91 protein-coding genes and 8 pseudogenes are annotated in these 115,343 nt (G+C 57.9%); 39 read left to right on the top strand and 60 right to left on the bottom strand.

The features are described from left to right. Positions 1 to 207: 207 nt before the first annotated feature. Together DPA2511_RS24250 and dbpA are read right to left on the bottom strand one after the other, a co-directional pair. Positions 208 to 378: pseudogene (locus DPA2511_RS24250) on the bottom strand (DUF6694 family lipoprotein); the annotation flags it as partial. A gap of 67 nt (positions 379 to 445) precedes the next feature. Beyond that, positions 446 to 1,819 carry an ATP-dependent RNA helicase DbpA gene (gene dbpA, locus DPA2511_RS09540; RefSeq protein ID WP_012765458.1) on the bottom strand — a complete coding sequence of 458 codons (1,374 nt, stop codon included), beginning with the start codon at positions 1,817 to 1,819 and terminating at the stop codon, positions 446 to 448. A 579-nt stretch (positions 1,820 to 2,398) separates the two neighbouring features. On the opposite strand from dbpA, the gene DPA2511_RS09535 reads away from it, so the two are divergent. From DPA2511_RS09535 to gap, 3 genes are all read left to right on the top strand, one after another. After that, on the top strand, positions 2,399 to 3,613 hold the full coding sequence (locus tag DPA2511_RS09535; RefSeq protein WP_012765457.1) for an MFS transporter: 1,215 nt from the start codon (positions 2,399 to 2,401) through the stop codon (positions 3,611 to 3,613). 217 nt (positions 3,614 to 3,830) lie between these two features. After that, on the top strand, positions 3,831 to 4,811 hold the full coding sequence (locus tag DPA2511_RS09530; RefSeq protein WP_012765456.1) for a GlxA family transcriptional regulator: 981 nt from the start codon (positions 3,831 to 3,833) through the stop codon (positions 4,809 to 4,811). Positions 4,812 to 4,888: 77 nt separating this feature from the next. Continuing rightward, positions 4,889 to 5,902 carry a type I glyceraldehyde-3-phosphate dehydrogenase gene (gene gap / locus DPA2511_RS09525; RefSeq protein WP_012765455.1) on the top strand — a complete coding sequence of 338 codons (1,014 nt, stop codon included), beginning with the start codon at positions 4,889 to 4,891 and terminating at the stop codon, positions 5,900 to 5,902. Between the two features lie 207 nt (positions 5,903 to 6,109). On the opposite strand, the gene DPA2511_RS09520 is transcribed toward gap, so the two are convergent. From DPA2511_RS09520 to DPA2511_RS09485, 8 genes are all read right to left on the bottom strand, one after another. Beyond that, positions 6,110 to 7,564 carry a PepSY-associated TM helix domain-containing protein gene (locus DPA2511_RS09520; protein ID WP_012765454.1) on the bottom strand — a complete coding sequence of 485 codons (1,455 nt, stop codon included), beginning with the start codon at positions 7,562 to 7,564 and terminating at the stop codon, positions 6,110 to 6,112. A 45-nt stretch (positions 7,565 to 7,609) separates the two neighbouring features. Beyond that, positions 7,610 to 8,041, bottom strand: coding sequence for a DUF2946 domain-containing protein (locus DPA2511_RS21485; RefSeq protein WP_264175904.1), 432 nt, complete (start codon positions 8,039 to 8,041; stop codon positions 7,610 to 7,612). A gap of 317 nt (positions 8,042 to 8,358) precedes the next feature. Next, a complete protein-coding gene (locus DPA2511_RS09510; RefSeq protein ID WP_012765452.1) occupies positions 8,359 to 8,799 on the bottom strand; it encodes a hypothetical protein in 441 nt (146 codons plus the stop codon). A 257-nt stretch (positions 8,800 to 9,056) separates the two neighbouring features. Continuing rightward, complete coding sequence (locus tag DPA2511_RS09505) at positions 9,057 to 10,529, bottom strand: amidase (protein WP_012765451.1); 1,473 nt, start codon at positions 10,527 to 10,529, stop codon at positions 9,057 to 9,059. A 121-nt stretch (positions 10,530 to 10,650) separates the two neighbouring features. Further along, entirely contained in the window at positions 10,651 to 12,321 is a 1,671-nt protein-coding gene (locus DPA2511_RS09500; protein WP_012765450.1) for a dipeptide ABC transporter ATP-binding protein, read from the bottom strand. A 23-nt stretch (positions 12,322 to 12,344) separates the two neighbouring features. Continuing rightward, a complete protein-coding gene (locus DPA2511_RS09495) occupies positions 12,345 to 13,217 on the bottom strand; it encodes an ABC transporter permease (RefSeq protein WP_012765449.1) in 873 nt (290 codons plus the stop codon). A gap of 31 nt (positions 13,218 to 13,248) precedes the next feature. After that, on the bottom strand, positions 13,249 to 14,190 hold the full coding sequence (locus tag DPA2511_RS09490) for an ABC transporter permease (RefSeq protein WP_012765448.1): 942 nt from the start codon (positions 14,188 to 14,190) through the stop codon (positions 13,249 to 13,251). 18 nt (positions 14,191 to 14,208) lie between these two features. Beyond that, on the bottom strand, positions 14,209 to 15,843 hold the full coding sequence (locus DPA2511_RS09485) for an ABC transporter substrate-binding protein (protein ID WP_012765447.1): 1,635 nt from the start codon (positions 15,841 to 15,843) through the stop codon (positions 14,209 to 14,211). A gap of 227 nt (positions 15,844 to 16,070) precedes the next feature. Here DPA2511_RS09485 and DPA2511_RS09480 point away from each other — a divergent pair, with 227 nt between their 5' ends. Next, positions 16,071 to 17,474, top strand: a complete 1,404-nt coding sequence (locus DPA2511_RS09480) for an aminotransferase-like domain-containing protein (RefSeq protein ID WP_023638286.1) — start codon at positions 16,071 to 16,073, stop codon at positions 17,472 to 17,474. A 34-nt stretch (positions 17,475 to 17,508) separates the two neighbouring features. On the opposite strand, the gene DPA2511_RS09475 is transcribed toward DPA2511_RS09480, so the two are convergent. From DPA2511_RS09475 to DPA2511_RS09465, 3 genes are all read right to left on the bottom strand, one after another. Further along, positions 17,509 to 18,312, bottom strand: coding sequence for a pyrroline-5-carboxylate reductase family protein (locus tag DPA2511_RS09475; protein ID WP_012765445.1), 804 nt, complete (start codon positions 18,310 to 18,312; stop codon positions 17,509 to 17,511). A gap of 134 nt (positions 18,313 to 18,446) precedes the next feature. After that, positions 18,447 to 18,638 carry a hypothetical protein gene (locus DPA2511_RS21475; protein WP_051122244.1) on the bottom strand — a complete coding sequence of 64 codons (192 nt, stop codon included), beginning with the start codon at positions 18,636 to 18,638 and terminating at the stop codon, positions 18,447 to 18,449. Positions 18,639 to 18,676: 38 nt separating this feature from the next. Further along, on the bottom strand, positions 18,677 to 19,396 hold the full coding sequence (locus DPA2511_RS09465) for a GntR family transcriptional regulator (RefSeq protein ID WP_012765443.1): 720 nt from the start codon (positions 19,394 to 19,396) through the stop codon (positions 18,677 to 18,679). A gap of 691 nt (positions 19,397 to 20,087) precedes the next feature. On the opposite strand from DPA2511_RS09465, the gene DPA2511_RS09460 reads away from it, so the two are divergent. The 7 genes and pseudogenes from DPA2511_RS09460 to DPA2511_RS09430 all read left to right on the top strand — a co-directional run. Next, positions 20,088 to 21,215, top strand: a complete 1,128-nt coding sequence (locus DPA2511_RS09460) for an ABC transporter substrate-binding protein (protein WP_012765442.1) — start codon at positions 20,088 to 20,090, stop codon at positions 21,213 to 21,215. Between the two features lie 40 nt (positions 21,216 to 21,255). Further along, complete coding sequence (locus DPA2511_RS09455; RefSeq protein ID WP_012765441.1) at positions 21,256 to 22,149, top strand: branched-chain amino acid ABC transporter permease; 894 nt, start codon at positions 21,256 to 21,258, stop codon at positions 22,147 to 22,149. Next, positions 22,142 to 23,029 (top strand): branched-chain amino acid ABC transporter permease, encoded by an 888-nt coding sequence (locus tag DPA2511_RS09450; protein ID WP_012765440.1) that lies wholly within the window; start codon positions 22,142 to 22,144, stop codon positions 23,027 to 23,029. The genes DPA2511_RS09455 and DPA2511_RS09450 overlap by 8 nt, the downstream gene beginning before the upstream one ends. Further along, the gene (locus DPA2511_RS09445; RefSeq protein WP_012765439.1) at positions 23,026 to 23,808 is read left to right on the top strand and encodes an ABC transporter ATP-binding protein; all 783 of its coding nucleotides are present in this window, start codon (positions 23,026 to 23,028) and stop codon (positions 23,806 to 23,808) included. The genes DPA2511_RS09450 and DPA2511_RS09445 overlap by 4 nt, the downstream gene beginning before the upstream one ends. Next, positions 23,805 to 24,524 (top strand): ABC transporter ATP-binding protein, encoded by a 720-nt coding sequence (locus tag DPA2511_RS09440; RefSeq protein ID WP_012765438.1) that lies wholly within the window; start codon positions 23,805 to 23,807, stop codon positions 24,522 to 24,524. The genes DPA2511_RS09445 and DPA2511_RS09440 overlap by 4 nt, the downstream gene beginning before the upstream one ends. A gap of 42 nt (positions 24,525 to 24,566) precedes the next feature. Beyond that, positions 24,567 to 25,403: a VOC family protein gene (locus DPA2511_RS09435; RefSeq protein ID WP_012765437.1), complete on the top strand. Its 837-nt coding sequence runs from the start codon at positions 24,567 to 24,569 to the stop codon at positions 25,401 to 25,403. 132 nt (positions 25,404 to 25,535) lie between these two features. Beyond that, positions 25,536 to 25,793: pseudogene (locus tag DPA2511_RS09430) on the top strand (LysR substrate-binding domain-containing protein); the annotation flags it as partial. Positions 25,794 to 25,872: 79 nt separating this feature from the next. Here DPA2511_RS09430 and DPA2511_RS09425 read toward each other — a convergent pair. Beyond that, entirely contained in the window at positions 25,873 to 26,892 is a 1,020-nt protein-coding gene (locus tag DPA2511_RS09425; RefSeq protein ID WP_012765436.1) for a LacI family DNA-binding transcriptional regulator, read from the bottom strand. 100 nt (positions 26,893 to 26,992) lie between these two features. Here DPA2511_RS09425 and DPA2511_RS23895 point away from each other — a divergent pair, with 100 nt between their 5' ends. From DPA2511_RS23895 to DPA2511_RS09410, 3 genes are all read left to right on the top strand, one after another. Beyond that, on the top strand, positions 26,993 to 27,154 hold the full coding sequence (locus DPA2511_RS23895; protein WP_023638283.1) for a hypothetical protein: 162 nt from the start codon (positions 26,993 to 26,995) through the stop codon (positions 27,152 to 27,154). 70 nt (positions 27,155 to 27,224) lie between these two features. After that, entirely contained in the window at positions 27,225 to 28,694 is a 1,470-nt protein-coding gene (gene ascF / locus DPA2511_RS09415; RefSeq protein WP_012765435.1) for a PTS cellobiose/arbutin/salicin transporter subunit IIBC, read from the top strand. Positions 28,695 to 28,770: 76 nt separating this feature from the next. Continuing rightward, the gene (locus DPA2511_RS09410) at positions 28,771 to 30,201 is read left to right on the top strand and encodes a 6-phospho-beta-glucosidase (protein WP_012765434.1); all 1,431 of its coding nucleotides are present in this window, start codon (positions 28,771 to 28,773) and stop codon (positions 30,199 to 30,201) included. 77 nt (positions 30,202 to 30,278) lie between these two features. Here DPA2511_RS09410 and DPA2511_RS09405 read toward each other — a convergent pair whose 3' ends face one another. Further along, on the bottom strand, positions 30,279 to 30,725 hold the full coding sequence (locus DPA2511_RS09405; protein ID WP_012765433.1) for a GNAT family N-acetyltransferase: 447 nt from the start codon (positions 30,723 to 30,725) through the stop codon (positions 30,279 to 30,281). A 610-nt stretch (positions 30,726 to 31,335) separates the two neighbouring features. On the opposite strand from DPA2511_RS09405, the gene DPA2511_RS09400 reads away from it, so the two are divergent. The 4 genes and pseudogenes from DPA2511_RS09400 to DPA2511_RS21465 all read left to right on the top strand — a co-directional run bounded on the left by DPA2511_RS09400 (position 31,336) and on the right by DPA2511_RS21465 (position 37,087). Further along, on the top strand, positions 31,336 to 31,959 hold the full coding sequence (locus DPA2511_RS09400) for a glutathione S-transferase family protein (protein ID WP_012765432.1): 624 nt from the start codon (positions 31,336 to 31,338) through the stop codon (positions 31,957 to 31,959). 536 nt (positions 31,960 to 32,495) lie between these two features. Continuing rightward, positions 32,496 to 33,116 carry a hypothetical protein gene (locus DPA2511_RS09390; RefSeq protein WP_012765431.1) on the top strand — a complete coding sequence of 207 codons (621 nt, stop codon included), beginning with the start codon at positions 32,496 to 32,498 and terminating at the stop codon, positions 33,114 to 33,116. 280 nt (positions 33,117 to 33,396) lie between these two features. Continuing rightward, positions 33,397 to 34,646 (top strand): annotated as a pseudogene (gene sbmA, locus DPA2511_RS21470) (peptide antibiotic transporter SbmA). Between the two features lie 484 nt (positions 34,647 to 35,130). Then, positions 35,131 to 37,087 (top strand): annotated as a pseudogene (locus DPA2511_RS21465) (methyl-accepting chemotaxis protein). A gap of 127 nt (positions 37,088 to 37,214) precedes the next feature. Here the strand turns inward: DPA2511_RS21465 and DPA2511_RS09375 are convergent. From DPA2511_RS09375 to DPA2511_RS09335, 9 genes are all read right to left on the bottom strand, one after another. Further along, positions 37,215 to 38,129, bottom strand: a complete 915-nt coding sequence (locus tag DPA2511_RS09375) for a 4-hydroxy-tetrahydrodipicolinate synthase family protein (RefSeq protein ID WP_012765428.1) — start codon at positions 38,127 to 38,129, stop codon at positions 37,215 to 37,217. A 64-nt stretch (positions 38,130 to 38,193) separates the two neighbouring features. Then, the gene (locus DPA2511_RS09370) at positions 38,194 to 38,844 is read right to left on the bottom strand and encodes a TetR/AcrR family transcriptional regulator (protein WP_012765427.1); all 651 of its coding nucleotides are present in this window, start codon (positions 38,842 to 38,844) and stop codon (positions 38,194 to 38,196) included. A 128-nt stretch (positions 38,845 to 38,972) separates the two neighbouring features. Then, positions 38,973 to 40,226, bottom strand: coding sequence for a D-amino acid dehydrogenase (locus DPA2511_RS09365; RefSeq protein WP_012765426.1), 1,254 nt, complete (start codon positions 40,224 to 40,226; stop codon positions 38,973 to 38,975). Next, the gene (locus DPA2511_RS09360) at positions 40,223 to 41,425 is read right to left on the bottom strand and encodes a M20 aminoacylase family protein (protein ID WP_023638281.1); all 1,203 of its coding nucleotides are present in this window, start codon (positions 41,423 to 41,425) and stop codon (positions 40,223 to 40,225) included. The genes DPA2511_RS09365 and DPA2511_RS09360 overlap by 4 nt, the downstream gene beginning before the upstream one ends. 61 nt (positions 41,426 to 41,486) lie before the next feature. Continuing rightward, a complete protein-coding gene (locus DPA2511_RS09355; RefSeq protein WP_012765424.1) occupies positions 41,487 to 42,266 on the bottom strand; it encodes an SDR family oxidoreductase in 780 nt (259 codons plus the stop codon). A gap of 12 nt (positions 42,267 to 42,278) precedes the next feature. Further along, complete coding sequence (locus DPA2511_RS09350; RefSeq protein ID WP_012765423.1) at positions 42,279 to 43,979, bottom strand: ABC transporter ATP-binding protein; 1,701 nt, start codon at positions 43,977 to 43,979, stop codon at positions 42,279 to 42,281. Further along, positions 43,976 to 44,881, bottom strand: coding sequence for an ABC transporter permease (locus DPA2511_RS09345; protein ID WP_012765422.1), 906 nt, complete (start codon positions 44,879 to 44,881; stop codon positions 43,976 to 43,978). The genes DPA2511_RS09350 and DPA2511_RS09345 overlap by 4 nt, the downstream gene beginning before the upstream one ends. A gap of 1 nt (position 44,882) precedes the next feature. Further along, positions 44,883 to 45,869, bottom strand: a complete 987-nt coding sequence (locus DPA2511_RS09340) for an ABC transporter permease (protein WP_012765421.1) — start codon at positions 45,867 to 45,869, stop codon at positions 44,883 to 44,885. Between the two features lie 82 nt (positions 45,870 to 45,951). Beyond that, positions 45,952 to 47,538 (bottom strand): ABC transporter substrate-binding protein, encoded by a 1,587-nt coding sequence (locus DPA2511_RS09335; RefSeq protein ID WP_012765420.1) that lies wholly within the window; start codon positions 47,536 to 47,538, stop codon positions 45,952 to 45,954. A 740-nt stretch (positions 47,539 to 48,278) separates the two neighbouring features. Between DPA2511_RS09335 and DPA2511_RS09325 the strand changes: the two genes are divergently transcribed. Then, entirely contained in the window at positions 48,279 to 50,237 is a 1,959-nt protein-coding gene (locus tag DPA2511_RS09325) for a methyl-accepting chemotaxis protein (protein ID WP_012765419.1), read from the top strand. Between the two features lie 68 nt (positions 50,238 to 50,305). Here DPA2511_RS09325 and DPA2511_RS09320 read toward each other — a convergent pair whose 3' ends face one another. The 11 genes from DPA2511_RS09320 to DPA2511_RS21455 form a co-directional block, all read right to left on the bottom strand. Then, a complete protein-coding gene (locus tag DPA2511_RS09320) occupies positions 50,306 to 51,094 on the bottom strand; it encodes a VOC family protein (protein ID WP_023638278.1) in 789 nt (262 codons plus the stop codon). Between the two features lies 1 nt (position 51,095). Continuing rightward, positions 51,096 to 51,287: a carboxymuconolactone decarboxylase family protein gene (locus tag DPA2511_RS21460; protein WP_196805860.1), complete on the bottom strand. Its 192-nt coding sequence runs from the start codon at positions 51,285 to 51,287 to the stop codon at positions 51,096 to 51,098. A 36-nt stretch (positions 51,288 to 51,323) separates the two neighbouring features. Further along, on the bottom strand, positions 51,324 to 51,455 hold the full coding sequence (locus DPA2511_RS24100; protein ID WP_264176042.1) for a hypothetical protein: 132 nt from the start codon (positions 51,453 to 51,455) through the stop codon (positions 51,324 to 51,326). A 119-nt stretch (positions 51,456 to 51,574) separates the two neighbouring features. After that, positions 51,575 to 53,074: an ABC transporter substrate-binding protein gene (locus DPA2511_RS09310; RefSeq protein ID WP_012765416.1), complete on the bottom strand. Its 1,500-nt coding sequence runs from the start codon at positions 53,072 to 53,074 to the stop codon at positions 51,575 to 51,577. A gap of 101 nt (positions 53,075 to 53,175) precedes the next feature. Further along, a complete protein-coding gene (locus tag DPA2511_RS09305; RefSeq protein ID WP_012765415.1) occupies positions 53,176 to 54,099 on the bottom strand; it encodes an ABC transporter ATP-binding protein in 924 nt (307 codons plus the stop codon). Next, positions 54,096 to 55,100 (bottom strand): ABC transporter ATP-binding protein, encoded by a 1,005-nt coding sequence (locus DPA2511_RS09300; RefSeq protein ID WP_012765414.1) that lies wholly within the window; start codon positions 55,098 to 55,100, stop codon positions 54,096 to 54,098. Before DPA2511_RS09300 ends, DPA2511_RS09305 begins: the two co-directional genes overlap by 4 nt. A gap of 4 nt (positions 55,101 to 55,104) precedes the next feature. Further along, a complete protein-coding gene (locus DPA2511_RS09295) occupies positions 55,105 to 56,307 on the bottom strand; it encodes a M24 family metallopeptidase (RefSeq protein ID WP_012765413.1) in 1,203 nt (400 codons plus the stop codon). Further along, a complete protein-coding gene (locus tag DPA2511_RS09290) occupies positions 56,304 to 57,161 on the bottom strand; it encodes an ABC transporter permease (RefSeq protein ID WP_012765412.1) in 858 nt (285 codons plus the stop codon). Before DPA2511_RS09290 ends, DPA2511_RS09295 begins: the two co-directional genes overlap by 4 nt. Before the next feature lie 12 nt (positions 57,162 to 57,173). Continuing rightward, complete coding sequence (locus DPA2511_RS09285; protein WP_012765411.1) at positions 57,174 to 58,094, bottom strand: ABC transporter permease; 921 nt, start codon at positions 58,092 to 58,094, stop codon at positions 57,174 to 57,176. After that, complete coding sequence (locus tag DPA2511_RS09280) at positions 58,094 to 58,936, bottom strand: alpha/beta fold hydrolase (RefSeq protein WP_012765410.1); 843 nt, start codon at positions 58,934 to 58,936, stop codon at positions 58,094 to 58,096. Before DPA2511_RS09280 ends, DPA2511_RS09285 begins: the two co-directional genes overlap by 1 nt. Further along, a complete protein-coding gene (locus DPA2511_RS21455; RefSeq protein WP_318903385.1) occupies positions 58,929 to 59,942 on the bottom strand; it encodes an NAD(P)/FAD-dependent oxidoreductase in 1,014 nt (337 codons plus the stop codon). The genes DPA2511_RS09280 and DPA2511_RS21455 overlap by 8 nt, the downstream gene beginning before the upstream one ends. A 749-nt stretch (positions 59,943 to 60,691) precedes the next feature. Here DPA2511_RS21455 and DPA2511_RS09270 point away from each other — a divergent pair. Together DPA2511_RS09270 and DPA2511_RS21450 are read left to right on the top strand one after the other, a co-directional pair. Continuing rightward, complete coding sequence (locus tag DPA2511_RS09270; RefSeq protein WP_012765408.1) at positions 60,692 to 61,657, top strand: LysR substrate-binding domain-containing protein; 966 nt, start codon at positions 60,692 to 60,694, stop codon at positions 61,655 to 61,657. Between the two features lie 423 nt (positions 61,658 to 62,080). After that, positions 62,081 to 63,205: an NAD/NADP-dependent octopine/nopaline dehydrogenase family protein gene (locus DPA2511_RS21450; RefSeq protein WP_196805859.1), complete on the top strand. Its 1,125-nt coding sequence runs from the start codon at positions 62,081 to 62,083 to the stop codon at positions 63,203 to 63,205. On the opposite strand, the gene DPA2511_RS09260 is transcribed toward DPA2511_RS21450, so the two are convergent. Genes DPA2511_RS09260 through hisN form a run of 3 tightly spaced genes read right to left on the bottom strand, consistent with a single transcriptional unit; the run spans position 63,168 to position 66,024 of the window. Continuing rightward, the gene (locus DPA2511_RS09260) at positions 63,168 to 63,977 is read right to left on the bottom strand and encodes an HAD-IIB family hydrolase (protein ID WP_012765406.1); all 810 of its coding nucleotides are present in this window, start codon (positions 63,975 to 63,977) and stop codon (positions 63,168 to 63,170) included. The genes DPA2511_RS21450 and DPA2511_RS09260 overlap by 38 nt on opposite strands. 30 nt (positions 63,978 to 64,007) lie before the next feature. Continuing rightward, positions 64,008 to 65,168, bottom strand: coding sequence for an MFS transporter (locus DPA2511_RS09255; protein WP_012765405.1), 1,161 nt, complete (start codon positions 65,166 to 65,168; stop codon positions 64,008 to 64,010). Between the two features lie 46 nt (positions 65,169 to 65,214). After that, positions 65,215 to 66,024 carry a histidinol-phosphatase gene (gene hisN / locus DPA2511_RS09250; protein ID WP_023638275.1) on the bottom strand — a complete coding sequence of 270 codons (810 nt, stop codon included), beginning with the start codon at positions 66,022 to 66,024 and terminating at the stop codon, positions 65,215 to 65,217. Positions 66,025 to 66,125: 101 nt separating this feature from the next. Here hisN and DPA2511_RS09245 point away from each other — a divergent pair, with 101 nt between their 5' ends. After that, entirely contained in the window at positions 66,126 to 66,905 is a 780-nt protein-coding gene (locus DPA2511_RS09245) for a DeoR/GlpR family DNA-binding transcription regulator (protein WP_012765403.1), read from the top strand. A 442-nt stretch (positions 66,906 to 67,347) separates the two neighbouring features. Further along, entirely contained in the window at positions 67,348 to 68,922 is a 1,575-nt protein-coding gene (locus tag DPA2511_RS09240; protein WP_012765402.1) for an EAL domain-containing protein, read from the top strand. A gap of 90 nt (positions 68,923 to 69,012) precedes the next feature. On the opposite strand, the gene DPA2511_RS09235 is transcribed toward DPA2511_RS09240, so the two are convergent. The 5 genes from DPA2511_RS09235 to DPA2511_RS09215 all read right to left on the bottom strand — a co-directional run bounded on the left by DPA2511_RS09235 (position 69,013) and on the right by DPA2511_RS09215 (position 75,335). After that, on the bottom strand, positions 69,013 to 69,831 hold the full coding sequence (locus tag DPA2511_RS09235) for an ABC transporter permease (RefSeq protein ID WP_023638274.1): 819 nt from the start codon (positions 69,829 to 69,831) through the stop codon (positions 69,013 to 69,015). 24 nt (positions 69,832 to 69,855) lie between these two features. Continuing rightward, entirely contained in the window at positions 69,856 to 71,127 is a 1,272-nt protein-coding gene (locus DPA2511_RS09230) for an ABC transporter permease (protein WP_012765400.1), read from the bottom strand. 35 nt (positions 71,128 to 71,162) lie between these two features. After that, on the bottom strand, positions 71,163 to 72,194 hold the full coding sequence (locus tag DPA2511_RS09225) for an ABC transporter substrate-binding protein (protein WP_012765399.1): 1,032 nt from the start codon (positions 72,192 to 72,194) through the stop codon (positions 71,163 to 71,165). Positions 72,195 to 72,593: 399 nt separating this feature from the next. After that, entirely contained in the window at positions 72,594 to 74,054 is a 1,461-nt protein-coding gene (locus DPA2511_RS09220) for an NAD-dependent succinate-semialdehyde dehydrogenase (RefSeq protein ID WP_012765398.1), read from the bottom strand. 15 nt (positions 74,055 to 74,069) lie between these two features. Continuing rightward, complete coding sequence (locus DPA2511_RS09215) at positions 74,070 to 75,335, bottom strand: 4-aminobutyrate--2-oxoglutarate transaminase (RefSeq protein ID WP_012765397.1); 1,266 nt, start codon at positions 75,333 to 75,335, stop codon at positions 74,070 to 74,072. Positions 75,336 to 75,461: 126 nt separating this feature from the next. Between DPA2511_RS09215 and pdxR the strand changes: the two genes are divergently transcribed. Continuing rightward, positions 75,462 to 76,967, top strand: coding sequence for a MocR-like pyridoxine biosynthesis transcription factor PdxR (gene pdxR / locus DPA2511_RS09210; protein ID WP_012765396.1), 1,506 nt, complete (start codon positions 75,462 to 75,464; stop codon positions 76,965 to 76,967). A gap of 395 nt (positions 76,968 to 77,362) precedes the next feature. Continuing rightward, positions 77,363 to 78,457 (top strand): ABC transporter ATP-binding protein, encoded by a 1,095-nt coding sequence (locus DPA2511_RS09205; protein ID WP_012765395.1) that lies wholly within the window; start codon positions 77,363 to 77,365, stop codon positions 78,455 to 78,457. A gap of 121 nt (positions 78,458 to 78,578) precedes the next feature. Here DPA2511_RS09205 and DPA2511_RS21445 read toward each other — a convergent pair. Further along, a pseudogene (locus DPA2511_RS21445) lies at positions 78,579 to 79,270 on the bottom strand (sulfite exporter TauE/SafE family protein). A 273-nt stretch (positions 79,271 to 79,543) separates the two neighbouring features. On the opposite strand from DPA2511_RS21445, the gene pptA reads away from it, so the two are divergent. The 3 genes from pptA to DPA2511_RS09185 all read left to right on the top strand — a co-directional run bounded on the left by pptA (position 79,544) and on the right by DPA2511_RS09185 (position 82,093). Beyond that, a complete protein-coding gene (gene pptA / locus DPA2511_RS09195) occupies positions 79,544 to 79,774 on the top strand; it encodes a tautomerase PptA (RefSeq protein ID WP_012765393.1) in 231 nt (76 codons plus the stop codon). Positions 79,775 to 80,056: 282 nt separating this feature from the next. After that, a complete protein-coding gene (locus DPA2511_RS09190) occupies positions 80,057 to 81,034 on the top strand; it encodes a DUF1852 domain-containing protein (protein ID WP_012765392.1) in 978 nt (325 codons plus the stop codon). Positions 81,035 to 81,061: 27 nt separating this feature from the next. Beyond that, positions 81,062 to 82,093 (top strand): methionine synthase, encoded by a 1,032-nt coding sequence (locus DPA2511_RS09185; protein ID WP_012765391.1) that lies wholly within the window; start codon positions 81,062 to 81,064, stop codon positions 82,091 to 82,093. 39 nt (positions 82,094 to 82,132) lie between these two features. On the opposite strand, the gene DPA2511_RS24095 is transcribed toward DPA2511_RS09185, so the two are convergent. Beyond that, on the bottom strand, positions 82,133 to 82,255 hold the full coding sequence (locus DPA2511_RS24095; RefSeq protein WP_012765390.1) for a hypothetical protein: 123 nt from the start codon (positions 82,253 to 82,255) through the stop codon (positions 82,133 to 82,135). A 512-nt stretch (positions 82,256 to 82,767) separates the two neighbouring features. Continuing rightward, positions 82,768 to 83,916, bottom strand: coding sequence for an L-threonine dehydrogenase (gene yiaY / locus DPA2511_RS09175; protein ID WP_023638273.1), 1,149 nt, complete (start codon positions 83,914 to 83,916; stop codon positions 82,768 to 82,770). A gap of 369 nt (positions 83,917 to 84,285) precedes the next feature. Here yiaY and DPA2511_RS09170 point away from each other — a divergent pair, with 369 nt between their 5' ends. After that, positions 84,286 to 84,741: an NUDIX hydrolase gene (locus DPA2511_RS09170; RefSeq protein WP_023638272.1), complete on the top strand. Its 456-nt coding sequence runs from the start codon at positions 84,286 to 84,288 to the stop codon at positions 84,739 to 84,741. 42 nt (positions 84,742 to 84,783) lie between these two features. Here DPA2511_RS09170 and narI read toward each other — a convergent pair whose 3' ends face one another. From narI to DPA2511_RS09150, 4 genes and pseudogenes are all read right to left on the bottom strand, one after another. Next, positions 84,784 to 85,461, bottom strand: a complete 678-nt coding sequence (gene narI, locus DPA2511_RS09165) for a respiratory nitrate reductase subunit gamma (protein WP_012765387.1) — start codon at positions 85,459 to 85,461, stop codon at positions 84,784 to 84,786. Beyond that, a complete protein-coding gene (gene narJ / locus DPA2511_RS09160; protein WP_012765386.1) occupies positions 85,461 to 86,180 on the bottom strand; it encodes a nitrate reductase molybdenum cofactor assembly chaperone in 720 nt (239 codons plus the stop codon). The genes narI and narJ overlap by 1 nt, the downstream gene beginning before the upstream one ends. Beyond that, positions 86,177 to 87,738: pseudogene (narH, locus tag DPA2511_RS21440) on the bottom strand (nitrate reductase subunit beta). Before narH ends, narJ begins: the two are co-directional and overlap by 4 nt. Then, positions 87,738 to 91,505, bottom strand: coding sequence for a nitrate reductase subunit alpha (locus tag DPA2511_RS09150; RefSeq protein WP_012765384.1), 3,768 nt, complete (start codon positions 91,503 to 91,505; stop codon positions 87,738 to 87,740). The pseudogene narH and the gene DPA2511_RS09150 overlap by 1 nt, the downstream one beginning before the upstream one ends. Before the next feature lie 642 nt (positions 91,506 to 92,147). Here DPA2511_RS09150 and DPA2511_RS09145 point away from each other — a divergent pair. Beyond that, complete coding sequence (locus tag DPA2511_RS09145) at positions 92,148 to 94,148, top strand: oxidoreductase (protein ID WP_012765383.1); 2,001 nt, start codon at positions 92,148 to 92,150, stop codon at positions 94,146 to 94,148. Positions 94,149 to 94,244: 96 nt separating this feature from the next. Here the strand turns inward: DPA2511_RS09145 and DPA2511_RS21435 are convergent, their stop codons facing one another. Then, positions 94,245 to 94,745, bottom strand: coding sequence for a TetR/AcrR family transcriptional regulator (locus DPA2511_RS21435; protein WP_226376641.1), 501 nt, complete (start codon positions 94,743 to 94,745; stop codon positions 94,245 to 94,247). Between the two features lie 243 nt (positions 94,746 to 94,988). Continuing rightward, on the bottom strand, positions 94,989 to 96,395 hold the full coding sequence (locus tag DPA2511_RS09135) for a NarK family nitrate/nitrite MFS transporter (protein ID WP_012765381.1): 1,407 nt from the start codon (positions 96,393 to 96,395) through the stop codon (positions 94,989 to 94,991). Positions 96,396 to 96,723: 328 nt separating this feature from the next. Between DPA2511_RS09135 and narX the strand changes: the two are divergent. From narX to DPA2511_RS09115, 4 genes and pseudogenes are all read left to right on the top strand, one after another. Then, positions 96,724 to 98,539, top strand: a pseudogene (gene narX, locus DPA2511_RS21430) (nitrate/nitrite two-component system sensor histidine kinase NarX). Continuing rightward, complete coding sequence (narL, locus tag DPA2511_RS09125) at positions 98,529 to 99,179, top strand: two-component system response regulator NarL (RefSeq protein WP_012765379.1); 651 nt, start codon at positions 98,529 to 98,531, stop codon at positions 99,177 to 99,179. Before narX ends, narL begins: the two are co-directional and overlap by 11 nt. Before the next feature lie 417 nt (positions 99,180 to 99,596). Further along, positions 99,597 to 100,865: an acyltransferase family protein gene (locus DPA2511_RS09120; protein WP_012765378.1), complete on the top strand. Its 1,269-nt coding sequence runs from the start codon at positions 99,597 to 99,599 to the stop codon at positions 100,863 to 100,865. A 228-nt stretch (positions 100,866 to 101,093) separates the two neighbouring features. Further along, positions 101,094 to 102,149, top strand: coding sequence for a DUF481 domain-containing protein (locus DPA2511_RS09115; RefSeq protein ID WP_012765377.1), 1,056 nt, complete (start codon positions 101,094 to 101,096; stop codon positions 102,147 to 102,149). Positions 102,150 to 102,323: 174 nt separating this feature from the next. Here DPA2511_RS09115 and DPA2511_RS21425 read toward each other — a convergent pair. The 6 genes and pseudogenes from DPA2511_RS21425 to DPA2511_RS09080 all read right to left on the bottom strand — a co-directional run bounded on the left by DPA2511_RS21425 (position 102,324) and on the right by DPA2511_RS09080 (position 108,206). After that, positions 102,324 to 103,924 (bottom strand): annotated as a pseudogene (locus DPA2511_RS21425) (ABC transporter substrate-binding protein). A 56-nt stretch (positions 103,925 to 103,980) separates the two neighbouring features. Next, complete coding sequence (locus DPA2511_RS09100; protein ID WP_012765375.1) at positions 103,981 to 104,682, bottom strand: ABC transporter ATP-binding protein; 702 nt, start codon at positions 104,680 to 104,682, stop codon at positions 103,981 to 103,983. Next, positions 104,679 to 105,503 carry an ATP-binding cassette domain-containing protein gene (locus DPA2511_RS09095; RefSeq protein ID WP_012765374.1) on the bottom strand — a complete coding sequence of 275 codons (825 nt, stop codon included), beginning with the start codon at positions 105,501 to 105,503 and terminating at the stop codon, positions 104,679 to 104,681. Before DPA2511_RS09095 ends, DPA2511_RS09100 begins: the two co-directional genes overlap by 4 nt. Continuing rightward, positions 105,490 to 106,362, bottom strand: a complete 873-nt coding sequence (locus DPA2511_RS09090) for an ABC transporter permease (RefSeq protein WP_035050129.1) — start codon at positions 106,360 to 106,362, stop codon at positions 105,490 to 105,492. Before DPA2511_RS09090 ends, DPA2511_RS09095 begins: the two co-directional genes overlap by 14 nt. Then, positions 106,362 to 107,405, bottom strand: coding sequence for an ABC transporter permease (locus DPA2511_RS09085; RefSeq protein ID WP_012765372.1), 1,044 nt, complete (start codon positions 107,403 to 107,405; stop codon positions 106,362 to 106,364). The genes DPA2511_RS09090 and DPA2511_RS09085 overlap by 1 nt, the downstream gene beginning before the upstream one ends. Before the next feature lie 120 nt (positions 107,406 to 107,525). After that, a complete protein-coding gene (locus DPA2511_RS09080; protein ID WP_012765371.1) occupies positions 107,526 to 108,206 on the bottom strand; it encodes a gamma-glutamylcyclotransferase in 681 nt (226 codons plus the stop codon). 580 nt (positions 108,207 to 108,786) lie between these two features. Here DPA2511_RS09080 and chaA point away from each other — a divergent pair. Beyond that, the gene (gene chaA / locus DPA2511_RS09075) at positions 108,787 to 109,887 is read left to right on the top strand and encodes a sodium-potassium/proton antiporter ChaA (protein ID WP_012765370.1); all 1,101 of its coding nucleotides are present in this window, start codon (positions 108,787 to 108,789) and stop codon (positions 109,885 to 109,887) included. A gap of 277 nt (positions 109,888 to 110,164) precedes the next feature. Then, entirely contained in the window at positions 110,165 to 111,883 is a 1,719-nt protein-coding gene (gene dauA, locus DPA2511_RS09070) for a C4-dicarboxylic acid transporter DauA (RefSeq protein WP_012765369.1), read from the top strand. Positions 111,884 to 111,910: 27 nt separating this feature from the next. Here the strand turns inward: dauA and DPA2511_RS09065 are convergent, their stop codons facing one another. Continuing rightward, positions 111,911 to 112,339: a hypothetical protein gene (locus DPA2511_RS09065; RefSeq protein ID WP_012765368.1), complete on the bottom strand. Its 429-nt coding sequence runs from the start codon at positions 112,337 to 112,339 to the stop codon at positions 111,911 to 111,913. A 367-nt stretch (positions 112,340 to 112,706) separates the two neighbouring features. On the opposite strand from DPA2511_RS09065, the gene rstA reads away from it, so the two are divergent. The 3 genes from rstA (at position 112,707) to asr (ending at position 115,101) form a co-directional block, all read left to right on the top strand. After that, the gene (gene rstA, locus DPA2511_RS09060) at positions 112,707 to 113,450 is read left to right on the top strand and encodes a two-component system response regulator RstA (protein WP_012765367.1); all 744 of its coding nucleotides are present in this window, start codon (positions 112,707 to 112,709) and stop codon (positions 113,448 to 113,450) included. Further along, positions 113,447 to 114,754 (top strand): two-component system sensor histidine kinase RstB, encoded by a 1,308-nt coding sequence (gene rstB / locus DPA2511_RS09055; RefSeq protein WP_012765366.1) that lies wholly within the window; start codon positions 113,447 to 113,449, stop codon positions 114,752 to 114,754. The genes rstA and rstB overlap by 4 nt, the downstream gene beginning before the upstream one ends. A 173-nt stretch (positions 114,755 to 114,927) precedes the next feature. Continuing rightward, complete coding sequence (gene asr, locus DPA2511_RS23890) at positions 114,928 to 115,101, top strand: acid resistance repetitive basic protein Asr (RefSeq protein WP_318903384.1); 174 nt, start codon at positions 114,928 to 114,930, stop codon at positions 115,099 to 115,101. On the opposite strand, the gene DPA2511_RS23885 is transcribed toward asr, so the two are convergent. After that, positions 115,052 to 115,343: hypothetical protein (locus DPA2511_RS23885; RefSeq protein ID WP_226376640.1), on the bottom strand; the 292-nt coding region annotated here is incomplete at its 5' end. The two genes, asr and DPA2511_RS23885, sit on opposite strands and share 50 nt — an antisense overlap.

Here is a 115,343-nt window from a genome sequence, read left to right as displayed (position 1 = left end):
TGAATCAGGATACTTCGCTTTGAGTTCCGCAAAGCGGCTGGCGTCCCATTCGGTAAAGATAGGTTGAGCATCACAGTATTGCTTTTCTCGAAATAGAAACGTGAGCGCAACACGTTGAAAGTGTCCATCAGTTTTAGATTTGCAGCGGCGGCTGGCGGCTTTCTGTTTCTCATCGAGTTCGCCGATTGACTGTCATGCCTACGCTTTTTATTTCCCAGCCCTCTCCTTTCTGATTTTATCGGCGTAGGAGATAACCTCTTCGCCGGTCTTCCCTGACAGGTCACTTCTCATTTTGTTTTCAAGTATGGATGAACTATCCGCCGCCCCTTCCTGCATCAGTCCATTCATGGTCAGGTGGCTAAAGACCAGAACGTTTAGTGCATTATTGAAAACTAGAGGCCATCAGTACGCAGAGCTTCATCAATATGTGGGGGATTCATTGTCGTTACTTCAGCAACCGAACCTTCACCGCTTTGCCTTTAATTTTCCCCTGCTGCAACTGCTTCCACGCATGGCGCGCCACCGACTGCCTCACGGCCACGTAGGCATGGGTCGGGTGAATGGCAATTTTTCCGATATCGGCGCCATCCAGCCCCATGTCGCCGGTTAATGCCCCCAAAATATCGCCGGGACGCATTTTGGCTTTCTTGCCGCCGTCGATGCACAGCGTCGCCATCGTCGCTTCCAGCGGGATGATGCGCAGCCCGGTCGGCAGCGGGTGCCAGCTGAGTTTCAGATTGAGCATTTCTTCGAGCGCATTGGCGCGTTGGGCCTCTTCCGGTGCGCAAAGGCTGATGGCCAGCCCACTTTCACCGGCGCGGGCGGTACGCCCGATACGGTGGATATGCACTTCGGGATCCCACGACAGCTCGAAGTTAACCACCATCTCCAGCGCTTTGATATCCAGCCCGCGCGCGGCAACGTCGGTGGCCACCAGCACACGGCTGCTGCCGTTAGCAAACCGCACCAGTGTCTGATCGCGGTCACGCTGTTCCATGTCGCCATGCAGTGCCAGCACGCTCTGGTGACTGGCGGTCAGCGCGTCGTATACCGCCTGACAGTCTTTTTTGGTATTGCAGAACACCACGCAGGACGCAGGCTGTTCGCGGCTCAGCAGTTTCTGCAGCAGATCGAGTTTGCCGCTGCGGGAAACCTCATAGAATTGCTGTTCAACCGCCGGCAGTTCATCCACCGTGTCGATTTCAATAACCAGCGGATCGTGCTGGATACGATGACTGATGGCGGCAATGGCGTCCGGCCAGGTAGCGGAAAACAACAGCGTCTGACGCTGATCGGGCACATGGGCGATAACCGCATCGATGGCGTCGGCGAACCCCATATCAAGCATGCGATCCGCTTCATCCAGCACCAGCGTCTGCAGGGCATCAAGGTTGACGGTCTCCTTTTCCAGGTGATCCAGCAGTCGGCCCGGCGTAGCGACAATGATGTGGGGAGCATGGGTCAGCGAATCGCGCTGGATGCTGAACGGTACGCCGCCGCACAGCGTCAGCACCTTGATATTCGGCATGTAGCGCGCCAGGCGGCGCAGTTCGTTGGCAACCTGATCGGCAAGTTCACGGGTCGGGCACAGCACCAGCGACTGGGTATTGAACCGCCCGGCATCAAGATGCTGTAACAGGCCCAGGCCGAAAGCAGCGGTTTTGCCGCTGCCGGTTTTCGCCTGCGCGCGGACATCTTTTCCTGCCAGGATCGCCGGTAACGCCGCCGCCTGAATCGGGGTCATGGTCAGGTAGCCCAGCGCATTAAGGGTGGTAAGTTGTTCCGCAGGAAGCGCGTTCAGTTCAGCAAATGAGGTCACGGTGAAAATTCCAGATGAGATAAGCCGGCAATGATACCATCCCTTTCCTACCGCACCGCGAGGAGTTTTCATCAGGCATATTCACCCGTCATTGATGCCAGCGTCTGCCACTCTTTTTTTACGATAGCCGACACCTCAATGTGGTCGCATCGCCGAGTCTCACGGTTTCCTCGGTTCAGGGCATTCAGTACATAGACGTGGATTGGTGAAAGCGTTTTTCTGTGACCGAAACATGGATGGATAAAGAAAAAGCGCTACGGAACGCGGAAAGAAGCCCGCAGCGATATTTTTGATGACAGCGATATTTTTGATGACATCGAAATGTTTTATAACAGTAAGCGTCGGCATAGTTCGAGCACTCAGAGGTCAGCGATAGAGCATAAAAGCCAATATTATCAACGGCTCGGACATATCCAGATTATCCATGGCGATTCACAACGTCATTGCCGCAGAGGGTTCAATCATGGCTCGGCGCCATATCCGTTAATGAAGATGGAACCCCCCGCGCGCTGTCAAAGGGATCCCGAGTACAAGCCTGGTTAAAACCAGCCAACACGATGAGGACGTGATTTGAACACAATGGTTTCCACAGCCAATACAAGCTACCGATGGGTGATTCTGGCCATTGCGACCCTGGCCCAGGCCTGCGCGTGTTTTTTTGTACAGGGTATCGGGACGATCGCCATCTATATTCAGCACGAACTTCACTTAAGCGCCATGCAAATTGGCTTGTTGGTGTCGGCAGCGCAGTTGGTGCCGCTCGTTGGGCTGCTGGTCGCAGGCGAGCTACTGGATCGATATAGCGAGCGCCTGGTGGTGGGTATCGGCACGTTGGTGGTCGCGTGCGCATTGATGGCCGCCATGCTGGCCGGTAGTTATTCTTCGATACTCATGTTCCTGATCGTCGTGGGCGCCGGTTACAGCACCGCTCAGCCTGGCGGCAGCAAATCCGTGGCGCGGTGGTTCGACAAGCAGCAACGGGGGTTTGCCATGGGTATCCGCCAGGCGGGGCTGCCGCTGGGTGGTGCACTGGCGGCGGCGATCCTGCCGTTTACCGCAGCACAGTGGGGATGGCGATATTCGTTTCTGGTCGGAGGGCTGGTCGCGCTTGTCGGGGCATTGGTTTTTATCCTGTTCTACCGCTCACCCCACATGCATGATGTCGCGACGCAAACTACCACCGGGAGCCTATGGAAAGGCGCCATACTGCGATTACACATGCTTACCGATCCTTCAATGAAGAACATCATGGTCTCTGGGGTCAGTCTGGTATCGGCACAGTACGGCATTTTGGTGTTCACGGTGCTCTATTTACATGATCGGTTACAGATGGAGGTAGCCCTGGCGGCATCATTGCTATTTGTGGGACAAATCGCCGGCGCTATCGGGCGCATCCTGCTGGCGGCATGGAGCGACCACTGCAAATCGGGGCGTTATTTCCCGGTATTTGTGTGCATGATTGCCGCTGTCGTGAGTTTACTGGCTTTGATCTGGCTACCGCTAAGTTCGCCGCTGCCGGTGGCGTTGCTGCTGGCCTGGCTGGGGTTTTTCGGTTTTGGCTGGTACGGCCCCTGGGTTGCCTACGTGGCTGAGTCGGCGCCACCGCAAAAAACCGGCTTTGCGCTGGGGTTGTCCATGGCCGTCAATCAGGTCGCCATTGTGCTCGTGACGCCAGCGTTGGGATTGTTGCGAGATACGACCCAAAGCGATGTACCAGGCTGGTTCCTGTTGGTCACGCTGATAGTGCTGGGGCTACTGTTCACGCGCCCTCAAAGCCAGATCGGGCAGCGTTGAAAACCCATATAACCAAGGCATGCGGCTTTGCGTTGATGTTAAGCCATGCAGTGGGCACTGCATGGCAATAGAACCACCGCCATACTGTAATGTCTCCCTGTCCTGCGCCTCATGGATAACCGTCAGGTTGTTCGCCCCATCAACAGAGCGAGCCATTTTGGTAAAATTCCCCCGCATCCTTGTTGACTTATTTTGCTAAAGGCTTACTTTTCAGGACATGAAAAAAATCCTTATTATCGTTCCCGACGGCGGCTTGCTGTTCGAATCCACCGGTATCGCCGACATTCTGATACAGGCGAATCTGCTGTATGCGGAAGGTTTAGCCCGCCCGCGTTACCAGGTCGATATCGCGACAACGCAACCCCATCAGGTGATCCACGGAAGATCGGGGTTAAACCTGCTGGCTGACCATCGCCTTCATGAGCTGGATCCTCGCGACCCCCTCGACACGGTCATCATTACCGGCCGGGGGCAAAGTGAACAGGAAGACGCCGCCGTCGTCGACTGGCTGCGCCTCGCCGCGCCTCATGCACGCCGTATTGTTTCAATTTGCGGCGGTGCGATGCTGTTGGCGCAGACCGGGCTGCTTAACGGACGACGGGCGACGACGCACTGGAAATTGCTGGAGACCATGCAGTCAACCTTCCCGGATGTAAAAGTTGAAGGCGGGCCGCTGTATATTCAGGATGGCCCGATCTGGACATCCGGCGGAGCCAGTTCCGGTTTTGATTTGACGCTGGCACTGGTTGAAGAGGACTACGGTTTTAGCCTGGCCCGCGATGTCGCGCAGGACTTGGTGATGTATCTGCGCCGCCCCGGCGGTCAGTTACAGTTCAGTCGTTACCATTTACAGCCCCCCAACGGCTCCGGCCCGATCAGCGATTTACAGGCATGGCTGCTTGAAAATATCACTGCCGACCTTTGCGTTGACGCATTGGCGGAAAAAGTCGCCATGAGTCCACGTAATTTCACCCGCGTTTTTACCCGTGAAACCGGCGTTTCTCCGGCGCGCTATGTCGCCGAAGCGCGCCTGGCCGCCGCCCGGCAGCGTCTGGAGCAAACCACCGATACGCTGGACAACATTGCCCTGCAAACGGGCTTTGGCAACAGCATCAACCTCCGCCGTATCTTTGAGAAACAGCTCCACCTGACGCCGGGAGAATATCGCCAGCGCTTTCATTGCTGCAAAATGGCGTAAAGTGATCCTTTTTTGTCATTTACGCCACAAGACCCGCGGCCTACAGTAACCCCAAGACAACACATAAGGAGTTCATCATGGTCAAGGTCGGTATCAATGGTTTCGGGAGAATCGGACGCAACGTGCTACGCGCAGCGCTGGACAACCCGGATATCCAGATTGTGGCAATCAACGATCTGACAGACAGCAAAACGCTGGCGCACCTGCTGAAATACGACTCGCTGCTGGGTACGCTGCCCGTTACCGTGGAAGCCGCCGACGGGCAATTGCGCGTCGCGGGTCGCCCCATCGTCGTATTCAGCGAGCGCGATCCCGCCCGCATCCCCTGGCGTGACGTAGGTGCAGATATCGTTATCGAAGCGACGGGCTTCTTCACCGAACGTGAAAAAGCGGCGGTACATATTCATAGCGGCGGCGCGAAACGTGTCATCATCTCCGCGCCAGGCAAGAACGACGATTTGACGGTAGTGATGGGCGTAAACCACGAACGTTACGATCCACATAAACACTATGTCGTCAGCAACGGTAGCTGCACGACGAATGGCCTGGCGCCTGCCGCGCAGGTACTCCACCAGGCATTTGGTATCAAGCACGGACTGATGAATACCACACATGCCTACACCAATAGCCAGGTATTACACGACCAACCGGAAAAAGATCTCCGCGGCGCACGGGCTGCCGCGCTGTCGATCGTGCCGTACTCCAGCGGTGCGGCCAAAGCGCTGGGGAAAGTCATCCCCGAACTTGATGGCCGTTTGACCGGCTACTCGCTGCGCGTACCGGTTCCGGTGGTGTCGATAGTCGATCTGACGGTTACGCTTGAACGTGATGTGAGCGTGCAGGACGTCAACGATGCCTTCCGTCAGGCGGCAGCCGCTGGGCCGTTGCACGGCATTCTGGGCTATAGCGACGAGCCGCTGGTATCAAGCGATTACCGGGGCGACCCACGATCATCCATCATCGACGGGCTGTCGACGCTGGTTATCGGCGGCAATATGGTCAAAATTCTCGCCTGGTATGACAACGAATGGGGGTTTTCAAATCGCCTGGTTGATCTGGCGCTCATGATGTCTCAACGCGAACAGCAATAAATACTGAGAACGAACACCCGGTTTCAACGGGTGTTCGTTCACGACGCTCCCTCTGTTTTCACCTAACCGTAACAACCAGACGCCATCACTACGTTGTTTGACGGCATCAAGTCCGTATCAGGATCGCGCCGGCGCCACCAGAATTCACTGGCGATATATCGCCAGATATGTTTTAAAATCAGATGGATACATCCTAAAAATTTCCTGTTAACCATCACATTGCGTAGACGAATTCGGGTACGCATGGTGATCGGCAAAACGGCTCTTCATTCGCCACCAGCGCCAAATATCCACCGACATAAACAACAGCACGCTGATCCCCATGACCGGCAATGCATACCCCAGCAGCGCTGCCATCACCCATACCAGTGATTTTTGCAGCACCGTCAATGACAACCACGCGCCGCAAAGCGTATCGAGCGGGTTCATCCGCGCGACGGCCGGGCGCCGCAACCACCACATGCGATACCCCAACACAATCATGCTGCAAAGCCCCAGCCCGAAAAAGACGAGAATGAGCTGGTTGGGCACCCCAAACAGTATCCCCATATGCGCATCCACCCCCCAGCGGGTCAGCTTGGCGGCCAGCGGAAACTGCTCAAACCAGACATGGTCGACGATAGCGAAGTTTTTCGGGTTTACCGATACCGCATCCACCTGCGTTGGCCAGCGGCGATCCACTTCCGTTACCGTCCATGCTTTACCCATTGCTTTGGGTTGACGCAATTCCACTTTTTGCGCCGAAATCCCTGCCGCCCGGGCGGCATCCAGCACCTTATCCCAATCGCCATCAGGCCGGTTAACGGTTGCCGGATGAGACATCCCCGCCATATCCATGCCGGGCATAGGCATGGCTATCCCGGCAGAGTGTTCGGCGTGTGGGTCGGCTACGCCGACAGGGCTTTCAGCATTGATATCGGTTCTGACCTGTGGTGTAAGCCAGTTCAGCGAGCTACGCATTTTGTCGATATTATCGCCAGCCCATTGCGACCAGGTTAGCCCGGTCACGGAGAAAAAGAGCAACCCGATCACCAGCATTAAACCCAGCGTAATATGCCAGTGACGGGAGACGGCAAACCGCCCCCTTATCTTTTTCGCGGCTCGGCGCGGGCGGGTGCCCCGCCAAAGCACCACCCCACCCAGCGCGGCCACCCATAACCAGGAGGCCGCCAGCTCACTGTAGTTTCGACCGAGATCACCCAGCAACAACCCACGATGCAGTTGATCCAGCCACAGTCGCAGCGGCAACACGCCGGAGGTGCCGTAGACGGTCATATCGCCTTTAATGGCCAGAGAATACGGATCGACAAAGACCGAGCGTGACTCGGAAGGGCCAAGGCTCCCGCTGACGAATTGTACGCGGGTGGTCTCCGTCGATTGAGGCGACGGTCTTACCGCGTACACGTTCAGCGCCTCACCCGCATAGTGGCGGGCAGCGGCGACTTGTGCCGACAACGGCTTGGCTTCGCCCGCCGGAATAACCGTCAGCGCATCGTTATACACGTAGTTTTCCAGTTGCGGCGTCAGCACATACAAGGTGCCGGTCAGAGCCGCGACGAAGATAAAAGGCGCAACAAACAGTCCAATATAAAAATGCAGACGTCGGATAAGGTTAAACAGCGCACTACCACCCACCCGTGCGTTGGTCTGAGCATTCGACATAACTCACCGTTTCAGTTTTCAGAAATGATTCAACGGCGGAGGTTGTCACTCCGCGTCGTGAATGAATAAAGATTCCCCACCAACTGAAACGAGAGGCGGCGCCCTTGGCATATGAAACGCCGCACTCAGGCGCAGATAAAGCGCGACGATAGTAACGCTTTGCGAATGCCAGCAGGAGAAAGGAACAAACCGAAGTTCAGGCGTAAAAACCCACAAAAACAGTGGAACATGGATAAGCAGTTCGCAGTAATCACAGGCACTGTCTTGCGCAGGATAATCATGTCGATGAGGGCTTGCTGACGGAGTCACCCCCATCGCCGCCGCGCCATGCATTGACGAATGATCCATCCCTGGCATCGTCATGGCGGAATGCGCGACCGCGCTGCCGTCGTCGCGCGATTCAGACGCAAGTAAGCCGCTGGATTGCAGATGTTTTGAGACAATCGGCGCGCCGAGCAGCATCACCATGGCGAACATCGCGATATATGCAGTCAGGCGAGTGATCAGGCGACGGGAAAACATCATCACAATGAACGGGGGCTGAAAAATGTGCCCCCGATGTTAATGTCGCACACAAAAAAGTAAAGCGCGGGTGTCCAACTGGGATGCTTTCGGTTAACAACCTGTGATCCAACGCAGGCGGCACGAGCAACACGCTACCCAGGGTTTATCGGGTAAACGCGCCGCAACGCTCTGCGCACAAGGCTCATCAGAATATCATTCATCCCGCACCGGATAGGCGGCACAACGGATCATCCCACAACGCAGGCAACCGTAGCGGCACGTGCCGGCGGTTATGTCGCGGCGCCGGTCAGCGTTATCTGTTGAATATTCAGGTGGTGCGACAGTTCGCGCACAATCACCAGGTAGCTGATGAAATCCGCGCCGTCCGGGAACTCATCGTGATATTTAGGGCTACCGGCGATCACATCCGCCACCCGGTTAAATACGTTCTCAATCTGCTGTTGAGTCAACAACGGCCCGTTCACGCCAGCACTGCGGGCGATTGCCGCCAGATAACCGTCGGCACAAGCGAAATGTGACGCCACATGATGCAGCGCCGGCGTCGCCTGAATCGTATCTTCAATGGCGGCGATCGCCATTTCAACCTCATAGGGCGATGGGATATCACGGTGGAAAAAACGGCGGGCAATAGCGCGGTATCCTAGCGTCAGCACGGCATCCGGTGTGGAAAAGCGCACCCAATCAGCGTCGATAGTCAAGGTGTTATGCATACGTATACCTCCTGAAACCAGCATCGAATGGTCTGCACAATAGCGCTGATTCGCCGGGAAGTGAAACCTCCCCCATCACCTGCCGAGCTGACTGGCTTTGCCTGCTGTTCGCTCTTCGCGACACCGCATCCGCGGCCATCCCCCCTGCGTCCGGCATCTTGTCGGTAGCCCCGGCCGATGCCGGCGCGTTTATCTCGCGTTGTGGGCATACCGCGCATTTGCCCGCCATCAGCGGCCCCTTCACCGCAACAGGATCATCAACGAGTCACATGAACCGCCGGCAATGCGCGATTGAAGAAACTGCCGCCCAGCGCACGCTCTACCTGCGCCGCGAGTTGTAACAGTTGGCCGTCGTTACCTTGCCGGGTCTGGAAATGCATCCCCAGCGGCACGCCCGATGTCTGCCGCGCCAGCGGTATCGAAATCCCCGGCGTTCCCGTCAGGCTGGCCAGCGGCGTATAGGAAAAGATATCCCACAGGGTGTAGAACCAGTCGAGCACATCCGGGTTATCGCTCAGCGTCAGGTATTTCTTCTCGCCCATCAGCGGCGTCGGTTTGGAGAATGTCGGCGTCAGAATCATGTCCCACGTCTCATAGAAACGACCAAGGCGGCGCGAGGTGGTATTGAAAACATCCTGCATTTTCCAGCGATCGCTGTAGGACATATCAATCCCTTTCTGCCAGATTTTGATGTTGATGGGCTCAACCTGATCATCCGGCGGCGCCGACAACCCGCGCTTCTCCAGCAGGCGCTGGATGAACTGCGCAAAATTACTGATGTAACAGGTAGTTTGCGCCCGGAATGCCTCATCGAAATCGATATCGGGCGTCACCCACTCCACCTGATGACCCAGCTCTTGTAAAAACCGAACCGTCCGCTCCAGCTCACTCACAAAATGGGGTTCGGCGCGGTACTGCCCCCATTCGTGCGACACCGCAATGCGCAACGGGGCCGGATCTTTTTTGATGATGTGGGTATAGGCCTCGTCGCTTTTCCAGTAGGGCATGAACTCGCCCGGCGCGCCGCCGCGGCAGCTGTCGACGAACAGTGCGGTATCCCTGACGCTGCGGCTGACGCAGCCCTGGGTGGAAACATACCCGGTGATATCGGACAACGCAGGCGCAATCGAAAACACCCCGCGGGTACTTTTCAGGCCGATCAACCCTTGGGAACCGGCGGGAATACGGATAGATCCGCCGCCGTCGGTGGCATGGGCCAGCGGCGTGATGCCCGCCGCAACCGATGCAGCGGCGCCGGCAGAAGAGCCGAACGTCGTATAGTCGGGGTTCCAGGGGTTACGGGTGACATAAATCTCCGGATTTTCCACCGAACCGCACACGCCGAACTCCGGCGCCGTGGTTCGCCCGATGATATTCAACCCGGCGTGGCGGATCTGGGTGGTAAGAAATGCATCTTCCGCCGGTCGGTTGCCCCGCAGGAATTTGGAACCCTGTTCCTGCAAACGCCCCTTCACGCCCGGCCCCAAATCTTTCATCAGAAAAGGTATGCCACGAAACGGGCCGTCAAGCCGGGTACCATCGGTTTCCGGCGCAGCGATGGCGTCATCGAACAGCGCGATCACCGAACCGATATGCGGATTAATCCGGGCAACGGCAGCCGCCGTTTGCTGCGCCAGCTCCGTGGGCGTGACCTCCCCTTGCTTCACCAGTTCCGCCATTTTGGTCGCATCACACGCGGCCCACTCATCCCAGCTCATCACAGTCTTCATCGTTAATGCATCCTGTACCTTGTAAAACGGATAGGTTTCGTAAAACGGATCGGTTTCGTAAAACGGATAGGTTTCACTCAACGCCAGACGACGGTAGCCGTCGGTCGTGTCCTAAACGCCATCATGCCCTCGATGGCGTAACCCAACGCGGCATCGCCTGTAGCAAACTGCGGGTATAAGCCTGCTGCGGCGCCGCAAACAGCTGCGCGGTCGGCCCTTGTTCGATAATGGCGCCCTGCTGCATCACGATCAGCCGATCGCACAACCGGGCAGCGACGCGCAGGTCGTGGGTGACGAAGATCATCCCCAGCCCCAGATCGCGCTGAATCTCTTCCAGCAGCGCCAGAATCTGTTGCTGCACCGATACATCCAACGCCGACACCGCTTCGTCGGCCACCAGCACGCGCGGCTTACACGCCAACGCGCGGGCGATGGCCAACCGCTGGCGCTGACCGCCGGAGAATTGATGCGGATAGCGCGACAGCGACTCGCGCGGCAAGCGGATGCGATCCATCAACGTCTCGGCCAGCGCCTGCGCGCTCTCGCGGCTCAGGCCGAAATTCATGGCGCCCTCGCGGATCGACGAGCCCACGGTACGCCGTGGGTTAAACGAGCGATTGGGATCCTGAAACACCATCTGAACTTGCGAGCGCAGCGACCATAACTGGCGTTCCGGCAGCGATTGCACCGCCTTTTCCCCCCACTGGATCACGCCGGATGACGGGTCGATGAGCCGCATCAGACAGCGGGCGAAGGTGGATTTGCCCGAGCCGGACTCGCCGACGATGCCCACGGTCTCGCCGTAGTGCACCGCCAGGCTGGCGTCACGCAGGGCGGCCACGGTCTGACGACGGCCGAGAAAAGTACGACGGACATAGTTTTTCACCACCGCGTCAGCATTCAGCAGCGGCGTGCCGCGCTGCTTGTCGCCGCTGCGGCACGGTACGCCGTCAGGCACGCAATCGAGCAGCATCCGGGTATACGCCTGGGATGGCTGCCGCAGAACCTGTGCCGCCGCCCCCTGCTCCACGACGGCGCCTAAGTGCATCACCAGCACGTCATCGGCAATCTCCGCCACCACCCCCATATCGTGCGTGATGAACAACACCGCACAGCCATTTTCTTGTTGTAACTCACGGATCAGGCTGAGGATTTCCCGTTGGGTGGTGACATCCAGCGCCGTCGTCGGCTCATCGCAAATCAGCAGACGCGGGCGCAAAATCACCGCCATGGCGATCACGATGCGTTGCCGCTGGCCGCCGGAGAGCTGGTGCGGATAGCTGTGGTAGATACGTTCGGGATCCGGCAATTGTACCCGGGCGAATATCGCCAGAATCGCCGCTTTGCGCTCATCCCGCGACATCCGGCTGTGTGCGCGCAACATTTCATCCATCTGCTTCCCGCAAATCACCACCGGGTTAAGCGCGGTCATCGGCTCCTGAAACACCATACCGATCTGCGCGCCGCGCAACGCTTTGAGCACCGCCGGCGCCGCATACCGCCCTTGATTCAGCAACAGGGTGTCCCCCAGCCGCACCGTGCCATGCCGCACGGTCAGTTCACCGGCCAACAGGCCCATCAATGTCATGGCCAGCACCGATTTGCCGGAGCCGGATTCCCCCACCACACACAGGGTTTGCCCTGGATGCAGGGTCAGGGACAAGTCTTCTATCGCGTCGGCGCGATCGCCGCCAGCCGGCAGCGCCACGCGCAAGCGATCAATCGTCAATAGCGCCGGATCGGCGATCGGCGTTAATTGCGGGTCGGAATCGAGAGCAAACACGGCAGACATGGTTTTCCTCCGAATAGCGGCCATCAGGCGCGTTGGGCGAATTTGGGATCGAAGACGTCGCGCAGGCCATCGCCCAGCAGGTTGAACGCCAGTACGGTCGGCACCAGAAACAGCGCCGGGAACAGCACATTGCCGGGGTTCTGCGCAAACTGAATGCGCCCTTCGGACATGATGTTGCCCCAGGTAGGGATATCCGCCGGCAATCCCAGACCGAGAAAGCTCAGAATGGCTTCGGTCATGATGGCCGAGGCGGCGATAAAGGTGCCCTGCACCAGCAACGGCGCCAGCGAATTCGGCAGAATATCGCGCCACAGAATGGTCATGGACGGCGTCGCCAGCGCTCTGGCCGCCTCCACAAAGGGTTCATCGCGCAGGCTGATCACCAACGAACGCACCAGCCGGGTCACACGCGGCACTTCCGGGATGGCGATCGCCAGCACCACGGTCGGCAGGCTGGCGCCCAACATCGCCACCAGCGTGATAGCCAGCAACACCGAGGGGATCGCCATCAACCCGTCAACCACGCGCATCAACACCATGTCGAACCGGCGGTAATAGCCCGCCAACATGCCGATCAGGCATCCGCCTGCGACCGCCATCAGCGCCGTCGCAACGCCAACCAGCAACGAGATGCGCGTACCGAACAGTACCCGGCTCCAGATATCCCGCCCCATGCTGTCGCTCCCCATCAGAAACAGATGAGAAATGGTGCGGCCATCCATCAGCGTCACGTCGCCATGTGTTCCCGCCGCAACGGAAATAAAGTTGTAATCGATGGTGGTGGGGTCAAAGGTACCGAGCACCGGCGCCAACACGCCGAAGCAGAGCAACAGCGCCAATACCAGCGTCCCACAACGTACCGACAGGTTGCGCCACAATTTTTTCAGGGTATTCATTGTCTCGTCTCCGGGTCAGGTCAACCCGCGCTCAATAGCGAATACGCGGATCGAGCACCAGATAGCTGATATCCACCAGCATATTCACCACCACATACGCCAGCGCGAAGAACAGCACCACGCCCTGCAACACCGGGAAGTCCCGGTTAAGCACCGCGTCTACGGTCAACTGCCCCAGCCCCGGCACCGCGAACACGGTTTCCGTGACCACCACGCCCCCCAACAACAACGCCGCGCTGACGCCGATGATGGTTGCCACCGGCACCGCCGCATTTCTCAGCGCATGCCCCGTGAGCACGCGCCACTCATCAATCCCTTTGGCGCGGGCGGTACGGATGTAGTCCTCGGTCAGCGCCTCGCTGACTGCCGCGCGCGTCACCCTGGCCAGCAGCGCCACATAGGTAATCGACAACGACAGACAAGGCAGAATCAGTTGACGCAGCCAGGGCCAGAAACCGGCGCTCAACGGCTGGTAGCCCTGAACCGGCAACAGCGAGGTTTTTAACGCCAGGAAATAGATCAACACATAGCCGATGACGAACACCGGGATCGAAAAGCCGGCGACCGAAAACGCCATCACCGACCGATCCAGCCAGCCGCCCATCTTCCAGGCCGCCAGCGTCCCCAGCGGTACCGCGATCAGTACGGTCAACACCAGCGTCAGCAACGTCAGCGACAGGGTCGGCCCCAGACGCTGGCCGATCAGGTCGATGACCGGCGCGTTGAGGAAATAGGAGTACCCCAAATCACCGTTGGCGACGTGCTGGCACCAGATACCAAACTGCTGCCACAACGGCAACGTCAGTCCTAATTGGGCGCGAATGCGTTCCAGATCTTCGCCGCTGGCGCCGTTGCCGCCGATGATCGCCGCCGGGTCGCCGGGAGTGAGGCGCACAATCATGAACACCATCACCGCGACAATCATCAGCACCGGGATCAGGCTAAACAGCCGTTTTGCCATAAACATCAACATAGGAACCCTCCCGTATGACTATTGGGCGTTCGGGGCGCTACCCTTACGAATATTCCAGTACACCTGCGCCCCGGCCGGCACAATGCCGCTGACCGTATCGCGCACCGCCGCCGGGATCATGTACTGCCCCAATGGAACATGCGTCACCACCTGATAAGCATGACGTTGGATCTCACCGGCCAGTTGCTGTTTCACGGCGTCGTCGGTCGCCGCCGCGAAGCGCGCTTTCAACGCTTCCAGCTGCGGATCGTTCTGCCAGCCGAACCAGCCCTTGTCGCCGGTGGCATTCAGCATGGCGTTGTTCAGCGGATTCTGGATATCCTCCGCGCCCCAGGCGCTGATAAAGGCATTCCAGCCCCCGGCGTTGGGCGCATCTTTCTTCGCCCGCCGCGACACCAGGCTCTGCCAGTCCATATTCATCATTTCCACCTTGAACCCGGCCTGTTGCAGCATCTGCTGAGCGACCAGCGGCAACTTGCCGATGGTGGCGTTATCGGTCGGGCGCAACAGCACGATGGGCTCGCCTTTATAGCCAGACTGCTGCAACAGCGCTTTGGCCCGCGCCGGATCCGCTTTGCCGGTGAAAGCCGCGCCAGGGTCGGAAGCATAAGGCGTGCCGCAAGGGAACAGGCTGGCGCAGGTGCGATAGTATTGCGGCTGCCCGACTTGAGTGCGCAGCATCGGCTCCTGGCCGAGCGCCAGCATCGCCGCCTGCCGCACCTTCTCGTCATTGAACGGCGGCTGAATGAAGTTGAAGCGGAACATGAACTGATAGCCATTAGGCTGCGCATTGATCAGCTGCACATGAGGGGTTTTCCCCAACGTGGGAAGCTGCTCGAAGGCCGGCTGCTCCAGAATGTCCACTTCGTTGGCCAACAGCGCGTTCATCTGCGTTTGCGGGTCGCGGATGATTTTCCACTCCACCTCATCGACAAACACCTGTTTACCGCCAGCGGTGCCTGATGGCGGCTCACTGCGAGGCTTATAGGCGGTGTTTTTGCGGAACCACAGACTCTCGCCCGGCCGGAATTTTTCGGTTTCAAACACATACGGCCCGGAACCGATAATCTCCTTGATCGGCGTATCCGCCGGGGTATCGGCAATCCGCTTCGGCATGATGAACGGTACGTTGGAAGACGGTTTACCCAGCGCCTCCAGCACCGGGCCGAACGGCGTGCGGAAAACCAGTTTAAAGGTACGGTCATTGACGACGTCGTCATGATCCAACGCCCCGGCCATCAGCCCGCCCAAGGTATCTCGCGCCATCCAGCGTTTCAGGGAAGCCAGCACATCGGCGCTGGTGACTGGCGCGCCATCGCTGAACGCCAGCCCTTCGCGCAGGGTAAACGTCCAGGTTTTCTTGTCGTCGCTGGTTTGCCAGTCCTGCACCATCTGCGGTTTGATGGCGCCGCCCGCATCGGTGCCAAACAGGGTGTCAAACACCATATAGCCGAAGTTGCGGCTGGCGTAGGCGGTGGTCCATATCGGATCCAGCACGGTAATGTTGGACGCAGGAACAATACGCAGCGTATCGGCGACGGCAGGCATGGCGGGAAGCCAGTGCATCATGGCCAGAGACAATGCGCCAAGCAGGGGCAAACGTTGCCGGACAGGGGAAGAAACGTTCGCCGGGGATAAACGGTCATGCTTCATTGCCATCTCCTCACATGATTAAGAAAACGAATACGCTATTTACAAGGATGCTCAGTCAACGCCAGTATAGGAGCCGACGGGACAAGCACATATATACAGTGAAAATAAAATATTTAATAACAGTATGTTAGCCTTGCACCTTCAGAATGCGTTTTTTTAGAAACTCATCATTGCGGTGCATCTCTCGCACCAGAAAAGAACAAAAAAGCGACAAATCGGAGACAAAAATGGGGCTTTTGGATACGACATCGACGCAGCCGCTGGTGCGGCAAATTGTTGACCGCATCGCCGGACAAATTACCAAACGGCAATTGGCCCCAGGCACGCGCCTGCCTTCCATCCGGCAGCAAGCCCAGTTTTTCAACGTCAGTGTGATGACGGTGACTAACGCTTATAGCCGGCTGGTGGCGGAAGGCTTTCTCGTCGCGCAGGCCGGGCGGGGATATTTTGTCAGCGATACGCTGCCGCGCGGCGTCGTCGAACCGGAACCGGGCATCGATGTGAAGGTGGACAGGCTATGGCTGATCCAACGCGCTTACGAGGAAAACAACGCATTACTGAAAGCAGGTTGCGGCTGGATCCATCCGCAATGGCTGTATGGCGACGGCATGCGCCAGGCCCTGACCCGGCTGGCGCGCAACAAAACCCATAACCTGACGCAATACTCCTCGCCCCAGGGGTTGCTGCCGTTGCGTCAACAGCTGGAGCAGGTGCTGGCCCGGCGCGCCATCCACGTACCGGCCCGGCAAATCATGACCACCTCCGGCGCCACGCAGGCGCTGATCCTGCTGGTGCATTGCCTGACCCGGGCAGGCGACACCGTCTTCGTCGACTCCCCCGGCAACAGCACTTTTTTTATCCAATTACGGGCATTCGGCCTGAATCTGGTCGGCGCCCGACGCAGCCCCGACGGCTACGATCTCGTGGAGCTGGAGCAGCAGTTGCGTCAACATCGGCCGAAGCTGTTCTTCACCACCAGCCGGCTGCACAACCCCACCGGTTCATCATTACATCCGCGGGTCAGCGCCCGGCTGCTGCAACTGGCGCAAACCTACGACTTCACGCTGGTGGACAATGACGTGATGGCTGGATTAACGCCATCCGGGTTGACGACGCTGGCCAGCCAAGACCAACTGCGCCGGGTTTGTTATATCGGCAGCTTTTCTAAAACGCTGTCGCCGGAGCTGCGGGCCGGGTTTATCGCCTGCGATGAAGCGCTGAATGAGAAGCTGATGCTCTATAAGATGATCCACGGGCTCACCACCTCGGAGCTCACCGAAACGCTGTTATGGTCGATGCTGACGGAAAAAGGCTGGAATCTGCACCTCAAAGGCCTGGCGGCCAGGCTGGCCGAGGCGCAAAACGCCGTGTGCGACCGGCTGGAAGGGATCGGCCTGCGTCTGTTTCACCGCCCCGAGGGCGGGCCGTTTCTGTGGGCTTGCCTGCCGAAAGCGGTGGATCTCATGGCGATGACCCGCACCGCAGCCGAGCACGGCATCCTGCTGGCGCCGGGGCACTTGTTCCACGTCGAGCCCTGTCAGGAGCCCTGGCTGCGGTTTAACGTCTCCTATTGCCACCGGCCGGAAGTGTACGATTTCCTGTCCCGCTACATGAATGGCGATCTCCATTAATGGCGATATCGCCTGAAAACGGGACAAGGCGCGATCAGCGGCCGGAAGACAACGCGGTGGTTCGCCGTACTGCCGCCATAACGCTGCGCTGCAAACCCGCGGCGAAGTCGCTGTTATTCAGCTCGTACAGGCCGTTAATCCCCACCCCGGCCGGGGAGTTATTGATATCCATCAGCTGGCGCGGATGGCAGCCGCTGGCTTTCAGCATCTCCACCGCGCCCACCAGATTTTCCCACGCCACCTGCGTCGCCTGTTGACGAGGCAACCCGGCCAACACACCCGCATCCGCCAGCGACTCAATGAAGTAATACACATAATTCACGCCGGCCACCGCATAACCGGTAAAGACATCGATCAGCCGCTCCTCCAACATCATCACCTTGCCGAAACTTTCGAGGAACGGTCGCAACGGTTCGATCTTGGCCTGCGCATTGCATACCACGCCGCTGTAACCCAGGCCGGTATCGGTCAGGGTATTGGGGATGGTGCGCACGATGGGCCGTTCCGCCCCCAGCAGGGACGCGAGCTGCGCCAGCGTGACGCCCGCGATGATCGAAATCACCGTCGCCTGCGGTGCAGCGTACCGGTTGATCGTCTCGGCAACCGCCGCGATGTCATCCTGCGGGCGTACCCCCATCACGATGTAATCCGCACCCGCTATCGCCCCATGCTCGCTGAGCGGGTTGGTTAGCTGGTAACGCTCGCGCAACGTCAGGACACGTTGCGGGTCGATATCAGACAGCGTGATCTCGCCGGCGCTGACGGCCTGACGACGAATAGCCGCGCGGATAATGGCTTCGGCCATCTGGCCGGCGCCGATAAAATGAATATGGCTCATGCTCGCTCTCCCGAAAACAGACGAATAATACAGTTATGCCGCTTAACCTATGCCGCTTAACCACGGTCTGTGTTGGCTGAATGGATGACTGCCTTTTTATGGCAATCTGAAGAAAAATGATGAGTAATACCGCCTCAAGAAATATAACCCTGACAACATAATGCCAATAGCCAATAGCCAATAGCCAATAGCCAATAGCCAATAGCCAATAGCCAATAGCCAATAGCCAATAGCCAATAGCCAATAGCCAATAGCCAATAGCCAATAGCCAGCATTGGCAACAATCCTTCCAGATTCAATATTATTTCAGCGCGGCGCGCCATCATTCCGAACGCCGCCGTTCTATTGAGTGACAACGCAAAATTCAGACTACTGACGATGATTTCTTACCAAAATAAATACGCGCCAATCCCTCTTTGGTGACTTCAACAGCATGTTCTGCGCTCAGGGAAATATGTTGTTCAATTAATTTAACCCCGGTATCGACATCCCGTTGACGCAATGCAGCAATAATGTCCACATGCTCATCATAGGCATTATTCCGACGCACCGGCGTTTCCAGATCAATACGGCGAAAGAAACGGCTTAATGAATTTAGGCTGTCCAACATTTCATACAGCCGGGCATTTTGGGAAATACGGGCAATTTCCATATGAAAATGCTCGTCGGCCTCGGCAATCTTTTCCCAATCCTGAGGCACCTGCTGCTGAGCCTGTCGCAGGCTGACATCCTCCCAGATCGCCGTCGTCGCGGCGATTTCTTCATCGGTAGCCCGCAAACAGGCGAAGCGAAACGTCGCCTGCTCAATCACCATGCGGACTTCATACAACTCGCGCACCCCTTCTGGCGTGAGGTCGCGGGAATAAAAACCCCGGTTTGGCACAAAATTCATAAACCCGTCCTTAGCCAAGCGATTGAGCGCCTCGCGTACCGGCGTGCGCGACACACCCAGCTGCGTGGACAGTTCCACCTCATTAATCCGTTCACCGGGCCGAAAGTGGTAGTCGATAGCCAGTGTTTTTATCTTTTCATACACTTTCTCAACACTATCGGCACTGCGCGCCGTTTTTTTGGCAATAACCACAATGACCCCTTTTATTCTCTTCGATTATTTTTATCCGTGATGAACCCGATTTAAAAAACGGGAAAATATTATTCACACCGATAATGAATAATTCATAGCACAGCTATAAACACAACTCAACACAAAACTGCATACACTTTTTCGATAAAGATGTTATGAAAAAAATACGCTAAAAAAAAGAATACATTCCATATCACACCATTATTTTGCACCAAAATATGGCATCGGCTGCGCCAAAATAGCAATAAGTGTATACACATATGCACATAAAGACCTATAACCCTTGTTGAATAACGATGACGGACGGCTCAGAGATATTTTTATTTTATTTAACCGACCCGTTGTATTTATTCATAAAACCCCTGACTTCACGCTCGCATCTCCAGGTATTTTTCTGTTATGCGCCATCGGCTGGCACGTTGGTTGCTTAACACACAACTGTATGCACTTTTACATTCACTTGTGCGTATTACCGTTATCCCCATAATAGTTCGTGTTGCAGGGCAATCGGCCGACATTTTGAACCACGCTACACGTCGACCTTTTACAGGCAAGCTCGCCATGACGTCACCACATGGCGAATCCTCACATGCTGATGACAACCATCAGCGGAAGGAGTGAGTAAAGCCGATGCGCCGAAAACCTGAAATTATGACGGGCATAACCTATTCGTCAGCACCGGAGACCCCTTATGAAGAGTCGTTTACGTCAGGTTATTACGCTGTCCGCTGTAACGGGCATGGCCTTGTCAGCGTCGGTACATACCGCTTATGCCGATGTGAATCTGGGCGCGATTTTGCCGCTAACCGGCACCAGCGCCAGCATCGGCGAAGATCAACGCCGCGGAATCGAACTGGCGGTGGAAAACATTAACGCCCACGGCGGCGTTAACGGACAAAAACTCACTGTGATTACCGAAGACTCTGCCGGCAACCCGGTAACGGGCCTGAATGCGGTACGCAAACTGACACAAGTTAACAAGGTGCCGCTGGTCGTGGGCGACTTTTCTTCCAGCGTCACTATCCCGGTGGGCCAGTATCTGGTGAAAAACCATCTGCTACACATCAATATCTCCGGCACCAGTACCGATGTGCGCAAAATCGGCAAGACCTCATGGAGCGTCATCGGGCTGGACGATCTCTCTGCCCGCTTCTCGGCGCAAGATGTCTGGAAACAAGGCTGGCGTAAAGTGGCCTTTGTCGCCCCCGACGGCGCCTACGGACAGGGCATGGCGGAACAGTTCACCCAAGCCTTTGAAAAAGCCGGCGGCAAAGTCGTCGCCAACGTGTTGTACACCAGCGGGCAGCCGTCTTACCGCCGCGAACTGGAACAAATCGCCCGCGCGCACCCGGATGCATACGTTTATACCAGCTACGGCCAAGATGCGATCGTGCTTAACCGCGAAGCCTGGGAGCTGGGGCTGCACCAGACCCCCTGGTATGGCATGTACCTGACCATGGCTATCGCCGGCTCGCCGGCCCAGTACACCAACGGTCAACTCGGTATGGAAGTGGCCGGCATCGGGGATCGCGCCGCCGTCGACGGCGATAAAAGTTACGCGGTCACTTATCAACAACGTTTCAATGAAAAGCCGCGCTCGGTATACGGCAGCTACGCCTTCGACAGCGTCATGCTGGCCGCCGCCGCCATCCGGCAGGCACACAGCGCGGAACCCGCAGCGATGATTAGCGCCATGCAAACCGTTGCGCCGGGCTTCACCGGACTGACCGGCAAGCTCGATCTGGATACGGACAACCAGCGTCAGAGCCAACCGTACTTGCAGGTCAAAGCGGCCGACGGAAACCTGATCGCACGCTAATCCGACATCCTCGTTAACGTTACGCCAGCAGGGATACGTTATGTTGCAGTTTATTCTCGACACATTGATTCGCACCGCGGATTTGTCGCTGGTCGCACTGGGGTTAAGCCTGGTGTATGGGCTGGTACGGTTCGCCAACATTGCCCATATGCAATACGCCATGGTCGGTGCCTTTCTGACCGCCGCCGGGTTGCAACTGGGCATGCACCTCTCACAGGCGATGCTGTTTTCCGCGGTGATCTGCGGCTTGCTGTCCATGCTGTTGCACCACTGGGTCTTTCAGCCCTTACTGAAAACCGGCACCGCCAACGCCATGATTGGCTCGCTGGCGGTATCGATGGTGCTGATCGCCCTCATGCTCGGGGTCGAGGGATCGTCCCCTATCAGTTATCAGCTGCCCATCAGCGACATCTGGCAGATAGCAGGCTCACGGATTTCCGCCGACGAAGTCTGGAGCCTCGCCTTTACCGCGGCGCTGGTGCTGATCTTCGGCGCCCTGCTGTTCCATACCCCGCAAGGGCGCGCCATCCGGGCACTGGCCAGTAACCGTGATCTGGCGGCGGCCTCCGGGTTGAACGCCAGCGCCATCGTGCATAGCGTCAATCTGTTGGCCGGTATGCTGGCCGGCATCGGCGGTTCGATGATGGCGATGAACGCCAGCGCCTATATCAACCAGGGTAACGATCTGATGCTGCCGGTGTTGGCCTCGGCCATCCTGGGCGGGCTCGGCAACCCGCTGGGCGCACTCTTCGGCGCGTTGCTGATCGCCACCACGGAAACACTGGTGACGACGATCAACTGGGGCTGGTTAGTGGATAGAGAGATGGCGTTTATCCCGGTGACTTGGGTTAACACATCGTCATTCGTCATGCTGCTGTTGGCGCTGCTGTTGCGTCCATACGGCCTGTTCAACCGGGAGGTGCGCCGTGTCTGAGTTCTTATTGCATATCTGCTGTATCGGCGGTATCTACGCCATTATTGCGCTGGCCCTCAATCTGCAGGCAGGTTATGCCGGCCTGCTGAACTTCGGCCATATCGCTTTCGTCGGCATCGGCGCTTACGCCATCGGTATCGGCAGCCAATTCGATCTACCGCTACTGGTGGTCATCCCGGCGGGGATCCTCTGTGCGCTGCTGGTGAGCATACTGATGGCGTTGCTGGGGCGTCAGCTTTCCGCCGACTATTGGGGGATCGCCACCCTCGCGCTGGCGGAAATCATCCGTATCGCCGTCATGAATGCTGGCGGGTTGACCGGCGGCGCCCAGGGCATCGGCGGCCTGAGCGCCCCCTGGTCGAGCGACGGACAAGCCACCGACGCGCTGATCTTCGCCGCACTGATTTTCATTGTGCTCATACTCTGCACGCTGGCGTCGGTACGCCTGGCCGACAGCCGCTTCGGCCGTGCGCTACGTCTGATGCGCGAACAGCCGCAACTGGCGATGTGTATGGGCTACGCCCTGCCGTGGCTCAAGTGCCGCGCCCTGATGTGCAGCGCCCTGATGTGCAGCCTGGCCGGTATGCTGCTGGCCTGGTACACCGCCTATGTCAGCCCCGACTATCTGTTGTCATCGGAAACCTTTCTCATCTGGAGCATGGTGATGATCGGCGGGCTGGGTAATATCCGTGGGGTGTTGCTGGGCGTGGCGTTGGTGGAAGTCTTATACAACTTTATTCCTTTCGCCAGAGACTATCTGCAGATCGGCTCCGACCTGACCGGCGCGCTGCGGTTAGGGCTGACGGGACTTGCCATGCTGTTATGCCTGCTGACCCGCCCCGGTGGACTGCTGCCTGAAAAAATGAGGGTCTTATCATGACCCGACTGCTTCATGTGGAGAACATCAGCAAAGCCTTTGGCGGCAACCGGGTACTGGAATCGGTCACGTTTAGCCTGCATCGGGGCGAGATTCTGGGGCTATTGGGGCCCAATGGCTCCGGGAAAAGCACTCTGCTTAACGCCATCTCCGGATTTACCCCTGTCGATCGCGGCACCATCACGCTCAGAGAGCAACGCCTCGATACACTGGCGACGCATAAAATCATCGACGCCGGCATCGCCCGTACCTTTCAGCTCCCGGCCATGCCGGCAAAAATGAGCGTATTGGACGTGGTGATGGCGGCCGGCACCCGCCATCACGGCGTCTGGAACGGCCTGCTGTCGCTGCCTTCCGGCCGCCGCGCCGAGCGGGAGGATCGGGCCCAGGCCCGTGGGTTACTGGATACACTACGGCTGGACAACGTGCGGGACTTGCCGGCCGCCGCGTTGTCCGGCGGGCAGAAAAAACTGCTGGGCATCGCCTGCGCCCTGATGGGCAAACCATCCGTGCTGATGCTTGACGAGCCCATGGCCGGCGTACACCCCAAATTACGCCAGGATCTGGTAGAGACCTTGCGTAGCTTGAGCCGGCAAGGCATCTCCCTGCTGGTGATCGAGCATGATATGCACTTCATCGGCACGCTGTGTCAGCGCTGCATCGTGCTGGATCGCGGGCACATCGTCGCCGATTGCGCCCCCGACGAACTCTCGCGCAATCAACAGGTACTGGACGCCTACCTAGGGGCGGGCAACGCAACATTACGGGAGGAGGCGATATGATCGCACTAAATCAAGTGGTGGCCGGTTACAGCGCCGGTATTGATATCCTGCACGGTGTGTCGTTGACGGTGGCGCAAGCGGAAATCGTTACCCTGCTCGGCCCCAACGGATGCGGCAAGTCCACACTGCTGAAATGCATCGCGGGTTTTCTCTCTCCGCGTCAGGGCAGCATCGAGATTAACGGCCAGGAAACCGCCGCCATTCCGGTGCACCGCAAAATCCGCGAATGCGCGCTGGGGTTCGTACCGCAGTTGGATAATGTCTTCAACAACCTGACCGTGGCGGAAAACCTGCAAACCGGCGGGCAGTTTCTGGCCCCCAGGCAACGGCGTCTGCGCATGGCGCAACTGGCGGAACAATACCCGATGCTGCGCCGCAAATGGCACGCGCCCGCCTCGGCCCTCTCCGGCGGCGAACGGCAGATTCTGGCGTTGGCTCGGGCGCTGATGCCCAGCCCTTCGGTGCTACTGCTGGATGAACCCTCCGCCGGATTGTCGCCTAAAATGTTGCAGGACGTGTTCAGCGCCATCCAAACCGTTCGCCGTCAGGAAAAAGTGACCATCCTGATGGTGGAGCAAAACGCCATGGAAGCGCTGCACATTTCCGATCGCGCCTATGTGTTGGCGCTGGGAAAAGTCGCCATGAGCGGCCCCGCCGACGCCTTGTTGAATGACCCGCAGATGCGCGAACTCTATTTCGGCGGGCGCGCCGCCTGATAAGCCACGGAGAATCACGACGATGACCAAGGAGAATACATAATGCCGCTCACGCCTGTTATCGATCACGCGGTGATCAATGTGAATGAGCAGCTCGACCGGGCCTGTGCGTTGTTCCAGCGCATGGGGTTTCAACTGTCCACACGCGGCCATCACTCGATGGGCTCCAGCAACCATCTGGCTATTTTTGGCGACAACTATCTGGAACTGCTGGGCTACGAACCGGAGAGAGCACCGGGCAAACGTGGTCTATGGCAGACGCCGCCCGGCCTGGCCGGGTTGGTGTGGAAAACCACGGACGCGCAGCAGGTCTACCCGCAGTTGCAACGATGCGGGCTCGACGGCGAACCGCCGACAGCATTTTCGCGTCCGGTCACGCTACCGGACGGCCGTCAGTTGACGGCGAAGTTTTGCATCACCCGGCTGAACGCTAACGCTATCGATTACGGCTTCAGTTTCTTCTGCCAGCACCTCACGCCGCAGGCGGTGTGGCAACCGGCATGGCAACAGCACCCCAACAGCGTCCAGGCGATGACCGCGTTCGTCATCATGGCGGAGGATCCCCACGCCGCCATCGCGCCCTATGCGCGCCTGTTCGCCCAATCCCCGCTGGAGGAAACCGCCGAACACGGCTGGCTGCTGCCGGCGGGAACGGCCTGCCTGCGGGTCATCACTCCATCGCAGGCAATGGAGGAATACCGTCTACCGCCGGAGCGCGCCAAGGGGACGCGGATGATCGCCCTGGATTTCCGGGTGTCATCGCTATCACGGTTGACCGACAGCTTGCGCCACGGCGATATCGCGTATCAACACTCCGTCGGTCGGGTTCTGGTGCCCGAGCAACAGAGCAGCGGGTTGGCGCTGCGTTTCAGTGAATAGCCGCCGACGGCGTCCACGCCGTCCGGACGCCTGACGCGCTAAAAAAACCCTGTACCGCCCGACAACGGCGCCGGGCGACGCCAGCGTGGTGTCGGTACAGGGAAACTCGCTCTCGATAAGCATGATTTCAACTATGTGCTCGACGTGCGCCAGCTCACCACCATGATGGGGTTGGTGGCGGCCAACGATAGCGTCAGTATCGTCACCGGATTGACCCGGTTTCAGTTCCAGCACCGGGACATCACGATCGTGCCCTTCCGCGATCTGTCACTGCAACGCGGGGTTTATTGGGTGACGGATCGGGAGCGGAAACTCTCGCTGTGCGCCACGGCGTTCTATGATTTCCTGCAGGAAAAGGCCCAGAGTTTTTATCACCGCGTCTCCCGGTGAACGAAGTGGCAGCGCCTCATCTGGGCGCCACAGTAACGTGCGCACGGCCACGAAGGACGACCACTCACACATCACGACGTTACCGCCCATAGTGTGGGCCGGCCGTCACCGAATCACGCAAGATGAGGCGGGCCGGGAAGGTTTTACGCTGCTGCAACGTTCCGCCATCCAGCATAAAGATCAGCGTATTGATGGTTTCCTGGATCATCTCGGTGATTGGCACTTTGACGCTGGAAAGTGAAGGAATGGTAAACGGCGCCATCGGGATATCATCGAAACCAACTACCGATACCTGCCCAGGCACGGCGACGCCGCGCTCGAACAGCCGTTTCAACGCACCGATAGCCATATCGTCATTGCTGGCCACCAGCGCGGTGAATACGGCCTGACGCTCAAGCAACGTATTGACGGCATTCACACCGCACGGCGGCGTCCATTTCCCCTCGACAATCAGCGCGTCGCGCACCGGGATCCGGTACTGCTCCAGCGCCGCTTTATAACCGGACAGTCGTTCCACGCCGGTGGGGGAATCTTGCGAGCCGGTCACAAACGCGATGTCCCGATGACCCAGTTCGATAAGCTGCGTTACCGCATCAAAGCTGGATGCCCGTTGATCGGAATAGATACAGTAGCTGTCGTTTTCCCGGAGCCGTCGGTTTATCACCATGATCGGTTGTTTATGCTGGTTGATGATGGCGTCCATGTCATCAATGCTTAAAAACCGCGGGTGCGTGATGAGCGCATCGCAACGTAAATCCAGCAGAAACTGGATCGCCGCCCGTTCCTCTTCCGCGCTGTGCTTACCATCCGCCAGAATCAGCTGGCGGCCTTGCGCCTCCGTCATTCTGGCGGCGTGGAACAGCAGTTCGCTAAAGTAAGTGCCATGGTACAGGGCATTGGTGATCACCAACCCGATAGTTTGCGACTTTTGCGTGGCGAGATTACGGGCCAGCAGATTCGGGCGAAAACCGCTCTCCGCGATCGCCTTAAACACCTTATCGCGGGTCTCCTGGCTGACATACCCATTACCGGACAACACCCGGGATACCGTCGATTTGGCAACCCCCGCCCGCTTCGCCACTTCAAGTATGGTGGTCATCTTCGCTCCCCGTCTTCACGTCGTTAATGCCGTCAGTTTATCCAATTTACGCTTAGTTTTCAGTAGGTTCATTCTTTGCGTTGCTATCGCTGGGTTATTTATGGTGATCACCATCACGAAAAAGAAAATTGCTCACATCACCATCTTGTCTGTCCGAATGAAACTCTTCATGATTTTGTGGAACCGGTTCCCTATCCCGATTTATGCCGCAGAATCCTCACCCGCACGGAGCATCGGGCAGGCAGGCGCGAGTCGGGTGTAAGACGTTCTACGCTGCGGTCAACAGACCAACGCGAAGGTGTACCTGACTGCTATTAAGAGATAACCATTTCATGTCAAAGAATTACGCGCTGACCTCCCGCGCCATCGTCGATGCGCTGGGCGGACTGAACAATATCGACGCCGTCACGCACTGCATGACACGTTTGCGGTTCGTGGTGAAAGACAAATCACAAGTAGACAACGCCACGCTGAAGGCCATTGAGGGCGTGATGGGCGTGGTGAACACGGAATCCCAGTGCCAGGTGATCATCGGCAATAACGTCGCCAAAGCCTATCAGGAAGTGTTAAAACTCGGCCCGGCGGGGGCGCTGGGCGAGGCGCCGACGACAACACGTAAAATTACGCTGAAGAGCATCGGCGCCGGTATTCTCGACGCGCTGATCGGCACGATGTCGCCATTGATCCCGGCGATCATCGGTGGGTCAATGGTCAAACTCCTGGCCATGATCCTGGATATGGCTGGCGTCTTTACTAAAGGCTCCTCGACGCTGGTCATTCTCAACGTTATCGGCGACGGCGCATTCTTTTTCCTGCCGATCATGGTGGCAGCCTCGGCGGCGTTGAAATTCAAAACCAATATGTCGCTGGCGATCGCGATCGCCGGGGTGCTGGTACACCCGAGCTTTATCGACCTGATGGCGAAAGCGGCCGCCGGGCAACCGGTGCAACTGGCGTTTATCCCGGTGACAGCGGTGAAATACACCTACACGGTGATCCCGGCGCTGTGCATGACCTGGATCCTGTCTTATATCGAAAAAGGCATCGATCGCATCACCCCGGCGGTGACGAAAAACTTCCTCAAACCGATGCTGATTGTGTTGGTTTCCGCGCCCATCGCCATCGTGCTGATCGGCCCGCTGGGGATCTGGATCGGTAGCGGCATCTCCGCCATCGTGTATACCATTCACGGCTATCTGGGCTGGCTGTCGGTGGCCATCATGGGCGCGCTCTGGCCACTGCTGGTAATGACCGGCATGCACCGCGTGTTTACGCCGACCATCATCCAGACCATCGCCGAGGCCGGTAAAGAAGGCATGGTGATGCCATCCGAGATCGGCGCCAACCTGTCGCTCGGCGGCTCCTCGCTGGCGGTGGCCTTCCGCACCAAAAACCGCGAACTGCGTCAGACGGCGTTGGCGGCGGCCGCTTCCGCCATCATCGCCGGGATTTCCGAACCGGCGTTGTACGGTGTGGCAGTGCGACTGAAACGTCCGCTTATCGCCAGCCTGATCAGCGGCTTTATCTGCGGCGCGGTGGCGGGTATCGGCGGCCTGGCTAGCCATTCGATGGCGGCGCCGGGGCTGTTCACCAGCGTGCAATTCTTCGACCCGGCCAACCCGATGAGCATCGTGTGGGTGATTGGCGTCATGATGTTGGCGGTGGTGCTCTCGTTCATCATCACCTTGATCATGGGCTTCGAGGATATTCCTGAAACCGACGAGGCGCCTAAAGCACAAGCCACGGCGGCGCCGGTTGCCGCACAGCCCGTTGAGCCGGTCAAGACGGCCAGTGCCAGTTAACCCGTCCCCGTCGCACTGCGGCGGGGTATTGTCATTTCCGAATCAGTGACAGCAATGCAAGTAAAAGAGGTAATTCATGTCAGCATCGACATTCCCTGACGGGTTTCTATGGGGGGGCGCCTTGGCGGCAAACCAGTCGGAAGGCGCCTATCTGGAGGGCGGCAAGGGGCTGACCACCGTCGATATGATCCCGCACGGCCCGAACCGGCTGCCGGTCAAACTGGGGTTGGAAAAACGTGTTGCGCTGCGTAACGACGAGTTCTATCCCAGCCACCAGGCGATCGATTTCTACCACCGTTACAAAGAAGACATCGCGCTGATGGCGGAGATGGGCTTCACCGTGTTCCGCACCTCCATCGCCTGGAGCCGTCTTTACCCAAACGGCGACGACGCGGCGCCGAACCCGGCGGGCATTGCGTTTTACCGCGATGTATTCAATGAATGCCGTAAATACGGCATCGAACCGCTGGTGACGCTGTGCCATTTCGACGTGCCGATGCATCTGGTGACGGAGTACGGCTCATGGCGCAACCGTAAAATGGTGGACTTTTTCACCCGCTACGCCCGTACCTGTTTTGAAGCCTTCGATGGGTTGGTGAAATACTGGCTGACGTTCAACGAGATCAACATTCTGCTGCACAGCCCCTTCTCCGGCGCCGGTTTGGTCTTCGAAGCGGGAGAGAATCAGGACCAGGTGAAATATCAGGCAGCGCACCATGAGCTGATCGCCAGTGCGCTGGCGACCCGAATTGCGCACGAGGTCAATCCCGTCAATCAGGTGGGCTGTATGCTGGCAGGCGGTAACTTTTACCCCTGGTCGTGCAAGCCGGAAGACGTGTGGGCGGCACTGGAGAAAGATCGCGAGAACCTGTTCTTTATCGATGTGCAGGCGCGCGGCGCTTATCCCTCTTACTCGGCGCGGGTGTTCCGTGAGAAAGGCGTCCATATCGACATGCTGGACGGCGACGCCGAGATCCTGAAAAACACCGTCGACTTCGTCTCCTTCAGCTACTACGCCTCGCGCTGTGCCTCGGCCGACATGAACGAGCACAACAGCAGCGCCGCCAATATCGTCAAATCGCTGACCAACCCGCATATTCAACGCAGCGAATGGGGTTGGGGCATCGACCCGTTGGGGCTGCGCATCACCATGAACATGATGTACGACCGCTACCAGAAGCCGCTGTTTTTAGTAGAGAACGGGCTCGGCGCGCGGGATGATATCAACGTCGACGGCAAGATTGAGGACGATTACCGCATCAGCTACCTGCGTGAACACATCCGCGCCATGGCCGATGCGATTGCAGACGGCGTCCCGGTGATGGGCTACACCACCTGGGGCTGTATTGACCTGGTGGCCGCCTCCACCGGCGAGATGAGCAAACGCTACGGGTTCGTCTACGTCGATCGGGACGATCATGGCAACGGCACGTTGGCGCGTCGGAAGAAAAAATCGTTCGGCTGGTACCGGAAGGTGATCGCCAGCAACGGCCGGGATCTGGACTGACCGATCCTAGGGCTTCTTCGCCTACATCCCCGACAGTCGCCCGCTTCGGCGGCAGGCGTCGGGGTCGGAAGCCCGGTTTAGAACGTCAGCCGATAGCGGACATAATCGTCCGCCGGCTGAAACTCGTCGTACAGGCGACGCGCTGGATTGTTCTGCCGGGTATGCCAGTACAATCTTGACCATCCCTGCGCCTGGCACTGTTCAACCAGATCCTCGATCAACCGTCGTCCAATCCCCTGCCCGCGACAATCCGGGCTGACAAACAGATCCTCCAGATAGCAAACCGGCGTGACGACCCAAGTGCCCTCGTGCAATACGCTGAGGCTGAACCCCACCACCTGCCCCTGACGCTCCGCCAGCCGACACAGCAAAGTCGACGCCGGATCGAGAATGCGCTGCCAGGTATAGGCCGTCACCTCCGGCGCCACGTTCGACTGATAAAAACCGTTGTACCCCGCCCACAACTGCCGCCACGCGGCCTCATCCTCGGCCTGTGCCTGCCGAATCACGATGGTATCGTTCACGTTTGTCTCCTCGCTGGATGCACCCTGATGGGAAATGATGAAAGGCAGTATTAAATGCCTATCCCAATAGGTAGTTAACTTACCATTTCGGACTTACGCTCAGCACTACCCACCACGTTATGAAAACCCTCGGCCTATTCACGGGAAGTCAACATGACCTGACAAACGTGTACTGGTATTCAGAGCACTTAGCCGGTTATTGGCCAAAAATAGACGTCGCTAACATCACTGTGTTGATCAACCGGGCACCGCTCAATTCAAAACAGGCAATCCCTCTTAAATCGAATTTTTCATAAATTAATTCTAATAAAACGATCCACATGCTCTGAATTTACTACCAGATAAAAAGCATAAATTTACCAATACGACGCACCCTGCCGGTACTCTGCGGCCAGTAGCCAACAGAGATTAAGAGCCTATCCCATGAGGGCTATTTCACTTGCCATTTGGGCCCTGGGCAGTGCTCGAAATCCTCACCTACTCCGTGTACGCTCCGGTTTCTGTGCGGCTTCCCGAGTCCAAACTGGCTGCGCCAATACGCCTACTGGGATAGGCTCTAAGCGGGTGTAATGTTTTTAAACGATGAATCATGCGGAAGGACTTTCGAAACATGCTCAAAATACTCGGCAAAACGACGTCAATCAATGTGCGTAAGGCGCTCTGGACTTGCGAAGAAGCGGGGCTGGATTATGTTCAGGAAGATTACGGTAGCGGGTTTGCCTCGACGCAAACCGATGCGTTTCGCGCCATGAACCCGAACGCCATGGTGCCCGTGCTGATTGATGATGAATTTGTGCTGTGGGAATCCAATTCGATTTGCCGTTATCTGGCACGCAAAGCCGGGCGTAACGACTTGCTCCCCAACGAACCGCAGGCGTGCGCCAACGTTGAACACTGGATGGACTGGCAGGCAACCGAATTTAACAACGCCTGGCGCTATGTCTTCCCGGCGCTGGCGCGCAAGAACCCGGCCTATAACGATCAACATGCGATTGCCGCAGGCATTAAAGAGTGGAACCACTGCATAGGTATTCTTGAACAACAACTCCAGCGCACCGGTGCATGGGCGGCCGGTGAGACGTTTACCCTGGCGGATGTGGTGCTTGGGTTGTCGGTGAACCGCTGGAAAATGACACCGTTTCCCCACCCCGAAGTCCCTGCCATTGACGCATGGTTTACGCGCCTGAATCAGCGGCCGGCATTTTTGCGTCATGGGAATAACGGGATGGTCTAAGAAATCAGGTTTGTAAAAGGTCTGCCGCTGTCTCGATATATCTCTTGCGCATCTACATCAACAGAGTAAAGCGTCCGGCAGACCCGCCCCATTCACAAAGGGAGTATGTACCACTGTTTCTGCCTCTTCGCACCCGCGGCTAAAAAATCACTCACAAAATTACCCGGTTGGGAAAATTTTTTTACGTCATTAATTCTTTCCATTCTTCTGTTTGCACAACTAAAAATTTACCATTTCCTTACCTTTTAAATTTGTTTATTTCAAAATATAAATGAATATGGGGTTTATTTTCTGTTTTTTTACAATCAGCCTTGGCTGGAAATTTGACGGTTTTTTAAATCCAATAAATAGACTCTATTTTCCTGTGTTGTTTATCGGATAGTTTTCCGCATCCTTTAACGTTAATTCCCCCCTGATAGCAAAAAAAATATGGCTGCTATATATAGGCAGAGCAGTACTGTAGTTATTGAATGTATTAACAAAAAATTTGCGTTTAATTACACGCTATCCTTCAGTAAAAACAGCAAGGAAATATTATGTCTATATCCATATCATCGGATCTGTATAACTCTATCTGGCAGACATCCAGCCTGAAGAGTTCCAGTTCCTCGTCATCATCGTCGTCATCCACTCCATCGATCACCTCGATGGACAGTAATAACCAGGATGGCGGTCTGTTGCAGGCACTCTCCAGCGCGCTCTCCTCATTGGGGATTACGCTGAGCTCCAGTAGCTCCGACAGCACCTCCACGGACGATCTTTCCACTGACAGCACCACCACCTCCAGCACGTCCAGCACCACCTCAACGGACTCTCAGGAAGCGGTAGCCGAGTTCATGTATACGCTGATGAATACCCTGCACAGCATCGGCGAATCCTCCAATTCGACCTCACTTTCCGACAACCCGATGAAGACCGATCTGGATTCGCTGGTCAGCGCGCTGTCGTCGTCCAGTTCGTCCAGTTCTTCCAGCTCATCATCCAGTTCCACCGTGTCCGACAGCGCGCTGAGCGATCTGCAAAGCGCGTTCGACTCGATGGTATCGGCGCTGGGCGGCGACACCAGCACCGCATCGCTTTCCAGCTTCTTGCAGAGCTTCTCGTCATCGCTGTCGTCCTTCTCCAGTCAGGGCAACCTGACCAACACCATCGCCTGATCACGGTGGCGTCAACAAACCCCGGCCTGTGCCGGGGTTCCTGTGTCTTGCCTGATGCCGATACGGATTGCCGACATCAGGTTATTGTCAGTATCACAACTCGCCGGCGCGCGTCGCCGCGCCGTCCCCCACACACCTGGCTTGTCGTGGCGCACGACGGTTGAGTACAGATGTAAAGAAACGCGCTGCCGGTTAAAAAATCGTTTCAATATACCCCGGCATCCGGGGTAATTATTTGGTATTACAGGGTTATTCCTTCGTCCAGAAAAATCGACCGACTATGTTTAAATCCTTTTTCCCGTATCCAAGACTGTTTTTCCCTTCTGCGCTGTTGTGGGCGCTGTTCGCCGTCGTGGTCTGGTACGTCTGGTATCTGCCGCTGGGCACGCATCTGTTGCAGTTTGCGGAACCGCTGCCGCAGGGCGTCGCCCGTTTCTGGTCGCCCGCGTTTCTGTGGTTTTACAGCTATTACCTGATTTGTACCGGGATTTTCGCCGGCGCCTGGCGTCTGCTCCGGCCCCATCCCTGGCAGCGCTGGTCAGTGTGGGGCTCTGCGCTGATCATCTTCGTGACCTATTTCTCGGTAGAAGTGGGCCTCGCGGTCAACGATTGGTACGTCCCTTTTTACGATCTGGTGCAAAAGGCGCTGAGTGCACCGAATGCCGTTAAAATTCAAGATTTTTACCGCGAACTACTGGTCATTTTCGGCATTGCCATGGTGGCGGTGCTGGTCGGCGTCATGAATTTGTTTTTGTCAGCCACTATGTGTTCCGCTGGCGGACGGCGATGAACAATTATTACATCGACCACTGGCAGCAATTGCGCCATATCGAAGGCGCCGCGCAGCGTATTCAGGAAGACACCATGCGCTTTGCCTCCACTGTCGAAAGCCTGGGGGTGGATTTGGTCAAATCGTTGATGACGCTGATCGCCTTTTTGCCGGTGCTGATCGCATTGTCGGTGCACGTCAAGGAACTGCCGCTATTGGGCGCGGTACCTTATGGATTGGTGATCGCCGCCGTGCTGTGGTCGCTGGCGGGTACCGGATTGCTGGCGTTGATCGGCATTAAACTGCCCGGTCTGGAATTCAATAACCAGAAGGTGGAAGCCGCCTATCGAAAAGAACTGGTTTATGGCGAAGACGATGCCGCTCGCGCCACGCCGCCGACGGTGAAACAACTGTTCGCCAATGTGCGCAAGAACTATTTCCGTCTTTACTTCCATTACACCTATTTCAATATCGCCCGGGTGTTCTACCTGCAGGCCGACAACGTCTTCAGCATCATCGTGCTGCTGCCGTCGATTGTCGCGGGCAGCCTGACGCTGGGTTTGATGACGCAGATTACCAACGTGTTCGATCAGGTACGCAGTTCCTTCCAGTATCTGATCAACTCCTGGACGACCATCGTCGAGCTGATGTCTATCTACAAACGTCTGCGCAGCTTCGAGTCTGTCATTTGCGACAACACATCCGTAGATAATTCGACCAACGTCAGTCTACCTTCCGGGATTGAATCTTCCGGGCACTAATCTTGATGCCGTCATTGATGCCCCGCAACACATCAATGGCGGTCTCTTTCATTAATTCCCGTCTCATCCGTAGCCGGCGCTTCATTATTTTCCCAATAGCTATTTCCTGCTGAAGGCAGGCCATCACATTCGCACACATCTTATTTTTTCGTAAAATTTACTTAAAATGATCTTGATAAAAATCATTCTCAATAATTAATAAAAACTATTTATTAATGTGAGAGAACAGACATATAAAATATAATGAATTACTCCATGTGCGCATAGAATAATAAATACATCAATACGTTTTTAGAATAAAGAAATGATCTCATAGCATCATAAGGTCTCCCTTTTTCGTTGGTGGCGTATCTCTTTCCCGTGATAGAATTTTCCTGTGATAGAATTCACACGAACACAGCCATTTGTAAAAAGAATGTATATTCCTTGAATGAATTGCGTTAGCCAAACATCAATCACCTCGTATTATTTATAGGTTTTCACAATGAATAACGTCTCAAATACCTATACCAATCTCAAAGTCGGTATCAAACTCGCTATCGGCTTTGGGATTATTTTAGTCATGTCCGCTTTTATTACTTTTTTCGGCATCAATGGATTAAATAATATCGATACCTATGTAAAAAAAGCGAACATCAGCAACGACATTAATAATTTGATTAATGATGCCAGGCGCTTTCGCATCACATTTCAATATACTCACGACTATAACGCGATAAATCAAAATGGCGAGCTACTGGAAAAAGTCGCAAAATCACTTGAGGAAGCGAATAAATATACCTGGCGACCACGTCCGCAGGCTTTACTGGAACAGCTTGCAACAGCTCAAAAAAGTTACTCCGCAGCTCGTAATACCCTGGTGAATGCCAGTCATCAGCGCGATACCATCGCAGAAAAATTGGATCAGAATAGCAGTCTCAATGTCCTTGATACGCTACATGCACGGTTCAAAGCCGCATCGCTGCCCGCAGAACAACGCCTCGAATACCAAAACCTGCGGGAACGGCTGCTGGATATCCGGGATCTTACCAACATGCTGCTGTTGCAACCATCGCCCCAGGCTGAAACCGCACTGCGTCAATCATTGCAACAAACAGCCGCCGCGTTTAATCAGTCTCTACCGCTGTTTGCGCCAGAGCAGCAAAGCTGGTTGACGCAGGCATGGCACTATTTTTCCGCCTATAACGGCTATCTAACGGACTACCTGTCCGCCCTGAAAAATGAGCAGGCCGCCGCGGCCGAAATGGGCGTAAATGCAACCATACTGGATAACGCTTCCGACGAACTTTATCAAACGCAGGTCACATTCGTTTCCGATACCATCGTCAACACGATGTGGCAGTTGCTGGCAACAGGGGGGGGTATTTTTTATCATTGGGTTACTGTTTGCCTGGCGTATCACTGTACAAATCACCCACCCGCTGCGGGATAGCCTGAGCATGGCTGAACGGATCGCACGGGGGGATTTAACCACGTCAATCACCACCACGCGGAAGGATGAACTGGGCAAGCTCATGACAGCGATGAACACCATGAGTACCAAACTGCGGGAGATGATTCGAGAAATACGCGAGGGAGTGAGCAATGTGGCCACCGCCTCGGCGGAAATCGCCGCAGGCAACACCGATTTATCCTCACGTACCGAAGAGCAGTCCGCCGCAGTCGTGGAAACCGCCGCCAGCATGGAACAGCTGACCTCAACGGTAAAACAGAACGCCGACAACGCGCATCACGCCTCGCAACTGGCGGCGGAAGCCTCGTCAAATGCCAGTCAAGGCGGCGCCATCGTTACCGACGTGGTAAAAACCATGAGCGATATCGCCGGCAGTTCCAAACGTATTTCCGAAATCACCTCAGTCATCAACAGCATCGCGTTCCAGACCAACATCCTGGCGCTGAACGCTGCGGTGGAAGCCGCACGCGCCGGGGAACAGGGGCGCGGATTTGCGGTTGTCGCCGGCGAAGTGCGCAACCTGGCGCAACGCAGCGCGCAGGCGGCCAAAGAAATCGAAATGCTGATCGGCGAGTCGGTGGATCGGGTCAACGCCGGCTCCATACTGGTGGAAAATGCCGGCAAAACGATGACGGACATCATCCGCTCCATTACCCATGTTCACGACATCATGGGCGAAATTGCCTCCGCGTCCGACGAGCAAAGCCGGGGCATCAATCAAATCTCCCAGGCAGTGTCCGAAATGGACGCCACCACCCAGCAAAACGCCGCGCTGGTGGAAGAGTCATCCTCAGCCGCCAATTCGCTGGAAGAACAGGCGAAAACGTTGGAACAGGCAATTTCCGTATTCCGTTTGAGCCATGACGACACTCAGCATGCATCCCGTCCTGCCCCCAGAGCGGGGGTGATCAGCGCTAAAAAACCGCTGATGCTGGCGACTACCACGGCGGGATCCCGCGCCGCTAAAGACGAGTGGGAGTCGTTCTAAACACCCGACGGGATACGGCCACCGACGGTGCGGCCACACGCCGTATCCCCTTCCACCGCACCGTTCAGATATTGCCGTCAGGTACGTCGTCACCGTCACGCCGGGGCCATGCCTCGGCAGCCGTCAATCAGCGAAACCCATACTTCTCCCGCAGCCCCAGCTCCGCCACAATGCGCACCCCACGCTCCAGCGCGTCGCCGTCCAGGTCGCGCAGCGGGCGACGCAGGCTGCCCGCAGGCAGGCCGACCGCCTTCATCAGCGATTTCACCGCCACCGGATTGATGGCGGAATAGGTGTAGTGCAGCAGCGGCAGCAGATGCTGATAAGCCGCACGGAAACGCTCGGCGTCCCCCGCGTCCCGCCACGGCCGGGAGATCGCCGCCAGCTCTGCCGGCGCGATATTGCCGGTCATATTGGCGGTGCCGTGGCCGCCCAGCGACATCGTGGGTACCACCAGCCCGAGATTAGGCGAATCACAGCACATCACCGACACATCCGGGTTGCCCGCCAGCACTTGCGCTACCTGGCCGACGCGGGTGGTGGATTCCTTATGGATCACGTAATTCGGGTGCTTGAAGATGCGCAGCAGCGACGTCCAGTGCAGGTCGGTCTTCACCCGTGGCGGGTTGTTGTAGATACCGAGCGGCAGGTCGGTGGCATCGGCGATCTCCAGAAAATAGTGCTCGATATCGCTTTCGCTGGCGCAGATATAGGCGGGCGCGGCGATGATGGCGCCATCGGCGCCGTTGTCTTGGGCAAAACGCACATAGTCGATGGTGGTATCGGTATTGTTGCCGGTACAGCCGAAAAAGATCTTCATCTTGCCGCTATTGAAACGGGCGGTGCGACGAATGATTTCCCGACGTTCTTCCGGCGACAGCATCGACACTTCACCGGTAGAGCCCATAATCAACACCGCGGCGGTACCGTTTTGTTCCTGAAACTGCAACAGGGCTTCAAATGCGCCGAAATCCACACTGCCGTTGTCGTTAAACGGGGTGATTAGCGCCACAAACGACCCTTCGATTTTTGCTCTGCTCATAGCCATTCCTATCTATTAACCATATGATTATCATGAAATATCTAATCAACAACCACCCTGCCGATTACGCAGCGAACCCCGCACTGACAAACCGCAGCAATTGCTGCAGCACTTGTTCGTCGTCGTTGCTGTCGCATAACCCTTGCGATAACAGCGACAACCGGCCGGATCGCGGATCGACGTCCGCCAGCACATGCATGGCTGCGCCGCGGGCAAACTCATAACGCCAGATAGCCTCGGCGCGCGAAATATGCGGCACCGCCCGGCCGAACGCCTGAATAAAACGGTGAGCGGTGCCATCGAAACGATCCGACAGCAACAGCGATACCTCGCCTTGCGGCGTGGCGCGCAGGTGCTGCAACAGCCGTACCGCGATACGACCGCCGTCCGGCGTGCGGGCACTCTGCACCAGCGGGCGCAACAGCGCATCCAGCAGCGCTCCTAGCGGCGGCGACTCGCCCCAGCGCCGCTCCGCCTCGTCCAGCAACCGGCCGCGCTCGGTGTTCAACGGCTGCAACACCGCATCCAGCACCGCCTGCAACAACCCATCTTTGGAGCCGAAGTGGTAATTGATGGCGGCGACGTTGACCTGCGTCGCTTCGGTAATCTCCCGCACGGTGGTCAGATCGCTGCCCTTGTGGGCGAAACGCGTCATCGCCTCCTGCAGGATGCGCTGGCGAACATCCCCTTCTTTTTCTTTAGCTGCTGTATGCATTGCTTGTCCTTTTTGCCGTCCCGTTATCGTGAACCCGTGCGCCCCGACGCAGTTGGCGTTTATCGCCTGGCTATGCCGTCTTGCCATCCAGATGCGGAGGCATCTCGCACCAGCGTCAATTGCGTCATTCAGCGACCCGCCAACGTCAACCCGTCCAGATCGATATCCGGCGTTTTACCGGCGATCGTATCCGCGACGATACGCCCGACGCCTGCCGCCTGCGTCCAGCCGTTGGAACCCTGCCCGCAGGCCAGAAACAGCCCGGCTATCGGCGTGGCGCCCACATAACCGGGGCCATCCGGCGTCATCGGCCGCAGGCCGCACCAGCGCTGCGCCGCTTGATAATCGCCCGCACCGGGAAACAGCCGCTGCGCCACGCTCGCGACAAAGTCGCTCTTCTTCGCATCCGGCCGGGTACTGGAATCGGAAATCTCGGCGATCCCCGCCGCCCGCAACTGGTTCCCCAGACGGGCGATCATCACCTTATGATGCTCGTACATCACACACACCTGCGGCGCGGCGGCATCGTCGGCGATCGGCAGCGTCGCCGAATACCCTTTCACCGGATAAATCGGCAACCGGATGCCCACCTGACGCAGCAAAGGCACCGAAGCACACCCCAGCGCCACCACCACCGCATCCGCCGTCAGCGTACCGGCGCCGGTTTCCACGCCGCTCACCCGCCGCTCGTCACTCATTCGCAGGCGTTCAATCGGGGTATTGAAATGGAAACGCACGCCGCGCTGCTGCAACACCTCCGCCAACCGCCGGGTAAACAGCGCGCAGTCCCCTGCTTCGTCATCCGGCAAATAGAGGCCGCCGATCAGCGGCGCGTCCGCCTGCGCGAGCGCCGGTTCGATGCGCGTCGCTTCCCGTCGATCCACCAACCGGTGGTTGACGCCGAACTGTGTCAGCACCTGCGATGCATGGTGCGCCATCGCCAGTTCCTGTTCGTTGCCGAACAGTTGCAGCACCCCCAGCGACGATTGGGCGTAGTCCAACCCTAGCTCGTCCCGCAACTGGTGCAGGCATTGCTGGCTGTAATGGGCGATACGCTGCATCCGGCCTTTGTTGGCGCGATAGGCGTCCAACCGGCAGTTGCGGGCGAAGCGCCACAGCCACTGCCACTGCGCTGGGCTAAGCGCCGGGCGCCATTTGAGCGGCGCCTGCGGCACGAACAACCAGCGGAATGCCTTGAGCAACATGCCGGGCGACGCCCACGGGCCGGCAAAGCCGGGGCACACGCCGCCTGCGTTGGCGAAACTGGCCTCCAGCGCCGGGCCGGGCTGGCGGTCAATCACCTCGACCTCAAACCCTTGTTGATACAAATACCAGGCGCTGGTGACACCCACCACGCCCGCGCCAAGCACCATCACCTTCATGCCAGACCTCCTGCGATCGGCAGTTCCTGACGCACCAGTTCCGCCCAGTAACGGACTCCGACCGGGATCAACGCATCGTTGAAATCGTAATGCGGGGTATGTAGCGGCCGGCCGTGCGCGTCGTCGCCAGCGCCGTTGCCTGCCATGATGAACGCACCGGGGCGCTGCTCCAGCAGATAGGCGAAATCCTCCGCCCCCAGTAGCGGCGTCATCTCGCCGTCGACCGCGCCCACGCCGGATACCCGCTCAGCAGCCCGTCGCGCGCGTTCAGTCATCTCCCGGTCGTTAACCAGCACCGGATATTGAAAGGCGTAGTCGACCTCCGCCGTCGCGCCGAACGCTTGCGCACTGTGCTGCGCCAGGGCGGTCAACCGTTTGGCCAGCAGTTCACGGATCACCGGCGAGTAGCTGCGCCCGGTGCCGGTCACGGTGACACGGTCGGGGATCACGTTGGGTGCCAGCGGATCGCCGCCGCCGATATGCCCGACGCTCAAGACCGCCGCCTCCATCGCCGGGACATTGCGGCTGACCACCGTCTGCAACGCCAGCACAAACTGCGCGGCGGGCAGCGTCGGGTCAATCGACAGGTGCGCGCCGGAGCCGCCGTGGCCGCCGGTGCCGCGGAACACCACCCGCCAGCTGTCGCTGGCGCACAACATCGGCCCGCGGCACAACGAAAAGCGCCCGACGTCGATGCCGGGTTTGTTATGCAACCCGAACAGGCGCTGACACGGGAAGCGGCTCAGCAGGCCATCGTCGAGCATCGCCCGCGCCCCGCCCAGCCCCTCTTCGGCGGGCTGGAAGATGAAATGCACCGTCCCGGCGAAATCCGGATGGCAGGACAGCAACCACGCCGCGCCCAGCAACATGGCGGTATGGCCGTCATGGCCGCAGGCGTGCATCTTGCCGTCATACGCCGAGGCATACGGCAGGCCGGTTTGCTCTTGCAGGCGCAGCGCGTCCATATCGGCGCGCAGGCCGATCACCCCTTCGCCCGGCTGTTTCCCGCGCAGCGTTGCCACCACGCCGGTGCCGCCGATGTCAGTGACCACCTCCAGCCCCCACTCGCGCAATTTCTCCGCCACCAGCGCCGCGGTACCGAACTCCTCAAAACCGATTTCCGGATGCTGGTGAATATGGCGGCGGATGTCGGTCAGTACCGGAATCATCTGCCGCAATGTCTGTTCATCGTCCGCCATGTCGTGTTCCCTCTGGGTTGCGCCTGCCGGTGGCAGGTGCAACGGTTAAACGGTTAAACAATTAAAACGTGCCCGGATAACTGCCGCCGTCGATCAGCCAATTCTGCCCGGTGATGAACGCCGCCTGCCGCGAGCACAGGAACGCACAGGCGGCGCCGAACTCCTCCGGCTGCCCATAGCGCCCGGCCGGGTTGGCCGCCGCCCGCGCCTGGTGCAGTTGCTGATAGGATTTGCCGGTCTGCGCCACCAGCGACTGAATGTGCTGCCACTGGCCGTCGGTATCGAAGATGCCCGGCAGCAGGTTGTTAATGGTGACATTGTCACGCACCACCGTGCGGGACAGCCCGGCGACAAAGCCGGTCAACCCCGAGCGGGCGCTGTTCGACAGCCCCAGCTCCAACTGTGGGATCTTCACGCTACGGGAGGTGATGTTGACGATGCGCCCGAAACCACGCTGGCGCATGCCGTCCACCGTCAACCGCATCATTTCGATCGGGCCAAGCATCATGCCGTCGAGCGCGTCCAGCCAATGCTGGCGTGTCCAGTCGCGAAAATCGCCCGGCGCGGGACCGCTGGCGTTGTTGATCACAATGTCCGGCTGCGGACAAGCCGCCAGTGCCGCCCGTCGTCCTTCATCGCGGGTGATGTCCGCCACCACCGCCCGCGGGCGCACGCCGATCGCCTGTTCTATTTCATCCTGCGCCTGGCGCAGCACGTCCGCGGTGCGCGCCAACAGCGTCACCTGCACGCCTTCCTGCGCCAGTTGGCGGCCAACGGCTTTGCCCAGCCCTCGGCTGCCGCCCCAGACCAGCGCCTGTTTACCCGCAATGCCCAAATCCATATTGATGGTTCCTTATGCGTTAACCACGGAAAAACGGCCGGCATCCGATTGCGTCGGCTGCCGCCCCGGCACGGAGTCCAGCAGCAGACGAGTATAGGGGTGCTGCGGCTGGCGCCAGATTTGCTGGCCATCGCCGCTTTCCACACACTCACCGTGCTGCATCACCATCACCCGGTCGGCGATGTAGCGCACCACGGACAAGTCGTGCGAAATGAACAGCAGCGACAGGCCCATTTCGCTCTTCAGCTCCACCAGCAAATTAAGAATTTGCGCCTGAATCGACACATCCAACGCCGATACCGGCTCGTCGCAAATCACCAGCGACGGGTTGACCACCAGCGCGCGCGCAATGCCGATGCGCTGACGCTGGCCGCCGGAAAACTCGTGCGGATAGCGCTGAAGGCTACTCTGCGGCAGCCGGACGCGCTCCAGCGCCTGGCCGATCAAGCGCTGACGCTCCGCCCGTCGGGTTACGCCATGCACAATCAGCGGCCGCTCCAGAATGCGCTGGACATCGTGACGCGGATTGAGCGAGGCATAGGGATCCTGAAAAATCATCTGCACCCGGCGGCGCAGCGGCTGCAACTGCGACTCGCTCAGATGGGTAATATCCTGACCGTCAAACAGCATCCGGCCCTCAGCAACCGGCAGCAGGCGCAAAATCGTTTTCGACAGCGTCGATTTGCCGCAGCCGGATTCCCCCACCAGCCCCAGCGTTTCGCCGGGATAAATGTCGAGCGAGATATCCTGCACCGCATTGACCACGCCTTGCGGCGTGGCGTAGCGGGTATGCACCCGATGCAACGACAGCAGCGGCGACCGCGCGGTGTCTGGGGCCGGTACGCTGCGCAGTGGCGGCGTCACCAGCGTCACCTGCCCGGCGTCGCCGTTATCAGGATGGCGGATTTCCGGCAGGCGTTGCCGCCGATAGTGCAGGTCATCGGCCAGATGCAGCGACGTCGCCAGCAGCCCGCGGGTATAGGGGTGCTGCGGCGCCCGAAACAGCGCGTCGGTCGCCGCTTCCTCCACCTTGCGCCCACCGACCATCACCGCGACGCGATCCGCCCACTGCTCCACCACCCCCAGATCGTGCGTGATCAGCAGCAGGCCCATCGACAACTCACGCCGCAGGTGATCCAGCAACGCCAGAATCTGCGCCTGAATGGTGACGTCCAGCGCGGTGGTCGGCTCATCGGCAATCAGCAGCTTCGGTTGGCAGGCCACCGCCATGGCAATCATCACCCGCTGACGCTGCCCGCCGGACAGCTGGTGCGGGTAGTCGTCGATACGCCGCCTGGGTTCAGGGATCTTCACCACATCCAGCAGCTCGATGGCGCGCGTCCGCGCCTGAGCCGGCGTCAGCGGCTGGTGCGTGCGCAAGGTTTCGACGATCTGCTGGCCGATGGTCAACACCGGGTTGAGCGAGGTCATCGGCTCCTGAAAAATCATTGAAATCACGTTGCCGCGCAGCTGACGCACCGCAGAATCCGGCAGCGCCAACAGATCCTGCCCATCGAACAGCATGCGTCCGGCGACCTGCCCCGGCGCGCCCACCAGCCGCATGATGGACAACGCGGTGGCGGATTTTCCGCAGCCGGATTCGCCCACCAGCGCCAGCGTTTCACCGGGATTAAGCGCCAGATCGAGACCGCGCACCGCCTGATGGCCGGGGAAAGTCACCCGAAGATCCTGAATCTCCAACAGTGGCGTCATACACGTTCCCTCCGTGAGCGCGGATTCAGCGCGTCGTTGAGCGCATCCCCCACCAGGTTAAGCGCCAGCACGGTCAGCACCAGCGCGCCGCCGGGGATCACAGTTAAAAACCACGCCGAGCGCAGCGACTCGCGTCCGGCGCCGATCATGCTGCCCCAGCTCACCCGGTTCGGATCGCCGAAACCGAGAAACGACAGCGCGGATTCAATCAAAATGGACGACGCCACCATCACCGAGGTGGTGACGATGATCGACGGCAGCGCGTTGGGCAGGATCTCCTGCGCCATGATGCGCAGGCTGGAAAAGCCCTGGCTGCGCGCCGCCAGCACAAAATCGCTTTCGCGCCAGGTGCGAAATTCCGCCCGCACCAGTCGGGCGATGGTCGGCCAGGAGGCGACGCCGATGGCGCAGGAAATCAGCGTCACCGACGGCTGCCCGATAGCCACCAGCACCACCACCAGCAGAAAGGTGGGAAAGGTCTGGAACAGTTCGGTGGCATGTACCAGCAGATGGTCAACCTTGCCGCCGAAGAAGCCGGCGCTTGCGCCGACAGTCATGCCGATCAGCAGGCTGACCGCCACGGCGGAAAAGCCGATCTGCAATGACACCTGCGCCCCGTGCACCACCCCGGCGGCGACATCACGCCCCAGCGAGTCGGTACCCAGCGGGAAAGCCGGATCCTGCCCCGGCCACAGAAACGGCGGCGCCACCATATCCAGCGGGTCGCCGGGGTACACCCACGGCGCCGTCAACGCCATCACGACCACCAGCAACAGCAGCACGACGCCCGCCATGCCGGACGGATTGCGCAAATACAGCATCGCCGCTGGCGACAGCCGCACACGGCGACGCGGCGGCGCCGGCTCGCCAACCGCCGCGCGGGAGGAAACGGTATTTTTCATCTCAGTTCGCCTTAATTCGGGGATCCAGCCAGCTTTGCAACACGTCAACCAAAATATTGGCGACGATCACCAAAAAGGCCGACAGCAGCAGTACGCCCAGCAGCACGTTGAAATCGCGCGCCATCACCGCCTCCAACGCCAACCGGCCCAACCCCGGCCAGCTGAATACGGTTTCCACCACCGCCGCGCCGCCCAATAGGTTGCCGATATGCATCCCGGCGACCGTCGTCACCGGCAACAGCGCGCAGCGCAGAATATGGCGCAGCGTCACCCGCCACGGGCTTAGCCCCTTGGCATGGGCGGTGCGCACAAAATCCTGCCGGTCGATTTCCAGCATCGCCGCGCGCGTCAGGCGGGCGTAAATGGCGATGAAGAAGCTGCTCAGGGCGCCGACCGGCAACACCGCATGCTGCAACCGATCGCTCAAATAGCCCCAACCGTGCAGATCCACGCCGATAGTGGCGCTGCCGCCACCCGGCAACCAATCAAGCTGAACCGAGAACAGAATCAGCGCCATCAGGCCAACCCAGAACCCCGGCGTGGAATAGAGCAGCAGCGCCAGCAACGACAGCAACCGATCCGGCCATTTCCCCGCCCATACCGCCATCACCGCGCCCAGGGCGATCCCGACCACAATCGCCACCAGTTGCGAAGCCAGCATCAGCAACAGCGTCTGCGGCAGCCGAGACAGAATCAAGTCAGTCACCGGCGCGTTGTAACGCGGCGAAAACCCCAGGCTAAAATGCGCCAGGTTGGACAAATAGTTGTACAGCTGATGCAGCACCGGCAGATCAAGCCCAAACTGTCGACGCATCTGCGCCATGGTTTCGGCGGTGGCGCTGCCCGCCTCGGCGGCCAGCACATCGGCCGCATCGCCCGGCACCAACTGCAACAAAAAGAACACCACGATCACGATGCCGATCGCCACCGGCACCGCATGCAGCAACGTGCGCCACAGTACCCGTCGGATGCGTTCCATGTTTCTCATCACTCACCTTCTATGTACAGGCGGCATTTACGGAGCGACCCGGAGCGCGCCGACACATACCGGCGCGCTCCGAGTTCACGGGTTATTGATCCAGCCAGATTTCCGCCAGGCTGCCGTTGGCGCCCTGGATATCGGTCAGTGGGTTGTGAACGCGCGTGTTGTAGATGGTCAGACGTTTAAGCTGCAACAGGTTGATGTCCGGCAGCTCCTGCGCCACGATGCGCTGGAAGGCGCGAAACGCCTCCACACGTTTGGCCGGGTCGGTTTCCACTGCGGCCTGTTCCAGCAGTCTGTCCACCTCTGGGTTGACGTAATGCGAACCGTTGCCGAACGCGACGCCGGGTTTAAACGCTTTCGACCAGTACAGACGCTGCACGCCTACCGTCGGGTCAAACAGGTTGGAGATAGAGTGGTTGGTGAAGTCAAAATCTCGGTCGGTGTACACCCGTTTGATGTAGGTAGCGAAATCCTGTGAACGAATAGTGACCCCGATCCCCACTTTGGCCAACGCGGATTTCAGGTATTCCGCCACGCGCTTGAAACCATCGCCGTAGGGCATGTAATCATGCACCAGACGAAAACGGATGCCGTCGGCCTGACGCGGAAACCCGGCCTCATCCAGCAGTTGTTCGGCTTTTTTCAGGTCGAACGAATATGGCGACGGCGCGCTGTCGTGGAACTGCGCCAGCTCCGGGGTAATTGGCGTCGGCGAATTAACGGCGTAGCCGTACCACACCACGTTACGCAGCACATCGCGGTTGATGCTGTGGGCGATCGCCTGCCGCACCTTCAGGTTTTTCAGGTACGGATTATCCAGATTGAACTCGATACGGGTCTGCGTCGGGCCGTAGCCATAGCCGCCGGTTTCAATCGCCAGTTTGGGGTTTTTCTTGATGCGTTCCAGCTCATTGAGCGGCACCGGCGACTCGCTACCCAGATCCAGCGCGCCGGTTTCGAAGGCAATCAGGCGAGTGGCGGCGTCAGGGATGAATTTCACCACCAGGCGATCCACATACGGTTTCGGTTGATCCCAGTAGTTGGGGTTGCGCTCGTACACAATATGGCTGCCGCGCACCCACTCTTTGAAGATGAACGGCCCGGTGCCTACCGGCGCCGAGTTGTAAGGGTTAGCGCGAATGTCGGTGCCGTCATACAGGTGTTTGGGAACAATCGGCGCTTCGTTGGCGGAAAACGCGCTGATCAGGTAGGGCGCGGGCTGCGACAGCACCACGATGGCGGTATAGGGATCCGGCGTTTTCACCTCGGTGACGTTGGCAAAGGTGCCCTGGCCGCGGGAATTGTATTTTTTGACCGTCAGGATGGAGAACGCTACATCCGCGGAAGTGAAATCCTTGCCATCGTGCCATTTCACGCCCTGGCGCAAATGGAACCTGTACTGTTTGCCGTCCGGGCTCACTGACCAACTGGTCGCCAGTTGCGGAATCGGCTTCATGTTGAAGTCGTAGTTCAGCAACCCTTCGATCACCTTGGCGTTGACCTTGATCACCGACCCGCCGCTATTGACCAGCGATGTCAGTACCGGCGGTTCCGGTTCGACCAGAAAATTCAGCGTACCGCCGCGTTTGGGCGTCGTCTCCGCCGCCTGGATCGTCGCGCCAAACAGCGATGCGGCCACCAGCAATGCCGCAAAAAGCGATTTCTTATTCATCGTGTTATCCCTGGGTGAAATGGGTAATGTCCGGTCATGGGTTGCGTCGCGGCAGCATGATGATTGGGTCTGCTTCGGCGTGCGGCCGGTATCCGCAATGTCGGTTCAGCGGCAATCAACCGCGCCCGGTGGTCAACATCGCTGCAGCCGCCGGCCGGCGTCATAGCGGTATGGAAAAATGCCGGTGTGCATATACCGAATCCTGTGGGTTATTGAGTCTGGATTGCCGTTGCATCGCAGCGACTTACGCTGCGGCAAAACTAACCCAACGCTTGTTTGAAACGAACGTTTAATTTCGGATAAGCAATGCGGAAAAACGGATAATGACAGGCGAGAATGCCGACAGTACTGCGGACGCAGTAACCATAAAAAAGACGGTTAATGATAATAAAAAAGGTGATTAATGATAATTAATAATAACGTTAGTGTTAAATTCATGTTTCGATAAAAGTACAATAATAGATATTATAAATAAAAGAATAAAAAAATAATAACTCCGGACGCTTCACTGTTGAAAGGGTGGTATAAAAAAACAATCTTGCTTTTTTATTCATGCGCCCTTTTTATATTACCAAAAATTATGCAACTATATTCTCTGCCCGTTACAGGAGGTTTGCCCAGCTTGAGTTCCCCTCGGTAAACTCAACCGACATGAAAGTCACGCACACATACAATATTATATAAATAATATAATGTATTGTTTTTGTTAATAAATAATAAAAATCAAACAGGAGTACCCTATGCGTGCCATTATTCAATCATTTAACAATTTAAAAGTTGGCATCAAACTTGCTTGTGGATTTGGCGTAATACTGATAATGTCTGCGCTCATCACGCTAACGGGAATTAATAGCTTTATCAGCATTGATACTTACGAAAATAAATCCATTATTAGCAACGATATTAATAATACCTTGGATGAACTGCGCCGTGTTCGTTTGAATTTCCAGTACACCCGTGATTACAACTCCATGACCAGAAATGGCGAACTGCTGAAAAAAATCGCCGAACAATTGGCGCAGGCCAGCGCCATGAAATGGGACGACAGCGCCCACACATTATTGAACCAACTTAACGATGCCTATAAGACCTATGCCGCCGCTCGCGACGATTTGCTCAAAGCCAGCCGGCAGCGCGATATCGCCGGCGACCAGCTCAACACGGCCCGCAGCGCCGAGGCCATCAATACCTTAAAAAACCGCTTTGCCGCAGCCAATCTGGCTGCGGATACGCGACAGGAATACCTCGCCGTGCACGAGCAACTGATCGACATCCGCGACCTGACCTATGCCCTGTTGATCACCCCCTCTGCTCAGGTAGGAAGCGATCTGCACCAATCGCTCAACCGTGCAGCCGGTATCGTGAACGCCGCGCTGACGCATTTTTCACCCGAACAGCAAGCCTGGCTGAATCAGGCATGGAGCGTTTTCTCCGCCTACGACCGCTACATCACTGATTATATGACCGCTTTTAACGCGGAAAACGACGCCGCGCGTATTCTGGTCAGTTCGGCGGCGACGTTGGACAATGCCTCTGGCGCACTGTATCGCCAGCAGCTGGAGCAGGTTTCCCATACCACGCGCAACGCCCAACAGGAATTGCTGGCGACCAGCATCATCATCATTTTGTTGGGAGTATTGATGTCGTGGCACATTACCCGGCAAATCACGCATCCGCTGAGTCAGAGCCTGGCTGTTGCCCAGCGCATCGCCGGCGGTGATCTCACCGCCACCATCACCGCCCAGCATCATGATGAGTTAGGGCGATTGATGGCCACCATGGATGAGATGAGCCAAAAGCTGAACGCCATGATTCGCGACATCCGCGTCGGCGTAACCAGCGTCGCCGCCACCTCCATCGAGATAGCCGCCGGAAATACCGATCTGTCGTCCCGCACCGAACAGCAATCCGCCGCAATTGTCGAGACCGCCGCCAGCATGGAGCAACTCACCTCCACCGTGAAACAAAACGCCGATAACGCCCACCACGCCTCACAGTTGGCGGCGGAAGCCTCCGCTAACGCCACCCAGGGCGGCAATATCGTCACGCAAGTCGTCACCACCATGAACGATATCGCCGGCAGTTCCAGGCGGATATCCGAAATCACCTCAGTTATCAACGGCATCGCGTTCCAGACCAACATCCTGGCGCTGAACGCCGCCGTAGAAGCCGCCCGCGCCGGAGAACAAGGCCGTGGTTTTGCGGTTGTCGCCGGGGAAGTGCGGACGCTGGCGCAACGCAGCGCGCAGGCGGCCAAAGAGATTGAATCCCTGATTGGCGAATCGGTCGGTCGTGTTGATGCCGGCTCGGCGTTGGTCGAACGTGCGGGCAAGGCGATGGACGCGATCATCCGTTCAGTGACGCAGGTTCATGACATCATGAATGAAATCGCCTCCGCCTCCGACGAGCAGAGCCGCGGTATCAACCAGATATCGCAGGCCGTGACGGAAATGGACGCCACCACCCAGCAAAACGCCGCGCTGGTGGAACAATCGTCTGTGGCGGCCAACTCGCTGGAGGAACAAGCGGCGGCGCTGGAGCAGGCCGTGGCCGTCTTCCGGCTAAATGCGCAGCCGACCACTGCCCAGCCGGCCGGCAACCGACCTGTATCCGCGCTGGAAACCGCGAAAAGCGCCGCCCCCGCGCTGAAAAAACCGGCCCCGCCCGTTGCCGACGACGATCGGTGGGAATCCTTCTAATCTATGCCGACGCGGCGGGAATGCCCTGCCGCCGTCGGTACGGCGTTACGTTTGGCGCGAGACGCCGATTAATCCACAAATTCCAATAGCGTATTGAACGCGGGCAAAGCGACCAACAGCCGCTGCGGCTCGACGTGGCAGGGTAACGGAACCTGCTCGGCCTGCCGGGCTAGCGCCGGACGATCGCCGCCATGCAGCCGCAGTACCGTAAACTGACTGGTTCGCCCGCCGCCGGGCGGCGGCAATTCGGCATAGCGTTCGCCGAACGCCGTCGGCGTGACAAACTCCAGCGCGAACGCCACATCCAGATCCCCCAGCGCCTGAAAGCGGCGCGCCGCGTCGTCCGGCGCCGCCGTCACCCCCACCAGTCGGCTCAGATGCGTTACGCCGTTGGCGTGGCGCCGCCATTCGTCACGCCACACCAGCTCCGGCGTATGGTGCTGACAGAAATAGACCCGGCCTTCCACAAACAGCTCGGCCGCCAGATGGACGGTGCTAAAACGCGCTGGATGGGATTCACCATTAAGTATCACCGGGCGCGAAAAATGGCGTACCGGCTGAATCGCCAACCCCGCCGTCTGCAGCGCGGCGGCGCTGGCGTCAATATTCTGACTGCGGAACACCACCCCATCCAATCCGCGCGGCCCCGCCAACAGCTCCTGTCGCTGCGGCGTTTGCTCGGCCGGTAGGCCAAGCAGTTCCAGATAACTGTCGCCCAACAGCACCAGATGGTTCACCGACCCAAGCGAATGATGGCCTTTGGGCGTCAGCGTAAAGCCCAGTTGTCGGAACAGCGCCGCAGCGCCGTCGGTATCGTAGTGGGTGTTCAACACCAGGTGATCGAGAAAGAGTCGCATATCAGCTCCTGTTAGTGACTGAAACCTGCGGCGACGCGGTTTTCCCCGCATGCCCCAGCGTATGCATCAACCGATTGGCCCAGCCGAAAATCGCCGCGGCATGGATCAACGCCAGAATGTCCTCGCGGCTGAAGCCCGCGTCTTGCAACGCCTGTACCTGCTCGGTCGAGGCCGCCACCGGCGACTGCGACAAAGCGCGGCAAAAATCCACCACCGCCGTCGGCGGGCATCAGCACGCTGTGGCGGCAATCGGCAATGCCGGCGACCCACTCCGGGCGCCGCCGGCGCAGCGCAGACAGCGCGCCCTGCGGATCCAGACCGGCGAGACCGGTTCACCACAATCCTGATCGTCATTCTTCATGCATTCCTCCTGTTGTCAGCCACTCGGGCGGCCTTTCTCGCTACGACACGGCAACCGCATGCCGCATCAATACCGGCCGGTTCGGCCCGGTGTTCTTTACACGATGTTCTTTAGATGTGTTATTGCGCCGGCGTCAGGTCGAAAGCGCGCACCCAGTCATCACCGCGTTTGGCCCAGTGGACGTTTTTTGCCACGCCGTAGGTAGCGGGCTGGGCATACAGGAAGATCACCGGCGCTTCATCGCACATGATTTCCGTCGCCTGGCGGTAGGCCGCCAGCCGCTTCGCCGGGTCGATGCCCGCGCGCCCGTTCGCCAGTGCCTGACCAAAGCCGGCGTGGTGCCAGTACGCATAGTTGTTGCCCGGTGCAAATAGCGTCAGCAAGCCGTCGGCATCCAGCGTCGGCCAAGCCTGCGCCAGCAGCGACGTCGGCGCCAGCTCATGGGTCTTCAGGTATTTGTTCATGTAGCTGCTGAACTCCAGCTGATTGATGGTCACTTTCAGCCCGACCTCGCCCAACTGCGCCGCCACCACCTGCGCGACTTCGTTGCCCTGCAGGTAGGTGCCGGAAGGCACGTCCAGCGTAATACTCCGGGACAGGTCGGCCCCGGACTGCTTCAGCAGTTGGCGCGCCTTGTCCGGGTTGTAGTCATACGCCTTGAGCGCCGGGTTGTAACCGAAATAGGACGGCGTCAGCACCTGGCACTGGGAAACCGGCGCCTGACCGTCGAACAGCACCTGGGAAATCGCGTTTTTGTCCACCGCGTAGTTGAGCGCCTGCCGCACCGTCTTGTTATCCAGCGGCGCCTGCTCGGTATTGAACTTGATCATCACACTGCGCATCGACGGCACCGCGCCGGCCTCCGCTTTGCCGCTTTGGTTGATGCGCGCCAGCTCCGCCGTCGGGATGCCGGTAATCAGCGATACCTCCCCGGTCAGTAACGCGGCGATGCGGCTGGCCGATTCCGGAATAATGCGAAACTCGACGGTATCAAACGTCGGTTTGGCGCCGAAAAAGTCTGGGTTGGCCTTCAGCGTCAGGTGGTCGCCCGGCACGTTTTCCGCCAGCACATAACGGCCGCCGGACAGGGTTTCCGTCGCCGGGTTATGGCTGCCGGCCCACGTCGGCGGCAACAACAGGAACATAGAGATCTGATCGACAAAACCGGGATATGGCGACGCGGTGATCACCTCCAGCTCGGTGGGGGAAATCACCTTGACGTCGGAAACCTGCGTAAACCAGGCTTTGATGCGGGCGTTGACTTTCGGGTCGCGCACCCGATCCAGATTCCACTTCACCGCCGCTGCGTCCAGCGGTTCGCCGTCGGCGAATTTCGCCCCCGGACGCAGCGTGAAGCGCCAGGTGGTATCGTTCACCGCCTGCCACGACGTCGCCAGTTCCGGATGCAGTTTCAGATCCGGCCCACGCAGCACCAGCGCCGGGTAAATGTGACTGAGCACGCTCAGGTCGGTGCCGACCGACGCGGTCATGTGCGGATCCAGCGTATTGACGGTGGTGCCGAGCGCAATACGGGCGGTCTGCGCCCCGGCGACGCTGGAAAACATCAACGCCGCAGCGATGGCGACGGTCGCCCTGGGCGATATTATCGTTCTCTTCATGTGAATCCCCTGGTTGAAGCATGATTTATGGTGGTTGTCGGTCATTGTGGTGTAGGTTATTGTTTTATAAATTATTTATTTATAAGTCATTTATTTATAAGTCATTGTGGTTGCAGGACAAAGTGCTGCGGCGCCGCTTCCCGCCATTGCATCGGCGCATCCGGCAGGCAGGCGGCGATATCCACGCTCAGCGGCCGTCGTTGCCGCTCAATACGCGGATCGGGCACCGGAATGGCGGACAGCAGCGCCTGGGTATACGGGTGGCGCGGGTGCGTGAACAGGGCTTCCGTCGGCCCCATCTCCACGATCCGCCCGCGCAGCATGACCGCCACCCGGTGACACAGGTAGCGCACCATCGCCAGATCGTGCGCGATGAACAGATAGGTCAGGCCCAACTGCTCCTGCAAATCCTGAAACAGGTTGACGATTTGCGCCTGAATCGACACATCCAGCGCGGTAATAGGTTCGTCGGCGACGATAAAGCGCGGGCGCAGCGCAATCGCCCGGGCGATGCAAACCCGCTGACGCTGACCGCCGGAAAACTCGTGCGGGTAGCGCCGCATGAAATCCGGCGACAATCCCACCAGCCGGAACAGCTCCGCCACCCGCTCGCGCCGCGCCTGCGCGCCGGTTGCCAACCGGTGCACCACCAGCGGCTCCGCCACGATGTCGCCGACGGTCATGCGCGGGTTGAGCGCGGAATAGGGATCCTGAAAAATGATCTGCATATCGCGCCGATAGGGCTTGAGCTGCCGCGGCGACAGCCCGTTCAGGCGCTGGCCGTCAAAGAGAATCTCGCCGCGGTCGGGCCGCTCCAGTTGCAGCACCAGTCGCCCGGTGGTGCTTTTGCCCGAACCGGACTCCCCCACCAGCCCCAGCGTTTCTCCCGGCCAAATATCGAAGCTGAGGCCGTCCACCGCCTTGTGCGGCGTCTCGCCGCCCTGGAGCCAGCCCGTCGGGCGGTAGGTTTTCCGTAATCCTTCGACGCGCAGCAGCGGCGTCGGGTTGAGTGTCTCATGGGTCATGCCGCACCTCCCTGCGCCGCCAGCAGCGCAGGCAAATCGTACCAGGCCGCCACCTGATGGCCGGGCGCGCCGCCCGCGACCTGGCGCAGCGGCGGGACTTCCCGAAAGCAGCGCTCGGTGGCGAACGGATTGCGGGGCGCGAACGGATCGCCCGGCGGCAGGCGGGCCGGATCCGGCGGATTGCCGGGGATCGGGTACAACCGCCCGGCGCCGCGCCGGGCAATGGTCGGCAGCGATTTCAGCAGCCCCCAGGTATAGGCGCTGTGCGGCGCGTCGAAAATGGCCTCCACCGGGCCGCGCTCCATGATGCGGCCGCCGTACATCACCTGAACGGTATCCGCCAGCCCGGCCACCACGCCCATGTCGTGGGTAATCCAGATAACGGTGGTGCCGATTTGCCGTTTCAGGTCGCGCACCAGCGCCAGAATCTGCGCCTGGACGGTGACATCCAGCGCGGTGGTGGCTTCATCGGCGATCAGCAGCTTCGGACGGCAGGCGATGCCGATGGCAATCATCACCCGCTGGCGCATACCGCCGGAAAACTCGTGCGGGTACTGGCCCAAGCGCTGACGCGGATTGACGATCCCCACCTGATCCAGCAGATCGACCGCCTGCTCCCGCGCCGCGCGCGCCGACAATCCCAGATGACGCCGCAATGGCTCCGTCACTTGACGCTCAATGGTCAGCACCGGGTTGAGCGAGGTCATCGGATCCTGAAACACAAAGCCGATCTCCCGGCCCCATACCGTGCGCCGCTCTCGCCGCGAAAGCCGCAGCAGGTCGCGGCCGTCGAACCAGACCTCGCCGGCCGTCACCCGCCCCGCCGACGCCAGCAGCCCGACCATCGCCAGCGCGTGCACGCTTTTACCGGAGCCGGACTCGCCGACGATCCCCAGCGTCTCGCCGGCCGTCAGCGTATAGGACAGATCGTTCACCGCCCGTATCGGCCCGGCGGCGCCGTCAAACACCACGCTCAGATTTTTGACTTCCAGCAACGCCATGACGTTACACCTCAAGGTAGCCGCCGGCGGTGCGCGTCAAGTATTCGCGCCCCCCGTCGGTAATCAGCACGGTATCGGAAATCTGGGTGCCCCCAACGCCCGGCACCCGCAGGTTCGGCTCAAAGGTGATCAACATGCCCGGCGCCAGCACCAGCGACGATCGCGAGTCCAACGAGGCGTGCTCATGCGCCCCTAACCCGATGCCGTGGCCGATGCGGCCGGGAATGTAGTCGCCGTACCCGTGCGCCGTCAGCCGGGATTTCACCGCCAGAAACAGCTCCCGATAGGGCGTGCCGGGGCGGATCAGCGCATCCACCTCGCTGCGAATCGTCAGGATGGTATCCAACAGCCGCCGTTGCGGGCCTGCCAGCGGGCCGAGCGCCACCGTGCGCTCGTTTTCCGCATGGATGCCGTTGGCGATGCTCCAGATGAAGATGCCGACGGTTTCGCCCGGCTGCGGCCGGCGCGTGGTCGGGTTGTCGCAGTTGAAAAACAGCCGTTCCCCCGCCAGCGCCCAGGTCGCCAGCCCGCTCTGGACGCCGCCTTCCAGCGAGCCGAAGTCGCACACTTCCACCTGCGGATAATCCTGCGCCCATAACTGTTGCATGGCGGTGGTGGATGCCAGGCTGATGTCCCGTTCGTTGCCGCCGGCGGCGACCGCGGCAATCGCCGCGTCCATCCCCCGGTCGGCCAGACGCGCGGCGATACGGGCGTGGGCAATTTCATCCGCGTCCTTGATCAGGCGGGCCTGTTCCAGTAGCGCCGAAATGTCGGTAAAACTCGCCTGCGGCAGCGTCTGCCGCAGTTCATGAGCGCGTCGCAACGACAGAAAATCCTCTTCGATGCCGACGGTTTTATTCGCCAGGCCGAGATCGCCCAGAATCGCCGCCAACGCGGTCTGCCAGTCGGCGCCCAGCGTCACCTTGTTCGACCAAGCGCCGTACAGACGCACATCGCTCACCCAGGCACTGCCGCGTCCGTGGTTGTCGCGCAGTGCGTGCACCAGCATGATCGGGTCGAGCCCGACGGCGACAATGGCGATCACCGGGTGGGAATAGATAATCGGGTTAAACCCGCTGAGGTAGAAACTGTGCTCCGGCTTGAAGCACACCATGACGTCGACCCCTTGCGCCGCCATCGCGCGGCGAACACGCTCGACACGGGCCGGAAGCCGCGACGCGGCAGAAGTATGCAGCGGTGAATTCATCGTTGGTTCCTCAATGTCGGGTCAAAATAGTCGCGCAACCCATCGCCCAGCAGGTTGACGCTCAATACCGTGAGCAGAATGCTCAGGCCGGGAAAGGTGACGATCCACCAGGCGCTGGACAAGTAAACCCGCCCGTCCGCCAGCATCCGCCCCCAGCTTGGCGCAGGCGGCTGCACCCCCAGCCCGAGAAACGACAGCGCCGCATCCATGATGATGATGCGCGCCAGCTCCAGCGTCGCCACCACCAACGCGGGCGTCAGTACGTTGGGCAGAAGATGGCGCAGCAGAATGCGCCAGCCGCTCGCGCCGATGGCCTGCGCCGACAAGATGAACTCCCGTTCGCGCAGCGACAGCGTCTGCCCGCGAATGATGCGGGCAAAGCGGATCCAACTGGTCAGCGCCAGCACCAACACCAGGTTCTGCAACGACGGCCCCAGCGCCGCCACCACCAGTAGCGCCAACAACATCAGCGGCAACGCCAGTTGAATATCCACCAGCCGCATCAGCACACGATCGATAAGCCCGCCGTAGTACCCGGCCAGCATGCCCAGCAGCACGCCGACGACACCGCCCAGCAGCACCGCGCTCAGCGCCACCGTCAGCGTGATGCGGCTGCCGAACAACAGCCGTGACAACACGTCGCGCCCCAGCTCATCGGTGCCCAGCGGATGCGCCCCCGGCGTCAGTAGCCCACTCCAGCTCGGCGGCTGCATGCGCAGCAGCAGGTTTGACTGGGTGGGCGACGGCAACCCGAACCAGGGCGCCGCCAGCGCCGCCGCCAACAGCAACAGGATCATCGCCAGACCAAACAGGCCGCCGCGGTGGCGGCTCAGCGCCCAAATAACGGTTTTCATCGCGTAGCCTCCTTAACGACGATGGGAAATACGCGGGTCAAGCACGCCGTACAACATGTCCACCATCACATTGATGGCGATGAACAGCACGGCGACCACCACTACGCCGGCCTGGATCACCGGGAAATCGTGTACCTGAATCGCCTGCACGATCAGCCGTCCGACGCCGGGCCAGGCGAACACCGTTTCCGTCACCACCGAGCCGCCCAGCAGCTCGCCGGCGATAATACCCACCATGGTGACGACCGGGATCAGCGCGTTACGCGCCACGTGCCAGAAAAACACCGTATGCGGCAACAGCCCTTTGGCGCGGGCGGTACGCACATAGTCCTCCCGCAGGGTATCGAGCATGGCGGAGCGCAGCAGACGGGCGATGGAGGCGGTGACGAACACCGCCAGCGTGGCGGCGGGCAGCACCACATGGCGCACGCCGCCCGCGCCGCCGGTGGGCAGCCAGCCCAGTTGCACCGAAAACAGCAGGATCAGCATCACGCCCAGCCAGAAGACCGGCGTCGCCTGCCCCAGCAACGCCGCCACCATCACCACCAGCTCCAGCAGCGTGCCGCGCATCAGGGCGGCGACCGCACCCGCCGCCGCGCCCAGCAGCACCCCGAACAGCAGCGCCGTCAGCGCCAGCGTCACGGTGGCGGGCATATGCCGTAGCACCACCTCAAACGCCGGCTGCATGTACTGAAACGAGACGCCGAAATCCCCGTGCAGCATGGCCCACAGCGTGCGGGCGTACTGTTGATACAACGGGAGATCCAGCCCCAGCGCATGGCGCAAGGCGTCCAGCTCCGCCTGCCCGGCACCCACCGGTAACAGCAGCACGGTGGGATCCCCCAGTACGCGGGTGATGAAAAACACCAGTGTCACCACGCCCCAGACGGCGATCAGCGCCTCCAACAGCCGAACCAGAATAAAGCGCGCCATCACACCTCCTGCGGCGACAGGAAGGCGCGGATCGCCGCCAGAACGCGGGCGTTCTGCTCGATATGCACCGGATGATTGGCGCCGGCGATCTCCAGATAGCGCGCCCCCGGAATGCCTTCGGCGATCAGCCGGGATTGCGCCGGCGGGCAGATCCAGTCTTCGCCGCCCACCACCACCAGCGTCGGCGCCTGGATATCCGCCAGACGGTGGCGCAGGTCATAGGCTTTGTCGGCGAACAACGCATTGTGGGTTGTGACGTGCAGCGACAGCGTGCGGGTGCGTTCCAGCGCGGCATCGGCGTCAAACTGCTCGTAATACAGCGGCTGCAACGCCAGCCAGATCAGGCGCAGTTCGACGTCATCCGTCACGCGGTCGGAAAACAGCTTGTCGATCATGGCCAGCGATGCGCTGGGCGCTTTGTGCAACCGCGCGTTGAAGTTGGCGATGGCCTGCGCCTCGTGGTGATGGCTGGGGGCGGTACCGCGCAGAATCAGATGCGATAGCCCTTGCGGATATTTCAGCGCATAGCTCAGGGCGATCATCCCGCCGAAGGAACCGCCGATCACGATAACCGGCTTATCGCCGGCCAGTTGCCGACGCACCGCGTCCAGATCGTCCACCAACTGGTCGAAGGTCAACGGCGGCGTCAGGCTCGACCGCCCGCAGCCGCGCTGATCGTAGGCGATAAGATGGTAGCGATCCGCCAGCGGCAGAAACGCCTGAAAGTCACCGCGGTGATCGCCGATACCGCGGCCACCGTGCAGGATAATGATGGCTTGCGGATGTGATTCTCCCGCCTGCGCGTACACCAGCGAGGCGCCGTTGACGACCATCTCAGCCATGCCGCACCTCGTCGGCGTCGCGCCATTCGTCGCCCAACAACTCCGGCGTCTCAAACGCCAGCAGGTCGGCGTAGTGTTGTTCTCTGTCCTCCACGAACAGGCTGCGGATAATGCCCTGCGTCAGCCGGCGAGCGCCGTCGCTCACCGCCGGAATATCGCCGGACAGCTTGCCGTGGGTAAGGGTCGAGGGGTAATTGAAACAGTGGATCCGCGCCAGCAGCGGGCTTTGTTCCGGCGTTTTGGCCTGAAACTCGAACGCCGGCCCCAGATAGGGCGCCGCCGCTAGCTCCGCGTTTTCCAGACCCGCCGCCGGCGTAAACACATCGCGCCACTGTTTGATGGCCGGAATGAAGTGCGCCAGTTCGCTACGCTGCGGCAAATCCACCTGAAAACCGGTGGCGAAAATCACGAAATCAACTGACCAGTCGCCTTTGGGCGTCGTCAGGCGTACCGCGCCATCCGTCGTGGTCAACGCCTCGACCGAGCTGCCGGCATGGAAAAAGGCGTTGGCATGACGCGACACCCGCAGGGTGGAATCCCGCGGCGGCGGCGTCTGGGCCGCCAGCGTGGTATGCAGAAATTTCCACTTCCAGTCGTCGCTGAGCCCCAGAAAACCCTGCACCACCCCCTGACTGGCAATGCCGGTGAATTTGTTGATACGCGGGATATCCTGCCGCCGGAAAAACAGGTGCACTTCGCCTGCCCCACGCTCCAACGCTTCGGCGGCATTGTCCATCGCCGAGGCGCCCGCGCCGATCACCGCCACACGTTTACCGCGCAGAGCGTCAAAGTCGATGGCGTCGGAGGTGTGCGCCCAGTAGCGCCGATCCAGCGTTTCGGCGATAACCGGCACATACGGCCCGCCTAATCCATCGCGCCCGCTCGCCACCACCACCCGGCGTGCGTAGTAGCGTCGCACCTCGCCGCGGGTCAGATGGCGGGTTTCCAGCGCCAGCAGCCCGTCCGTACCCGGCAGGATCCGGGTGATTTCGGTGTCGTTCTGCACCGGCAGATCCAGCACCCGACGATACCAGACCAGATAATCCATCCACTGGGTGCGGGGGGATCTTGTCCAGCGCATCCCAGGCGTGTTCGCCGAACTGTGCCTGATACCAGGCGCGAAATGTCAGCGACGCCAACCCCAGCGCCGGGCCGGTTAGTTGTTTCGGCGAGCGCAGCGTCGCCATGCGCGCGTAGGTTTTCCACGGCCCTTCACGCCCGGCGCCCGCCCGGTCGAAGCAGCGCACATTGTCCACCCCCGCCAGCCGCAACGCCGCCGCGGCGGCTAATCCGCACATGCCGGCCCCCAGAATCGCCACATCCAGCACCGGTTGCCCCTGCGCCGTTTGTCGCGGCGGCACCCAGGGCCGAGCGGGCAATTCCAGCCATTGCAGTTCCTCTTTCAATCGGGCTTCCAACGCGAGCAACCCGCCCCCCTGTCGTGACGCCATGGATTCCAACTCCTGTGTTCAATCATGCGACGGACGAACATCCGCCAAATATGTGTTTTACACATTATTATCGCGTATTGATTTGTTTAATTAATGATAAAAAACGCTGAGGTTATGAGGAAAATTGCATATACATCAGGGGGAAAATGCCGCATCCTGTCGCCAAAATTGACCAGGCTCACGATGGATAGAGCGCGCGTTGGTGATAATCCCGCCGCGTTTTCCCGTCGGGAAGACACGGAGTGCGTCAACGAGCTATGCGGGAGACCCTGTGAAAAAACCACAACGGACGGAAGACGGCGTCATGGCCCATACCCCCCTGTTGGACGATCTGGATTTACGCCAGTTGGAAGCCTTCGCCACGGTGATTTCCGCCGGCAGCATTACCGCGGCGGCCAAGCTGCTGCATCGTTCCCAACCGGCTGTGACCCGTCTGATTCAGGAATTCGAAAGCAAAATCGGTTATCCGCTGTTTCAGCGCAACGGGCCGCGCATTACCCCGACCGAGCAGGCGTATCAGTTGCACGAATCGGTAGAGCATGCGCTGATCTCGCTGCGGCAGGTGCAAGTCCGGGTACGGGAGATCGCCGACGACGAAGAGAAACCGCTGGTGGTGGCCGCCACCCCGGCGATGTCGGTCGGCCTGCTGCCGCAGGCGCTGGCGCGGCTGACGCTGACCGCACCGTTACAACTGCTCAGCCAATCCGCCGAGCAAACGTTGCAGGCGGTGATTGCAGGACATGCCGACCTGGCCATCAGCAGCCTGCCGCTGGAGCATCAGAATGTGAATCGCCACTGGATTGGCCAATCCCGCTGCGTGGTAGTGCTCAACGATAACGATCCGCTGGCGCAGGCGCCGGTGGTGGCGTTGCAGGCGCTGGCCAGTCGTCGGCTGATTACGCTGTACAACCCGTACCGGCTGCGCAACCGCTTTGAACAGGTGCTGAAAAAAGCGGGCATCAAACCCCGGTACGTGATCGAAACCAATTCTTCCGCCACCATTCTGTCCTGCGTGCGCGCCGGATTGGGCGCGGCGATTACCGAGCCGGTGACGGCCTACGGCCTGCCGCTGGACGGGCTGGCGATTCGGGAACTGGATACGGACATTCCCTACCACTTCGGCGTGGTGACGCCGCAGTCCCGAACGCCAAGAACCCCGGTGCTGCAACTGATCGACGCGCTGGAGGCCAGCGCCCGGGAACGCTTGCCGGCGTTTGCCCTGTTTCATTCAGACGATCATCACCGCATCATGACCACGCTGAATAACTAGGCAGCCAGGCATCGAGGCACGCGGGGCGACCACAGGGATCAAACGGCGCGGCGTAAATTCCGGGAGATAGCGATAATCATCACCGGAATTAAACATCGCTTATCCGGGTATATCGCGCAGGACAAAGAGATTTCCGCCCTATTCATTCATCGGCAATTAATGAATGAATCATGCGCGTAAAGCATAAAAATACCGTCGGCTACCGACGAAGATACATTACCGCCGCTGGCGGGACGGGCTTCGTGCGCACTGGTTTCAGGCCTCGCGCTATCTGAGCGCGCCTGCCGGGCGGTGCTGGAGCATCATTCCGTTATTTCCATCCACCGAGGGGAATTATTCATGCCCGCCGGGCGGAATACGCTATCGCAAATATAACCAGAGCAAAGATAACCCGGACGACATCCGATTCGTGGTAAGGACTCAATGATGAAAGTCACTATTCTGGGAGCCGGCAATATCGGCCTGGCCAGCGCGGGCTGGCTGGCGCACGCCGGGCATACGCCAGTGTTGTGGTCGGCCGTGGCGGACGAACTGCTGGCGTTGCAAGACGCAGGCGCGCTGACCTGTACGGGGATCCTCGCCGGGCAGTACCGGCTGGCGGTCACGCCGGATATCGCGCAGGCGGTGGCGGATGCGCCGGTCGTCCTGCTGTGCGTGCCCGGCTATGGCCACCGGGCGGTGATGGACGCGCTGGCGCCCCATTTGCAGCCGGGCCAGTCGGTTATCATCAACAGCGCCTGCTCGCTCAGCGCGCTCTATCTGGCGGAGCAGCTGGCGACACGCGGCCTTACGCTGCCGATCATCACCTGGGGCACCACGCTGCTGACCGCCCGGCGCCAACCGGATGGCCACTCCGTCGCCATCATGGCGGCCCGCCAGTTCGTGGATGTCGCCACCCTGCCGATAACCCACAACGCGCAGAGCATCGCGCTGTGCGCCGGGCTGTTCGGCGCGCGCTTCCGGGCGCAATCCGACGTCCTGGCGACATCGCTCATCAATATCAACCCGATTGCCCACCTCGGGCTGGCGCTCTGTAATGTGACCCGCATGGAGCGCCATGAAAGCTGGCCGCAGTATCACTACCTGACCGACGGCGTGGCGCGGCTGATTGGCGCGCTGGAGCAGGAGCGGCAGCAATTGGCGGCGGCGTTCGGTCTGTCGTTGCACAGTATTGAAGAGCACTTTCGGCAGTCATTCGACCTGCCGCAACAAGAACTGGCGGATATCGCCGCCGAGCTGCACCGCCGCCGCGGCGGCCCGGCGGGGCCGCAAACGCTGGACACCCGGTTTATTCTGGAAGATACCCCCTACGGGCTGGTGTTCGCCGAGGCGATCGCCCGTTACGCCGGGCTGCCGCTGCCGTTGCACACCGCCGCCATCCATGTCGCCAGCGCCATCTGGGGGGCAGGATCTGCGCGAGCAAAACAACATCCTGCCCGCACTGGCGCTGGATACCCTGCCGCCGGACGCCTTCCGGCGACGCATCCGCCAGGGCTACGCCTGATCTGCGCTACGCCGCGTCCGGTTGCAGGTTCAGCAGTTGGATGATGGTGTGCATCACTGCGTCGTCGTCGTTGGAGCGCGTGATAAAACGGGCGGCGGCTTTGGTTTCCTCAAACGCATTGCGCATGGCGAAGCTGTAATCGCCGCAACGCATCAACTCGATGTCGTTTAACCCGTCACCAAAAACCGCGGTTTCTTGCGGCGTTACCTGCAACATGTCCTGCAACCGGGCCACGGTGCTGCCTTTATGTACCCCGGCATCGGCGATATCGATCCAGGCCGCTTCGGACACCACGATATAAGCGCGATCGTCATAAGGTGCGAGATGAGTACGGGTCTGATGGCAACGTCCGTTTTCATCGAACAGGGAGATTTTGACAAAATCATCCGTTACGGCGTTGAAATCCGGCACCAGCCGGACAGTGGCATAGGATTTTTTGACTTTTTCGATCATCGCCGGCGCCAGCGAATCTTTCAGCACCGCGCCGTTGGGGGTACAGGCGATGATCACCGGCTCCTGATTAACGGCTTCTAGCGTCGCGATCATCTCCCGGCCGAGCGCATTATCGATTAGCGACTGGTAGGCATACCGCCCCCGGTGTTTGATGCGGGTGGCGCTGTCGCCCAGGATCCAGAAATCCGCCGCCGACGCGCCGAACAGTTCTTCCACCCGGTCGCACTGCTTGCCGGTACAGGGTGCGAAATGCACGCCTTTACGCTGCATCAGCGCGTTAACGTCGGGAAACAACATGCGGTTGAAATCGCCGGCGCTGTTCAAGAAGGTTCCATCAAGATCGGTAATTATCAATTTGATCATCACTGTCTCCGTAAGGCGTACTCGCCCCCGTTACATGGTCACGGCTCGGGACACCAACGCTACCGTCGCCAATAACGCGCTGACCACCAGAAATGCGGCGGGCAAACCGCTGTGATGCGCGATAAAGCCTACGCCGGCAGGCCCTGCCAGCACGCCCACGTATCCCAGCGTAGTCACGGCCGGCACCGCTGCGGCCTGCGGCATGCTGGTCTGGCGGCCGATGGCGGTAAACATCACCGGTACGATGTTGGCGCATCCCATGCCGACCAGCGCGTAACCCAGCAGCGTCAGAGGCCAGGCAGGGATCATCACCGCGATCAACAAGCCGAACGCCGCCAGCACGCCGCCCACAGTAACCACCCGGTGCGGCCCCAGACGGCTGACGACGCGATCGCCGGTCAGCCGCCCCAGCGTCATCGCGGCGGCGAAACAGGCGAACCCCAGCGCCCCCAATGTATCCGGCATACCACGGTATTCGGTGAGGAAGACCGCGCTCCAGTCCAGTACCGATCCCTCCGCCAGAAACAGGGCGAAGCAGATACCGCCAAGCAACAACACTGCGCCGCGCGGGATGGCGAATGCCGGGCCTTCCGGCGGATTGGCGTAGGTCAACAAGCCACGGCGGTGCTTCACCAACAGTGCCAGCACCAGCAATGCGACGGCTGCACTGGCGGCTAATGCCGACATACCGCCCGACATCATGCCGCTCATGGCCACCGCGCCCGCGATGCCGCCGACGCTGTAAAACCCGTGGAAGCCGGACATCATCGGCCGCCCCGCCGCCTTCTCCACCAGAATCGCCTGGATGTTCATCGCGCAGTCGGTGATACCGACGCCGACGCCGAAGAACAGCAGCGCGACGGCCAATGCCCCGACGTGGGAAATCACCGCCAGCAGCGGCAGCACCAGACAAAACGCCAGCACCGCGACAACCAATACCCGCCGGCAGCCGAAGCGGGTGGTCAGCAGGCCGCTGGTCGGCATCGCCGCCAGCGCGCCGCCGCCGAGGCACAACAACAGAACGCCCAGCATACCGTCGTTAACACCGGTATTGAGCTTGGCGAAAGGCACCAGCGCCCCCCACGCCGCCGTGGCGAACCCGGCCAGAAAAAACATCGCCCGCGTCGCCGATTGTTCGCGCCGGGCGAGCAAGGCATCATCCTGCCGCATTGCATTGGTCAACACGCTCATCTGCCCTCATCCATCCTGACTGTTATTTATTCAACAAGCGCGCTGTTCACCCGACGGCGTATCCACCGTTGAGCACCCGGAGCACCTCATCGTGCAGCGGTGGACAACCGCAGGCCAGCACTGTCCCGCCGGCCTCAGCCGGTGCCCCCGCTAACGTGGTCACTCTGCCGCCCGCCTGCTCGACAATGGGGATAAACGCCGCAATATCATAAGGCTGCAAGGCATATTCCAGACAAATGTCGATCTGCCCGGCAGCCAGCATCGCCATGGCGTAGCACTCACCACCGTAGCGCGTCATCAACGTGCGTTCGGTCAACTCGTGGAAATGCACATGCGGATAACGGCTGATCGGCTCCGGTGAGGTGGTATGCACGATGGCCTGATCGAGCGACACATGCTGACGAGTCTCCAGTTGACGTATTTCCCCCTGCGGCCCGCCATACCATGCCTTCTCGCCGTCAGCCCAGAAACGCTCGCCGGTAAACGGCTGGCTCATCATGCCCATCACTGCCCGGCCGCTATCCAACAAGCCGATCAACGTGCCCCATACCGGCAGACCGCACAGGAATGGGCGGGTACCGTCCACCGGATCCAGTATCCATTGAAGATCGCCGCTGCCGGTGGCGCCGAACTCCTCCCCCAGCATGGCGTGTTCAGGGTAACGCGCAGCAATCAACGCGCGAATCACCCGTTCCGCTTCCCGATCCGCATCCGTCACCGGATCAAAACGAAACCCCTCTTTAGGTTTACTGCCGATATGCAAATTCTGCCGTGACCGGAAGCGCGGCAACGTTTCCCGGCTGGCGGCATCGGCCAATTCATGGAAAAAAGCGATTTCTGGCAGTGGCTGTCGCATCATTATTCCACCTTTAGGTTGCAGTGATATTGACAAACGCAGCAAGCAACGCTTGAATATGCTCGTTTTGCTCGATTATCCCCGAAATATAAGGATTTTTTATGCTCGATTATGCCTCTTTCCCGGAACAACGGCAATCCCTAATCCGGGAGCTACTGCAGAAGGAAGGTCGGGTCGTCTGTGCCATGCTGTCGCAAACGCTACAGGTGTCCGAACACACCATCCGGCGCGATCTGCAAGAGCTGGCGCGGGAAGGCGTGTGCAAGCGCGTGTACGGCGGCGCGGTCAGCATTTCGCCGTCCTCGGGCAATTTCACCCACCGGGTTAACGACAGCAGCGCCGGCAAAACCCAGTTGGGAAAGACCGCCGCCGCGCTCATCCGCAGCGGCGGCTGTATCTTTATCGATTCCGGCTCTACCAACCTGGAGGTGGCCAAAGCGCTGGCGCCGGATATCGCGCTGACGGTAGTGACCGGTTCGCCAGCCATTGCGCTGGCGTTGATCAATCATCCCAACGTCGAAGTGATTATGTTGGGAGGCCGCCTCGATACATTGAGCGGTGGTTCACTGGGGGCCACCGCGCAGCAACAGCTTGCAGCAATCTATTTCGATCAATGTGTGCTGGGCGCCTGCGCATTGGATGCCGAAGCGGGCGTCACGGTGTTTAACTTTCAGGATGCAGAGCTCAAGCAGGCGGCAGTGCGCCAGAGCAATGAAGTGATCATTGCCATCACCTCGGAAAAAATTCCCGCTGTCGCCCGCTATCGCGTTGCCGACTGCAGCGATATCACCACGCTGGTGGTAGAACAGGATCTGTCGCTGGATAAACTGGCGGGATTCGTCGGCAAAGCCCTTAATATCCAGTTCACTGCCAGGCAATGAAAACCGCCGTTCTTCCTCTGCGCGCTGCGCGTGGGTATTTCCGGCAGCCAGTGGTTGTCCACCGCCTGGCGCGGCCCTAATCCAGCCGGTTCGGCACACTTAGCCCGCCCGCCGCCGCCGCCAATCCATACTGGCATTTACCGGGAAGACATGGGGGGGTGGTTCAACGGGAATTCGGGCCACGGTGAACAGGTCACACGATCAACGCCGGGATATCGATAAATAATCCTGATGAAAATGGGCATTTTCTGGTGTTTTTGAGGGGATCACTTATAGTCACTAACACAATAAAATTGCGGATATACCCTGAATTATTCGAGCGGCGCCCCCAAAGAGGCGAACCCCAAGGATACGCCACCGCACCGGCAGCCTGAAATATGCCGGATATAAACCATGGCATCGCGTAACATTCCCGTCTGATGGCATAAATTAAGGGAAGTGTATGAATTCTATTCAAAAACGCATTCCTAAACTCTCTGGTATGTTGCTGCTGGGTTTCATCGGGGCGGTGGTGTTGCTTTCCATCGCCCAGCTGACGATGTCTCTATTATCGCGAGCGAGTACAGAAACACAGGCAAACCGAATAATAAAATTGTCCACCGACATGGCAAGGGAAATACAAACCGTAGCCACTAACGTAACGAATAATCATATTAATAATTGCCAGCCGGATAGCATTAATAAGTTAAGAACCATCATCTGGGATACGAGTTATATTAACGATATCGGCATCGTCCAGGATAATGCTATTATTTGCTCCGGCGCCTGGGGAATATTGCCCACCCCGATAAATATTCCCAACACGACCATTGATTACAAAGATGGGCTAAAAAAAATCACAGATTTTAATTTCCCTCTTATGGAAAATCACAAAGTTAATATATCACTCAAAAATAATGTCGCGATCATTCCCACTCAGATACCCATGAATATGTTGGATGGTGTGTTAGATCAGAGTGATATTAAGGTTACTACGCTCGATGAAACGCAAGTGTTACACCATAATTCATTCAACGCCCCCACCCCTATTCTGCCATTTCAAACGATTAATTATGTTCGTTGCGACAGCGAGAAAAACCTCTGCATACGCATCACGCATTATGGCGCCGGGATATCAAATCTCTCCGCCACGGTCATTATATTTATCGCTGCTCTCGGTTTTATTTTCGGCCTGATGATTGCTTTGCTAGCCTATTTTATTTCCGGATGGCGTAATACGATTTCCAACCGACTAAAACGCGCAATCAAAAACAAAGCGCTGTATGTCGAATACCAACCGATTGTGGAGCTAAAAAGCCGCGCTATTGTAGGCGCCGAGGCATTGGTGCGCTGGCGAGATGACATTTATGGGCAAGTATCACCGGATCTCTTCATTCAACTTGCCGAGAAATTGGGGATCACCCATGAGATCACCAAACTTGTTATTGATAAATCGCTTGACGAGTGCCAAAGCATTCTCACCCACAGCCAGGATTTTTTTATCAGTTTCAACCTGAGTAGCGGCGACCTCTGCTCGAAAACTTTTTTCACCCAAATTCAGGAAAACATGAAAACGTACCGTATCCATGCGCATCAGATCGCTTTTGAAATTACGGAACACATCAATCTGGATGCTGAGCTATTATCCTCGCAGATAAAAAAATTGATGAGTATGGGCCACAGCATCAGCCTGGATGATTTTGGCACCGGCTCCAGCAATCTGTCATCCCTGGTCGACTTACAGTTTGATACGGTTAAAATCGATAAAATGTTCCTGCATCATTTAAACAATGACAAATTATGGATGGATATCATCTATTCCATTATCCGAATGGTTGAGAGCCATCATAAACGCATTGTTTTCGAGGGTATTGAAGAACAGTACCAGTCCGATTTTATCCTGAAGAATACTCAAAATGTCTACGGCCAAGGTTGGTTATTCTATAAAGCCATGCGCAACGAACAACTGATCACCGTCATCGCCGAGAATAGTCCCCCCCGTCACCACGACATACCGTTCATCGGCGATCACATCTAACGCACATCCCACCTTCACGATAAAAATAGCCCTCGCCAGCATCGGGAACACCGGCAAGGGCTATACCACGACAAGGTACTGACGCGAAGGTCAATGACCGCCGCGCAATTTCTCCGCGCGACGGCGCAAGACTTCCATCACAATCAACAGTGCCAGCGCGGCGGCCACCATCATAGATGCGGCGGCGGCGATGGTCGGATCCAGGTTCTCGCGAATCCCGGCGAACATTTGCAGCGGCAACGTGCGCTGGCGCGGGCTGGCCAGAAACAGCGTGACGATCACTTCATCAAACGACGTAGCGAACGCGAACAGCGCGCCGGAAAACACACCGGGCGCGATCAGCGGCAGCGTCACTTTACGAAACGTCAGCAACGGCGGCGCGCCAAGGCTGGCGGCGGCCCGGTTCAAGTTCTGATCGTAATTCTTCAAGACGGCGGTCACGGTGATCACCACGAACGGCACCCCGAGCACCGCATGCGCCAGCACCAAACCGAAATAGCTGTTCAGCAGCGACAGTTTGGCAAAGAAAAAGAACATCCCCACCGCGACGATCACCACCGGCGCAATCATCGGCGAGATCAGCACCGCCATCACCAGCGATTTACCGCGAAATTCGCCGCGCACCAGCCCCACCGAGGCCAGCACGCCCAACCCCGTCGCCAGCAACGTCGCCAACGGCGCGATCAGCAGGCTATTGCCCAGCGCGCTCAACCATTCGCTGGAGTGGAAAAACTCGCGATACCAGCGCAGGGAAAACCCCGCCAGCGGGTAGCTGAGGAACGAGCCGGCATTGAAAGACAACGGCACGATCACCAACACCGGCACCACCAGAAACAGCAGCATCGCCGCGCCGTAAAAGTTAAAAAACGCATTCCACAACCGGAGAAGCTGCGAACCCTGTTGTCTCATTTCCTTCATCAGTTTCTCCTTCTGTTAACGCGCGGCCGCTTCGGCCCCGGTACGGGTAACACGGATATAGACCACGTACAGCAACACCACGATCACCAGCAGTTGCGTCCCCAGCGCCGCCGCCATCCCCCAGTTCATGGTGGTGTTAGTGAAGAACGCCACAAAGTAACTGATCATCTGATCGCCCGGCCCACCTAACAATGCCGGCGTAATGTAGTAGCCGATCGCCATCATGAACACCAGCAGCGCACCGGCAGTCACGCCCGCGTAAGTTTGCGGTACATACACCCGCCAGAAGGCCACAAACGGATGCGCCCCCAGCGAAATCGCCGCCCGCACATAGTTAGGCGAAATACCCTTCATCACCGCATACAGCGGCAGCACAAAAAACGGCAGCAAAATATGGGTCATGGAGATGTAGACCCCCAACCGGTTGAACACCAGTTCCAACGGCTGGTCGATAATGCCCAGATTGATCAGCGAGCGGTTGATCAGGCCGCCAGATTGCAGCAGCACGATCCAACTGGCGGTTCGCACGATCAACGACGTCCAGAACGGTAGCAACACCAGAATCATCAGCATATTGGCGCGATTATTGGGCTGCTTCGCCAACCAATAGGAAAGCGGATACCCCAACGCAACACACAGCAGCGTCACCATGCCCGCCATCACCAAGGTGCGCAGCAGCACATCGATATACAGCGCTTGATCGGCAGGTTGCATCACCACTTCACCGCGTTGCGGATCCACCTTATGGTCGAATACCGCCAGCAGGTAATAGCTGGTGAACGGCCGCGACGCGCGATCGAGGGTCTTCCAGGTGGCTAATTCCCCCCACAGCGGCTGTTCAGCGATCAACTGCCCGCGGAGATCCGGGCTGTCATCCGAAGGCAGTTTACGCAACGTCCGGGTAATCAGCGTGCGGTACTGCCCGTCTTCATACCCCAGCCGTTTGGTGATGGCGGCAACCTGCCCGGTATTCCGCGCGGTACGTAGATCCGTCACCAGTGCTTTGAATACCGATTCATCAGGTACGTCTTTGCCGGGCCATTGCCGCATCGCCTCAATAGTCAACGGCATGTTCACGCGCAAATCGGGGTTGGAAACGCTTTTGCCCAGAATCGACAGGATCGGAAACAGAAAACTGACCAAAATAAACAGGAACAGCGGCGCTATCAGCAACAACGAACGCTTCTGATAACGGGCCTGCGCCTGACGCAGCTGCTGCTTCAGGGTGGTGCGGGGCGGTGGATTGCCGGGGGAGGTGTCCACCGCCAACATATCGTTCTGGGACATAGTCTATCTCCTTGTGATTGCAGGCCGAACCGAACTTAGTGCTGGGCAGCCCAGGCGTTGAAGCGCTGCTCCAGCTCTTCGCCATGATCGATCCAGAACTCGGTATCCACCTGTACCGACTGGGACAGGTTATCCGGTGCGGTCGGCAAGTTGACGCTGACAGCCGGCGCTAACAGCGCGGTAGTGTTGTTGTTGGTCGGGCCGTAAGCGATGTTTTCCGCGAAGATCTTCTGGTTTTCCGGTTTGTTGGCGAAGGCGATGAACTGCTCAGCCAGCGCTTTGTGTTTGGAACCTTTAACGATCGCCCAGCTATCGAGGTCATAGAGCGCGCCGCTCCAGACAATATTGATGCCCGGCTTCTCTTTCTGCGCCACCGCCACGCGGCCGTTATAGGCGGACGTCATGACCACGTCGCCGGACACCAGCCACTGCAACGGCTGCGCGCCGGATTCCCACCACTGGATATTGGGTTTGATCTGGTCGAGTTTCTTGAATGCGCGATCAACGCCCTCTTTCGTCGCCAGGACTTTGTACACGTCTTCACGTTTCACACCGTCCGCCAGCAGCGCTATCTCCAGTGTGAATTTGGCGCTTTTGCGCAGCGCGCGCTTACCGGGGAAATCTTTCACATCCCAGAAGTCAGCCCAACTGGTCGGCGCTTTCTGCAGTTTGTTGGCATTGTAGGTCAGCACGGTAGACCACACGAAAATCCCGGCGCCGCACTCGGATACCGCCCCGTTAACGAATTCGGATTCATTACCCAGTTTTTTCCAGTCCAGCGGTTCGAACAGCCCTTCGTTGCAGCCGCGCATCAACTCCGGGCCTTCCACTTCCACCACATCCCAGCCGATCTGACCGGTTTCCACCATGGCGCGGATCCGAGCCATTTCGCCGTTGTATTCGCCGGCCTCGATCGTCCCTTTGCCGGTGGCCTGGAACGGTTTATAAAACGCTTTATCCTGCGCGTCCTTGTTGGTGCCGCCAAACGAAATCACGGTCAGGTTTTCAGCCCAGCTCTGTGACGCCATGGCGACGAGCAATGCGGATAAGGCAAATTTCTTCAACATAGTCTGGCTCCTGGAGAGTTAGTCAACGCAATGCCGAAACGGCAAAACGCTTAAATTTTCCTGATGCATACGCATCACTGTGTAAAGCAGTTTTCGTGCCACTTTCTGATGAGTCAGCGGAAATTGACCTAGAAGACCAGCAAATGAGGTATTCCGTAAACTGTTCAATCTGCCCTGTTCTTTCATCAATAAATCGACCGCTCATTTCGCCTTATCATGGTGCAATGTGAAAAATTGATTGCACCATGACAGCCCGGATGCCGCATCGCAGCCCCCTTGCGTCCACCGGAATCGCGGGCGCAAATTTTCACGCGCGCCCTGGGCGCACGTAAAAATAGTCGGACTGAAAAATGAAAACCGGCGATAGGCGAGATGAACGTCCCTGTTCAGCCTGGTTCCTCAGGCGGAGGGCGAGAGGTCAACGCAGAGATATTTCATCTCCAGGTATTCCTCGATACCGAAACGCGATCCTTCGCGTCCAAGTCCGGATTGTTTCACCCCGCCGAACGGGGCGACTTCGTTAGAGATGAGGCCGGTGTTAATGCCCACCATGCCGTACTCCAGTGCTTCCGGCACCCGCCACTGACGGGCGGCATCGCGGGTGTAAACATACGCGGCCAGACCGAATTCGGTATCGTTGGCCATCGCCACCACCTCGGCTTCGTCGTCGAACGGAAACAACGGCGCAACCGGGCCGAAAGTTTCTTCGCGGGCAAAACGCATTTCGCGGGTCACATCGCCAATCACCGTCGGGGTGAAGAACGTGCCGCCTAGCGCATGCAGTTTGCCGCCGGTCAACAACGTGGCGCCTTTGCTCAGCGCATCGTCGATGTGCTGCTGAACCTTGCCGATGGCATCGCCGTCAATCAGCGGCCCTTGGGTAACGCCGGGTTCAGTACCGTCGCCCACCTTGAGTTTTTCGACTTCCGCCACCAGCCGCTCGACCAACGCCGGATAGATGCCGCGCTGCACGTAGATGCGGTTGGCGCACACGCAAGTCTGCCCGCTGTTGCGGAATTTCGAGGCCATGATGCCCTTGATCGCCTGCGTCAGATCGGCATCGTCGAACACGATAAACGGCGCGTTGCCCCCCAACTCCAGCGACAGTTTTTTCACCGTCGGCGCGCTCTGCGCCATCAGGATGCGGCCGACTTCCGTTGATCCGGTAAAGCTCAGTTTGCGGACGACCGGGCTGTCGCACAGCACTTTGCCCACCGACGGCGCATCGCCGGTGACGACCTGCAGTACGCCGGCCGGGATACCGGCCTGCTGAGCCAGCTCCGCCAATGCCAGCGCGGTAAACGGCGTTTGCTCCGCCGGTTTGACGATCATGGTGCAGCCCGCCGCCAGCGCCGGCGCGGCTTTGCGGGTGATCATCGCCGCCGGGAAGTTCCACGGTGTAATCGCTGCGCACACGCCGATGCCCTGCTTGATCACCAACAAACGCTGGTGGGCCTGCGGTGACTGCAGCACACTGCCTTCCACCCGTTTAGCCTCTTCGGCAAACCAGTCAATGAACGAGGTGGCATAGGCGATCTCGCCACTGGCTTCCGCCAGCGGTTTACCTTGCTCGGCGGTCAGGATGGCCGCCAGGTCATCCTGATTGTCGCGGATCAACCGCGCCCAAGCCTGTAGCAGCGCCGCGCGTTCCTTGCCGGTGCGCTGACGCCATGCGGCCAGCGCCTGTTCCGCCGCCGCAATCGCCAGCTGCGTCTGAGCCGCGGTAATCAGCGGAATCGTGCCCAGCACCGCGTCGGTAGCGGGGTTATTCACGCTCAGGTGTTCCCCGCTTTCGCTCTCCAGCCATTCACCGTTAATCAGGCACTGCTGGCGGAATAATGCTTTCTGTTTCAGTTGCATAGCTACCCTTTTCACTTACTTCGCCAGAACGCCGGACAGGATGGACAGCGCGTTGCTGAACTGGGCGTCAGGAATGGTCAGCGGATACAGGAAACGGATCACGTTGCCGTGTGTTCCGCAGGTCAGCAGCAGCAGCCCCTGTTCCAGCGCGGCTTTCTGATATTTTTTGGTGATGTCCGCGCTGGGCTTGCCGGTCTGCGGGTCATTGAATTCGACCGCCACCATGGAACCGCGGGCACGGATGTCGACAATCGCCGGACAGGTCGCTTTCGCGTTTTCCAGCGCTTCCACCAGTGTAGCGCCCAGTTGCTGCGCCCGCTGGCACAGTTTTTCCTCGGCGATCACATCCAGCACCGCCAGCGCCGACGCCACCGCCAGCGGGTTGCCGGCATAGGTGCCGCCCAGGCCGCCGGGGTTCGGTGCGTCCATCACGTCGGCGCGGCCGACGACACCGGAAATCGGGAAACCGCCGCCCAGGCTTTTCGCCATGGTGATCAGATCCGCTTTGTCTTCGTAATATTCCATCGCGAACAGCTTGCCGGTACGGGCAAACCCGGTCTGTACTTCATCGGCGATCAGCAACATGCCGTGTTTGTCGCACAGTTTACGCAGGCCGCTGATAAACTCCGGCGGCGCCACGTTAAACCCGCCTTCCCCCTGCACTGGCTCCAGCAGAATCGCGGCGACCTGATCGGCGGCGATGTCGGTGTGGAACAGACGGTCAATGCTGTCCAGCGCCTGTTCGACGCTCACACCGTGCAGCGCATTCGGATACAGCGCATGGAAAATGGATCCGGGGAACGGACCAAAACCGGTGGAATAAGGAGCCACTTTACCGGTCAGCGTCAGCGTCAACAGGGTGCGGCCGTGAAAGGCGGCGCCAAAGGCGATCACGCCGGGGCGTTTGGTATGCGCGCGGGCGATTTTTACTGCATTCTCAACCGCTTCGGCACCCGTGGTGAAGAAGGTGGTCTTCGCCGGGCCGTCGATCGGCGCCAGCGCGTTAATACGTTCCGCCAGTTCGATATAGCTGCCGTAAGGCACCACCTGATAAGCGGTATGGGTAAATTTTTCCAACTGTTCGCGTACCGCGGCCAGCAGTTTCGGGTGGCGGTGCCCGGTGTTCAGTACCGCGATACCGGCAGCAAAATCAATATATTCACGCCCTTCCTCATCCCACAGCGTGGCATTCTCCGCTTTGGCAGCAAAGAAATCACACATCACTCCCACACCACGGGGCGTGGCGGCCAAACGGCGTTGATTCAATTCGCTATTCTTCATTTTTTGCTCCGATTCGATAAACACACCCGACCTGACGGCGGTTGACGATGTTACGTCTGTGTTGTTATTTATCTCTTGTATGGCCCCACAATCCAGAACCAGTTTTTATTATTTGAGGGATCCACTTTGCGTTCGTTACTGACAGACCTGCTGCTTGCCGGCATGGAACAACAGCAAGCAGGCACGTTGAACAAACGGTTGTATGACGCTATCCGGCTGGCGATTCTGACGGGCGATATTGCGCCGGGACGGCGTCTGCCTTCATCGCGCGACCTGGCGCAACAGCTCTCGCTGTCGCGTAATACGGTGATCGCCGCCTTTGAACAACTGCTGGCGGAGGGCTATATCGAGACCCGTACCGGCAGCGGCAGCTACGTCACGGAACAGTTACCGGACACCCTGCCGCCCGATCTTCGGGACGATACCCAACCCAGCGTCCGCCCGTCCGTGCAGGAAATTTCCCACCGCGGCCAGCACCTGTTGGGCTATGCCGGCGCATCATCCCGCCAGTGGGGCGCGTTCATGCCTGGCATTCCCGATATCGCCAGCTTTCCCCACGACCTCTGGCGCCGCTTGCAAAGCCGGATATCCCGGCGGCTCAAACCGGAACAGCTCTCCTACTCGCCGATCGGCGGTTGTCCGGAACTGCAACAGGCGCTGGTGGACTATCTGCGGGTGGCCCGTTCGGTGACGTGTGCGCCGGAACAGATCCTGATTACCGAAGGCACCCACCAGGCGATGGATCTGCTGGCCAAGATGCTATGCAACCCCGGCGATGTGGCCTGGATCGAAGACCCCTGCTACTGGGGCATGCGCAACGTCTTGACCATCAACGGATTACGAGTAGCGCCCATTGAGGTGGACGAACAGGGCATGGTGCCGCCGGAAGACATTTCGCCGCAGCGGGTGCCGCGGCTGATTTGCGTCACGCCGTCGCATCAATACCCGCTGGGCGCGGTGATGAGTTTGGCGCGACGCCAGCGCTTGCTGGCGCTGGCGCAAGAACACGGCGGCTGGGTGATCGAAGACGATTACGACAGCGAGTTTCGCTTCTCCGGCAGCCCGATCCCGGCGTTACAGGGTCTGCAAACGGAACCGCCGGTGATTTACATCGGCACCTTCAGCAAAACCCTCTACCCCGGCCTGCGCGTCAGTTACATGGTGCTGCCGCCCCACCTGGCGCGAGAGCTGAAAACCGCCCATGCCGAACTGTACCGCGGCGGTCATCTGCTGACGCAACTGACGTTGAGCCAGTTCATCCGCGAAGGGCACTATGCCGCCCATATCCGCCGTATGCGGCTGCTGTACGCCCGCCGCCGGGCGCTGCTGAGCGACCTGATCGTTCAGCACCTGGGAGAGGCCTATCTGGGGCATAACAGCAATGCCGGGCTGCACCTGATCCTGCGTCTGCCGCACCATCTTGACGATGTGGTGTTGAGCGCCCGGATTATGCAGCGCGGGGTTTTGGTCAAACCGCTATCCAGCTACTACCTGCTGCCCGCCGGGCAGCGTGGGTTACTGTTAGGCTACGCCGGCGTTGATGAGTTGGATATGGCGCAAGCCTTTGATGTTATTGTTGATTGTATAAAAACACTTCGCACGCAGAGTCACGACCCTATCGTCGTGCGCTGAGGGGCTTTATCCCGGCAAATACATCACGGACGGGCGCTGCCGGGCGCCCGTTTTTACCCGCGCCGACCGGCTCAAAACACCGTTGTGTGGGCGCGTTTCGCCTCGGACGATAATGCACAATAATGGTGCGTCACAGCCAGACACCCATCCCCCATTTTGATGCATGGCAATGCTCTTTATGGGCAGCAATACTTAACCATGCCCCTTCACTCTGCACGATTTTCTTTTTCACTCTATGACTCTTTATCCGCGCAGACAGTAGATTTTGTTATGGTTCCGTTGGCGATTTGTGACATCAGCCCCCACGTAAACATAAATATTATTTACATGTCATTCTCTGGGCATGATTTGTGCATTTCCTTTAGTGAGACAGAGACACTGAGAGAAATGGAAGAATGAAAACCTACGTCAGCTTCAAGAACATCCAAAAAACCTATGATGGCGATCGTCTGGTGGTCAAAAACCTGAATCTGGATATTCAGGAAGGCGAATTCCTGACTATGCTGGGCCCGTCCGGCTCCGGTAAAACCACCAGTCTGATGATGCTGGCCGGGTTTGAAACCCCAACGCAAGGCGAGATCCTGTTGCGCGACACGCCGCTGCATAACCTGCCGCCGCATCAACGCGGCATCGGCATGGTGTTCCAGAACTACGCGCTATTCCCCCACATGACGGTGGCGGAGAACCTGGCGTTCCCGCTCTCGATTCGGCGCATGAACCGCAGCGATATTAAAGAGAAAGTCGATCGCGTACTGGATCGGGTGAAGCTGAAAAACCTGGCGGATCGTTATCCGGCCCAGATGTCCGGCGGCCAACAACAGCGTGTGGCGCTGGCGCGTGCGCTGGTGTTTGAACCCAGGCTGGTGCTGATGGATGAGCCGCTGGGCGCGCTGGATAAGCAACTGCGTGAACATATGCAGTTGGAAATCAAGGAACTGCATCGGGCACTGGAGTTAACGGTAGTCTACGTCACCCACGATCAGAGCGAAGCCATGACCATGTCCAACCGTGTGGCGGTCTTCAACGACGGTATTATTCAGCAGATGGACAGCCCGAACGACATCTATGAACGCCCGCAAAATACTTTTGTGGCGCAATTCATTGGCGAAAACAACACGTTGGTGGGAACGCAGGCAGGCAGCGACGGCGATTACTACCACGTCAATCTGGATAACGGCACCTCGTTACGTGCATTGAAAGTACGGCCAAGCTCCCCCGGCAAAAAAATCGCCTGTTGTATCCGCCCGGAGCGGGTCCGAGTGAATCTCCAGGCGCTCCCCACCGGCGCGCAACAAGTCAGTGCCCGTATTCAGCAGTTTATCTATCTGGGTGATCATGTCCGGATGATGACTGAAGTGGCTGGACAACCTCAGTTTATGGTGAAACTGCCCGCCAGCGAGGTCGACCCGAACTGGCACGAGGGATCGGAGATTCAACTCTCCTGGATGCCGGAACATCTGCGTGCGTTGGACGTGGTGGTAGAACACTAACGCATCACATCTTGCCGCAGCACAGCCGCGCATGTTGCGAATCGACTCCCGGCGTATTGTCGGGAATCGACCTGCCAGCGCAATAACTCGTTTAGCGATACGAAGGATGTTTATGGGTGGATTATTTCCACAGCATCGTCAGCGCTACCCCGAGCAGCACCAGGCAGAATGCCAGCCGCAGAAAGGATACCGGCAGCCGGTGCGCCAGTGCCACGCCCCATGACACACTCAGGATACCGCCCAGCGCCAATGGGAGACCGGTCGCCCAATCCACATTGCCGGCCTGCGCATAGGAGGCCAACGCCGCTAACGCGCCGGGCACCACCAGCGCCAGCGCAATGCCCTGCGCCTGTGTTTGGGTAAAACCGAACAGCGTCACCAGCGCCGGCACCACCACCAACCCGCCGCCGACGGTGAAAATCCCGGACATAAAACCGCTCGCCACCCCAACACCGGAAGGTAACGGGGGGACAACAACGCCGTGGCCGCACGATGGTGATGCCGGCTTTTGAACCACTGCCCGATGTAGTAGACCGCCAGCACCAGCAGAAATACGGCAAAGGCTTTTTGCAGATTGTCGACGGGTATCAGCGAAGCGACATGCGCCGCCAGATAAGAGGATACCGTCGCAAAACCACACAATATCAATGTCATGCGGGTATCAATGCGGTTGCGCTGCCGATAACGCAGAAACCCGATCAGGACATTGGGCGTGATCATTATCAGCGCGGTTCCCTGTGCGATATGTTGATTCATGCCGAACAACATGCCCAACACCGGAATGGCGATCAGCCCGCCGCCGATGCCCAACATACCGCCGCAAATACCAAGCCCTATCCCCAACGACACACATAACAGCGCATCACTCAAAAACAACATATTCATCAATCAATAACACCATCCAATTAAAAAGGAGCGGTCGCATCGGCACCGGGCAATCCGTCGGGACGGTACGCTAAACCGAAAACAGCGTGTAGCAGCAAGCCGTCGTAGGCAATACCACCAGAATGTGCCAACATATTTCGCCTCGCGGCTTGCCGCTGACACCCGTATTTCCGGTGCAATACCTCACTCACGGAGCATGCTATGCCACACGTTGCTGTCAAATATTACCCACGGAATCTGTCTGAAGACGTTAAACAGGCGCTGGCAAACGAGATTTGCGATGTTATCAAAAAATATCTGCATTCCGAAGATAGAGCGCTTTCAGTCGCGTTGACGGAAGTGGCGCCTGAGCGCTGGAAAGAAGAGGTTTACGACGTGGAAATCGGGCCGGAACTGGAAAATCTCACCAAAAAGCCGGGATACACCCTGTAACGCTGGCTCTTTAGGACAAGGCTTATGATGAGCCTTGTCCTGCTACACAATAGGACGTTGATCGACGTTTGCAACCCTCCCTAATCTAGCCGTATCCCCGACCATGAATATGGCTCATGTTGTAATGAAATTAAGTCTCTTTCCCTCCCCCATCGGCTCTGGCATAAAATATGCTTAATTAACTTAACGGCAACATGAAGACCACCTATTGATAAATTAAAGTCATTTAATATCAACATATTAACCAGGTTTTCATCTCAAGCATCAGGAAAAAACAACACGATGACTAAGAATTTTACCTTTACAATTAAAAGCAGTTGCTTCGATGAGAACTATAACCCTTCCGAAAATACACGTATCACGACTAACTTTGCGAATCTGGCCAGAGGCGCGAGCCGCCAGGAGAATTTACGCAATACCTTAGTGATGATTGACAATCGCTTCAATACATTGGCGTATTGGGATAATCCCAACGGGGATCGTTATTCGGTCGAACTTGAAATCATTTCTGTTGATATGCATATTGCCGATAATAACGCCACCTTCCCGGCCATCGAAATTTTAAAAACCAACATCATTGATAAAAAATACAATGCCCGTATTGAAGGCATTGTAGGAAATAATTTTTCTTCTTACGTGCGAGATTATGATTTTAGTGTCTTGCTGTTAGAACATAATAATAACCAACCCCAATTTAGCATTCCCGATAACTTTGGCGACTTGCATGGGAATATATTTAAATATTTCGTCAACTCACAAGAATACAAAGACAACTTTAGCAAATCGCCCGTGATTTGTTTAAGTGTGTCCAGTAAAGACACCTATCATCGAACGGGAAACCGGCATCCTGTATTGGGCATCGAATACCAGCCAAACGGTTCGTCTTTGACTGAAAAGTATTTCGAAAAAATGGGGCTACAGGTTCGCTATTTTATGCCGCAAAATAGTGTCGCTCCTTTGGCTTTTTATTTTTCTGGTGATTTACTGAGTGATTACACCGATCTTGAGCTGATCAGTACCATCAGTACGATGGAGACTTTCCAAAAAATTTACCGACCTGAGATTTACAATGCGAACTCCGCAGCAGGGCAATATTATCAACCCAACCTAAATCACCAGGATCATTCATTAACAAAAATTGTTTATGATCGGGAAGAGCGCAGCCAGTTAGCCATTAAGCAAGGGAAGTTTACTGAAGAGCACTTCATCAAACCGTATAAAAATATTCTTGAGCAATGGTCTGCTCATTACGCGCGCTGATTCACCAAAAATATAAGGTCACTTGCGATGAAAACATTATTACCCACATCCACTGCGGGCAGTTTACCCAAACCCTCCTGGCTCGCCGAGCCTGAGAAGCTGTGGTCTCCCTGGAAATTGCAAAACGACGAGTTAGTTGAAGGGAAAAAAGATGCCTTGAGCTTGTCGCTGTTTGACCAACTGCGTGCAGGTATCGATATCGTCAGCGATGGCGAACAAACACGCCAACACTTTGTCACCACGTTTATTGAACACCTGAGCGGTGTGGATTTTGAAAAACGAGAAGTGGTTAAAATTCGTAATCGCTATGACGCAAGTGTACCGACGGTGGTCGGTGCCGTGGCGCGTCAAAAACCCGTGTTTGTTGAAGATGCCAAATTCTTACGTCAACTCACCAAACAGCCGATTAAATGGGCGTTGCCGGGGCCGATGACGATGATTGATACGCTCTATGATAACCACTATAAAAGCCGCGAAAAACTCGCCTGGGAATTTGCAAAAATACTCAATCAGGAAGCGAAAGAATTAGAGGCCGCGGGTGTCGATATCATCCAGTTTGACGAGCCAGCCTTTAATGTTTTCTTTGATGAGGTGAATGACTGGGGGATCGCCACGTTAGAAAAAGCCATTGAAGGGCTGAAATGTGAAACGGCGGTGCATATTTGCTATGGCTATGGCATCAAAGCCAATACCGATTGGAAAAAAACGCTGGGGTCAGAGTGGCGGCAATACGAAGAAGCATTTCCCAAACTGCAAACATCGGCTATCGATATCATCTCGCTGGAATGCCATAACTCGCGTGTTCCGATGGATCTGCTTGAGCTGATTCGCGGTAAAAAAGTCATGGTAGGGGCCATTGATGTGGCAACCAATGCCATAGAGACACCAGAAGAAGTCGCCGATACGCTACGAAAAGCGCTTCAATTCGTCGATGCCGACAAGCTCTACCCTTCGACCAACTGCGGTATGGCGCCCTTATCCCGGCGGGTAGCCACAGGCAAACTCAATGCGTTAAGCGCAGGTGCAGACATTATCCGTAGAGAGCTTTCTGCTAAATAACACCGTTACATTGTCGATCACTAAAAAACTCAGTCCGTGTCAGGCGATCTGATCAATCGCCAAATAACCTGCACCACCGGCGGCCGAGGAAATAAACGGGGCCGCCGTATCGATGACCGTCGCAATGTTTTTTCGGGCTTCAGTAATGGTGTACGTTTTCATTTTCCCCCCCTCAAGATGTGCATCTTAAGGGCACATCTGATTAGTACAACAGACCACTACTGCCCTTGTTTATGCCATAAAAAAACCCCAACCATCAGGTCAGGGACTCAGACTGCTAACAAAATCCTTAAGCACAAGATGAAGCATTTTTACGGCGTCAAAAACTGTGCTGAGTTGGGCGACTTCGCCGGGTGAGCGACAGGACGTCGCGAAAGCCCGTGCCGCGTCTGGAGCGCGTCACGGGCGGCCCGAACAGCGAAGGCGAACGCCGAAGGAACCGCGTCAGCGGCACAGTTTAGCCACCAGCCAGTGGTCAAGGGGAGGTGGCGTTTGAACCTCGCCTTGTCGTGTGTGCGACGAAGCAGAAAAGAAATGACACCGCTTATCCCGCACGAAATTATTCACTGACCGTACAAATTTCACCATTCACAAGACAACATAAGCTGTTTGTCAACAGCCTCAGCCCCCAACCATCAGGTCAGGGGCTTTTCGATACTCACATTCACATTCGATCAGAATGCGGCGGCAAAAATGGACACAATCTCAGCGTGTGTGGCCTGTTTCGGGTTGGTGACGCCGCAGGCGTCTTTCAGCGCGTTGTCGGCCAGAATGTTGAAGTCTTCTTCTTTCACACCCAGATCTTTCAGCCCTGCCGGGATACCGACATCGCGCGCCAACTGATTGATGGCGACGATGGCGGCTTCCGCACCTTCGCTGTCGCTCATCGCACTGACATTCACTCCCAACGCCTGCGCCACCACTTTCAGGCGAGCCGAGGCCACCTGGGCGTTATAGCGTTCTACATGCGGCAGCAGTACGGCGTTGCAAACCCCGTGCGGCAAATTGTAGAAACCGCCCAACTGGTGCGCCATCGCGTGAACATACCCTAACGATGCATTATTGAATGCCATTCCCGCCATAAACTGGGCATACGCCATTTGTTCGCGCGCTACCTTGTTCTTGCCGTTGCTGACCGCATCACGCAAATGATCACGAATCAGCTCGATGGCTTTGATGGCGACGGCGTCGGTAATCGGCGTCGCCGCCGTAGAAACGTAAGCCTCAATCGCATGGGTTAATGCGTCCATCCCGGTCGCCGCCGTCAGCGAAGGCGGCATGCCTTCCATCAGCGCCGGGTCGTTCACCGAGATCAGCGGCGTAACGTTTTTATCGACGATCGCCATTTTCACATGGCGGGCTTCATCCGTAATGATGCAAAAACGGGTCATTTCCGATGCAGTGCCCGCCGTGGTATTGATGCCGATCAGCGGTAACTGAGGTTTAGCGGAAACATCCACCCCCTCGTAATCTTCAATGTTGCCGCCGTTGGTCGCCAGCAGCGCAATCCCCTTGGCACAATCGTGCGAAGAACCGCCGCCTAGCGAGATCACACAGTCGCTGTTATTCGCGCTGAGAATTTTCAACCCGGCATCGACATTGGCAACCGTAGGGTTGGGTTGCACGCCATCATAAATGGCGCTGTCCACCTGGAATTCTTTCAACAGGTTTTGTACCGACGCGGCGACGCCAATCTTATTCAACACGCCGTCAGTCACAATGAGGGCATGTTTGAAACCCTGTTGTTGAATCTGTTTTGCTGCTTCTGTTAATGCACCTTCGCCCATCAGGTTTAATGCCGGAATATAAAATGCACTGCTCATCATTCACCGTCCATTTGTGTTACAGAGCTTTAACCTGACGTTATCCTAGCATTTGCATTTATCGTGAAATTTGATGTGAGACAATTTTTACAACCGTGAAGCATTGTCTTACAAAATGAATCTTGAGCCACATCATGTCTGGTAACTTTCTGGAATTTTTACTAAAAAAATATCGCACCCGGTTTTTACATCGAAGGACGCTTCAAACTCCGTGCCATTGAGAACGCCAACGGCCCGCCATTCAAAAGCGCGGCTTAACGATTATACCGGTGCGTTACTGTTTATCGGGCAAGCGAAATATAGTGCCTGCCGCCGTTCTGCCCTATGCTAGGCGTACATAAAACGACGGATATATCTCTTCTTCTCATCATGATGGATACCACTTTTACTGCGCTGGGCGACATCAGTCAGCCCGGTGACTATCAGGGCGCGCTGGTTATCGTGCGCGATCTCAACGGCAACGTGCTGATGCAACTGCGGGATGCCGACAAAGATATCGTCTACCCCGGATACTGGTCTTTGTTTGGCGGCGGGCTGGAGCCAGGAGAATCCCCCGCGCAGGCCGCCGCCCGGGAGCTGGCGGAGGAAATCGGCCTGATTGTCGATCGCCGACGGCTGCTCCCGCACTACGTCACCCTCGCCGATGCGCCACGTTGCGCCCGTATTTACTTTTTTTCTTACACGGCGGAGATATCGCCCAGCGAGATCGTCCTCAACGAAGGTTCGGGGTTCGCCTTTCTGACACCGGAGCAGATTGAGCATCTGCAGGTGATCCCTTACGTCATGAATGCGCTACGGCACTATTGGCGGGATATTCACGTTTGAATCGCGCGTTGGGGACAGGCCGATGCCTGTCCCCGGCAACCGTTAGTGACGGTTACGCACCAGTTGATAGCGGCGGGTGAGATACTCCACCGGCGCGCTCCAGATATGCACCAACCGGCAAAACGGGAACAGCACAAACAGCGTCATGCCCAACACCAAATGCAGTTTGAACACCAGCGCCACCTCATCCAGATACGCTGATGCGCCGCCGCGGAAGGTCACTACCGACTGTGCCCAATCCACCAGCTTCATCATTTCACTGCCATCCATATGCTGCGCGGAGAAGGGAATGGTCAACAACCCCAGCGCCGCCTGAATCACCAACAACGCCATGATCAGAATATCGCCGGTGGTCGAGGTGGCGCGTACCCGCGGGTTGGTCAAACGGCGTTTCAGCAGCATCGCACCGCCCACCAGCGTCATAACACCGCAGGTTCCGCCGCCGAGCATCGCCATCTTTTGCTTCACCGCCAGCGATAAAAAGGATTCGTACACCCAATGTGGCGTCATCATGCCGACAAAGTGACCGCCCAGCACCCCCAGAATGCCGAGGTGGAATAGGTTCGACGCCAGCCGCATGCCCTTTTTATCCAGCATCTGGCTGGAGCCGGCCCGCCAGGAATACTGACCGTAGTCATAACGCAGCCAACTGCCGACCAGAAACACCACGCCGGCGATATAGGGATAAATATCGAAGAAAAATAGATTGATATAGTGCATTAACGCTCTCCTTTCGCCCGCGCGGCGTCAAGGTTGAGGTATTGAGGGGCGACGGCGCCGGCAAAACGACGCTGATGCGCCGCCTGCGCCGCCGGGGCGCACCCTTTATCGGCGAGGAAACGGACTTGCTCCTCTTCCCAGACGGCATCCAGCGCCTGCGGCGTATCGTCGCGTGCTTCTTCCGCCACCTTCGCCGCCACTGCGGCGCTTGACGGCTCACACGCCGCCAGCGTCAGCAACAACTCCAGCAACAGGGCATAGTCGCTGCCGCGCTGACGTAAACGCGCCGCCAGCAGCGTCAGGATCGGCGCAATATCTCGCAGCCCATCACGCGCCGCCGGTGGTTCACGCAACGTCAAATACTCCAGATACAGCGGCAGGAAATCCGGCAGTTCACGGCAGTCCAACGCCAGACCGACTTCGCGGTATTGCGCCAGCAAGTCCACCATCGCCTGACCGCGATCGCGTGATTCGCCGTGAACATGTTCGAACAGCAGCAGCGATAACGAACGGCCGCGATCGAACAGCTCGGTGTATTGCTCCTGACGATCCAGCAACTCGCTCTGCCAGAAGTCACCGATAAACGCCATCAGTTGCGCGCTTTGGCGCAGCGGCAGCTCGTCGGCTTGCTCCAGCGCATCCAGCATGTCCTGGCGCTGTTGCCACAGATCCGCATCTGGATACTCCAGCAACCGGGCGATAATGCGAAGACTGATCATGACTTGTTCTCCTGCATCCGGCGGCGGCTCATGGTCTGGGTCTGGCTGGTCACGTCGATGGCGTCGATACGGCGGCTATTGAACAGGTTGAATGACGAATCGCTGCCATGACAACCGTCGCCGAAACTGAAACCACAACCATGCGCTTCCGGGAAGGCGTCCCGCGCCAGTTCACGGTGGCTGGAGGGCACTACAAAGCGGTCTTCATAGTTGGCGATCGCCAGATAGCGGTACATGTCCTCGGCCTGTGCCGGCGTCAGCCCGACCTGCTCCAGCGCGCGCGTATCGTCAAGCTGGTCGACGGTCTGCGCCCGCTTGTAATGGCGCATCGCCAGCATGCGACGCAACGCCAGCAGTACCGGCTCGACATCGCCCGCCGTCAGCAGATTGGCCAGATACTGCACCGGAATGCGCAGGCTCTCCACGTCCGGCAGCACGCCGCTGTGCGCCAGCTGGCCGGCATCGGCGGCGGATTGGATCGGCGACAGGGGCGGCACGTACCACACCATCGGCAGCGTGCGGTATTCCGGGTGCAGCGGCAACGCCAGTTGCCACTCCACCGCCAGTTTGTACACCGGCGACTGTTGCGCCGCCTCAATCACGCTGAGCGGAATACCGTCGCGCTGCGCCTGGGCGATCACCTCAGGGTCGTGCGGGTCGAGGAAAATCTCCCGCTGGCGGCGGTACAGGTCGGTTTCGCTTTCCACCGATGCCGCCTGTTCAATGCGGTCGGCGTCGTACAGAGCACCCCCAGATAGCGGATACGCCCGACGCAGGTTTCCGAGCACAGCGTCGGCATGCCGGATTCGATGCGCGGGTAGCAGAAAATGCACTTTTCCGATTTGCCGCTCTTCCAGTTGAAGTAGATTTTTTTGTACGGGCAACCGGTCAGGCACATGCGCCAACCGCGGCATTTATCCTGGTCGATCAGCACAATGCCGTCTTCCGCCCGTTTGTAAATCGCACCACTCGGACAGGTCGCGACGCACGCCGGGTTGAGGCAGTGCTCACACAGTCTCGGCAGGTACATCATGAAGGTGTGCTCGAACTGCCCGTACATGGCTTTCTGCATGTCGTCGAAGTTCTTATCCTGTGAGCGCTTGCTGAATTCGCCCCCCAGATCGTCCTCCCAGTTGGGGCCGTTTTCGATGGAGTTCATGCGCTGGCCGGTGATTAACGAGCGTGGGCGCGCCACCGGCTGGTGCCGGCTCTCCCCGGCGCGTTGCAGATGGCCGTAGTCGTAGTCGAACGGTTCGTAGTAGTCGTCCAGCGCCGGGACGTCCGGGTTGGCGAAAATCTTCGACAGCACCCCGACACGGTTGCCCATGCGCGGCGCCAGTCGGCCGTTGATTTTACGGATCCAGCCGCCTTGCCATTTGTCCTGATCTTCCCACGCATGGGGATAGCCGGTGCCGGGTTTGGTTTCTACATTATTAAACCAGGCGTACTCCACCCCTTCGCGGCTGGTCCAGACGTTTTTACAGGTCACTGAACAGGTATGGCAGCCGATGCATTTATCCAGGTTCAGCACCATGCCGACTTGCGAACGAATTTTCATCAGGCTTTCTCCTGCTGGCGATATTGCTGGTGGTGGTCAAGGTCATGGCTGTCGGCATCCAGCCAGTCGATACGGTTCATCTTGCGCACCACCACGAACTCATCCCGGTTCGATCCCACGGTGCCGTAATAGTTAAAGCCATACGCCAGCTGGGCGTAACCGCCGATCATGTGCGTCGGTTTCGGGCAGATACGTGTCACCGAGTTATGAATACCGCCGCGTTGCCCGGTCACTTCCGAACCGGGCAGATTCACCAGTCGTTCCTGCGCGTGGTACATCATGGTCATCCCGGCCGGTACACGCTGGCTGACCACCGCCCGGGCGGTCAGCGCGCCATTGGCGTTAAACGCTTCCACCCAGTCGTTATCGGCAATGCCCAATTCGCGGGCGTCTTCCTCGCTCAGCCAGATGACCGGGCCGCCGCGCCCCAGCGTCAGCATCAACAGGTTGTCGCTGTAGGTGGAGTGGATCCCCCATTTCTGGTGCGGCGTCAGGAAGTTGAGCGCCTTTTCCCGATGGCCGTTCGGCTTGCTGTTCAGTAACGGCGCGGCGGCGCGGGTATCCACCGGCGGGCGATACACCAGCAAGCTTTCGCCGAAGGCGCGCATCCATTCATGATCCTGGTACAACTGCTGCCGACCGGAGAGGGTGCGCCACGGGATCAGCTCATGCACGTTGGTGTAACAGGCGTTGTAGGACACATGCTCATCCTCCAGACCTGACCAGGTCGGGCTGGAGATGATTTTGCGCGGCTGCGCCTGAATATCCCGGAAGCGGATCTTCTCATCCGCTTTCGGCTGCGCCAGATGGGTATGGTCGCGCCCCGTGACCTGACTGAGCGCCGCCCACGCTTTCACCGCCACCTGGCCGTTGGTTTCCGGCGCCAGCGACAGAATCACCTCGGCGGCGTCGATCGCCGTCTCGATGCGCGGCCGGCCGGCGGCCACGCCGGCATCCTGCGTGCGGTTCAGCCGTTTGAGCAGCGCAACCTCCGACTCGGTATTCCAGCTGATGCCTTTGCCGCCGTTGCCGAGTTTGTCCAGTAGCGGCCCCAGCGAGGTAAAGCGAGCGTACAGTTGGGGATAGTCGCGCTCCACCGTCATGATGTGCGGCGCAGTTTTGCCTGGGATCAGATCGCATTCGCCTTTTTTCCAGTCCTTTACCCCCAGCGGTTGCGCCAGTTCGGCAGCGGAGTCGTGCTGGATCGGCAACGTCACCACATCGGTTTCCACCCCCAGATGCCCCTGACAAACGCGAGAGAAGGTTTTCGCTAACCCTTTGTAGATCTCCCAGTCGGTTTTCGACTCCCAGACCGGGTCAACGGCGGCGGATAACGGATGAATGAACGGATGCATGTCCGAGGTGTTCATATCGTCCTTTTCATACCAGGTGGCGGTCGGCAGCACGATATCGGAGTAGAGACAGGTGCTGGACATGCGGAAATCCAGCGTCACCACCAGATCCACCTTGCCTTCTCCGCCCTGCTCGCGCCATTCCACTTCTTGCGGCTTCACGCCGCCCTGCGCGCCCAGATCCTGCCCCTGAATACCGTGTTCGGTGCCCAGCAGGTATTTGAGCATGTACTCATGGCCTTTGCCGGATGAGCCCAGCAGGTTGGAACGCCAGATAAACAGGTTGCGCGGAAAGTTCTGCGGGTTGTCCGGCTGTTCGGCGGCAAAACGCAACGAGCCGTCTTTCAGGGACGCGACGGTATAGTCCTGCGGCGTCATGCCGGCAGCCTGCGCCTGTGCGGCGATCCGCAGCGGGTTTGCGCCCAGTTGCGGCGCGGACGGCAGCCAGCCCATCCGCTCCGCCCGCACGTTGAAATCGATCATGCTGCCGTCGAACCGGGCGCGATCCGCCAGCGGCGACAAAAATTCCTGCGGCGCGACCGTCTCGTAACGCCATTGATTGGTGTGATTGTAAAAAAACGAGGTGCTGTTCATATGGCGCGGCGGACGTTGCCAATCCAGCCCGAAGGCCAGCGGCAGCCAACCGGTTTGCGGCCGCAGTTTTTCCTGGCCGACATAGTGCGCCCAGCCGCCGCCGCTCTGGCCGACACAGCCGCAGAAGATCAGCATGTTGATAATCCCGCGGTAGTTCATGTCGAGGTGATACCAGTGGTTCATCCCGGCGCCGACGATGATCATCGAGCGGCCGTGGGTTTTGTCGGCATTTTCCGCGAATTCGCGGGCGATGCGGATAATGTTCTGCCGCGACACGCCGGTGATCTGCTCCGCCCACGCCGGGGAGTAGGCCTTCACCTGATCGTAATCCGTCGCGCAGTTGGCATCGTTGAGGCCACGATCCACGCCATAGTTGGCGAGCGTCAAGTCAAACACGCTCGTCACCAGCGCTTCGCTGCCGTCCGCCAGCCGCAAACGCTTGACCGGCAGTTGATGCACCAGCACCTCATCCAGTTTGACGCCGGCGAAGTGTTCGCTCGGCGCCCCGCCAAAGTACGGGAACCCCACCGAAACCACCTCATCATGGTGCCCGTGCAGGCTCAGACGCAGGTTGATGTCCTGTTGCGTGACACCGTCACGTTGCTCCAGGTTCCATTTGCCCTTTTCTCCCCAGCGATACCCAATGGCACCCTGCGGCGCCACCAGATCCCCACTGGGGTCGTCGATGGCGATGGTTTTCCACTCCGGATTGTTCTGCTGGCCCAGATTGTCCACCAGATCGGCGGCGCGCAGCAAACGCCCGGCGGCGTAATACCCCTCCGCACGCGGCTCCAGCAGCACCAACATCGGCATGTCGGTGTAGCGGCGCACATAGTCGGTAAAATAGTGGCGGGGTTGTTTGAGGTGGAATTCGTTGAGGATCACATGCCCCATCGCCAGCGCCAGCGCGCTGTCGGTGCCCTGTTTCGGGTTCAGCCACTGATCGCACAGCTTGGCGATTTCGGCGTAGTCCGGGGTAATCGCCACGGTTTTGGTGCCTTTATAGCGCACCTCGGCGAAGAAGTGCGCGTCCGGGGTGCGGGTTTGCGGTACGTTGGAACCCCAGGCGATGATGTAGGACGAGTTATACCAGTCGGCGGATTCCGGCACGTCGGTCTGTTCGCCCCAGGTCTGCGGCGATGCGGGCGGCAGATCGCAGTACCAGTCGTAAAAACTCAGACATACCCCGCCCATCAGTGACAAATAGCGCGCGCCCGCCGCGTAAGACACCATCGACATCGCCGGGATCGGCGAAAAGCCGATAATGCGATCCGGCCCGAAGGTTTTGGCGGTATAGACGTTGGCGGCGGCGATAAGTTCGTTCACTTCTTGCCAGTTGGAACGCACGAACCCGCCGCGACCGCGTGCCCGTTTGTACTCCTGCGTTTTTTCCACGTCGTTGACGATGGCGCCCCAGGCGTCTACCGGGTCGCGATGCTCAGCGCGCACCGCGCGCCACAGTTTCAACAGCCGCTTGCGTACCATCGGGTATTTCAGACGGTTGGCGCTGTACAGATACCAGGAGTAACTGGCGCCGCGCGGGCAGCCGCGCGGTTCGTGGTTCGGTAAATCCGGGCGGGTGCGCGGGTAATCGGTCTGCTGGGTTTCCCAGGTGACTAATCCGTTTTTGACGTAAATCTTCCAGCTGCACGAGCCGGTACAGTTGACGCCGTGTGTCGAACGCACCACGTTGTCGTGCTGCCAGCGGCTGCGGTAGCCATCTTCCCAGTCACGGTTGGTATTGAGTGTCTGACCATGGTCGCCGGAAAACGGCTCGGCCAGTTGCCTGAAATAACGTAACCGGTCAAGAAACTTGCTCATCCGGGCTCTCCTGCTGCGGAACCTGTGGGTTCCTGTCGTTATTGAAAGGGTCAGGCCGATCGCCGGCGACGTGCGGCGTTATCCGGAAAACAGCCTGATGCTTCGCTCACTATGGAGCGCAGCTTAGCCAGCAGACCCCAGACCAAAATTGACAGCGATCAAGCTCCGCCGGGGGGGTATTGCTCGCCTATCGACGAAATACCCCCAAAGGGTTAACGCGAAAAAACAAGATAATCCATTGAATAGTAAACAAATTAAATCATTCGCCATGAAAGCGGTGGTAAACGATTTACCCCAGTGACTATTTAGAGGTAGGGGGATGCAGATAAACCGTCCGATGCCCTGACGGCGCTAAGCCATTCGGATGAACGACCCGTCTGCCGGGGGCAGATTGGAACGCAGCGGGCGCGGCGCGACAAAGACCAGGCCCAGAAACGGGTTGAGTCATCAAGCCAACGCAGCGGCAACCTGGGAGATGGCGGGTATACCGGGTGTGGGAGGGTTTCACTGATTATGTATAAACCTCAATAACCATCACATTTTGTATGGATACGCCGTTTATAATGAATCGATTCAGTGAACACGTTCACTTTGTTAAATTCAACTGTTCACGCCTCTTCCCATTAGCATCAGGAGTCGATCATGCAACCGAACCATAAGATCCTGTTTGAACCGTTTAATATCGGGAAACTGGAGATCAAAAACCGATTCGTTATGGCCCCGATGGGGCCAGGCGGGTTATGCGATGCGGATGGCTGTTTCAACGAAAGAGGCGCTGAGTATTACATCGAACGCGCCCGAGGGGGAACCGGCCTCATCATCACCGGCGTGACCATGGTGGAGAACGACATCGAAAAATGCGCCTTGCCCTCCATGCCCTGCCCAACGTTGAATCCGCTCAACTTTATTAAAACCGCCAAAATGATGACCGAACGGATCCATGCCTACGGCGCCAAAATCTTGTTACAGCTCTCCGCCGGGTTTGGCCGTGTCAGTATTCCGTCTATTGTCGGCCGCACGGCTGTCGCGCCGTCGCCGATCCCGCATCGTTGGTTGCCTGACGTCACCTGCCGGGAACTGACCCGGGAGGAAATTCACACCTATGTGCGAAAATTTGCCGAATCAGCCGCCATCGCCAAGAAAGCCGGTTTTGACGGTATTGAGATACACGCGGTACACGAGGGATATCTGTTGGATCAGTTCGCCATATCCTTCTTTAACCAACGCACGGATGAATACGGCGGCAGCCTGAGAAACCGTCTGCGCTTTGCGATTGAAATCGTTCAGGCGATCAAGGCCGAATGCGGCCAGGATTACCCGGTATCGCTACGCTACAGCATTAAAAGTTTTATTAAAGACTGGCGACAAGGCGGCTTGCCGGGAGAAACCTTCGCCGAACAAGGGCGTGATATCGAAGAAGGCATCGAGGCGGCCAAAATTCTGGAAGAAGCCGGGTATGACGCCTTCAACGGCGACGTCGGCTCCTATGATTCCTGGTACTGGGCCCATCCGCCGATGTATCAGGACAAAGGTTTATACCTGCCCTATAACGAAATTCTGAAGCGAATCCTGAACGTACCGGTGATTACCGCGGGTCGCATGGAAAACCCTGATCTGGCAAGCGCGGCAATCCTCAACGGCCAGACGGATATGATCGCGTTAGGCCGCCCTTTGCTGGCCGATGCGGAAATCCCCAATAAAATCAAAGCAGGGAAGTTTCATAAAGTGCGCCCGTGCTTATCCTGTCAGGAGGGATGCATGGGGCGGCTGGCTAAATTTGCGGCCATCTCCTGCGCCGTGAACCCGGCCTGCGGTCGGGAAAAAGACTATGCCATCGGCAAAGCCGATCACGCTAAAAACGTGCTGATTATCGGCGGCGGCCCGGCAGGCTGCGAGGCGGCGCGCGTAGCGGCATTACGCGGCCATAGTGTGGTTCTGCATGAGAAGACCGACCGTCTGGGCGGCAACCTGATCCCCGGCGGTGTTCCCAGCTTCAAGGAAGACGACCATCTGCTGGCCGCCTGGTATCAGGACACCCTGCGGGACTTGAACGTCGATATCCGTTTCTCCAGCACGGTCACGCAGGACATGCTGTTATCCAGTGAGGCTGACGCGGTTGTTTTCGCCACCGGCTCATCGCCGCGCACCCTGGCGCTCGGCGGCGCCGACAACGTCTATACCGCCGAGGAGGTGTTGCTCGGCAAGAAGGATCCCGGCCAAAGCACCTTGATCATCGGCGGCGGGCTGGTCGGCTGTGAAACCGCGCTTTGGCTGGTTAATCAGGGCAAGCAGGTGACGTTGGTCGAAATGCAGGATGACATCCTGACGATTGGCGGCCCGCTGTGTCATGCCAATGAAGATATGCTGCGCGATTTGGTGGCGTTTAAACATATCCGCTTGTTAACCGATACGGTTGTTTCCGGCGCCACGGCAAACGGATTTATGCTGAAAAATGCCGCCAATGAAGAAAGGGTATTAGCAGCGGATTCCGCCATATTGGCGATCGGTTACACACCTCAGCGAGAATTATTCGAATCAGTCAGGAATGAACTGCCGGAAACTTATTTATTGGGCGACGCCAAGCAAGTGCAAAATATCATGTACGCCATTTGGGATGCGTATGAAGTAGCCAAAAATATTTAACGACCGTCAGCGTTATTTCACCGCCTGTTTTCGCTATAAAGGGGAACAGGCGGATTTCGAGCACGGCCCAGGGCCAGAATGGCACATGAAATAGCCCTAATGGGATAAGCTTTTAATGGAGATAATCAGTCTGTTCATGTAATGGCGCATTCCTTCCCGCAGATCAAAACCGCCATCATGCAGGCACCAGTTATAAATCAAACCGCGTGCTGAAATAAAAAGGTATTGCGTAATCTCCTCTGCGGAATCCGTATTATCTATTTCCCCGCTGACCTGACCGGCTTCAATAATAAGCTGCAACATCTTCTGCATATTCCGGCCTTTCATGATGAACAGCTTATTATTGCAGGTATAAAGTTGCTTGACGGTTTGCAACCCAATCTTTAAGTGATACGTAGAATAGGTGTCGAAAAATTCCAGGATCTTATCCAACGCGGTCGCGTTCAGATGTTGAACCTGGTATTTGTCCAGAAAATAGGTATCCGCCTGCTCGTACATTTCGACGAAAATATCGGTTTTGGTTTTAAAATGACGATAAAAACGACCCGACGGACACACCGGCATGGGTACAGATATGGCTGATGGTGATATCTTCAATCGCGGTATCCTCCATCAGCATCAGCGCGCTTTCATAGAGTTTCTTTCGCGTCGTGATGTTTCTTCGCTGCCGCGTCGTTAATTTTGCTGTTGTCATCGTTATCCCAAATCATTCACGTCGCAGGAAGGCGGCGACCGGGAAGAATCATACCCCCACCGAAAGACCAACGCTCCTGCAACGTGAACTATGACGAGTCTATTACCGACCAGCGTTATACCATGCCGCCGCTCGCCACTCTAGGTTCAGGCCTCCGTCCTTCCGGTGCGTGTTTTACGCCCGTAACACAGCCAGGTGATCACTACGCAGACCACATAGAACAGGACGAAGACCTTCATCGCACCGGCCGGCGAGCCCGTCAGTGCCAGCGACGTGCCGAACGCTTTGGGAATGAAGAACCCGCCGATGGCCCCCATCGCGGAAATAAACCCCAGCGCGGCGGCGGTATCTGTCACCGCACTGCGTTGAGCCTCTTCATCGCTGCCGCCCGCCGCTTTAACCCGCGCGACCGTCAGCCCGCGGAAGATGACCGCTATCATCTGGAACGTCGACCCGCTGCCCAGCCCGGCAGTCAGGAACAGCAACATAAAGACGCCGAAAAACAGCAGGAATGAGCCGGGCTGCCCCGAGCCAGGCAATGCCGTGAACAACAGTAACGACAAGACGGCCATGCACATAAAGTTAATCAACGTCACCCGCACGCCGCCGAAACGATCTGACAACATACCGCCGACCGGACGGGCCAGCGCCCCCAGCAACGGGCCGAAGAAGGCATAGTGCAAGATGACGATGTCTGGAAACTGGGTTCGCGACAACATGGCGAAACCGGCGGAAAAGCCGATGAAGGAGCCGAACGCCGACAGATACAGCACGCCGAGGATCCATAAATTCCCGCGTTTCAGCACCGGCAGTTGTTGACGTATCGACGCTCTGGCGGTCGAGAGATCGTTCATGCCGAACCAGGCGGCCACAGCGGCGATAAGCAGCAGCGGCACCCAAACCCAGGGCGCATTCTGCAGCCAGACCATACTGCCGTCCGGTTGGCTGACGCCCTTGCCGGTAAAACTCAGCACCGGCAGAAAGATCACCACCGGCACCAGCAATTGCATCACGCTCACCCCCAGGTTGCCGAAACCGCCATTCATCCCCAACGCGCCGCCCTGCTTCGCTTTCGGGAAAAAGAAGCTGATGTTGGCCATACTGGAAGCAAAATTGGCGCCGGCAAAACCGCACAGCAGCGAGATGATGATAAACACCCCATACGGCGTTTGCGGATCCTGCACCGCGAAGCCCAGCCACAGACAGGGGATCACCAGGATCAGCGTACTGAACGTCGTCCAGCGGCGCCCGCCCGCCAGCGGAATAATGAAAGAATACGGCACCCGCAACAGCGCGCCGGAGACCGACGGCAACGCCGTCAGCATGAACAACTCATCGGTGGAAAAGTGAAAGCCGACCTTATTCAGGTTGACCGCCACGGTACTGAACAGCATCCATACACAGAAAGCCAGTAACAAGCAGGGGATAGAGATCCACAGGTTGCGTTGGGCGATGTGTCGCCCTTGTGATTGCCAGAATTGAGGAACTTCGGGGTGCCATTCCCGGATCACCGTTTCACGCGAAACATCTGGCGTGGTTGTCGACTGCGTCATAAAAACCTCGGTCAGTAAGAGTAGCCCTATCATCAGGCGCAACATTAGGGGTTATGCCGCCGTGAAAGTTGACGCATATCAACGGGTTGTCGGGTAGGAAAACCACACTGGCCGTGACGCACTCCTTTGGGAGTAAAATACCCGCCGACGTTAATCATTCTATTTCATACGGTTACTCTGGGGTATCACCCGCGGGTCATGGCCATCGCCCCCGACGGAAATTTCGGGGTACTCATTTAGGAGTATGGGGTTATCCGCCAGAATGGGAAAAAATACGTATTCGTCTGGCGGTATCCCGCTGGAACCCCTAGCCAGAAAAGGCGGTGATATGTTCAAACGATTCCTGCTTCCGCTGTCGTTGGTCAATCAGGTTGCCATCCTGATGCTGTTGCTTGGCCTGCTGGGCATCGCCGGTATGGCGGTCTCCGGCTGGCTGTCGCAGAGCATTCAGGGCAATGCGCACGCCATCAATAAAGCGGGATCGTTGCGTATGCAGAGTTACCGGTTGTTATCGCTGGTGCCGTTAAACGCCGGACATGAGATCTACTTTCAGGAGCTGGAGCGGGACGAAAACAGCAGCGATCTGCAACAGGCGGTGCGCCGGGAAGGGTTGGGGGAACAATTCGACAGTTTGCGGCATTACTGGTCTTCCCAGTTGAAACCGCGCTTACGCCAGGCCGGCAGCGCCGCCGATGCGGCGACGGAGGTGGCCGGTTTCGTCCGCCAGTTGGATGCGCTGGTTTCCGCCATCGATCAGAAAACCGAAACGCGCCTGCAGCGAGTGACGTGGGTGCAACAGGGGTTTATCGCCAGCATGCTGCTGTTGCTGCTCGCCACGTTCTTTTACCTGCGTCACCGTCTGCTGACCCCATGGCGCAAGCTGATTTTCATGGCGCAAGCCATCGGTCGCGGCGATTTTGACCAGCGGGTCACGCTGCCCGGCCAGGATGAAATGAGTACGCTGGCGCAAACCCTCAACCGAATGTCGGACGAGCTTTCCGCCATCTACCGCGATTTGGCGCATCGGGTCGCGGAAAAGACCGCCGACCTGCAGCAGAAAAACGATACGCTGGAGTTTCTATACCGCTCCAGCCGACGGCTGCACACCAGTTCCCCCCTTGTGCAGCCGCCTGCTGCCGGTGCTGGATGAACTGGCGCAATTGATGCCGCTGCACGACATCCGCCTCCAGTTGTTTGAGGATAACCATCAGGCGCAATCCCATCCCGCGGCCCTGACACAGCTTCCCGACCCTGACCGCTGTCCTGATCGCCATTGCCTGCGGCGCTGCTACCAACATCCCCTCACGTCGGCGCCAACCGGCGACAGTCGCTGTTGGGATCTGCACGATAAGCACGGACATTACGGCATGGTGCTTGCCTGCCTGCCCGCCGGAGGCCGGCTTGACGCAGACCAGCACCAGTTGTTGAACACGCTGCTGGAACAGTTGACCAGCACACTGGCGCTGGAGCGCCAGTCCAGCCACCAGCAACAGTTGATGCTGATGGAAGAGCGCGCCACCATCGCCAGAGAGTTGCACGACTCAATCGCCCAATCGCTCTCCTGCCTGAAGATTCAGGTCAGTTGTTTACAAATGCAGCACGACACGCTGACGCCGGACATGCAGCAGCAGTTATCCGCCATGCGCGACGAAATCAATACCGCTTATCGGCAATTACGGGAGCTGCTGACGACCTTCCGCCTGAAACTGTCTGAATCCGGCCTGCCTGCCGCGCTGCGTGCTACGGCGGATGAATTCGGTAAACGTCTGGGGTATCCGATTCAGCTGCATTATCAATTGCCTTTGCAGGCGGTTTCCGCCCACCAGGGTATCCATCTGCTGCAAATCGTGCGTGAGGCGTTGAGCAATATTTATAAACATGCCCACGCCACCGACGTCAGCATCACCTTGCGCCAACACCAGCAGCAAATTGTGCTGAGCGTGTGCGACAACGGCGTCGGCATCAGCGACAACGCCCTGCGCGCCAACCATTACGGGCTTATTATCATGCGCGATCGTGCTCGCAGCCTGCACGGCGACTGCGCCGTCCGACGCCGCGATGCCGGCGGTACAGAGGTGTATGTCAGTTTTCAGGCGGATTACCACCAGCCATTTGTGATATCAGGAGAGAACCATGACCAATGAAGAACCCGCCACCGTACTGCTGATTGATGACCACCCCATGCTGCGTAACGGCGTAAAACAACTTATCGGCATGACCGCGGATTTGCGGGTCATCGATGAGGCCAGCCACGGCGAACAAGGCGTGGAAATGGCGGAACGCTGGGATCCCGATTTGATCCTGCTCGACCTGAATATGCCGGGCATGAACGGGCTGGAAACACTGGCTCGCCTGCGTGAGAAACCGCTTTCCGGCCGTATTGTGGTGTTTAGCGTCTCCAACCACGAGGATGATGTGGTCAGCGCCCTGAAAAACGGCGCCGATGGTTATCTGTTGAAGGACATGGAGCCCGAAGACCTGCTGGCGGCTCTACAACAGGCGGCCGCCGGGAAAATGGTGCTCAGCGACACGCTGACGCCCATTCTCGCCGCCAGCCTGCGGGAAAACCGACATCCGGGCGATCGAGATATCCAGCAGCTGACGCCGAGAGAAAAAGACATTTTGAAACTGATCGCCCAGGGGCTGCCCAATAAAGTTATCGCCCGTAAGCTCAACATCACCGAAAGCACGGTGAAAGTCCATGTCAAGCACCTGCTGAAAAAGATGAAACTGCGCTCCCGCGTAGAAGCCGCCGTCTGGGTATTGCAGGAGAAAAGTTTGTAACGGCCGCGGATGCGGCCATCGATACGCCATGATCAACGCAGCGCGACTGCACAGATAATGCCCCATGCGCGGTAGGGTAAAACGCCGCCGGACTCCTTTTTCATCAATGGGCTAGCGTGTTTTTTCATGCTGCATCGCCCGTCGACCATGAAACAATATTGATAATTAACCATAATCAGATTATGGTCTCTTCAAAGGAATTGCTTTTTAATTCATTGATTAAAATATAAAAATATTTAAATACACGCCTATACACTTCTACACGTTTATTTTCATAACCCCCTATATAGTAAAGGCTTTGAATGCTTCTACTTAATTTCTCGCCATTTTCCTAAATATTTCCCCACATTCCTTTCCTAGACTGGCCTATAGCGGCTCGACAGCGCCGTTTCACCAGAAACTCCGGAGGAAAAAGAGATGCAAGCCAGAGAACGATTCATTGGCCTTGAATGGCTCCGCTTCCTGCTGGGATGCTATGTCATGATCTACCATACGGTGCATGTCTATCCGCAGCGTGAAAAAATTCCTTTTCTCAGCGAACTGACCAGCATGGGTTTCTTCGCTACCAGCACGTTTTTCGTGCTGTCCGGTTTTTTACTGGCCCACGTTTATATTCGTAACGGCCAGTTGCGCGAACCGGCGCGTCACTTTCTCGCCAAACGCCTGTTCAATCTCTACCCTGTGCATATCGTCGGTCTGGTCGCCTCCATCCTGGTGCTCAGTCTGATGCATTGGCTGGCGATAGCGCCTGATGGCCAGCTCGCCAGCCCGCGCTTTGTCATCTACGACAGCAACGATCCCAGCGTCAGTCCTGATGCCCTGCACCACTACATGAGCAATAGCCAGTTGGCCCTCAACGGCTTACTGCAATTACTGCTGTTGCAGGCCTGGAATCCCTATTTTCTGACCTTCAACGCGCCGCTCTGGTCGGTCTCCACGCTGTTTTTCTTCTACCTGTTGTTTCCCATCGTGGCGCCCCGGCTGCTGGCGAGTCGGCATCCACGGCGGTGGCTGAGCCTGATGGCCTTGCTGTATCTGCTGCCGCCGTTATGGATGATCGGACACGGTCTGTACGGGGTTCCCTACACCGGCATGCTGCAACGTGGCCCGCTGCTCCGGCTGCCCGAGTTTCTGGCGGGCATTTTAGGGTACGCGATTTTCCGGCAATACCGGGAGGGTACGTTTCCGCCGCTCTCATTCTGGCGGCGTAATGCGCTGCTGGCCTTTATCGGCGCCAGCTTTCTGGTCGGCACCTGGTTGTTCACTCACGGCAAACCCTACTGGTATTTTCTGCTGCACAACGGCCTGCTGCTGCCGGCGCAGGTCGCACTGGTTTGTTTGAGCGCCGGTATCCGCGACCCGGCGAGCGAACAGGTTAAAATCTGGGCCGGACGGCTGGGCGCCGCCTCGCTGTCCATCTTCGCGCTGCATGTCCCGTTGTTTAATCTGTTCCGCACCCTGGAGCAGTTGCTGCGCGGCGATCCGCTCCAGTGTTTCAGCAACTGGCGCGCGTGCGTGGATGCCGCAAGTCAGGTGCAACTGTCTGTCATCGGATACGGTGTTTTCCTGCTGGCGACCATCGCTCTGTGCGTACTGTTTCAGGAGCGGTTCGTCGTCCGGCTGCGTCTCTATCTCACGGAACGCTTTCTGGCGCGTCGTTTTACCCAATCCCGCAGCCCCGCCTGAATGTACAAGGTTGTAACGGTGATGTGATCGTCGTCACCGTTATAGCCGTTAATCATTACTGTCGTCGTTTATAACAATTTACGTTCTAATTAGTGGTGACTTATACCTAGAGACGCAGAGCGATTCCTGTTAATGTTTGCATCGCCGATCCATACCGGCATGTTATTCAACCGGTTGAACGTCCAAATGGCGTCCTTCACTCCCAGCTACCACTGTTTATCTGACAACATGACACATACCAAACATGCACTTTCGTCACTGAGCCTGTTTATCGCTCTCAGTGCCGCAGGCATTTCTTCCAGCCACGCCGATACCGTCTGGCTGACCAATGGCGATAAAATCAGCGGCCAGATTACGCTGTTGGACAGCGGTAAGCTGTTCATCAAGACCGACTATGCCGATACGGTTTCCCTCTCTTGGGACAAGGTCAAAACCTTCCAGACCGACCACGGCATGGTGATTCAGGGACAACGCTATGAAAAAGGCGTGCTTTATCCGTCTATCAAAGCGATGGATTCCCAGCGCGCGATTCTCGCTCAGCCAGCCACCGTTGACGGCCAGCAGGTAAGCGCCGGTCAGGAAACGCTGCCGCTGTCCGATATCAACACCATGGTGGTGCCGCACCGCTGGGTGGAAGATTTCTCATGGAAAGGCAACGTTGACGTCAGTCTGGCACGCAAGAAAAGCTCCACTGAGACCGACAATCACGATGTCACCCTCGACTCGAAACTGCGTCATGGCACTTGGCGTCATAATCTGGATGCCAGCTACCACATGGCCAAGGAAGACGAGGTAGAGAGCACCAAAAACGCCGCCGGCGAATATGCGCTGGACAAATTCATGAGCGAACATTGGTTCTGGCAGGGCCGCTATGAATACAAACGCGATTGGATAGAAAACATCAAGATCACCCGTTCCGTCGGTACCGGTCCGGGTTATCAGTTCTGGGATAACGATCTGGGATCCTTCTCGCTGGCGACACTGGTCAACTCCCAGGAGTTCGTTTACCAGAACAATAGCGAAGATAACTTCTATTCCAGCGGTCTGAAATGGAGCTACGATCGTTTCCTGTTTGGTAAACGCACCGAATTGTTCACCGACGGTGAAGTCGGCCGCTCCTTCGACAGTACCACGCCGTTGTACATCAAGGCTGGCGCCGGTCTGCGCTTCAAAGTGACGGACTGGTCTTCCGTCAGTATGAAAGTCACCCGCAACCGTACTGAAAGCACTCAGGGTAACGTCAACGACACCCTGTATACGCTGGGTCTGGGTGTAGGCTGGTAAACCTGAGCGCCGGCCCGGAATCACACGACCGGGCCGGCGCTCGGCATCAACGTCGGGCCCGCGTGCCCGGCGAGCGTACCGCATAAGAATAACGCCGTCTGGCTCATCCCTCCGTCGCGCGTTCTCAACGCCCTTATGTATTACACGCGCACTCCGCCAACCGCAGACACGCCTTTATCGGGCCGATGGCGCGGCGGCCGCCATTTTGTCGATCTCGTCAAAATAGAGTACGGAATTGCTCATTCCCATCCTGACGTTCAGCAGATTATCCCGCACCGCCACCAGTAGTTTCCCCTGCATCATCACGACAAACGGCGAATTCTCCCTCACCGCTTGTTGCAAAACCCGGTAATCCTCACGCCGCTGACGCGGATCGCGCTCCGCCGCAGCCAAGTGCGTCAGTTGGCTCAGCGCCGGGATCCGCCAGCTCAGACGAGAGGCCAGCGTCTGCGGCCGGCCCGGCATATTGAAGGCGAACGCACCGGCATTGCTGTTCGGATCGGCATAGTCCGGCCCCCAATACACAAAAACCGCCTGAAAACGACGCGCTCGCATACGGCTCCACAGCTCGCTTTCCAACAGCGGCTGCACATCAATCCGAATGTCGGCCAGCGCGAAGCTGGCCTGCAGTGCCTGAGCAATATCGGTATAGGGAGGTTGATTGATCACCATCAGCGAAAAACGACTGCCAGCGGGAATCCCCGCCTGGGCCAGTATGGCTTTGGCTTTCTCCACATCTAACCGGAATGGCGCTTCCGTGACTGCGCCGTCAATACCTTGCGGCAGGAAGTTCTGATGGACTGTGAACTGGTTTTCAGCAATCCAGACGCCAGCCCCTCATAGTCAACCAGCCAGCGCGCCGCCTGCCAGAAAGCGGGATTCCCCAAAAATTCGGCATCAGAAGCGGCGGTATTAAACCCCAGATAATAGACTTTGTTGCCAGGGATCATCTCAACCCGAATCCCCGGTTGCCCCATCAGTGCACTGAATTGATCGGCGCTCAAGCTGTATGCCGCGTCCACATCCCCTTGCAGCAACAACAATCGGCGCACGCTGGGGTCGACCACATCTTTGAGGATAACTCGCCTGAGCCGGGGCATGCGTTGTGCATAGGGATTGGTTTCAAGCAACAGCGACTGCTGGGGAATATAGTGGCGAATCTGATAACCGCCGCTGCCGGCCGAACGGGTTTTCAACCAGCGATTACCGAAGTCGCCTGACTCGCTAAACGCCAAAACCCGCTTGCTGTCCACTACGGACGCCACACTGGATGAGAGCAACCGGAGCGCCAGTTCACTGCTGATCTCGTTACTCCAGCGAATTTCCAGCTGATGGTCATCGATTTTTCGGAATTGGCGGTCGATATTGCCAGGCTCCCAGCCCAACTCATTGAGAATAAACACTGGCGTGCGGTTCAGTTTCACCGCCCGCGACAGCGAAAAGATCACGTCATCGGCCAGAACCGGCGCGCCGGACGCGAAAGTCGCCCCCGGATCGAGCTGGAAAATCAGACTGCGCCCCGCCTTGCCCTCACGCCAGGATAGCGCCAGATCCGGTCTCAGTTGCGTGGCATCCTCCCGGTCGCTCTTCACCAACGTCTGATAAAGGAAAGCCAGACAACTGGTACTGACCGTTTCAAAACTTTCCGCCGGATCGAAACTGATGATGCTGTTCAATGAAATCGCCACCACCACGTCATCATCCGGCGTTGACGACCGCGCCGGCGGACACATCGTCAGCATTAAGGCTAACACCCCAGTAATCCATGACCTCATGATGCCCATCCTTACTCCGTGTCTCTCCGTCCAGGAATACCCGGCGGGCCGTCGACCTAACCGCCGGACAATAGCCGCCCCTCCATCATCACGGCCGAACGATCGCACATGTGCGCCATAACGTCCTTATCGTGACTGACCAGCATAATGGTCAACGATGCCTCCCGACGCCAGACGTTCAACAGATTCAACACCCGCGCCTGAGACGCCATATCCAGCGTATACGTCGGGTCATCAAGCAGCAGCAGCGCCGGCTCCTGCAACAGGGCGCGGATCAATGCCACGCACTGACGCTGGCCGTCGGAAAGCTGATGCGGATAACGCGCCAGCACCGCCGGCGACAAGCCGACCTGCGCAATACCCTGAGCGATGCGCTCATCGAGATGGGTCTGATGCCGCCGACGCAACGGTTCAGTCAACGCCCGGCGCACGTTATGACGCGGATGCAGCGACGCATAGGCATCCTGAAACACCATCTGTACCTGATGGCGCAGTTCGCCGGTGAACGCCCGCCCGGGCGCCATCGACCGGCCGAGCAACGTCATCTGCCCGGACCAGTACGGGTTTAGCCCGGCCAGCGCCCATAGCAAAGCGGTTTTGCCGCTGCCCGATGGGCCGGACAAACCAAAGCATTCCCCGCTCGCCACCCTCAGCCCGACATCACTCACGATGTCGCGGCATTGTCGCCCCTGTCGGTGCATGACGGTAAAATGCCGCAACATCACCGCCGTGTGGTTCTTCGCCCTTTCCGCGTTCATAGCACCTCATCAACCGGCAACATTGTCCCTTTCGTCTGTAGCCCAGGGCGACAGCGCCACAACGCCTGCGTGTAGGGATGCGTCGCGTGCGGCAATTGCCTGGCGGGCAGTTCGTCCAGCAGTTCCCCTTGTCGCATCACCAGAACCCGCTCGCTATGGCGCTCAACCAGCGCCAGGTCATGGCTTATCAACAACACGCCCATGTTGTGCCCGGCGGCCTGATGATCGAGCAACGACAGCACCTGAACACGGGTTTCGCGATCAAGCGCAAACGCCCGTTCATCGATAATCAGCAGATCCGGCCGACAAATCAGCGCCATCGCCAGCATGACTCGTTGCGCCATTCCGCTGGAAATCTGGTGAGGGTAGCGCTCCAGCAATTCGGTCGAAGCGGGCAGTCCAACCGCATTCAGATGTTCCAGCACCCGTTCACGACGCGCCCGCCGCCCCAGCGACGTATGCAGACGCAGCGGTTCCTCCACCAGCCAGCCGATACGTCGCATCGGATTAAGCGCATATCTGGGGCCCTGCATCACCATCGCGATGCGCTGCCCGCGCCAGCGGCACCATTGCCGTTCATCCAACTGCATCAAATCCTGGCCGGCAAACCAGACGCGATCGGCCTGCATACAACACCCCTGCGGCAGCAGCCCCAGCAACGCCCATGCCAGTAACGACTTACCGGAGCCAGACTCTCCCACCAACGCCACCCGTTCACGTCCCATGGTGAAAGACAGCGATTTCACCAGCACCTCCGCCGCAGGCGACGCCAGAGTGACGGAAAGGTTGCCGACATCAAGCAGTACGTCATCTGTTCCCATGTCGCGGATCCAATCTGTCGCGCAGCCCGTTTCCCAGTAGATTGAAGATCAGACTGGTCAGAAAGATCGCCACGCCCGGCGCCGTCGCCACCCACCATTGTTCGGCCATGACCGTACTGCCGTCCGCCACCATTTTCCCCCACTCCGACATGGGCGGCTGCGCCCCCACGCCCAGGAACCCCAACCCGGCGATAGCCAGAATTGCATGCGCCAGCGTCATCGCCGCGCGAACCACGGCGCCCGGCAGACAAAACGGCAGGATATGCCCGTACATCAATCGCCAGCCGCCGATACCCTGCATCCGCGCCGCCATCAAAAAGTCGCTATTTTTCAACGCCAGTGTTTCAGCCCGTGCCTGACGGGCAAAGTGCGGCCAGGACGTCAAGGCCAGCGCCAGCACGTTGTTCATTAATCCCGCGCCCAGTACCGCCACCAACGCCAACGCAATCACCAACCCAGGTAAAGCCAGTACGATATCCGTCAACCGCATCAGCGCCCGATCGCCCCACCCGCCGAGATAACCGGCGCTGATTCCCACCAGCAGCCCAAGCGGCATCGTTAACGTCACAATCATCGCCAGCATGATCATGGCCGGCCGCGTACCGTAAATCACCCGCGACAGCACGTCGCGCCCGAAACCGTCGGTTCCGAACCAGTGCAAAGCGGACGGCGGGCAAAGCCGCTGCGTCAGGTTCTGAATATTGGGGTCGAACGGCGCCAGACAGGGCGCCAGGATGGCCGTTACCAACAGCATCAGACACAATGAAGCGCTGATAACAAGGTTAGGCGACACGCTGGGCAACGGGTTGCGCCGCCATGAGCGCTGACCCGGTCGAGGGCGATAAAATGACGTAGGCATCATCGTGTTCGGGGATCCAGCAGAAAAAGCAGGGCGTCGGCCAGCGCATTCATCAGGATGAAACAAATGCCAATCAATAACGTCGCCCCCAACACGGCGGGAACATCCGCACTGAACAGCGCCGTAGTCAAATACCGTCCTACGCCAGGCCAGGAAAAAATGCTTTCCGTCAGTACCGCCCCTTCCAGCAGCCCAGCGTATGCCAGCAACGTTACCGTTACCAGCACAGCCTGAATATTCGGCAAAATATGGAAAAACAGAATTCGCATCTGTCCTGCGCCGATCGCCCTGGCCTGAGTGACATACTCCTTGCCGCACTCTTCCAGCATAGCGGCGCGTAACATCCGTGCGATGCCCGCCATGGATAGCAGCCCCAGTACGCCGGAGGGCAGCCATAGATGGCTTAGCGCATCGCAAAACCGGGGATAGTCACCGGTCAACACGCTACCCACCAGCAGGAAACCGCGCCACGTCTCTTGCACATGCGGGGAAAACGCATCAAGCCGCCCACCGCCGGGCGCCCAATGCAGCCCGGCGTAAAACAGCATCAGGCTTAGCAACCCTAACCAGAAGACGGGAACCGAATATCCCATCAGGCAAATCAGTCGGATCAGGTAATCGACCCATCCACCCGGTTTTAGCGCCGAAATCAACGCCAACAACACCCCGCCGACAACACCGATCACCATGGCGCACGTAGCCAGTTCGACAGTCGCGGGGAATGTGCGCAGCAAGTCCTGCAACACCGGTTGGGAGGTGGTGCGGGATATCCCTAAATCGCCATGCAGCAACGCTGCCAGATAGTGAAAGAATTGCCGCCAGAGCGGTTGATCCAGCCCTAACTGCCGCCGGGCCTGCTCGTAGGTCGCATCGTTGGCGTATTCACCGACGACCGACAACGTCGGGTCGATGGCTGCGATATGCGTCAACAGAAAAGTAAAAAACAGTAGGCTTAATAAGGTGAGGAATAGCGAAAGAAACCGACTCAGGAGGTTCCCTGTCAGTGTCAGTGAGCTTCTCGCATACTGATGAAACACACTCATTGGCACAATCCCTGTTGCCGGGGGGAAGGTTTTAGCCTGTATCTCTATCCCAACGATACAGGGTTATAAAATCAACAACGGTGCGCCTGGTTACGTATCCGCACGGCCCGGCGCGACCGCTCATGCATCAGAGTCTGAAGGCGGGCACTGTTGCAGTTCACGTACTTTGCACGCCAGTTCCGTCAAGTTTTCATCCGCCATGCCATGATGGTTCAATTCCTGTTCCAGCGCAAACAGATACTGGGCATTGGTGCCCAACGGCCCACTGGCGCGTGCGATCAACGGCGCTACGCTATGAATGCAGGTATCCGGCTCAAGCAACGGATGTTCCTGATTGGTAACGAAGACCAGCGCAGTTAACCGCCTTCCGTTGTGACACTGTAACTCAGACCACAGTGGGCAATAGCAGCCCGTCAACATCTCGCGTTTCCACAGCAACTCCAGCTCTTCACGCAAAGTGACTTCCGGTAGCCGATAAGCCAGACCGGTGGTCTCGCCACCGGGTTTAAGACCCAGCATCCGCCCAGGTTGATTGACGGTACCTCGACCGGCAGTAAGCCGCAGGCAAAATGCCCGATGCCAGCCACTCAACGTCGCCAGGCAGACCTCTTCGGCATCAAATACCGGATTCCACATCAACGAACCATAACCGAAGATCCAAACCGAACTCCGATCCGGTCGACGCGCTAATGTATCATCCAGAGAGGCGGCGCGTTGCTGCGGGGTCAGTAACAACTGTTCATCAATCTGTCCAAACGATGTCCCACAATCCGCTTTTTGCAAAAAATCTCGCGTCAACACGACTTACTAACCCTCACACCCAAAAAAACCAATCCACGATGGCACGGCTATTGCCTATTTTGACTGAATAACAACCCCGTAATCAACGAGTGAATTGGTTAATTTCACAGCAAAAGCATGGGTAAGCTGACCTACCCTCTACCGTTGCCTTAACGTTGCCATGCGCCGACAAACTGCGCCGGTGGCGACACCGGATAGTGCCCGCCGGCGGCGCGCTGAAACGTTGCGAGTCAACCCCCTAACCGTGCCTGGCCGCGACAACCGCTCCCTTCTTGCGGTCACTGTCGTTAGATATGAAGGAATACCCTAAAAAATATGAGTAATTTCTTATTTACTCCCCATTAGCATCAAAACCAATAATGTAAAGTCATGAAAACATCCGTTAAAACCAACAATATTGATTTTTTGTTTTTATAAATTAATTTATTATTAATAAGATAAAATAGAAAAAACACAAATAGGACATTTCGATGAAATTATCCTATTTTCTATGATTTAATACCCATCACTCATTCAGGCAATGTAGGGACAGCCACAGAAAACCCATGCCGGATCGCCCCATAGACAGGAGCCGCTACACATGACGTCGTCAGCCGAAACCGTAAAAACCCGTCACCATGAATACACGCTGCTTATTCCGCTAATCGCGCTGCTAACGCTGTTGCAATGGGGTGATACCCGCAGCCTGACAGGCATGATCGCCATAAATTTGCTGGCGCTGGCCGGGATTCTTGCCAGCGCATTCAGCGTAGTGCGACATGCGGATGTGCTGGCGCACCGGCTGGGCGAACCCTATGGCTCGCTGATCCTCAGCCTGTCGGTAGTGATACTGGAAGTCAGCCTGATTTCCGCCCTGATGGCCACCGGCGACGCCAGCCCGACGCTGATGCGCGATACCCTCTATTCCATCATCATGATCGTCAGCGGCGGCCTGGTCGGCTTCGCTCTGTTGCTGGGCGGCAGAAAATTCGCGACCCAATATGTCAATCTGGGGGGCATAAAACAGTATTTGATGGCGATTTTTCCGCTTTCGATACTGGTGCTGGTCTTTCCCGCTGCGCTGCCGCAGGGAAACTTCTCCGTCGCGCAGTCCATCATTATTGCGCTGATCTCCGCCATGATGTACGGCGTATTCCTGCTGATTCAAACCCGCACCCATCAGAACCTGTTTGTTTACGAACACGAAGATGACGGCGACGATGCCGACCCGCATCACGGCAAACCCTCAGCCCACAGTTCACCGTGGCATGCCGTCTGGCTGCTGGTTCATCTGATCGCCGTCATTGGCGTTACCAAAATGGATTCCCCATTGCTGGAAGCCTTGCTGGATACGCTGAATGCACCGCCGCAGTTCACCGGTTTTCTGGTAGCGCTGTTGATCCTCTCGCCGGAAGGGTTAGGCGCGATTACCGCTGTACTGCGCAACCAGGTGCAACGCGCCATGAATCTGTTTTTCGGATCCGTTTTGGCCACGATTTCACTCACCGTACCGGCGGTGACGCTTATCGCCACGCTGACCGGTAAAACGCTGTTGTTCGCGCTGGGGCTGCCGCACATCGTGGTTATGCTCACCGTGCTGGTGCTGTGCCACATTTCTTTTTCCACCGGTCGCACCAACGTCCTGAACGGCAGCGCGCATCTGGCGTTGTTCATCGCCTATCTGATGACCATCATGCTGTAACTGAAGCGACGGCGGGCACTCATGCTCGCCCTCCCTCCTTTTCCGAGTGAAAAAATGCCCGACCAGGGTGTCACATGCCGCGGGTGGGCGTTTTGACGTTTACAGAACTCAGGCAAAACCTGGCATCAAAGTGGCCGAACCGTGGCATTATCGGTGCGAAAATAACGCTTCTGTTGATATAGTTCTGGATTTAAAGCAAAAAAGAGGCGTATCGTATTGCCACTCTCGCGACGGGCCCCTCGACCCGCCTTTTTTTATTTTTGGTTGTCTATTCCCCATGAAATTACACCGAATTAACGGTATTAAACCGTTCAGTGCGCTCATTGAAGCTTGCTGGCGGGAAAAATACACACTGTCGCGTTTTACTCATGATGTCATCGCCGGGATCACCGTCGGCATTATCGCCATCCCGTTGGCCATGGCGCTGGCGATTGCCAGCGGTGTACCACCGCAGTACGGGCTTTATACCTCTGCCATCGCCGGGATTATTATTGCTATCTGCGGCGGTTCCCGTTTCAGCGTATCCGGCCCGACGGCGGCGTTCGTCGTCATCCTCTACCCGGTTTCCCAACAGTTCGGGCTTTCCGGGCTGCTGATGGCGACGCTGCTTTCCGGTCTGTTTCTGCTGTTGATGGGGCTATGTCGTTTCGGCCGCTTGATCGAATACATTCCGTTGCCGGTTACGCTCGGCTTCACCTCCGGGATTGCCATCACTATCGCCACGATGCAGGTCAAAGACTTCTTCGGGCTGACCATGACGACGGTGCCGGAACACTATACGGAAAAGGTCGTGGCGCTGATCCAGGCGCTGCCGACACTGAATCTTGCCGATACGCTGGTCGGGGCGACCACGCTATTCGTGTTGATCATCTGGCCACGGTTGGGCATTCGCCTGCCAGGACATCTACCTGCATTGCTGGCCGGCGTCGCCGTGATGGCGGTGATAGGGCATTTTTTCCATATGGATGTCGCCACCATCGGTTCACGTTTCAGCTACCTGCTGGATGACGGCACCCGTGGGCAGGGCATTCCCGCCATCCTGCCCCGCTTCGAATTTCCCTGGAACATTCCCTCGTCGGACGGGCAGACCCTGCCGCTGACCTGGAAAAGTCTCTCGGCACTGTTGCCCGCCGCCTTTTCCATGGCCATGCTCGGCGCGATCGAGTCATTGTTATGCGCCGTGGTGCTGGACGGTATGACCGGCCGCAAACATCATCCAAGCAGCGAATTGCTGGGTCAGGGTATCGGTAACATGGTGGCGCCGTTCTTTGGTGGGATCACCGCTACCGCCGCCATCGCCCGCTCCGCCGCCAATGTGCGGGCCGGCGCCAGTTCGCCGATCTCCGCCGTGATCCACGCACTGCTGGTATTGCTCTCTCTGTTGGTGCTGGCGCCCTGGTTATCCTATCTACCGTTGTCGGCGATGGCGTCGCTGCTGCTGCTGGTGGCCTGGAATATGAGCGAAGCGCATAAAGTCGTTTATCTACTGAGACGCGCCCCACGGGACGACATTTTGGTGCTGTTGCTCTGCATGTCGCTGACCGTGTTGTTCGATATGGTCATCGCCATCACGGTGGGTATTGTGCTGGCGTCAATACTGTTCATGCGCAATGTGGCGCGTATGACCCGCATCATCGAGCTACCAGGTACTCTCCCCGGCGAGAGACTGGTGCTACGCATCAACGGCCCGCTGTTTTTCGCTGCCGCCGAGCGAATTTTCAGCGAGCTGATGGAACGCAGCGAACAATATCCGGTTGTGATTCTGCAATGGGAGGCGGTATCCGTACTGGATGCCGGTGGTTTGAGCGCCTTTTTGCGCTTTGTGGAACTGCTGCCGGCCGAAAAACATCTGGTGATCACCGATATTCCGTTCCAGCCGTTGAAAACATTGGCACGCGCCAACGTGGCGCCAATCGCCAACCGATTGAGCTTCTACGCCACGCTGCCGCAGGCGCTGACAGAAACAACGCCACATCAAGAAACACCGTCGAGTTGAACGCCTGAACTGGCCCGTTCCCCGGGCTCAGTTCAACACATTGCGCGTTGATCGCAGGCGCACCGACAGGCATTCCGCCCGCAAGGTCAACGCCAACGCATAATGACGGCAACTGGCGTCAATCGCGTCCAACTGCTCGCCAGATAGCGTATAGGGCAGTTGGATATCCAGCTCCTGCATCCCCTGCTGCTGCGCCAGAGCAATCAATCGGGAAAGATTGGTTTCATCACTGGCCTGGGTGGACATCACCTGTAACGCCAGTTCGCGCAGCGCTTCACGCGCAGCGACTCCATCGCCCGGCGGCGATTTAGTCACCATGCCGAAAATCGGCAACACGCCATACATGGCGTCGATAAAGCGCCAATGCTTACGGCAAAGCGCGCCAAGCCAGGCGGTGTAGTCAACACACATCTTTTCACTGGAGCCTACAGGTATCGCAAGATGAGACGTTTTCATCCTCTTCCCCTCTCCGTTACTCAGTCATTTTTCGTATGATCCTGACCGACGGCGTCTCGGACGAGCCGGCCATCGCCGGTCAACCATTACGACGTGAAGGATCGTAATCGGGTATAGTGTCATCCATAATTGTAGAGACGGTGTGAACATGCCGCGTTTTTTCTCTTCGTAGTGGGATCCACCGCACCCTATCTCCCCAACCGGAGAAAGCGGAGAAAACGTGATCTGTCGCCTAATGCCGCGCGACGTAGCACCGATATAAAAGGGATATCCCGATAAATGCGGCGCGGTGCCAGCGTCTTCCACGATGAGCCGGCGCAGACGGCATCAGCGTAACCTGCCCTTATAAAGTTGTGAGTTCGATGTCATGTATAAGATTGCTTTCATTGAGGATGACCCGGAAGTCGGCAAACTGATCGCCGCGTATTTGGGTAAACACGATATTGATGTCAGGATTGAACCACGCGGCGACAACGCGCTGGTGTTTATCGGGGAGCAACAGCCCGATCTGGTGCTGCTCGATATCATGTTGCCCGGCAAGGACGGCATGACCCTCTGTCGCGAGTTACGCCCGCAGTTCACCGGCCCTATCGTGCTGCTGACCTCGCTGGACAGCGATATGAACCATATTTTGGCGCTGGAGATGGGCGCCGACGACTATATCTTGAAAACGACGCCGCCGGCGGTTCTGCTGGCGCGCTTACGCCTCCATTTTCGTCAATATGCAGCCGCTCCACAGCCAGACCGGGAAAACACCGAACCGGTGCAAACCCAGATCCAGGTTCACAAATCCTTGCATTTCGGGCTGCTGTGCATCGACCCGGTCAACCGCGAAGTCACTCTGGCGGACGAAAGCATCACGTTATCAACCACCGACTTTGAACTGCTGTGGCTGCTGGCAACCCACGCCGGGCAGATCATGAATCGCGATGCGTTGCTCAAAGCACTGCGCGGCGTCAGTTATGATGGCATGGATCGCAGTATCGACGTCGCCATTTCGCGTCTGCGTAAAAAACTGCGTGATAACGCGCTTGAACCCGTACGCATCAAAACCATCCGCAATAAGGGTTACTTGTTCGCCCCCAATGCCTGGGAGACGCCCTCACTATGAGGAAGCTGTTTATTCAATTCTTTCTGCTGCTGTTCGCCAGCTTTCTGGTCATGACTCTGCTGGTCGGTCTGGTCTACAAGGTGACGGCCGAGCGCGCCGGACGTCAATCCATGGATGACCTGATGAAAAGCTCGCTGTATCTGATCCGTAATGAGCTGCGCTCTATCCCACCTCGCGAATGGCACAAAACCATCAACCAGATGGATCTTAACCTGTCATTCAAGCTGCATATCGAACCCATCAACAAATACCGGCTCAGCACCCAGGCGCAGCAACGGCTGATTCAGGGGGAGATCGTCGCACTGGACGATGAATACACGTTTATCCAGCGCATTCCCCGCAGCCACTACGTGCTGGCCGTCGGCCCGATCCCGTATCTGTTCTTCCTGCATGAAATCCGGCTGGTCAACCTGCTGGTACTGGCGTTGATTGGGCTGTCGCTGGCATTGCCGGTTTTTCTGTGGATGCGGCCGCACTGGAAAGCGATGCTGCAGTTAGAAAATGCTGCCCAGCGGCTGGGGGAAGGTCATCTTGAAGAACGCACCCACTTCGACAACACCTCTAATCTGTTTCGACTTGGGGTCGCTTTCAACCGGATGGCGGATAACCTCAACCAGCTCATCACCAGCAAGAAACAGCTTATCGACAACATCGCCCACGAACTACGCACACCGTTGGTGAGGCTGCGTTACCGTCTGGCGATGAATGAAAACCTGACCAGCGACGAAGAGGAGGCCATCAACCGGGATGTGGGCCAACTGGAAGCGCTGATCGACGAACTGTTGACTTACGCCCGGCTGGATCGCCCGCAGGTCACGCTGCATCTGGAAGAGATTGCGCTACCCGGCTGGCTGCAGGGGCGCATCGCCGATTTTCAACTGGTCAATGCCACCCGGCAGATCACACTGGAAGTCAACCCTGCCAGCCAATTTGGTTATGTGGATTTACGCCTGCTCGAGCGTGTGTTGAATAACCTGGTCAATAACGCATTGAGATTCTGCCGGCAGCAGATGCGCGTCAGTCTGACTCGTGAACAGGACATGGCCTGCCTGACGGTGGAAGACGATGGCCCCGGTATTGCGCCGGCGGATCGCGAACACATTTTCGAACCCTTTATCCGACTGGAAGCCGGTATTGAAAACAGCAGCGGAGGATGCGGCCTGGGGTTGGCAATCGTGCAGGCGATTGTACGCGCCTACGGCGGGACGATTTTCGTCGAAAGCAGCGTACTTGGCGGCGCCCGCTTTGTATTCCGCTGGCCGATCATCACCCAAAAACCCGACCTGCCGCGTCGTACAGAGTAGTTTTTACGTGTCATTGCGTTAAACCATGCAATGACACACCCCCCTACCCAGACCTGTACAATCCGTTACACGCGGACACCAAACACTCACAGATCGGTCGCTTATCTTCACCTATTCTCCACACATCGGCCCACCGCGTGGTCCGACACCTAAACCGGATAATTGAGGAATTGATGATGAAAAAATTGTTAGTGCTGATCGCAGGTGCGGCTCTGGGTCTGTCCTCTGTAGCATTCGCTGCAGGTAACACTACTACGGCTCCAGCTACTGCTCCGACCGCTGACACTGCGGCTCCGGCTAAAGCAGACCAAGCCCAAAAGCCGATGAAAAAAAGCCACTCACGCTAAAAAGAAAGTCGTGAAGAAGAAAGCTGCTGCTCAGAAAGCGCAGGCCGCCAAGAAAAAAGTAGCCAAGAAGAAAGCCGCTACCCAGAAAGCCCAGGCCGCCAAGAAAAAGGTAAGCTAAGAAGAAAGCCGCTACCCAGAAAGCCCAGGCCGCCAAGAAAAAAGTAGTCAAGAAGAAAGCCGCTACCCAGAAAGCCCAGGCTGCCAAGAAAAAAGTAGTCAAGAAGAAAGCCGCTACCCAGAAA

Origin of the sequence: Musicola paradisiaca NCPPB 2511 (genome assembly GCF_000400505.1) — a bacterium.
Taxonomy (GTDB): Bacteria; Pseudomonadota; Gammaproteobacteria; order Enterobacterales; family Enterobacteriaceae; genus Musicola; species Musicola paradisiaca.
This window is presented reverse-complemented; position numbering and strand designations above follow the sequence as displayed.

What these genes read in the sequence shown, in the direction of transcription:
- DPA2511_RS09535 (WP_012765457.1), top strand. Translation starts at nt 2,399, where the DNA reads ATGGTTTCCACAGCCAATACAAGCTACCGATGGGTGATTCTGGCCATT.
- DPA2511_RS09530 (WP_012765456.1), top strand. Translation starts at nt 3,831, where the DNA reads ATGAAAAAAATCCTTATTATCGTTCCCGACGGCGGCTTGCTGTTCGAA.
- gap (WP_012765455.1), top strand. Translation starts at nt 4,889, where the DNA reads ATGGTCAAGGTCGGTATCAATGGTTTCGGGAGAATCGGACGCAACGTG.
- DPA2511_RS09520 (WP_012765454.1), bottom strand. Translation starts at nt 7,564, where the DNA reads ATGTCGAATGCTCAGACCAACGCACGGGTGGGTGGTAGTGCGCTGTTT.
- DPA2511_RS21485 (WP_264175904.1), bottom strand. Translation starts at nt 8,041, where the DNA reads ATGTTCGCCATGGTGATGCTGCTCGGCGCGCCGATTGTCTCAAAACAT.
- DPA2511_RS09510 (WP_012765452.1), bottom strand. Translation starts at nt 8,799, where the DNA reads ATGCATAACACCTTGACTATCGACGCTGATTGGGTGCGCTTTTCCACA.
- DPA2511_RS09505 (WP_012765451.1), bottom strand. Translation starts at nt 10,529, where the DNA reads ATGAAGACTGTGATGAGCTGGGATGAGTGGGCCGCGTGTGATGCGACC.
- DPA2511_RS09500 (WP_012765450.1), bottom strand. Translation starts at nt 12,321, where the DNA reads ATGTCTGCCGTGTTTGCTCTCGATTCCGACCCGCAATTAACGCCGATC.
- DPA2511_RS09495 (WP_012765449.1), bottom strand. Translation starts at nt 13,217, where the DNA reads ATGAATACCCTGAAAAAATTGTGGCGCAACCTGTCGGTACGTTGTGGG.
- DPA2511_RS09490 (WP_012765448.1), bottom strand. Translation starts at nt 14,190, where the DNA reads ATGTTGATGTTTATGGCAAAACGGCTGTTTAGCCTGATCCCGGTGCTG.
- DPA2511_RS09485 (WP_012765447.1), bottom strand. Translation starts at nt 15,843, where the DNA reads ATGAAGCATGACCGTTTATCCCCGGCGAACGTTTCTTCCCCTGTCCGG.
- DPA2511_RS09480 (WP_023638286.1), top strand. Translation starts at nt 16,071, where the DNA reads ATGGGGCTTTTGGATACGACATCGACGCAGCCGCTGGTGCGGCAAATT.
- DPA2511_RS09475 (WP_012765445.1), bottom strand. Translation starts at nt 18,312, where the DNA reads ATGAGCCATATTCATTTTATCGGCGCCGGCCAGATGGCCGAAGCCATT.
- DPA2511_RS21475 (WP_051122244.1), bottom strand. Translation starts at nt 18,638, where the DNA reads ATGATGGCGCGCCGCGCTGAAATAATATTGAATCTGGAAGGATTGTTG.
- DPA2511_RS09460 (WP_012765442.1), top strand. Translation starts at nt 20,088, where the DNA reads ATGAAGAGTCGTTTACGTCAGGTTATTACGCTGTCCGCTGTAACGGGC.
- DPA2511_RS09455 (WP_012765441.1), top strand. Translation starts at nt 21,256, where the DNA reads ATGTTGCAGTTTATTCTCGACACATTGATTCGCACCGCGGATTTGTCG.
- DPA2511_RS09445 (WP_012765439.1), top strand. Translation starts at nt 23,026, where the DNA reads ATGACCCGACTGCTTCATGTGGAGAACATCAGCAAAGCCTTTGGCGGC.
- DPA2511_RS09440 (WP_012765438.1), top strand. Translation starts at nt 23,805, where the DNA reads ATGATCGCACTAAATCAAGTGGTGGCCGGTTACAGCGCCGGTATTGAT.
- DPA2511_RS09435 (WP_012765437.1), top strand. Translation starts at nt 24,567, where the DNA reads ATGCCGCTCACGCCTGTTATCGATCACGCGGTGATCAATGTGAATGAG.
- DPA2511_RS09425 (WP_012765436.1), bottom strand. Translation starts at nt 26,892, where the DNA reads ATGACCACCATACTTGAAGTGGCGAAGCGGGCGGGGGTTGCCAAATCG.
- DPA2511_RS23895 (WP_023638283.1), top strand. Translation starts at nt 26,993, where the DNA reads ATGGTGATCACCATCACGAAAAAGAAAATTGCTCACATCACCATCTTG.
- ascF (WP_012765435.1), top strand. Translation starts at nt 27,225, where the DNA reads ATGTCAAAGAATTACGCGCTGACCTCCCGCGCCATCGTCGATGCGCTG.
- DPA2511_RS09410 (WP_012765434.1), top strand. Translation starts at nt 28,771, where the DNA reads ATGTCAGCATCGACATTCCCTGACGGGTTTCTATGGGGGGGCGCCTTG.
- DPA2511_RS09400 (WP_012765432.1), top strand. Translation starts at nt 31,336, where the DNA reads ATGCTCAAAATACTCGGCAAAACGACGTCAATCAATGTGCGTAAGGCG.
- DPA2511_RS09390 (WP_012765431.1), top strand. Translation starts at nt 32,496, where the DNA reads ATGTCTATATCCATATCATCGGATCTGTATAACTCTATCTGGCAGACA.
- DPA2511_RS09375 (WP_012765428.1), bottom strand. Translation starts at nt 38,129, where the DNA reads ATGAGCAGAGCAAAAATCGAAGGGTCGTTTGTGGCGCTAATCACCCCG.
- DPA2511_RS09370 (WP_012765427.1), bottom strand. Translation starts at nt 38,844, where the DNA reads ATGCATACAGCAGCTAAAGAAAAAGAAGGGGATGTTCGCCAGCGCATC.
- DPA2511_RS09365 (WP_012765426.1), bottom strand. Translation starts at nt 40,226, where the DNA reads ATGAAGGTGATGGTGCTTGGCGCGGGCGTGGTGGGTGTCACCAGCGCC.
- DPA2511_RS09360 (WP_023638281.1), bottom strand. Translation starts at nt 41,425, where the DNA reads ATGGCGGACGATGAACAGACATTGCGGCAGATGATTCCGGTACTGACC.
- DPA2511_RS09355 (WP_012765424.1), bottom strand. Translation starts at nt 42,266, where the DNA reads ATGGATTTGGGCATTGCGGGTAAACAGGCGCTGGTCTGGGGCGGCAGC.
- DPA2511_RS09350 (WP_012765423.1), bottom strand. Translation starts at nt 43,979, where the DNA reads ATGACGCCACTGTTGGAGATTCAGGATCTTCGGGTGACTTTCCCCGGC.
- DPA2511_RS09345 (WP_012765422.1), bottom strand. Translation starts at nt 44,881, where the DNA reads ATGAAAAATACCGTTTCCTCCCGCGCGGCGGTTGGCGAGCCGGCGCCG.
- DPA2511_RS09340 (WP_012765421.1), bottom strand. Translation starts at nt 45,869, where the DNA reads ATGAGAAACATGGAACGCATCCGACGGGTACTGTGGCGCACGTTGCTG.
- DPA2511_RS09335 (WP_012765420.1), bottom strand. Translation starts at nt 47,538, where the DNA reads ATGAATAAGAAATCGCTTTTTGCGGCATTGCTGGTGGCCGCATCGCTG.
- DPA2511_RS09325 (WP_012765419.1), top strand. Translation starts at nt 48,279, where the DNA reads ATGCGTGCCATTATTCAATCATTTAACAATTTAAAAGTTGGCATCAAA.
- DPA2511_RS09320 (WP_023638278.1), bottom strand. Translation starts at nt 51,094, where the DNA reads ATGCGACTCTTTCTCGATCACCTGGTGTTGAACACCCACTACGATACC.
- DPA2511_RS24100 (WP_264176042.1), bottom strand. Translation starts at nt 51,455, where the DNA reads ATGAAGAATGACGATCAGGATTGTGGTGAACCGGTCTCGCCGGTCTGG.
- DPA2511_RS09310 (WP_012765416.1), bottom strand. Translation starts at nt 53,074, where the DNA reads ATGAAGAGAACGATAATATCGCCCAGGGCGACCGTCGCCATCGCTGCG.
- DPA2511_RS09305 (WP_012765415.1), bottom strand. Translation starts at nt 54,099, where the DNA reads ATGACCCATGAGACACTCAACCCGACGCCGCTGCTGCGCGTCGAAGGA.
- DPA2511_RS09300 (WP_012765414.1), bottom strand. Translation starts at nt 55,100, where the DNA reads ATGGCGTTGCTGGAAGTCAAAAATCTGAGCGTGGTGTTTGACGGCGCC.
- DPA2511_RS09295 (WP_012765413.1), bottom strand. Translation starts at nt 56,307, where the DNA reads ATGAATTCACCGCTGCATACTTCTGCCGCGTCGCGGCTTCCGGCCCGT.
- DPA2511_RS09290 (WP_012765412.1), bottom strand. Translation starts at nt 57,161, where the DNA reads ATGAAAACCGTTATTTGGGCGCTGAGCCGCCACCGCGGCGGCCTGTTT.
- DPA2511_RS09285 (WP_012765411.1), bottom strand. Translation starts at nt 58,094, where the DNA reads ATGGCGCGCTTTATTCTGGTTCGGCTGTTGGAGGCGCTGATCGCCGTC.
- DPA2511_RS09280 (WP_012765410.1), bottom strand. Translation starts at nt 58,936, where the DNA reads ATGGCTGAGATGGTCGTCAACGGCGCCTCGCTGGTGTACGCGCAGGCG.
- DPA2511_RS09270 (WP_012765408.1), top strand. Translation starts at nt 60,692, where the DNA reads ATGGCCCATACCCCCCTGTTGGACGATCTGGATTTACGCCAGTTGGAA.
- DPA2511_RS21450 (WP_196805859.1), top strand. Translation starts at nt 62,081, where the DNA reads ATGATGAAAGTCACTATTCTGGGAGCCGGCAATATCGGCCTGGCCAGC.
- DPA2511_RS09260 (WP_012765406.1), bottom strand. Translation starts at nt 63,977, where the DNA reads ATGATCAAATTGATAATTACCGATCTTGATGGAACCTTCTTGAACAGC.
- DPA2511_RS09255 (WP_012765405.1), bottom strand. Translation starts at nt 65,168, where the DNA reads ATGAGCGTGTTGACCAATGCAATGCGGCAGGATGATGCCTTGCTCGCC.
- hisN (WP_023638275.1), bottom strand. Translation starts at nt 66,024, where the DNA reads ATGCGACAGCCACTGCCAGAAATCGCTTTTTTCCATGAATTGGCCGAT.
- DPA2511_RS09245 (WP_012765403.1), top strand. Translation starts at nt 66,126, where the DNA reads ATGCTCGATTATGCCTCTTTCCCGGAACAACGGCAATCCCTAATCCGG.
- DPA2511_RS09240 (WP_012765402.1), top strand. Translation starts at nt 67,348, where the DNA reads ATGAATTCTATTCAAAAACGCATTCCTAAACTCTCTGGTATGTTGCTG.
- DPA2511_RS09235 (WP_023638274.1), bottom strand. Translation starts at nt 69,831, where the DNA reads ATGAGACAACAGGGTTCGCAGCTTCTCCGGTTGTGGAATGCGTTTTTT.
- DPA2511_RS09230 (WP_012765400.1), bottom strand. Translation starts at nt 71,127, where the DNA reads ATGTCCCAGAACGATATGTTGGCGGTGGACACCTCCCCCGGCAATCCA.
- DPA2511_RS09225 (WP_012765399.1), bottom strand. Translation starts at nt 72,194, where the DNA reads ATGTTGAAGAAATTTGCCTTATCCGCATTGCTCGTCGCCATGGCGTCA.
- DPA2511_RS09220 (WP_012765398.1), bottom strand. Translation starts at nt 74,054, where the DNA reads ATGCAACTGAAACAGAAAGCATTATTCCGCCAGCAGTGCCTGATTAAC.
- DPA2511_RS09215 (WP_012765397.1), bottom strand. Translation starts at nt 75,335, where the DNA reads ATGAAGAATAGCGAATTGAATCAACGCCGTTTGGCCGCCACGCCCCGT.
- DPA2511_RS09205 (WP_012765395.1), top strand. Translation starts at nt 77,363, where the DNA reads ATGAAAACCTACGTCAGCTTCAAGAACATCCAAAAAACCTATGATGGC.
- pptA (WP_012765393.1), top strand. Translation starts at nt 79,544, where the DNA reads ATGCCACACGTTGCTGTCAAATATTACCCACGGAATCTGTCTGAAGAC.
- DPA2511_RS09190 (WP_012765392.1), top strand. Translation starts at nt 80,057, where the DNA reads ATGACTAAGAATTTTACCTTTACAATTAAAAGCAGTTGCTTCGATGAG.
- DPA2511_RS09185 (WP_012765391.1), top strand. Translation starts at nt 81,062, where the DNA reads ATGAAAACATTATTACCCACATCCACTGCGGGCAGTTTACCCAAACCC.
- DPA2511_RS24095 (WP_012765390.1), bottom strand. Translation starts at nt 82,255, where the DNA reads ATGAAAACGTACACCATTACTGAAGCCCGAAAAAACATTGCGACGGTC.
- yiaY (WP_023638273.1), bottom strand. Translation starts at nt 83,916, where the DNA reads ATGAGCAGTGCATTTTATATTCCGGCATTAAACCTGATGGGCGAAGGT.
- DPA2511_RS09170 (WP_023638272.1), top strand. Translation starts at nt 84,286, where the DNA reads ATGATGGATACCACTTTTACTGCGCTGGGCGACATCAGTCAGCCCGGT.
- narI (WP_012765387.1), bottom strand. Translation starts at nt 85,461, where the DNA reads ATGCACTATATCAATCTATTTTTCTTCGATATTTATCCCTATATCGCC.
- narJ (WP_012765386.1), bottom strand. Translation starts at nt 86,180, where the DNA reads ATGATCAGTCTTCGCATTATCGCCCGGTTGCTGGAGTATCCAGATGCG.
- DPA2511_RS09150 (WP_012765384.1), bottom strand. Translation starts at nt 91,505, where the DNA reads ATGAGCAAGTTTCTTGACCGGTTACGTTATTTCAGGCAACTGGCCGAG.
- DPA2511_RS09145 (WP_012765383.1), top strand. Translation starts at nt 92,148, where the DNA reads ATGCAACCGAACCATAAGATCCTGTTTGAACCGTTTAATATCGGGAAA.
- DPA2511_RS09135 (WP_012765381.1), bottom strand. Translation starts at nt 96,395, where the DNA reads ATGACGCAGTCGACAACCACGCCAGATGTTTCGCGTGAAACGGTGATC.
- narL (WP_012765379.1), top strand. Translation starts at nt 98,529, where the DNA reads ATGACCAATGAAGAACCCGCCACCGTACTGCTGATTGATGACCACCCC.
- DPA2511_RS09120 (WP_012765378.1), top strand. Translation starts at nt 99,597, where the DNA reads ATGCAAGCCAGAGAACGATTCATTGGCCTTGAATGGCTCCGCTTCCTG.
- DPA2511_RS09115 (WP_012765377.1), top strand. Translation starts at nt 101,094, where the DNA reads ATGACACATACCAAACATGCACTTTCGTCACTGAGCCTGTTTATCGCT.
- DPA2511_RS09100 (WP_012765375.1), bottom strand. Translation starts at nt 104,682, where the DNA reads ATGAACGCGGAAAGGGCGAAGAACCACACGGCGGTGATGTTGCGGCAT.
- DPA2511_RS09095 (WP_012765374.1), bottom strand. Translation starts at nt 105,503, where the DNA reads ATGGGAACAGATGACGTACTGCTTGATGTCGGCAACCTTTCCGTCACT.
- DPA2511_RS09090 (WP_035050129.1), bottom strand. Translation starts at nt 106,362, where the DNA reads ATGCCTACGTCATTTTATCGCCCTCGACCGGGTCAGCGCTCATGGCGG.
- DPA2511_RS09085 (WP_012765372.1), bottom strand. Translation starts at nt 107,405, where the DNA reads ATGAGTGTGTTTCATCAGTATGCGAGAAGCTCACTGACACTGACAGGG.
- chaA (WP_012765370.1), top strand. Translation starts at nt 108,787, where the DNA reads ATGACGTCGTCAGCCGAAACCGTAAAAACCCGTCACCATGAATACACG.
- dauA (WP_012765369.1), top strand. Translation starts at nt 110,165, where the DNA reads ATGAAATTACACCGAATTAACGGTATTAAACCGTTCAGTGCGCTCATT.
- DPA2511_RS09065 (WP_012765368.1), bottom strand. Translation starts at nt 112,339, where the DNA reads ATGAAAACGTCTCATCTTGCGATACCTGTAGGCTCCAGTGAAAAGATG.
- rstA (WP_012765367.1), top strand. Translation starts at nt 112,707, where the DNA reads ATGTATAAGATTGCTTTCATTGAGGATGACCCGGAAGTCGGCAAACTG.
- rstB (WP_012765366.1), top strand. Translation starts at nt 113,447, where the DNA reads ATGAGGAAGCTGTTTATTCAATTCTTTCTGCTGCTGTTCGCCAGCTTT.
- asr (WP_318903384.1), top strand. Translation starts at nt 114,928, where the DNA reads ATGATGAAAAAATTGTTAGTGCTGATCGCAGGTGCGGCTCTGGGTCTG.